This is a genomic window from Actinoallomurus iriomotensis (genome assembly GCF_030269445.1).
GTDB lineage: Bacteria > Actinomycetota > Actinomycetes > Streptosporangiales > Streptosporangiaceae > Actinoallomurus > Actinoallomurus iriomotensis.
This window is the reverse complement of record NZ_BSTJ01000013.1, coordinates 94,656-209,998: the sequence shown is the minus strand read 5'-3', so window position 1 is coordinate 209,998 and position 115,343 is coordinate 94,656. Positions and strand designations below refer to the sequence as shown.

Annotated in this window: 85 protein-coding genes, 4 pseudogenes and 1 riboswitch (2 of these 90 cut by a window edge); of the genes and pseudogenes, 35 read left to right on the top strand and 54 right to left on the bottom strand. The window is 69.2% G+C overall.

Annotated features, from left to right (window positions below):
• A protein-coding gene (locus QSK37_RS41710; protein ID WP_285632590.1) for an ABC transporter ATP-binding protein crosses the window boundary here: on the bottom strand, nucleotides 1–639 show its 5' portion. The gene continues 129 nt to the left of window position 1, outside the view; the window shows 639 of its 768 coding nt (coding positions 1–639); the start codon lies at nucleotides 637–639; its stop codon lies off the left edge, out of view.
• Between the two features lie 142 nt (nucleotides 640–781).
• Complete coding sequence (locus QSK37_RS41705) at nucleotides 782–1,519, bottom strand: DUF6221 family protein (RefSeq protein WP_285632588.1); 738 nt, start codon at nucleotides 1,517–1,519, stop codon at nucleotides 782–784.
• 151 nt (nucleotides 1,520–1,670) lie between these two features.
• Between QSK37_RS41705 and rox the strand changes: the two genes are divergently transcribed.
• From rox to QSK37_RS41670, 7 genes are all read left to right on the top strand, one after another.
• Nucleotides 1,671–3,098, top strand: coding sequence for a rifampin monooxygenase (gene rox, locus QSK37_RS41700; protein ID WP_285632585.1), 1,428 nt, complete (start codon nucleotides 1,671–1,673; stop codon nucleotides 3,096–3,098).
• Between the two features lie 439 nt (nucleotides 3,099–3,537).
• On the top strand, nucleotides 3,538–3,933 hold the full coding sequence (locus tag QSK37_RS41695) for an ArsR/SmtB family transcription factor (RefSeq protein WP_285632582.1): 396 nt from the start codon (nucleotides 3,538–3,540) through the stop codon (nucleotides 3,931–3,933).
• On the top strand, nucleotides 3,866–4,348 hold the full coding sequence (locus QSK37_RS41690; protein ID WP_285632579.1) for an SRPBCC family protein: 483 nt from the start codon (nucleotides 3,866–3,868) through the stop codon (nucleotides 4,346–4,348). The genes QSK37_RS41695 and QSK37_RS41690 overlap by 68 nt, the downstream gene beginning before the upstream one ends.
• Nucleotides 4,335–4,907 (top strand): TIGR03086 family metal-binding protein, encoded by a 573-nt coding sequence (locus tag QSK37_RS41685; protein WP_285576594.1) that lies wholly within the window; start codon nucleotides 4,335–4,337, stop codon nucleotides 4,905–4,907. The genes QSK37_RS41690 and QSK37_RS41685 overlap by 14 nt, the downstream gene beginning before the upstream one ends.
• 212 nt (nucleotides 4,908–5,119) lie before the next feature.
• Nucleotides 5,120–6,070 (top strand): hypothetical protein, encoded by a 951-nt coding sequence (locus QSK37_RS41680; RefSeq protein WP_285632576.1) that lies wholly within the window; start codon nucleotides 5,120–5,122, stop codon nucleotides 6,068–6,070.
• 73 nt (nucleotides 6,071–6,143) lie between these two features.
• Nucleotides 6,144–6,266: a hypothetical protein gene (locus tag QSK37_RS41675; protein ID WP_285632574.1), complete on the top strand. Its 123-nt coding sequence runs from the start codon at nucleotides 6,144–6,146 to the stop codon at nucleotides 6,264–6,266.
• A gap of 203 nt (nucleotides 6,267–6,469) precedes the next feature.
• The gene (locus QSK37_RS41670) at nucleotides 6,470–6,682 is read left to right on the top strand and encodes a DinB family protein (protein ID WP_285632571.1); all 213 of its coding nucleotides are present in this window, start codon (nucleotides 6,470–6,472) and stop codon (nucleotides 6,680–6,682) included.
• 6 nt (nucleotides 6,683–6,688) lie between these two features.
• Here the strand turns inward: QSK37_RS41670 and QSK37_RS41665 are convergent, their stop codons facing one another.
• The 3 genes from QSK37_RS41665 to QSK37_RS41655 all read right to left on the bottom strand — a co-directional run bounded on the left by QSK37_RS41665 (nucleotide 6,689) and on the right by QSK37_RS41655 (nucleotide 9,182).
• Nucleotides 6,689–6,838: a DUF397 domain-containing protein gene (locus QSK37_RS41665; protein ID WP_285632569.1), complete on the bottom strand. Its 150-nt coding sequence runs from the start codon at nucleotides 6,836–6,838 to the stop codon at nucleotides 6,689–6,691.
• A complete protein-coding gene (locus tag QSK37_RS41660) occupies nucleotides 6,835–7,653 on the bottom strand; it encodes a helix-turn-helix domain-containing protein (RefSeq protein WP_285632567.1) in 819 nt (272 codons plus the stop codon). The genes QSK37_RS41665 and QSK37_RS41660 overlap by 4 nt, the downstream gene beginning before the upstream one ends.
• Before the next feature lie 137 nt (nucleotides 7,654–7,790).
• Nucleotides 7,791–9,182, bottom strand: a complete 1,392-nt coding sequence (locus tag QSK37_RS41655; protein ID WP_285632565.1) for a serine/threonine-protein kinase — start codon at nucleotides 9,180–9,182, stop codon at nucleotides 7,791–7,793.
• 226 nt (nucleotides 9,183–9,408) lie between these two features.
• Here QSK37_RS41655 and QSK37_RS41650 point away from each other — a divergent pair, with 226 nt between their 5' ends.
• Together QSK37_RS41650 and QSK37_RS41645 are read left to right on the top strand one after the other, a co-directional pair.
• A complete protein-coding gene (locus tag QSK37_RS41650) occupies nucleotides 9,409–9,840 on the top strand; it encodes a hypothetical protein (protein WP_285632563.1) in 432 nt (143 codons plus the stop codon).
• Nucleotides 9,841–9,867: 27 nt separating this feature from the next.
• Nucleotides 9,868–11,097, top strand: coding sequence for a hypothetical protein (locus tag QSK37_RS41645; protein ID WP_285632561.1), 1,230 nt, complete (start codon nucleotides 9,868–9,870; stop codon nucleotides 11,095–11,097).
• Between the two features lie 37 nt (nucleotides 11,098–11,134).
• Here the strand turns inward: QSK37_RS41645 and QSK37_RS41640 are convergent, their stop codons facing one another.
• From QSK37_RS41640 to QSK37_RS41630, 3 genes are read right to left on the bottom strand one after another with little or no spacing between them, the layout of a single operon-like run.
• Nucleotides 11,135–11,797 (bottom strand): pentapeptide repeat-containing protein, encoded by a 663-nt coding sequence (locus QSK37_RS41640; protein WP_285632559.1) that lies wholly within the window; start codon nucleotides 11,795–11,797, stop codon nucleotides 11,135–11,137.
• Between the two features lie 9 nt (nucleotides 11,798–11,806).
• Nucleotides 11,807–12,889, bottom strand: a complete 1,083-nt coding sequence (locus tag QSK37_RS41635) for a DUF1648 domain-containing protein (protein WP_285632557.1) — start codon at nucleotides 12,887–12,889, stop codon at nucleotides 11,807–11,809.
• Nucleotides 12,886–13,293 (bottom strand): GntR family transcriptional regulator, encoded by a 408-nt coding sequence (locus tag QSK37_RS41630; RefSeq protein ID WP_285632555.1) that lies wholly within the window; start codon nucleotides 13,291–13,293, stop codon nucleotides 12,886–12,888. Before QSK37_RS41630 ends, QSK37_RS41635 begins: the two co-directional genes overlap by 4 nt.
• A gap of 98 nt (nucleotides 13,294–13,391) precedes the next feature.
• On the opposite strand from QSK37_RS41630, the gene QSK37_RS41625 reads away from it, so the two are divergent.
• The gene (locus QSK37_RS41625) at nucleotides 13,392–14,351 is read left to right on the top strand and encodes a Gfo/Idh/MocA family protein (protein ID WP_285632553.1); all 960 of its coding nucleotides are present in this window, start codon (nucleotides 13,392–13,394) and stop codon (nucleotides 14,349–14,351) included.
• Between the two features lie 55 nt (nucleotides 14,352–14,406).
• Here QSK37_RS41625 and QSK37_RS41620 read toward each other — a convergent pair whose 3' ends face one another.
• Nucleotides 14,407–16,068 carry an APC family permease gene (locus QSK37_RS41620; protein WP_285632551.1) on the bottom strand — a complete coding sequence of 554 codons (1,662 nt, stop codon included), beginning with the start codon at nucleotides 16,066–16,068 and terminating at the stop codon, nucleotides 14,407–14,409.
• A gap of 178 nt (nucleotides 16,069–16,246) precedes the next feature.
• Here QSK37_RS41620 and QSK37_RS41615 point away from each other — a divergent pair, with 178 nt between their 5' ends.
• Together QSK37_RS41615 and QSK37_RS41610 are read left to right on the top strand one after the other, a co-directional pair.
• Nucleotides 16,247–16,825, top strand: a complete 579-nt coding sequence (locus QSK37_RS41615) for a GNAT family N-acetyltransferase (RefSeq protein WP_285632549.1) — start codon at nucleotides 16,247–16,249, stop codon at nucleotides 16,823–16,825.
• A 227-nt stretch (nucleotides 16,826–17,052) separates the two neighbouring features.
• Entirely contained in the window at nucleotides 17,053–17,865 is an 813-nt protein-coding gene (locus QSK37_RS41610; protein WP_285632547.1) for a spherulation-specific family 4 protein, read from the top strand.
• A 13-nt stretch (nucleotides 17,866–17,878) separates the two neighbouring features.
• Here the strand turns inward: QSK37_RS41610 and metH are convergent, their stop codons facing one another.
• Nucleotides 17,879–21,517, bottom strand: coding sequence for a methionine synthase (gene metH / locus QSK37_RS41605; RefSeq protein ID WP_285632545.1), 3,639 nt, complete (start codon nucleotides 21,515–21,517; stop codon nucleotides 17,879–17,881).
• Between the two features lie 17 nt (nucleotides 21,518–21,534).
• Nucleotides 21,535–21,612, bottom strand: a riboswitch (S-adenosyl-L-homocysteine riboswitch).
• A 134-nt stretch (nucleotides 21,613–21,746) separates the two neighbouring features.
• On the opposite strand from metH, the gene QSK37_RS41600 reads away from it, so the two are divergent.
• On the top strand, nucleotides 21,747–23,444 hold the full coding sequence (locus QSK37_RS41600) for an NAD-binding protein (protein ID WP_285632544.1): 1,698 nt from the start codon (nucleotides 21,747–21,749) through the stop codon (nucleotides 23,442–23,444).
• 8 nt (nucleotides 23,445–23,452) lie between these two features.
• On the opposite strand, the gene QSK37_RS41595 is transcribed toward QSK37_RS41600, so the two are convergent.
• The 4 genes from QSK37_RS41595 to QSK37_RS41580 form a co-directional block, all read right to left on the bottom strand.
• Nucleotides 23,453–25,102, bottom strand: coding sequence for a hypothetical protein (locus tag QSK37_RS41595; protein WP_285632543.1), 1,650 nt, complete (start codon nucleotides 25,100–25,102; stop codon nucleotides 23,453–23,455).
• 337 nt (nucleotides 25,103–25,439) lie between these two features.
• Nucleotides 25,440–26,774, bottom strand: a complete 1,335-nt coding sequence (locus QSK37_RS41590; protein ID WP_285632542.1) for a hypothetical protein — start codon at nucleotides 26,772–26,774, stop codon at nucleotides 25,440–25,442.
• A gap of 913 nt (nucleotides 26,775–27,687) precedes the next feature.
• Nucleotides 27,688–27,945 (bottom strand): MafI family immunity protein, encoded by a 258-nt coding sequence (locus tag QSK37_RS41585; protein ID WP_285632541.1) that lies wholly within the window; start codon nucleotides 27,943–27,945, stop codon nucleotides 27,688–27,690.
• 163 nt (nucleotides 27,946–28,108) lie between these two features.
• Nucleotides 28,109–28,564 (bottom strand): hypothetical protein, encoded by a 456-nt coding sequence (locus QSK37_RS41580; RefSeq protein WP_285632540.1) that lies wholly within the window; start codon nucleotides 28,562–28,564, stop codon nucleotides 28,109–28,111.
• 644 nt (nucleotides 28,565–29,208) lie between these two features.
• Here QSK37_RS41580 and QSK37_RS41575 point away from each other — a divergent pair.
• Together QSK37_RS41575 and QSK37_RS41570 are read left to right on the top strand one after the other, a co-directional pair.
• Entirely contained in the window at nucleotides 29,209–30,441 is a 1,233-nt protein-coding gene (locus QSK37_RS41575) for an MFS transporter (protein ID WP_285632539.1), read from the top strand.
• Between the two features lie 94 nt (nucleotides 30,442–30,535).
• Nucleotides 30,536–31,882 (top strand): B12-binding domain-containing radical SAM protein, encoded by a 1,347-nt coding sequence (locus tag QSK37_RS41570; RefSeq protein WP_285632538.1) that lies wholly within the window; start codon nucleotides 30,536–30,538, stop codon nucleotides 31,880–31,882.
• Nucleotides 31,883–31,906: 24 nt separating this feature from the next.
• Here QSK37_RS41570 and QSK37_RS41565 read toward each other — a convergent pair whose 3' ends face one another.
• Together QSK37_RS41565 and QSK37_RS41560 are read right to left on the bottom strand one after the other, a co-directional pair.
• Nucleotides 31,907–32,269 carry a hypothetical protein gene (locus QSK37_RS41565; protein WP_285632537.1) on the bottom strand — a complete coding sequence of 121 codons (363 nt, stop codon included), beginning with the start codon at nucleotides 32,267–32,269 and terminating at the stop codon, nucleotides 31,907–31,909.
• 36 nt (nucleotides 32,270–32,305) lie between these two features.
• A complete protein-coding gene (locus tag QSK37_RS41560) occupies nucleotides 32,306–33,073 on the bottom strand; it encodes an HD domain-containing protein (protein ID WP_285632536.1) in 768 nt (255 codons plus the stop codon).
• 143 nt (nucleotides 33,074–33,216) lie between these two features.
• On the opposite strand from QSK37_RS41560, the gene QSK37_RS41555 reads away from it, so the two are divergent.
• The 5 genes and pseudogenes from QSK37_RS41555 to QSK37_RS51925 all read left to right on the top strand — a co-directional run.
• Nucleotides 33,217–33,534: a hypothetical protein gene (locus QSK37_RS41555; protein WP_285632535.1), complete on the top strand. Its 318-nt coding sequence runs from the start codon at nucleotides 33,217–33,219 to the stop codon at nucleotides 33,532–33,534.
• A 12-nt stretch (nucleotides 33,535–33,546) separates the two neighbouring features.
• A complete protein-coding gene (locus QSK37_RS41550; protein WP_285632534.1) occupies nucleotides 33,547–33,936 on the top strand; it encodes a YbaB/EbfC family nucleoid-associated protein in 390 nt (129 codons plus the stop codon).
• Between the two features lie 55 nt (nucleotides 33,937–33,991).
• Complete coding sequence (locus QSK37_RS41545) at nucleotides 33,992–37,375, top strand: phosphotransferase (protein WP_285632533.1); 3,384 nt, start codon at nucleotides 33,992–33,994, stop codon at nucleotides 37,373–37,375.
• Complete coding sequence (locus QSK37_RS41540; protein WP_285632532.1) at nucleotides 37,368–38,447, top strand: outer membrane protein assembly factor BamB family protein; 1,080 nt, start codon at nucleotides 37,368–37,370, stop codon at nucleotides 38,445–38,447. Before QSK37_RS41545 ends, QSK37_RS41540 begins: the two co-directional genes overlap by 8 nt.
• Nucleotides 38,448–38,452: 5 nt before the next feature.
• Nucleotides 38,453–38,864: pseudogene (locus tag QSK37_RS51925) on the top strand (IS982 family transposase); the annotation flags it as partial.
• A gap of 242 nt (nucleotides 38,865–39,106) precedes the next feature.
• Here QSK37_RS51925 and qcrB read toward each other — a convergent pair.
• Nucleotides 39,107–40,468, bottom strand: coding sequence for a cytochrome bc1 complex cytochrome b subunit (qcrB, locus tag QSK37_RS41525; protein WP_432705649.1), 1,362 nt, complete (start codon nucleotides 40,466–40,468; stop codon nucleotides 39,107–39,109).
• A gap of 252 nt (nucleotides 40,469–40,720) precedes the next feature.
• Here qcrB and QSK37_RS41520 point away from each other — a divergent pair, with 252 nt between their 5' ends.
• From QSK37_RS41520 to QSK37_RS41510, 3 genes are all read left to right on the top strand, one after another.
• Nucleotides 40,721–41,062 (top strand): AraC-like ligand-binding domain-containing protein, encoded by a 342-nt coding sequence (locus QSK37_RS41520; protein ID WP_285632524.1) that lies wholly within the window; start codon nucleotides 40,721–40,723, stop codon nucleotides 41,060–41,062.
• 66 nt (nucleotides 41,063–41,128) lie between these two features.
• Nucleotides 41,129–41,767: a peptidase inhibitor family I36 protein gene (locus QSK37_RS41515; RefSeq protein WP_285632520.1), complete on the top strand. Its 639-nt coding sequence runs from the start codon at nucleotides 41,129–41,131 to the stop codon at nucleotides 41,765–41,767.
• Between the two features lie 1,086 nt (nucleotides 41,768–42,853).
• A complete protein-coding gene (locus QSK37_RS41510; RefSeq protein WP_285632517.1) occupies nucleotides 42,854–43,216 on the top strand; it encodes a YciI family protein in 363 nt (120 codons plus the stop codon).
• Nucleotides 43,217–43,512: 296 nt separating this feature from the next.
• Here QSK37_RS41510 and QSK37_RS41505 read toward each other — a convergent pair.
• Nucleotides 43,513–44,338: pseudogene (locus QSK37_RS41505) on the bottom strand (IS5 family transposase).
• Between QSK37_RS41505 and QSK37_RS41500 the strand changes: the two are divergent.
• Entirely contained in the window at nucleotides 44,240–44,734 is a 495-nt protein-coding gene (locus QSK37_RS41500) for a hypothetical protein (protein ID WP_285632936.1), read from the top strand. The pseudogene QSK37_RS41505 and the gene QSK37_RS41500 sit on opposite strands and share 99 nt — an antisense overlap.
• 555 nt (nucleotides 44,735–45,289) lie before the next feature.
• Here QSK37_RS41500 and QSK37_RS41495 read toward each other — a convergent pair.
• The 7 genes and pseudogenes from QSK37_RS41495 to QSK37_RS41465 all read right to left on the bottom strand — a co-directional run bounded on the left by QSK37_RS41495 (nucleotide 45,290) and on the right by QSK37_RS41465 (nucleotide 49,015).
• Nucleotides 45,290–45,427: a hypothetical protein gene (locus QSK37_RS41495; protein WP_285632514.1), complete on the bottom strand. Its 138-nt coding sequence runs from the start codon at nucleotides 45,425–45,427 to the stop codon at nucleotides 45,290–45,292.
• Nucleotides 45,420–45,938 carry an RNA polymerase sigma factor gene (locus QSK37_RS41490; protein ID WP_285632511.1) on the bottom strand — a complete coding sequence of 173 codons (519 nt, stop codon included), beginning with the start codon at nucleotides 45,936–45,938 and terminating at the stop codon, nucleotides 45,420–45,422. Before QSK37_RS41490 ends, QSK37_RS41495 begins: the two co-directional genes overlap by 8 nt.
• A gap of 192 nt (nucleotides 45,939–46,130) precedes the next feature.
• Nucleotides 46,131–46,346 carry a hypothetical protein gene (locus tag QSK37_RS41485; RefSeq protein ID WP_285632508.1) on the bottom strand — a complete coding sequence of 72 codons (216 nt, stop codon included), beginning with the start codon at nucleotides 46,344–46,346 and terminating at the stop codon, nucleotides 46,131–46,133.
• 375 nt (nucleotides 46,347–46,721) lie between these two features.
• Nucleotides 46,722–47,142 (bottom strand): annotated as a pseudogene (locus QSK37_RS41480) (transposase); the annotation flags it as partial.
• 195 nt (nucleotides 47,143–47,337) lie between these two features.
• Nucleotides 47,338–47,842, bottom strand: a pseudogene (locus tag QSK37_RS41475) (transposase family protein); the annotation flags it as partial.
• 134 nt (nucleotides 47,843–47,976) lie between these two features.
• The gene (locus tag QSK37_RS41470) at nucleotides 47,977–48,597 is read right to left on the bottom strand and encodes a hypothetical protein (protein ID WP_285632505.1); all 621 of its coding nucleotides are present in this window, start codon (nucleotides 48,595–48,597) and stop codon (nucleotides 47,977–47,979) included.
• 7 nt (nucleotides 48,598–48,604) lie between these two features.
• A complete protein-coding gene (locus QSK37_RS41465; protein ID WP_285632502.1) occupies nucleotides 48,605–49,015 on the bottom strand; it encodes a hypothetical protein in 411 nt (136 codons plus the stop codon).
• Nucleotides 49,016–49,018: 3 nt separating this feature from the next.
• Between QSK37_RS41465 and QSK37_RS41460 the strand changes: the two genes are divergently transcribed.
• Nucleotides 49,019–49,228 carry a phospholipase D-like domain-containing protein gene (locus tag QSK37_RS41460; RefSeq protein ID WP_285632499.1) on the top strand — a complete coding sequence of 70 codons (210 nt, stop codon included), beginning with the start codon at nucleotides 49,019–49,021 and terminating at the stop codon, nucleotides 49,226–49,228.
• A 555-nt stretch (nucleotides 49,229–49,783) separates the two neighbouring features.
• Here QSK37_RS41460 and rocD read toward each other — a convergent pair.
• Nucleotides 49,784–51,043, bottom strand: coding sequence for an ornithine--oxo-acid transaminase (gene rocD, locus QSK37_RS41455; protein ID WP_285632496.1), 1,260 nt, complete (start codon nucleotides 51,041–51,043; stop codon nucleotides 49,784–49,786).
• 140 nt (nucleotides 51,044–51,183) lie between these two features.
• On the opposite strand from rocD, the gene pruA reads away from it, so the two are divergent.
• Nucleotides 51,184–52,812, top strand: a complete 1,629-nt coding sequence (gene pruA, locus QSK37_RS41450) for an L-glutamate gamma-semialdehyde dehydrogenase (RefSeq protein WP_285632493.1) — start codon at nucleotides 51,184–51,186, stop codon at nucleotides 52,810–52,812.
• 71 nt (nucleotides 52,813–52,883) lie between these two features.
• Nucleotides 52,884–53,741 (top strand): MurR/RpiR family transcriptional regulator, encoded by an 858-nt coding sequence (locus QSK37_RS41445; protein WP_285632490.1) that lies wholly within the window; start codon nucleotides 52,884–52,886, stop codon nucleotides 53,739–53,741.
• 13 nt (nucleotides 53,742–53,754) lie between these two features.
• On the opposite strand, the gene QSK37_RS41440 is transcribed toward QSK37_RS41445, so the two are convergent.
• From QSK37_RS41440 to mftD, 8 genes are read right to left on the bottom strand one after another with little or no spacing between them, the layout of a single operon-like run.
• On the bottom strand, nucleotides 53,755–54,840 hold the full coding sequence (locus QSK37_RS41440) for a branched-chain amino acid ABC transporter permease (protein ID WP_285632487.1): 1,086 nt from the start codon (nucleotides 54,838–54,840) through the stop codon (nucleotides 53,755–53,757).
• The gene (locus QSK37_RS41435; protein ID WP_285632485.1) at nucleotides 54,837–55,712 is read right to left on the bottom strand and encodes a branched-chain amino acid ABC transporter permease; all 876 of its coding nucleotides are present in this window, start codon (nucleotides 55,710–55,712) and stop codon (nucleotides 54,837–54,839) included. The genes QSK37_RS41440 and QSK37_RS41435 overlap by 4 nt, the downstream gene beginning before the upstream one ends.
• Nucleotides 55,702–56,445 carry an ABC transporter ATP-binding protein gene (locus QSK37_RS41430; RefSeq protein WP_285632482.1) on the bottom strand — a complete coding sequence of 248 codons (744 nt, stop codon included), beginning with the start codon at nucleotides 56,443–56,445 and terminating at the stop codon, nucleotides 55,702–55,704. The genes QSK37_RS41435 and QSK37_RS41430 overlap by 11 nt, the downstream gene beginning before the upstream one ends.
• Before the next feature lies 1 nt (nucleotide 56,446).
• Nucleotides 56,447–57,190 (bottom strand): ABC transporter ATP-binding protein, encoded by a 744-nt coding sequence (locus QSK37_RS41425; RefSeq protein ID WP_285632480.1) that lies wholly within the window; start codon nucleotides 57,188–57,190, stop codon nucleotides 56,447–56,449.
• Nucleotide 57,191: 1 nt separating this feature from the next.
• Nucleotides 57,192–58,442, bottom strand: coding sequence for an ABC transporter substrate-binding protein (locus QSK37_RS41420; RefSeq protein WP_285632477.1), 1,251 nt, complete (start codon nucleotides 58,440–58,442; stop codon nucleotides 57,192–57,194).
• A gap of 49 nt (nucleotides 58,443–58,491) precedes the next feature.
• Nucleotides 58,492–59,799 (bottom strand): aspartate aminotransferase family protein, encoded by a 1,308-nt coding sequence (locus QSK37_RS41415; protein ID WP_285632474.1) that lies wholly within the window; start codon nucleotides 59,797–59,799, stop codon nucleotides 58,492–58,494.
• Entirely contained in the window at nucleotides 59,780–61,273 is a 1,494-nt protein-coding gene (locus QSK37_RS41410) for a GMC family oxidoreductase (protein ID WP_285632472.1), read from the bottom strand. Before QSK37_RS41410 ends, QSK37_RS41415 begins: the two co-directional genes overlap by 20 nt.
• Nucleotides 61,274–61,313: 40 nt before the next feature.
• A complete protein-coding gene (gene mftD / locus QSK37_RS41405) occupies nucleotides 61,314–62,495 on the bottom strand; it encodes a pre-mycofactocin synthase MftD (RefSeq protein WP_285632469.1) in 1,182 nt (393 codons plus the stop codon).
• Nucleotides 62,496–62,912: 417 nt separating this feature from the next.
• Here mftD and QSK37_RS41400 point away from each other — a divergent pair, with 417 nt between their 5' ends.
• The 3 genes from QSK37_RS41400 to QSK37_RS41390 are packed head-to-tail and all read left to right on the top strand — an operon-like array spanning nucleotide 62,913 to nucleotide 66,502.
• Nucleotides 62,913–64,208 carry a type I glutamate--ammonia ligase gene (locus tag QSK37_RS41400; protein ID WP_285632466.1) on the top strand — a complete coding sequence of 432 codons (1,296 nt, stop codon included), beginning with the start codon at nucleotides 62,913–62,915 and terminating at the stop codon, nucleotides 64,206–64,208.
• The gene (locus QSK37_RS41395) at nucleotides 64,198–65,337 is read left to right on the top strand and encodes an amidohydrolase family protein (protein WP_285632463.1); all 1,140 of its coding nucleotides are present in this window, start codon (nucleotides 64,198–64,200) and stop codon (nucleotides 65,335–65,337) included. Before QSK37_RS41400 ends, QSK37_RS41395 begins: the two co-directional genes overlap by 11 nt.
• Nucleotides 65,330–66,502 (top strand): M20 metallopeptidase family protein, encoded by a 1,173-nt coding sequence (locus QSK37_RS41390; protein ID WP_285632460.1) that lies wholly within the window; start codon nucleotides 65,330–65,332, stop codon nucleotides 66,500–66,502. Before QSK37_RS41395 ends, QSK37_RS41390 begins: the two co-directional genes overlap by 8 nt.
• Nucleotides 66,503–66,900: 398 nt before the next feature.
• On the opposite strand, the gene QSK37_RS41385 is transcribed toward QSK37_RS41390, so the two are convergent.
• Both QSK37_RS41385 and QSK37_RS41380 read right to left on the bottom strand, forming a co-directional pair.
• Nucleotides 66,901–68,046: an SMI1/KNR4 family protein gene (locus tag QSK37_RS41385; RefSeq protein ID WP_285632457.1), complete on the bottom strand. Its 1,146-nt coding sequence runs from the start codon at nucleotides 68,044–68,046 to the stop codon at nucleotides 66,901–66,903.
• 10 nt (nucleotides 68,047–68,056) lie between these two features.
• Nucleotides 68,057–69,163: a LamG domain-containing protein gene (locus tag QSK37_RS41380; RefSeq protein WP_285632454.1), complete on the bottom strand. Its 1,107-nt coding sequence runs from the start codon at nucleotides 69,161–69,163 to the stop codon at nucleotides 68,057–68,059.
• 152 nt (nucleotides 69,164–69,315) lie between these two features.
• Between QSK37_RS41380 and QSK37_RS41370 the strand changes: the two genes are divergently transcribed.
• Together QSK37_RS41370 and QSK37_RS41365 are read left to right on the top strand one after the other, a co-directional pair.
• Nucleotides 69,316–69,573, top strand: coding sequence for a hypothetical protein (locus tag QSK37_RS41370; RefSeq protein ID WP_285632452.1), 258 nt, complete (start codon nucleotides 69,316–69,318; stop codon nucleotides 69,571–69,573).
• A gap of 126 nt (nucleotides 69,574–69,699) precedes the next feature.
• On the top strand, nucleotides 69,700–70,053 hold the full coding sequence (locus QSK37_RS41365; RefSeq protein WP_285632449.1) for an alpha/beta fold hydrolase: 354 nt from the start codon (nucleotides 69,700–69,702) through the stop codon (nucleotides 70,051–70,053).
• Between the two features lie 90 nt (nucleotides 70,054–70,143).
• Here QSK37_RS41365 and QSK37_RS41360 read toward each other — a convergent pair whose 3' ends face one another.
• Together QSK37_RS41360 and budC are read right to left on the bottom strand one after the other, a co-directional pair.
• The gene (locus tag QSK37_RS41360) at nucleotides 70,144–71,115 is read right to left on the bottom strand and encodes an alpha/beta hydrolase fold domain-containing protein (RefSeq protein ID WP_285632445.1); all 972 of its coding nucleotides are present in this window, start codon (nucleotides 71,113–71,115) and stop codon (nucleotides 70,144–70,146) included.
• Nucleotides 71,116–71,126: 11 nt separating this feature from the next.
• Complete coding sequence (gene budC / locus QSK37_RS41355; RefSeq protein WP_285632442.1) at nucleotides 71,127–71,912, bottom strand: meso-2,3-butanediol dehydrogenase; 786 nt, start codon at nucleotides 71,910–71,912, stop codon at nucleotides 71,127–71,129.
• A 94-nt stretch (nucleotides 71,913–72,006) separates the two neighbouring features.
• Here budC and QSK37_RS41350 point away from each other — a divergent pair, with 94 nt between their 5' ends.
• The gene (locus tag QSK37_RS41350; protein ID WP_285632439.1) at nucleotides 72,007–72,573 is read left to right on the top strand and encodes a TetR/AcrR family transcriptional regulator; all 567 of its coding nucleotides are present in this window, start codon (nucleotides 72,007–72,009) and stop codon (nucleotides 72,571–72,573) included.
• A gap of 184 nt (nucleotides 72,574–72,757) precedes the next feature.
• Here QSK37_RS41350 and QSK37_RS41345 read toward each other — a convergent pair whose 3' ends face one another.
• The 15 genes from QSK37_RS41345 to QSK37_RS41275 form a co-directional block, all read right to left on the bottom strand.
• Nucleotides 72,758–73,546, bottom strand: a complete 789-nt coding sequence (locus QSK37_RS41345; RefSeq protein ID WP_285632436.1) for a hypothetical protein — start codon at nucleotides 73,544–73,546, stop codon at nucleotides 72,758–72,760.
• 20 nt (nucleotides 73,547–73,566) lie between these two features.
• The gene (locus tag QSK37_RS41340) at nucleotides 73,567–94,542 is read right to left on the bottom strand and encodes a hypothetical protein (RefSeq protein ID WP_285632434.1); all 20,976 of its coding nucleotides are present in this window, start codon (nucleotides 94,540–94,542) and stop codon (nucleotides 73,567–73,569) included.
• Entirely contained in the window at nucleotides 94,539–98,657 is a 4,119-nt protein-coding gene (gene eccCa / locus QSK37_RS41335; RefSeq protein WP_285632431.1) for a type VII secretion protein EccCa, read from the bottom strand. The genes QSK37_RS41340 and eccCa overlap by 4 nt, the downstream gene beginning before the upstream one ends.
• A gap of 66 nt (nucleotides 98,658–98,723) precedes the next feature.
• Entirely contained in the window at nucleotides 98,724–99,182 is a 459-nt protein-coding gene (locus QSK37_RS41330) for a hypothetical protein (RefSeq protein WP_285632428.1), read from the bottom strand.
• A 30-nt stretch (nucleotides 99,183–99,212) separates the two neighbouring features.
• Complete coding sequence (locus QSK37_RS41325) at nucleotides 99,213–99,557, bottom strand: WXG100 family type VII secretion target (protein ID WP_285632425.1); 345 nt, start codon at nucleotides 99,555–99,557, stop codon at nucleotides 99,213–99,215.
• Nucleotides 99,558–99,617: 60 nt separating this feature from the next.
• Complete coding sequence (locus QSK37_RS41320; protein ID WP_285632423.1) at nucleotides 99,618–100,244, bottom strand: hypothetical protein; 627 nt, start codon at nucleotides 100,242–100,244, stop codon at nucleotides 99,618–99,620.
• A 39-nt stretch (nucleotides 100,245–100,283) separates the two neighbouring features.
• Entirely contained in the window at nucleotides 100,284–103,013 is a 2,730-nt protein-coding gene (locus QSK37_RS41315) for a right-handed parallel beta-helix repeat-containing protein (RefSeq protein WP_285632420.1), read from the bottom strand.
• Between the two features lie 4 nt (nucleotides 103,014–103,017).
• Nucleotides 103,018–104,376 (bottom strand): EsaB/YukD family protein, encoded by a 1,359-nt coding sequence (locus QSK37_RS41310; RefSeq protein ID WP_285632417.1) that lies wholly within the window; start codon nucleotides 104,374–104,376, stop codon nucleotides 103,018–103,020.
• Nucleotides 104,377–104,421: 45 nt separating this feature from the next.
• Nucleotides 104,422–104,736, bottom strand: coding sequence for a WXG100 family type VII secretion target (locus QSK37_RS41305; RefSeq protein WP_285632414.1), 315 nt, complete (start codon nucleotides 104,734–104,736; stop codon nucleotides 104,422–104,424).
• Nucleotides 104,737–104,768: 32 nt separating this feature from the next.
• A complete protein-coding gene (locus QSK37_RS41300) occupies nucleotides 104,769–105,137 on the bottom strand; it encodes a WXG100 family type VII secretion target (RefSeq protein ID WP_285632411.1) in 369 nt (122 codons plus the stop codon).
• A 278-nt stretch (nucleotides 105,138–105,415) separates the two neighbouring features.
• Complete coding sequence (locus QSK37_RS41295; protein WP_285632408.1) at nucleotides 105,416–108,298, bottom strand: ATP-binding protein; 2,883 nt, start codon at nucleotides 108,296–108,298, stop codon at nucleotides 105,416–105,418.
• 941 nt (nucleotides 108,299–109,239) lie between these two features.
• Nucleotides 109,240–109,635, bottom strand: coding sequence for a carboxymuconolactone decarboxylase family protein (locus tag QSK37_RS41290; protein ID WP_285632405.1), 396 nt, complete (start codon nucleotides 109,633–109,635; stop codon nucleotides 109,240–109,242).
• A gap of 325 nt (nucleotides 109,636–109,960) precedes the next feature.
• Nucleotides 109,961–110,938: an RNA polymerase subunit sigma-70 gene (locus tag QSK37_RS41285; protein WP_285632402.1), complete on the bottom strand. Its 978-nt coding sequence runs from the start codon at nucleotides 110,936–110,938 to the stop codon at nucleotides 109,961–109,963.
• Nucleotides 110,935–111,849 carry an SDR family oxidoreductase gene (locus tag QSK37_RS41280; protein ID WP_285632399.1) on the bottom strand — a complete coding sequence of 305 codons (915 nt, stop codon included), beginning with the start codon at nucleotides 111,847–111,849 and terminating at the stop codon, nucleotides 110,935–110,937. The genes QSK37_RS41285 and QSK37_RS41280 overlap by 4 nt, the downstream gene beginning before the upstream one ends.
• A 79-nt stretch (nucleotides 111,850–111,928) precedes the next feature.
• Nucleotides 111,929–113,566, bottom strand: a complete 1,638-nt coding sequence (locus tag QSK37_RS41275) for an MFS transporter (protein WP_285632396.1) — start codon at nucleotides 113,564–113,566, stop codon at nucleotides 111,929–111,931.
• Between the two features lie 256 nt (nucleotides 113,567–113,822).
• On the opposite strand from QSK37_RS41275, the gene QSK37_RS41270 reads away from it, so the two are divergent.
• A complete protein-coding gene (locus QSK37_RS41270; protein ID WP_285632393.1) occupies nucleotides 113,823–114,290 on the top strand; it encodes a MarR family winged helix-turn-helix transcriptional regulator in 468 nt (155 codons plus the stop codon).
• 18 nt (nucleotides 114,291–114,308) lie between these two features.
• Here QSK37_RS41270 and QSK37_RS41265 read toward each other — a convergent pair whose 3' ends face one another.
• Nucleotides 114,309–114,764 (bottom strand): MarR family winged helix-turn-helix transcriptional regulator, encoded by a 456-nt coding sequence (locus QSK37_RS41265; protein ID WP_285576541.1) that lies wholly within the window; start codon nucleotides 114,762–114,764, stop codon nucleotides 114,309–114,311.
• 135 nt (nucleotides 114,765–114,899) lie between these two features.
• Here QSK37_RS41265 and QSK37_RS41260 point away from each other — a divergent pair, with 135 nt between their 5' ends.
• Nucleotides 114,900–115,343 carry the 5' end (the start) of an SDR family NAD(P)-dependent oxidoreductase gene (locus tag QSK37_RS41260; protein ID WP_285632390.1) on the top strand. Its footprint extends 468 nt past the window's final position, so the window shows 444 of its 912 coding nt (coding positions 1–444); it begins with the start codon at nucleotides 114,900–114,902; its stop codon lies beyond the right edge, outside the window.

Genomic DNA, 115,343 nt, shown 5'->3' with positions numbered 1-115,343 from the left:
CTCGGCGACCGACGTGTCCGCGAGCAGCCGCCCTCGGCCGATCACCACGAGATGCTCGGCGGTCAGCGCGATCTCGCTGATCAGATGGCTGGAGACGAAGACCGTACGGCCTTCGGCGGCCAGGCCCCTCATCAGATCGCGGATCCAGCGGATCCCCTCGGGGTCCAGCCCGTTGACCGGTTCGTCGAACAGCAGTACGCCCGGGTCGCCGAGCAGCGCCGCGGCGACGCCGAGCCGCTGGGCCATGCCGAGGGAGAACGCCCCCGCTCTTCTCCGCCCGACGTCGGCGAGCCCGACGGCGCCGAGAACCTCCTCCACCCGGCGGTCCGGGACACCGTTACCCCTCGCCAGCGCCCGCAGGTGGGATCGGGCGGACCGGCCGGGATGAAACGCCCTGGCTTCGAGCAGGGCCCCGACCTCGCGCAGCGGCCAGCCCAGCTCGCGGTACCGGCGCCCGCCGATCCGCACGTCTCCGGCGTCCGGCTCGTCCAGGCCCAAGATCATGCGCATCGTGGTGGACTTCCCCGAACCGTTCGGGCCGAGAAATCCGGTCACGACACCAGGCCGTACCTCGAATTCCAGCCGGTCAACGGCGACCGTGGATCCATAGCGTTTGGTCAAACCACGAGCCTCGATCACAAAACCTCCCCATGTCGGCCATGGGCGCCACGCTATGAATTCCAAGGCGCCGTGGGGAACGAGGCGATCGCCCGACTTCATCCGGGGGTTTTCCCCCACCACACATCGATCCGCCGGTCACGGAGTCCGAGTGGTCGGGTGGTCAGTAATAGTCGCGCGCCCGAGAGCCTTTGAGGAGCCGGAAATCGCGGAGGGACGTCTCACCGTCATCGGTCGTGCCGATCTTCGCGGTGAGCTGACACCCTTCCAGTTCGTTCTCCGCTCTGCCGACCTCTGCCGCGATGGACGCGGCGGGTACGCGTAGCTCGCGTACCTCTTCCCCGGGGATTACGGGGAGACGGACCATGGCATCGCCGTCGGCCACGGACCACACGTAGACCTTGACGCGCTCACGCATCCGCCCCCACTCGGCCCGGTAGTCGGGATGTTCCGCGTAGGGCAGCGCGAGCAGGCGAAGGACGTCCTCGGCCCAACCGGCGCGCCCCTGCTCCCGTCCTCCTCGTGAGGCGTCGAAGAGTTCCAGGATCCGGCGTTTGGCCTCGATCTCACTGGTCACGCGGGCGGGATCGTGACGGGCGATGTGGTCCGCGGTCCAGGTGGCGACGGCGGAGGACAACGCCAGGACGTGATGCGGCGAGAGCCCGGGTTCCGAGCGTATCGGGTACTTGTTAACGCTCCGAAGCTCGACTCCCCGGTGGTAGTCGTCCGGGTGACCCACACCGACGTGGATGGGTCTTCCGGTACGGCCGGCCACCCAATGCCACCTCTCTTCAGCTGACGCGTCGTAGTCGCTCGGCCGGCTCCGGTAGTCGGCCGCGAGTCGCGCGGCGCGATCGTCCTCATCGAACCGGGCGCGCAGAAAGGTCAGTAGGTCATGCATCGCCGCCTCCTGTCATTCGCCGGCCCCACGGCAAAAAAATGCAGGGAGTGCGCGCACTCCCTGCATTTTCAATCTATAGCGCACCCGGGGGCTTGCGGCAAGACCCGGGTCGTGCCGCAAAATCGTCGGCCGGAACGCAATTGGGGGATTCATGATCGACGTCATCGTGGTCGGTAGCGGGCCGACCGGCCTGATGCTGGCCGGGGAGCTGCGGCTGCACAGCGTGCACGTGCTCGTGCTGGAGAAGGACCTGGAACCGACCCGGCAGGTACGCGCGCTCGGCCTGCACGCCCGCAGCGTCGAGATCATGGACCAGCGCGGTCTGCTGGAACGGTTCCTCGCGCACGGGCGGCGGCACCCGCTCCGCGGATACTTCGCCGGCATCGACAAACCCGCGCCCGAACGCCTGGACACCACCCAGCCCTACACGTTCGGCATCCCGCAGCCCGCCACCGTACGCCTGCTGACCGAGCACGCCGTCGAGGCCGGCGCCGAGTTCCGGCGCGGCCGCGAACTGACCGGCCTGAGTCAGGACGAAGACGGGGTGACCGCCGAGCTGGCCGACGGCACGCGGCTGCGCTCGCGCTACCTCGTCGGCTGCGACGGCGGCCGCAGCACGGTGCGCAAGCTGCTCGGCGTCGGGTTCCCCGGCGAGCCCACCACGGTCGAGACGCTGCTGGGCGAGATGGAGGTGGGCGTGCCGCCGGAGACGGTGGCCGCCGTGGTGGCCGAGGTCCGCAAGACCCACCGGGGGTTCGGCCTCGGGACCTCCGGGAACGGCCTGTACCGCGTCGTCGTGCCCGCCGAGGGGGTGGCCGAGGACCGTACGGTCCCGCCGGCCCTCGACGAGTTCAAGCGGCGGCTGCGGGTGTTCGCCGGCACCGACTTCGGCGTGCACTCGCCGCGCTGGACGTCCCGGTTCGGCGACGCCACCCGGCAGGCCGAGCGCTACCGGGCCGGCCGCGTGCTGCTGGCCGGCGACGCGGCGCACGTCCATCCGCCGATCGGCGGGCAGGGCCTCAACCTCGGCCTCCAGGACGCGTTCAACCTCGGCTGGAAGCTGGCCGCCGAGGTCCGCGGCTGGGCGCCCGAAGGCCTGCTGGACAGCTACCACGCCGAACGGCACCCGGTGGCGGCCGACGTGCTGAACACCACCCGCGCGCAGACCCTGCTGCTGTCCCCCGAGCCGGGCCCCCAGGCCGTACGCCGGCTGCTGGCGGAACTCATGGAGTTCGAGGAGGCGCACCGGTACGTGCTCGAGAAGATCATCGCCGTCGGGGTCCGCTACGACTTCGGCGAAGGGCACGAACTGCTCGGCCGGCGGATGCGGGACGTACCGCTGAAACGAGGACGCCTGTACGAGCTGACGCGCGGCGGCCGTGGGCTCCTGCTCGACCAGACCGGCCGGCTCTCGGTCGCCGGCTGGGAGGACCGGGTCGACCACGTCGTCGACGTCAGCGAGGAACTCGACGTGCCCGCGGCCCTGCTGCGGCCGGACGGCCACGTCGCCTGGGTCGGCGAGGACCAGGCCGAGCTGCTGGACCGGCTGCCCCGGTGGTTCGGCGCGCCCGCCGCCTGAGCGGGCCAGGCCGTCCCGGCCAGCACCGTCCGGGCGAACACGGGGACCACCGTGTCGTTCAGGAACGGCCTGTTCCCGGTCGTCGTACGGCCGTGGACGGCGCGCGAGACGATCCGCACTCGCGGGAACACCGCGCGGATCAACCGTCACTCAGCAGGTCGCAGGCGCTCAGGGCGGTTGCGGTCAGGTTGACGTGCGGTGCCGGCGGCGGGTGGGGCGCACGGTCACCTCCGGCGCCGCGAACGTCGCGTGCTGCGCCACGACGATGCTGCTCGGAAGGGGAGGAAGTCGCCCGGCTCCCGGCGCGCCATTTCCCGCACCGGGAGTCGCCGATGCGCGCACGAGGCGACGGTTACCGACCGCCTTTCAACCACCTGGTTGACGAGCGGCGGCCTACGGTCTACGGTCCTTTCAACCATCGAGTTGAAACTGGGAGAGCATGACCACGGACACGCTGTCGCGGGTCTTCGCCGCCCTCGCGGATCCGACCCGGCGCGACATGGTGGCCCGGCTGTCGGAGGGCGACGCGACCGTGAGCCAGTTGGCCGAGCCGTACCGGATGACGCTGCAGGCCGTCTACAAACACCTGCGGGTGCTCGAGGACGCCGGGCTCGTCAGCCGACCGCCGGGGCGGCAGCCGCGGCCGGTGCGCCTGGAGGTCCAGGCCCTCGACTCGATGGACAGCTGGATCGAACGCCACCGGAGCCGCGTCGAGCAGCGCTACCGCCGCCTCGACGCCGTTCTGGTGGAGATGAGAGGAGACGAACATGGCCGGCATCAAGGAGGCCACCATCGAAGCGGACCCGAGGCTGCCGGTGATCCGGACGACTCGTGACTTCGCGGCAACGCCCGAGCAGCTGGTGCGCGCCCACACCGATCCGGTGTTGTTCGCCCGGTGGGTGGGCCCCGACGCCACGAGCACCCGGGTCGAGCACTGGGACGCGCGTACCGGCGGCAGCTGGCGGTACGTCTCGGCGCACGACGGCGTGGAGTACGGGTTCCACGGCTGCTTCCACGAGGTACGGCCGGACCGCATCGTGCAGACCTTCACGTTCGACGGCGATCCCGACGGAGTCGCGCTGGAGACGTTGTGGTTCGAGGACCTCGGCGACGGCCGTACCCGGCTGCGGGCGCAGTCGCTGGTCGACAGCTTCGAAAGTCGCGACGCATGGCTGCGCAGCGGTATGGAGCTCGGCGTCAACGAGGGTTACGCCAAGCTGGAGAGGATGATCGCCGATGGCGCTGTCTGACCGTCCGGCCGAGCGACACCTTCAGGTCGCCGGGCTGTTCACCGCCCGGGTCCGCGGCACCCGGTCCTGGGACGCGCCCTCTCCGGTCGCCGGCTGGACCGCCCGCGACGTCGTGCGTCACCTGACCGAATGGCTCCCCGGGTTTCTCGCCTCCGGCGCCGGCCTCGAACTGCCCCACGGACCGTCGGTGGACGAGGACCCGATCGCCGCGTGGCAGGTGCACTGCGACGGCGTGCAGGCGGTGCTGGACGATCCGGAGACGGCGCACCGGGAGCTCACCAACCCGCACATCGGCGCCCTGCCGCTGGCGACCGCGATCGACCGGTCCTACACCGCCGACGTGTTCATGCACACCTGGGACCTGTCCCGGGCCACCGGCCAGGACGACCGGTTGGACCAGGACTTCTGCGCGCAGCTTCTCGGCGGCATGGAACAGATGGAGGAGGCCCTCCGCGCCTCCGGCCAGTACGGCACCCGGGTCGAGGTGCCCGCCGACGCGGACCCTCAGACCAGGCTGCTGGGGTTCATCGGCCGGGACCCGTCCTGGCCGGGGCGGTGAGCCGTTCGATCTTCTCGCCCTCCCGCCCCGTTTGATCACGCTCGTCGAATGAGCGATCATCCGCGTTGTCGCCATTTCACGCACCACTGTCGCCATTTCGCGCACCACGCTTCAATCCGGCCCACCGGTGGATATCGTTGAACGGCCGGGAAGGGAAGGACGCGGGTTATGCCGGGGGCACGCTGGACAGATGTGCGAAATAATTTGTTGCGATGACCGGTAACTTCGAGCGTCGTTTCGCCGACGGCCTGGCACGTAAGCTGTCCGCTCTCGCGAATGCGTTGACTCGCAGGGGCCTTTTTCCGCGAAACACGGCCGCACGCGTGTTCTATGTCCTCGCGGCCGTCGGGGTGGTTGTGACCGCCCTCAGCGCGCTCCCGGGCAAGAAGCCGGACCCGAACTACGTCCCAACATGCAATGGCGTGGTGATGGCTCGCACGGATCAATGCAGCATTATGGATTTCAATGGCAACGGCAGTGGACTGTTCACGTACGACGAGATGGTCGCGAGACACAACGATTCGGTACGCACAGCGAATCGGCATGCTGCCATCACATCGATGGTGGCCGCACCGCTGACAGTGATCTTCGGCGCACTGTCCTTCGTCGTGGCGACCCGGGAACGTCGCCGGAGACGTAAAGGCTCGCCGGCCACCGCGGCCGACAACGCCACGCCCACTCCGCCACCGCTTGAACAGGATCCGTTCGCCCTACTCGCGCGAGAGCGGGGGTGGGTTCTCGGCCCACCATCGGCCCAGATGCCTACCGGGCAGGCCGAACTCGGTACTCCGGTCGGCACCGTGACCGGAAGGCTGGGCGAATGGCCGATCGCGGTCCAGCGTTACACGCGCTGGACCCAGATCACGGTGAGCCTTCCGGTGCGGGATCTACCCAAGGTGCGGATCGCCATCGACCATGCCTCCGGCCAGGCGCGATACGTTCATGAGGCCGCCTTCGGCGAGGAACTGATGACGCCGCGGGTGCGCGATACCGCGAGACAGGCGAACATCACCGAGTTCAGTGTGGTCGGCAGGGTGCTCACGCTGAGCCGGCGGGAGGTGCTGACCGCTCCCGGTGTCGACACCGCGGTACAAGCCCTTACCGCGCTTGCCACAGCCCTTCCCAGCGACGTACTCAGGCGGCGCGGCCAGCCGGTGATGTGACCGCGCCGCGGAGAACGCGGAGGCCGCCGCCCTGCGCAACGCCGCCGCCCGGGGCACGTCGTCGATCCCCTTCATGCCCGGCGCCGCCGGGCAGGGCTCGGAGAAGAAGAACCGTGAGCGCGTGGTCTGGGTGTACGAGGACAAGGATGCCTGGGGCGCGGAAGACGGCGACATCGCTCCCCCACTCATCGAGTGACGCGATCAGCGGATGGCCGCCGGGGGCGAATCTCCTCCGGAGCCCGCCGTGTTCACTCCTCGATCGTGATGCCCAGAGCCGCCGCGAACGTCTGCACGAGGCCCTGGCGTCGGCGGCCTGTACGGTCACGTCGCGCAGGCTCTCGACGCCGCTCAGCCTCCACAGGTCGCAGCCGGAGAACACCGCACCGCCCCGTCAGCTCCATGCACACTTGGAATCTGTCCCGGGCCACCGGCCAGGACGACTGGTTGGACCAGGACTTCTGCGCGCAGCTCCTCGGCGGCATGGAACAGATGGAGGAGGCCCTCCGCGCCTCCGGCCAGTACGGCACCCGGGTCGAGGTGCCCGCCGACGCGGACCCTCAGGCCAGGCTGCTGGGGTTCATCGGCCGGGACCCGTCCTGGCCGGGCCGGTGAGCCGACCTACTTGGAGTCGGTCGCCCGAACCGCGGCGACCTCCACGCACTGACCACCCGTGTTACCGCTGCGGCTACTCTTACGCCAGACCGTGACCTGAACGCACTGACCGCCTGTGGTGCCGCTTCTGCTGCTCTTACGCCACTGGTCACTCATAGGCTCTCCAACGTCGTGCGGAGCAATTTCAGGGTTTGGTCGGCGGACAGCGCCGCTCCCCTGATCAAGTCGTAGCGTAGCGCGTACTCGCGAACGATCGGTGCGTCGGTTATGAACTGACCGCCTATGTGCTCGACGTATACGAGGTCAGGGCCGTCTTCGAAACCCAGAATCGTGAACGCTCCCATTAGCCCGGCGTAGGAGCCCACGCTTTCCGGAACGACCTGGAGCGTGATGTTGTGTCGTTCTGCCAGATCGATGAGGTGCTCGATCTGCGCCTTCATCACGCTGCGGCCACCGAGCATCCGCCGAAGAGCCATCTCCTCGAAGATCGCGACGATGCGCGGCGGATGCTTCCGGTCAAGAATCTTCTGTCGTTCCACACGCTTGCCGACGAGTTGCTCGGCCTCCTCGCGATCGCGACCGGCCTTCATCACCTCGTAGGCATACTCCGGCGTCTGGAAGAGTCCCGTGATGATGCCGGGCTCGAAGACGTGCATGGTCGATGCTTCCGCTTCACGGGCGACGAACTCAGAGAAGCCTCGTGGCAGTACGGCGAGGTGGCGGGTCTCGTTGATGAGCTTCCAGAGGCGGAGGAACACGCCGTTGGTCTCGAAGAGCGTGTCGAGGTCCTCGGCGAGCTGCTTCGACGGAAGATTCTTGGCCGCTTCGACCTGTCCGATGAGCTGAGGGGTATATCCGAGACGCTCGGCGAGCTCGATCTTGGACATTCCGGCCTGCATGCGCCAGGCCGTTAATTCGCCGGCGAAAGCGAGGATGGCAGGGAACTCGTACGGCTCTTTCTGCGCGACCATGGCGGGCCTCCGGGGGGTTCGACCTGGGGCGATCGCCACCAAGAATAACCACATCGGCGCACCGGAAGCGAAATGACCAAGAAAAGCGCTGCACAGATCCGCGCAAATAGGAATTTCCCGTTACCGGGTCATTCTTTTCAACTGAAGCAGTACCAGCTGTAGGGATTGTCGACATCGGTGAATGACGACGACGCGTTCGGGTCACCGTACTGGTACCGGCACACGGCGTTCGTGTCGATGTCGGTGTCCTCACCCTTCGGCGTGTGGCAGTGCCAGCCGTAGACGCTGTTGGCGGTCAGCACGAGATCGCCTTGGCCGACGTGCCGGCACCAGGCCTGGAGGTCCAGGCTCCCGAGGCGGCTGGAGGATGGAGTCGGCGATGGCGGGCTCGAAGACGGTGAACTCGGGGTCATGGACGCGCCCGATGCGTTGGCCGCGTGTCTCCCGTCGCCGCTGTCATAGAACATCAGGATGAACGCCAGCAGCACGCCCACGAGCACGACCGCTCCGGCGCCGATCGCGGTCGGGGCGTTGGACCGCCGCCCGGCGGACCGACCAGGCGCCTGTTCCTCCGGGGCGTCGACCGGCGAGCGGCCGTCGTCGTGCGGGAGGAAGACGAGGGTGGACGGAGCTTTCGGATCCTTGATGAAGCGGGCGACCTCGGCACGCTGAGCCGCGATCAGCTGATGGATCGGCTCGGGCCACGGCTGAAGGGACGGGGCGATACGGCCGACCGACTCCAGTAGCCGGGCGGGCGTCGGCCGGTCGGCCGGGTCCTTGGCGAGACAGGGCCCGATGATCGCCCGCAACCGGCCGGAGATCGACGAGAGATCGGCCTGCGAGTGGACGATCCTGTAGAGCGTCTGCGCCGCCGTCGGCGCGGCGAACGGGCTGGCGCCGGTGCAGGCCATGACCAGTACACAGCCGAGAGAGAAGATGTCGCCGGCCGGCGTGAGCGGCCGGCTCTCGGCCTGCTCCGGGGACATGTAGGAGGGCGTGCCGACCAGCCACCCGGTATGCGTGAGCTGAGTGCCGCCGGGTTCGTCGGCCGCCCGCGCGATGCCGAAGTCGATCACCCTGACGCCGTCGCCGGTGAGCAGGACGTTGGGCGGCTTGAGATCCCGGTGCATGAGACCGGCTCGGTGAACGTCGGCCAGGGCGGCGGCCATGCCCGCGGCCAGACGCAGCGTCGACGCCTCGGGAAGCGGACCGACCGCCTCGATCGCCTCAAGCAGCGAGGGCCCCACCACGAACTCCGACGCCAGCCACGGGACCTGTGCGTCCGGGTCCGCGTCGATCACCGCCGCCGTGTACCCACCGGAGACCCTGCGCGAGGCCGCGACCTCGCGCCGGAACCTGGCGCGGAATCCGTCATCCTCGGCGAACTGGGCGCGCACCTGTTTCACGGCGACCAGCCGGCCGTCCGGCGAACTGCCGAGGAACACCCGGCCCATGCCACCCCGGCCCAGTTCGGCGAGGATCCGGTAGGACCCGATCGATGCCGGATCGGACGTCTCCAAGGGCCTCACGGTGACTCCTCAACGGCGGTGTCCGCGGTGACGTCATCGACCAGCGCGGATGCAGACATCAGTGTTCTTATGCTAGCGGCGCGTACACGGATCGGCGGTATCACCGCAGGCCGGAGATCGTGCACATTTTGGCGGGTATCGGTGCGTGCACTGGCGATACGGATCACGACCTGCGACCTAGGCTGTCAGCCGACTAATGCCCGATGAAATCGCGGGGAGGCCCTACATGGGGACGTCCGACGAACCTAAAGCACAGCACGGCCTGCCGAGCAACAACCTGTACGACCGCTGGCCCGGGGCGCAACCACCCTTGGATTTCGAACACAAGGTAAGTCTCAGCATCACCCACAACGAGGTACTCGATCTAACGCGAGATCTCGCCAAATACCTCGAAGAATTCGTTACCGGAAAAGACGAGGCGCACCAGCACCTCAAACAAACGACGAACATCAGTAGCAACGAGGTCGGCGGCTGGGAGGCCGGCCAGGACTTCTACAACACCATGACGCAGGCCAACACCTCGATAACCAACGCCCACACGACGTTCATCGATACCTACAAGGCCGTCCTCAACAGGCTGCTCCAGTCAACGACCACCTACGCGGACGCCGAAGAGAGCGCGAAGCAGAGCGTGCTCGACATCCTAAAGAAAATCTGAGACGACCCACCGCTCCGGAGATACAGGATGAGCGATTATCTAACCTTCGATCTGAAGGTGAAAAAAGAGCCCACGGACGACTCGGACCTCTGGGATTCGACCTCCATCTATAATTTCGCCAGCCAGACCCGGCCGGACAAGGTGGAAAGAGTCGGCCAGGCGTACACGAAGGCCGCCGGCAGCTACGACAGAATCGCCTCTTTCATTAAGAGGATCGCCGGCAAGATCCACGACGAGTGGAGTGACGGGTCGGGATCCGTCCTCGCGCAGCGTCAACTCGCACAGCTCTACCAGGCCGCGCAGGCGATAAGCCAGGCGTGCGACACGGTCGGCAAGCCCATCGAGCATCACGGCAAGGTGACCTTGGCCGACTTCAAGAAACAAATCGTGCATGGGCCGCACGGAGAGGCCAACGCATATAAAAGCGGTAAGACCAGTTCCGAGCATGAGGAGCCGCACGGCTGGGGCGACTCAGGGCCCCAGGTCATTCCGAAGTTCGATCCGAACCACGACAAGAAGCTGGGCGCCCAGCACCTCCTGAGCGAGCACGTGAAGAAGACGCAGGGCACGTACGCCTCCATCCCCGGCCAGCTCTTCGTCGACCTGCCGCCGGCCACCAAGACCACCCCGCCGCCCAAGACGAAGAACCCGCCGCCCGACGGTGACGGTGACGGCACCGGCACCACCCTCAGCGGATCCGGGCTCCCCGCCGGTTCCACCAGCGCCGGCCTGCCGACCGGCTACGACCCGGCCGGCTACGACCCGACCCGCTCGCCGGGCACCGGTGCGGCGGCCGGCCCCGGCTCCGGCCAGGGGACCGACCTGTCCGGGCTGGGCCAGACCGCGAGTCCCGGCGTCTCCCCCACGGGCGGCACCGACCTGGCGAGCGGCACCCCGTACACGCCCAGCCCGTATGCCGAGAACCCGTACACGGGCAGCCCGTACACACCCGGCCCGTACGTGGCCGGCCCGTCCGGTTCACTGCCGCACCAGGGTTCCGCCGGGAGTTCGCCCACCGGAGCGAACCCGTCCATCATGCGCAGCGGCCGGTCCGACGGCCTTCCCACCGCCGCGGAGAACGCGGAGGCCGCCGCCGTGCGCGACGCCGCCGCCCGGGGAACATCGCCGATCCCCTTCATGCCCGCCGCCGGGCCTGACTCGAAGAAGAAGGACCGTGACCGCGTGGTCTGGGCGTACGAGGACAAGGAGGCCTGGGGCGCGGAAGACGGCGATATCGCTCCCCCGCTCATCGAGTGACGCCGCGATCGGCGCGCGCGGCGGATGCCCGCCGGGTTCATTCCTCGATCGTGATGCCCAGGGCCGCCGCCAAAGTGTGCACGAGGCCCTGCGCGTCGGCGGCCTGTACGGTCGCGCCGCGCAGGCTCTCGACACCGCTCAGCCCCCACAGGTCGCAGCCGGAGAACACCGCGCCGCCCGTCATCACGGCCTGGCTGAACCGCACCCCCTCCATGCGGCAGTCCTCGAACCGGCAGCCGGTGAACTCCGCGTTCTGGAAATCGACCTCGGTGAGGTTGCAGTCGCGGAAGACGACGTGCCGGAACCGGCTCATCCGGAACCGCGCGAGGTCGGCCCGGCAGCCCTCGAAGACCACGTCGCGGAACGAGCAGCCGCCCCACGTCGCGCCGGTCAGGCGGCAGCGTTCGAACCGGGCCGCGGCCACCACGCCGTCGCTGACGCCGATGTTCGCCAGGTCGCAGCCGAGGAACTCGGCGTCGGACAGGCTCGCGCGCGGCAGGACGGCGCCGGCGAGCCGTACGGCGTCGAACCGGCAGCGTTCGACGTCGAGCCCGTCCGCGCGGTCGCCCGCCGCCACTCCCCCGGTGACCTCGGCGGACAGGAGGATCTCCTCGTCGGCGAGCGAGGACAACCGGACCGGGACGAGGTCGGCGGGGAGTTTCGGCGGCGCGGGCCGGCGTACGGCACGTGGGGTGGGCACCGGTCGAACCTACCGGCCCGCGAGCACCCCGATCAGCGCCATGACGAGGAGCAGCCCGCATATCACCCAGGTGGCGGGCCGGGCCATGTTGAGCGTCCAGCCGATCCCGAACCGCTTGGGCACGAGCACCGCCGGGTCGTCCGGGTTGTAGTAGAAGATCCCCAGCCGGTAGAGACGGTCGTCCTCCCGGTTGACCGTTCGGGCGCGCCCGGCGGCCGAGCCAGCGAGACGCAGGCGGCTGCCGCCCTGCCCGAAGCGGATCGCCACGACCAGCACGGCGGCGGCGCCGAGGACGCCCGGGACGACGTTCAGCGCGGTGACGACGGACGCCGGCGGGCTGGTCAGCTGCCAGTTCGCCAGCGAGCCGAAGAGGAACGTGACGCCCGTGCAGGCCGCCAGGACGAGCAGCGCCCGGGTGGTCGCCGCGACGAACCGGCGGTGCCGCGGGGCCGCCTGCGGGTCCTCCGCGTCGAGTTGCGCGCGGCTGTGCAGCGCGGCGCCCGCGACCGCCAGCAGCAGGATGGTCGACGCGACCTGCGTGACCACCGGCCCGAACGCCGAGACGAACGACTTGGCGGCGTAGCGGTCCGGCCGCCCGGCCGGGCCGAAGTGCATCGCGAGGCGCGCGGGCATGTCCGGGTACGCCACGATGCCGATGATCACCGTGGCGAGCGCCAGCACGACCGCGGGCACGGCCCAGGGCCAGGGATAGCGTTCCGGCTCGGTGCGCAGCGAGGTGTCGGCGACCGCGACCTGCCGCCGCCCGCCGAACCAGTGCTCCGCCGCCTTGACCTCGGCGATCCGGCGGCGGGCGTAGAGGTAGCAGAACACGCCGACGGCGAGCTCGACGCCGACGGCCGCCAGGCCGGCCCACGGGCGGCCCGCGAGCAGGGTGCCCGCCACCGCGAGGACCGCCACGACGCCGGTCACCGCGCGGTAGCGGCGCCGCTGCGCGACGACGACCGGCGCGTCGGCGCGGTCACGCGGCACGCGGACGCCGAACGGGATGGTCGGCGGCACAAGAGAGGGCATCAGCCACTTCATGACGCCGACGAGCACGACGGGTATCACGGTGACGACGGCAGGACTCATGACCGGCTCCCTGCATCCGATCCGGCGCGGAAACCATCGAGGATCGCCTGGCAGCGGCGTTCGATCTCGGCCTCGGACAGGCCCTGGGCGACGGCCTCGGCGAGCAGCGTGCGCGCCCGCGCCTCCCACTCGTCCGCGACGCCCTCACCGGGCGGCCCGGTGGCGGGGTCGCGGACGACGATCGCACCCGTACGCCGGGCGAGCCGGATGAACCCCTCGTGGCGGAGCCGGTCGTACGCCTTGTTGACCGTGTGCATGTTGATCCCGAGGTCGGCGGCGAGCTGCCGGGTCGTGGGCAGCGAGTCGCCGGCGCGCAGCTCGCCCCCGGCGATCGCCTCGACGACGCGGTCGCGGAGCTGCTGGTACAGCGGTACGTCACTGTCCGTCTCAACGAGCAGGATCATGCGGTCACCCTCGATGTATTGCTCTATAGCAACTAGAACATTGAATCACGACGACGCCGCACCCACAAACCCGCATTTCCCTCGTACGATGTCCGATCGTGACGATTCAATGGGGAATCCTGGGCACCGGCGGGATCGCGCGCACGTTCACCGAGGATCTGCTCCATCTCGGGCATGAGGTGGCGGCGGTCGGTTCACGCGCCGCGCACACGGCCGAGGCGTTCGCGGAGCGCTACGACGTCGCGCGGGCGTACGGATCGTACGCCGAGCTCGCCGCCGACGCGAAGGTCGACGTCGTCTACGTCGCGACGACGCACAACACGCACCACTCCGCCGCCCGTACGTGCCTGGAGGCGGGCCGCGCGGTGCTCGTGGAGAAGCCGTTCACCACGACGGCGGCCGACGCGCAGGACCTCGTCGCCCTGGCGCGCGAGCGGAACCTGTTCGCGATGGAGGCGATGTGGACGCGGTTCAACCCGCTCATCGCCCGGGTGCGCACGCTGGTCGCCGACGGCGCGATCGGCGAGGTGAAGGCGGTGTACGCCGACTTCTCGGAGAACTTCCCGTTCGACGCCGGGCACCGGCTGTGGGCGCCGGACCTGGCGGGTGGCGCCCTGCTCGACCTGGGCGTGTACCCGGTGTCGTTCGCGTGGATGCTGCTCGGCGAGCCGGCCACCGTACAGGCGGTGACCACGCCCGCGCCGACCGGCGTGGACTCCAACACCGGCATCCTGTTCGGCTACGACTCGGGCGCGGTGGCCCTGCTGCACTGCGGTTTCCTCGCGAGGACCCCGCAGACCGCGACGATCACCGGCACGACGGGCTGGATCGAGGTGGCCGGCCCGTTCTGGCACCCGGACGCGATGACCCTGCACCGCGACGGCGCGGAACCGGAGACGTTCCGCCTGGATGTCGACGGACACGGCTACACGTACCAGGCGGAAGAGGTCGCCCGCTGCGTCGAGGCCGGCCACACCGAGTCCCCGCTGATGCCGCTGGACGAGACCGTCGCCATCCTCCGCACCCTCGACACGATCACCGAACGCCTCAACGCGTAACCGGCACGAGCCCCGCTCTCACCGGAGAACGGGGCTCGTGCCGAGAGCGGGGAGCTCAGTCTGCGAGTGCGGGTTCGCTGTCCACCTCGTCGTGCGGCAGTTCGGCGATGATCGCGCGTACACGCTCGCCGGGCAGCCGTACCTTGACCGCGATGATGTAGATCACCACGCTCCAGACGGCGTTCACGGCGAAGCCCATCACGAGGCCCTTGAAGACGCCACGGCCACCGTCGTAGTCACCCAGATAGCTGATCAGCGCGATGCCGGCCAGCCACGGGAGGACCCACGACGCGCCGGCCTTCCATTCCATCTTGTGCTTGAGCTGGCCGGTCGCCGCGAAGATCGCCATCATGACGTACCCGAACAGGACGATGACGAAGAACTTCCAGTTGGTGTTCCAGCCGGTCCAGTAGATGATCAGGTTCGCGGAGAAGAAGGCCAGCAGCGGGATCGTGTCGCCGCCCCAGAGCCGGAACGGACGATGCTCGTCGGGCAGCTGACGGCGTAGCGCCGCGTGCGCCAGCGGTCCGGAGCCGAACGACATGACCGTCGCCGAGGTGACGAGGCCGACGAGCTGCTGCCAGCTCGGGAACGGCAGCAGCATGATCGCCGCGACGACGAACGTGATGATCAATGACACCCACGGCACGCCACGCCTGCTCAGCTTGCCGATGCCGGCGGGCGCGGCGCCGTTGCGCGCCATCGTGTAGCCCAGCCGCGAGGTGACGGCGGAGTAGATCAGGCCGGTGTCGCCCGGGGAGACCACGGCGTCGACGTACAGGACGGTGGCCAGCCAGCCCAGGCCGATCGCCGTGGAGACCGCGGCTAGCGGGCCGAAGTCGTTCGTGAACGACAGCTTCGACCAGCCGTGCGCCAGGTCGCCTCCGGAAAGCGCGCCGATGAAGGCGATCTGCAGGAGCACGTAGATGGCCATGCAGAGGACGACGGAGCCGATCACCGCGAATGGAACGTTCCGTCGGGGGTTGTCGCTTTCCCCGGCCAGTTCGATGGCCTGCCGGAAACCCAGATAGGAGAACGTGATGCCCGACGTGGAGATCGCGGTCAGCATGGCCTTGCCGCCGGCCGGGGCGAACCCGTGATCGGAGAAGTTCGCGGCGTGGAACGCGGTGACCAGGAACGCCACCACGACCACCATGATCACGATGAGCTTCCACCAGACCAGCACGTTGTTGATCTGGGCGAAGAACCGCACTCCGATCGCGTTGATGACGCAGAAGGCCGCGAGCAGCAGGAGAGCCGCCCCGATGCCGACCGGCGTCAGCGTGTGCACCGGCTCACCGTGGACCATGTGCTTGTCGGTGAAGTGGTACCACTTGGTGGCGTACTGCAGCACGCCGGTCGTCTCGATCGCCGGTACGACGGCCGCGGCGACCCAGGTGATCCAGCCCATCGAATAACTGGCGAAGCCGCCGAAGGCGTACATCGGGAAGCGGACGACACCCCCGGTGACCGGGAACATGGTGCCGAGCTCGGAGAACGACAGGCCGATGAACACGATCATCAGGCCGGCGATCGCCCAGGAGAAGATGGCGGCGGGGCCGGCGATGATGCTGGCGTTCATCGCACCGAACAGCCAGCCCGAACCGATGATCGAACCGACGCCGGTGAAGAGCAGGCCGACACGTCCGATGTCGCGGCGAAGATGCCTGCTCTCCTCGCCGCCGGGCGCTCGTGAAGTATCCGTGGCCGCGGTCATACAGCTCCTCTCTGCCGGGCCGCACCCCGAGAAAGGCCCCGTAGCGCACGGCCTCGCGCAAATCACGTACTGCCCAAAAAAATGGACAGTACTTATACGACGTTCCGGCACGTTACTCCTCGTGGTCACCGGAATGGCAAGTCTCGCGGGCTTCGAGCGATGGCGACATGATGGGCGCATGCCTGATCTCGTGGAACCCGCGGTGCCGGCCGGGCGGATGGGCGGCCGGTCGCAGCCGTCGCTGTCCGTGGACGAACTGACGATCCGCCCCTGGACCGCGGCGGACGTGCCGGTTCTCGTCGCGGCGTACGCCGAGGCGGACATCCAGAGGTGGCACGCCCGGTCCCTGACCGAGGACGAGGCCCGGGAATGGGTTGCGCGCTGGGCGGACCGGTGGGCGCGGGAGACCGGCGCCGACTGGGCGGTCGCCGACGGGGACACCATACTCGGGCGCGTCGGGGTCCGCCGGCTCTACCTCTCCGAGGGGTTCGGTGAGGCGGCGTACTGGGTGCTGCCCGCGGCGCGCGGTCGTGGCGTCGCCGGCCGGGCGCTGACGGCCGTGACCGACTGGATGTTCGCCCTCGGCCTGAACCGCCTGGAACTGGCGCACTCGACCCTCAACCGCGCGTCGTGCCGGGTCGCGGAGAAGGCCGGTTACGCGTACGAGGGCACGATGCGCGGGCGCACCCGGCACGCCGACGGGTACCACGACATGCACCTGCACGGCCGCCTCCGCGCGCCGAGCACGACCACCTGAGCCGAGCGACCGTCACGCGAGGTGCGCGGCCGGCCGTTCCGCGGCCTGCGGCAGCCACCTCCACCGCGCGTGCTCGAATCTGCTCGAAAGTGCCGGTTGACACGCGCGAAAACGCAACCGATTCTGAGGGCACCCGCCCCCGGAAGGTGATCAGCGTGTCGAGGAACCGGTCACGGAGCAGAGCGTTACCACCGGTAGGAGCCGTCCGCGCGTGCGTCGCCGCCGCGTTGCTGGTCCTCGGCCTGACGGCCGCGATGGCTCCGGCGCGGGCGTCGGCCGGTGTGCAGCACCTCGCCGTCCCGGCGTACTTCGATCCGGGCGGCGGCCCCGGCAGCACGTACTGGACCCGGCTCGCCCAGGGCGCTCCGGCGGTCGGGATCTCGGTCGCCAATCCCGGCAACGGCCCGGGCACCGCGTTCGACCAGAGCTACGCGAACGCCATCCGCGCCGCCGCGCAGGCCGGTGTCAGGGTCATCGGCTACGTCGACACCGGATACTTCGGCACCACCGGCCGTACGACGCGCGGCGGTCAGACGTCCACCTCGGCGTGGACGGCCCAGGTCGAAGGCGACGTGGACACCTGGTACCGATGGTACGGCGGCTACGGCCTCGCGGGCATCTTCTTCGACGACGCCCAGAACGTCTGCGGCACCGGCAACGCGTACGTCAACCTGTACATCGCGGTCGGCTCGTACACGAAGCAGCGCCACGCCGGGGCCCTCACCGTGGACAACCCCGGCGCCGCCGCCGACCAGTGCTACTCATCGGCGGCGGACGTCCTGGTGATGTTCGAGGGCACGTACGCCGCCTACACCTCCTGGTCGGCCCCGTCGTGGGAGCTGAGCTCCGCCGACCCGAACAGGTTCTGGCACCTGGTGTACGCCACGTCGACGCAGGCCGCCATGGAGAACGCGGTCGCCCTCAGCAAGCAGCGCAACGCCGGGTACCTCTACGTCACCGACGACGACCTGCCGAACCCCTGGGACACCCTGCCGGCCGGCGCCTACTGGAGCGACGAGCTCTCCCGTACGGGCGCGTGAGCCGGGGAACCGGTCAGGACTCGTCGGGGTCGTAGGCGAGGTTGGGGCGCAGCCAGCGTTCGACCTCGGCGAGGTCCATGCCGCGGCGGCGGGCGTAGTCCTCGATCTGGTCGCGGTCCAGCCGGCCGACGGTGAAGTACCGCGCCGACGGGTGGGCGAAGATCAGGCCGCTGACGGCCGCCGCCGGGGTCATCGCGTACGACTCCGTGAGGTTCAGGCCGGCGTCGGTGGCGTGCAGGAGCTCGAACAGTTCGCGCTTCTCGCTGTGATCCGGGCTCGCCGGGTAGCCGAGGGCCGGGCGGATGCCGCGGAAACGCTCGGCGTGCAGGTCCTCCAGCGCCGGCTCGGCGTCCGGCTCGAACCACTCGCGGCGCGCCTTCAGGTGAAGCCACTCCGCGAACGCCTCGGCGAGACGGTCGGCGAGCGCCTTGACCATGATCGACCGATAGTCGTCCTGCTCGGCCTCGTACCCGGCGGCGAGCTTGTCGGCGCCGTGCACGGCCACCGCGAAGCCGCCGAGGTGGTCCCCGGACGGGGCCACGTAGTCGGCGAGGGACCGGTTCGGCCGGCCCTCCGGCTTGGCGGTCTGCTGGCGCAGCATCGGCAGGCGCACCGTGCCGTCGGCGCCCGCGTCCACCACGATGTCGTCGCCGTCGGCGTGCGCGGGCCAGAACGCGTACACGCCCTCCGGCCGCAGCGAACCGGCCGCGATGATCTCGTCGAGCATGGCGTTCGCGTCGTCGTACAGCTCGCGCGCCACCGGCTGGTCCAGGATCGCCGGGAACTTGCCCTTCAGCTCCCAGGCCAGGAAGAAGAACTGCCAGTCGATCATCTCGCGCAGCTCGGCGAGCTCCGGCCGTACGGTGCGCAGGCCGGTGAAGGCGGGAGTCGGCAGGTCGTCGAAGGAGACCTGCTCGCGGTTCGCGCGGGCCTCGTCCACGGTGAGCAGCGGGCGCTGCTTCCGGCCGGCGTGCTGCTCGCGCAGCCGCTCCTGCTCCTCGCGGTTGGAGACGGCGAGCGCCTCGGAGCGCTCCGGGTCGAGCAGGTCCGACAGCACGCCGACGACGCGCGAGGCGTCCAGCACGTGGACGGTGGTGGCCTCGTACGCCGGGGCGATCCGCACCGCCGTGTGCTGCCGCGAGGTCGTCGCGCCGCCGATCATCAGCGGGAGCTTCAGGCCGCGGCGCTGCATCTCGTTCGCGACGCCGACCATCTCGTCCAGCGACGGGGTGATCAGCCCGGACAGGCCGACCGCGTCGGCGCCCTCGGCCACCGCCGTGTCGAGGATCTTGGCGGCCGGGACCATGACGCCCAGGTCGATGACCTCGTAGTTGTTGCAGCCGAGGACGACGCCGACGATGTTCTTGCCGATGTCGTGCACGTCGCCCTTGACCGTGGCCATGACGACCTTGCCGTTGCCGCGGCTGGTGTCGAGACGGCCCTCCCGGCGGGCCTGTTCCTTCTCCTCCTCCATGAACGGCTCGAGGTAGGCGACCGACCGCTTCATCACGCGGGCGCTCTTGACCACCTGCGGCAGGAACATCTTCCCGGAGCCGAACAGGTCACCGACGACCTTCATGCCGTCCATGAGCGGACCCTCGATCACGTCGAGGGGACGCGCGGCCTTCTGCCGGGCCTCTTCGGTGTCGTCCTCGATGTAGTCGACGATGCCGTGCACGAGCGCGTGCGACAGCCGCTCCTCGACCGTGCCCTCGCGCCAGGACAGGTCGACGGCGCGCTGCGTGCCCTTGCCGCTGACCGTACCGGCGAAGGTGACCAGCCGGTCCGTCGCGTCATCACGCCGGTCGAAGATCACGTCCTCGACGAGTTCGAGCAGGTCGGCCGGGATGTCCTGGTACACCGCGAGCTGCCCGGCGTTGACGATGCCCATGTCCAGCCCGGCGCGTACGGCGTGGAACAGGAACGCCGAGTGCATCGCCTCGCGGACGACGTCGTTGCCCCGGAAGGAGAACGACAGGTTGGAGATGCCGCCGCTGGTACGGGCGCCGGGGCAGCGCTCCTTGATCAGCGGCAGCGCGTCGATGAACGCCTTGGCGTACCCGTTGTGCTCGGCGATGCCGGTGGCGACGGCCAGGACGTTCGGGTCGAAGATGATGTCCTCGGGCGCGAAGCCCGCCTTCTGCGTGAGCAGGTCGTACGCGCGGCCGCAGATCGCCACCTTGCGCTCGGTGGTGTCGGCCTGTCCCTGCTCGTCGAAGGCCATGACGACGACGCCGGCGCCGTAGTCGCGGATCCGGCGGGCCTGCTCCAGGAAGAGCTCCTCGCCCTCCTTGAGGCTGATGGAGTTGACCACGCCCTTGCCCTGCACGCACCGCAGCCCGGCCTCCAGCACGCTCCACCGCGAGCTGTCGACCATGATCGGGATGCGCGCGACCTCGGGCTCGGTCGCGATGAGGTTGAGGAACGTCGTCATGGCCTGCTCGCTGTCGAGCAGGTCGGCGTCCATGTTCACGTCGAGGAGGTTCGCGCCGCCGCGCACCTGCTCCAGCGCCACGTCGACGGCGGCCTGGTAGTCGTCGGCCTCGATCAGCCGCCGGAAGCGGGCCGAGCCGGTGACGTTGGTGCGCTCGCCGATCATGACGAAGCCGGTGTCCGGGCAGATCGCGAACGGCTCCAGGCCGCTGAACCGCGTGCCCGGCGTGAGCTCGGGAACCTCGCGGGGCGCCACGCCCTTCACCGCGTCCGCGATCAGCCCGATGTGCGCCGGGCTCGTGCCGCAGCAGCCGCCGACGATGTTGACCTGCCCGGCGGCGGCGAACTCGCCGACCAGCCGCGCGGTCTCCTCCGGGGTCTGGTCGTACTCGCCGAACGCGTTGGGCAGGCCGGCGTTCGGGTGGCAGGCGGTGTAGGTGCCGGCCAGGCCGGACAGCTCCGCGACGTACGGGCGCATCTCCGCGGCGCCCAGCGAGCAGTTCACGCCGACGACGAGCGGCTCGGCGTGCTCGATCGAGCTCCAGAACGCCTCGACGGTCTGGCCGGACAGGGTGCGCCCGCTCTGGTCGACGATCGTCACCGAGATCCACAGCGGCAGGTCCGGGGCGACCTCGCGGGCCGCGGCGATCGCGGCCTTCGCGTTGAGCGTGTCGAAGATCGTCTCGACGAGGAGCAGGTCGACGCCGCCCTCGGCGAGCGCCGCCATCTGCTCGGCGTACGCGGCGCGGACGTCGTCGAAGGAGACCGCGCGGTACGCCGGGTCGTCGACGCGGGGCGACAGCGACAGCGTGACGTTCAGCGGGCCGACCGAGCCGGCGACGAAGCGTCCGCCGGCCTCGTCGGCGGCCTGGCGGGCGAGGCGTGCGCCCGCGAGGTTCATCTCGCGCACGTACTCCTGGAGGCCGTAGTCGGCCTGGCCGATGCTCGTCGCGGTGAACGTGTTGGTCGTCGTGATGTCCGCGCCCGCCGCGAGGTACTGGCGGTGCACGTCGAGGATGACGTCCGGACGGGTGAGGTTGAGCAGGTCCGGGTCGCCGGTGACATCGCGCGGGTGGTCGGTGAAACGGTCGCCGCGGTAGTCCTCGGGGCTGAGCTTGGCGCCCTGGAGCATCGTGCCCCAGGCCCCGTCGAGCACCACGACGCGTTCGGCGAGCAGCTGTTTGAGAGCACTCGTGGTCTGGCGTTCGTCTTTGTCCACTGGTCCACCCCCCGTTGTGTCGGGAGGCGCCCTTCGCGATCGTGGTGCAGGCCGAGCGTGGCGGGCCTCGGCCCGTTGCAGCGCCTCTCGGTCTGGTCTCCAACGGTACCCAAGAGTGGCTTGGAGTCCAACGCGGACCAACGGCGAAGATCATCGTACGTAGAACGGCCGCCCCCCAGTACCTCCAACGGCACATGGGACCTCGCCGGACGGAGCATAGGATCACGGCGTGCCGACAGTCCCCCGACGACGCAGCGCCATGCGCGGACACCTCGTCGTCTGCGGCGACACGCCGCTGGCCTTCCGGCTGGCCGACGAGCTGACCACGCGTTACCTGCAGGACGTCACCGTCATCCTGCCGTCGAAGAAACGCAACCACGGCCCGCAGATCGCCCGCCTTCCCCGCGTGAAGGTGCACGAGGCGCTCGAACTGAACGACGAGGCGTTCCGCGACGTCAACGCGGACCTGGCGCGGGCGGTCGCGCTCGTCGGCAACAGCGAGGTCGGCAACATCCACGCGGCGTTGCGCGTGCAGGAGCTCAACCCCGGCGCCCGGCTCGTCATCCGGATGTCGAACACCTCGCTGGGCGCGCGGATCCGCACGCTGTTCAACGACTGCGCGGTGCTGTCGGACGGCGCGATGGCGGCGCCGTCGTTCGTGGCCGCCGCGCTCGGCGACCCGGCACCCAGCCACGTACGCGTCGCCGGCCGCACGCTGTACGTCGCCCGCCGCAGCGACCGGCCGAAGACCATCATCTGCGGGCTGGCCGACACGCGACGGTCCGAGGGCAACCCGCGGCTGCTGCCGGACCCGCACGAGACCGCCAACCTCGTCCTCGCGGTCGCCGACAAGACCCCGCGTGACCCGCTCAGCGCGCACCGGCCGCATCACCGGCCGTACGCCTTCCTCGCGCGTAACCTGCGGCTCGTCCTCAACCGCCGGCTGATGCAGGTGGTGCTCGTCCTCCTGGCCGTCATCGTGCTCGGCACGCTGGCGCTGGCCCTGTCCGGCGGGTCCTCGTTCAGCGAGTCGCTCTATCTCGTCCTGCTCGACCTGGCCGGGGCCGCCAACCCCGACACGTCGCTCGGCGGGGCGGCCAAGGCGACCCAGGTGATCGTCACACTGGCGAGCCTGGCCCTGGTGCCCGCGATCACCGCCGCGGTCGTCGACGCGCTCGTGCGCGCCCGGCTCGCCGGGCCGCTCGCGCTGAGCGAGCCGATCAGCGGGCACGTCGTGGTCGTCGGCTTGGGCGGCGTCGGCGTACGCGTGGTCGCGCAGCTGAACGACCTCGGCGTGCCCGTCGTCTGCGTGGAGATGAACGAGGACGCCGTCGGGGTGCCGCTGGCACGCCGCGAGAAGCTGCCGATCGTGTTCGGCGACGCGACGCGCAAGGAGACACTGCGCAGCGCGTGGGTCAGCACGTGCCGCGCGGTCGTGACCGTCACCAGCGACGACATCACCAACCTGGAGGCGGGCCTGAGCTCGCGCGACCTGAAGGACAACGTACGGGTCGTGCTGCGGCTGTTCGACGACGACCTGGCCGGGCGGGTCCACCGCAACTTCCACATCCCGGTGTCGCGCAGCGTGTCGTTCCTGGCCGCGCCCGCGTTCGCGGCGGCCATGATGGAACGCCAGATCATCGGCACCATCCCGGTCGGGCGCAAGGTGATGCTCATCGCCGACGTGCCCATCGCCCAGGGCTCGGCGCTGGAGGGCCGCCCGCTGAGCGAGGCCAACCAGCGGGGAGAGTCACGGGTGCTCGCGGTCGGGCGCCGCGGCGGGCAGCATTTCGACTGGGAGCCGCAGGACGGGTATCTGCTGGTCCGCGGCGACCGCCTGATCGTGCTGGCGACACGAGGGGGCATCGGGAGCGTACGGGCGCGGAGCATCGCCCCCGTACCGGAGGCGCCCTGGCAGCCGGGATGACGTCCCGGTCACTCGCCGGCCGCTTTCAGTAGCTCGGGGAGGCTGCCGTCGAAGGCGGGCAGCGACCGCCACAACGCGGGCCAGAACCCCGCCGGAGCCGCCCGCGCCGCCGCCTCGACCAGGCGGGAGCAGTGCTCGATGACGGCGCCGGGTGTCTCCGGGCGGCACGCGTAGGCCAGGAGCGCCCTGGCCGGGCGGGTCGTCCTCACCAGCTCGCCGTCGTCCAGGAAACCCTCGGCCCGTACCCGGCGGAGGAGAGGCCGGGAGTCGGGCGTGCGGTGCAGCATCGTCACGATCACGCGCGCCGCCGCCCGGCTGTGGGCGGCCAGCAGGAAGAGGTCGCGGGCGGGCAGGTCCTCGACCAGGGCCGCGGGCAGCCCTTCGCGGGCGGCCAGGACGCACAGCACCGGCTCGCGGAACGGCGTGTCGTGGTGGGCGAGGACCAGCCCGTGCCACGGCGGCGACCCGTCCGGCCCGTACATCGCCGTGAGCAACGCCTCGGCCTCGACCGCGCCCGCGCAGGCGTGGAGCGCCCCGGCCAGGTCCGTCACCGCGCCCGGGCGCGGCAGGCGGGCCGCGAGCAGGCGGCGCAACGTCACGTCGTACCCGGCCCTGCTCTCGTTGACCTGGTCGAGCATCCAGTTCAGCCCGTGCGCCCAGGCCCGCGTCGCCGACGTGGCCATCGCGCCGTACGTCCAGCGGGCGAAGACGGGCCGCGGCGGCACTCCGGCGGCGACCAACCGGTCCACGACCATGCCGGTCAGGTACTCCCGGGTCCGCAAGCGCGCCAGGTCGCGGTCGTACATGTCCTCCAGGACCGGATCCGCGAGCCCCGCGATGACGTCCGCGAGCACCGCGTCGGGCGCCTGAGCGAGAACACGCAGGTCGGCGCGGCCGGGCTCGTCCGGGCGATCGCCGAGCCGGTGAGACGGGTCGGCGTCGGCCGGCGGGGGCTCGGGCCGACGCGACGGGGCGGTCCGGGCGGTCGCGTCCGGGAGCCGGCTAGGACGACCGGGCTCGTCCGGACGGTCACCGAGCCGGTGAGACGGGGCAGCATCGGCCGACGGGACCTCGGGCCGACGCGACGAGGCGGTCCGGGCGGTCACGTCCGGGAGCCGGCGGGGCAGGTCGTCGTGGGCCGACGGGGTCTGGATCCGGCGGAGCAGGCCGGTGAACGTCCCCGGATGGGACGGCAGCGCCGCGGCGGCGGCCGGCCAGCCGTCCCGGTCGTCGTGGAGCCGGCTCCGCAGCAGCCGCCCCGCGCACTCCCAGAACGCCCGCGCCTCCCGGTGACCGTTGTGGTCGTACCCGGCGACGGCCCGGACCAGAAGGTCCAGGCGCGGGGTGGTGAGGATGAGCTCCTCGACCGTCTCCTCGGTGAGCACGCGGCGGAAGAACCACGGCCGCATCTCCCCGATGCGTGTCAGGGCCGCCCGCCAGGCCCACGGCGGAACGGCCCGCCGCCGCGACGCGAGCCGCCCCGCCACGAGAGAGTCCCACGGCGTGAGCAGGGCCCGCGTCAGGGCGTCGGGACAGTCGGGGTGCGCGATCAGAGCCCGTCGCTGCGACCGTTCGAACGGCTCCCGCCGATGCTCGCCGGCGAGCGCGTCCCAGTCCGGTCGCCGTGCGGCGGACAGGACGGCATCACATTCGAGCACCGTCCCGGCGGCCCGCAACGACCGCCCGAGCCCGGCCCCGAGAGATGACGCGGCGGAAGACGGCGGGGCGAAAGGCGGCGCAGCGTAAGACCGTGCGGCGGGAGGCCCGGCCGTACCGCGGGGCTCGGCCGGTTCTCCCGGATCGAGGCCCTCGGCCCGGAGTTCCGACGACGCGCGGTCCCGCAGGTCCGGCGGAAGGAGTGACACCAGCCGGCGAATGGTCTCCGCCGTACCACCGAGGCCGTCCTCCGCCCGGTCGGCCACCGCTCGTCTCCCCTCGCCGCGTGCCGGGCGCGGCTCGGCCCGGCATCGCGATCCTAGGGATGTCTCCTCGGCGTCACTGGACGACGAGGCCCTCGCGGCCGTTCAGTTTCTGGGCCTTCACGTGGAACGTGCCGGTCAGCGGGCCCGTGTCCAGCTGCAGGCGGTTGTCCGACAGCTTCGACGTCTTGTGCTCCGGGTCCAGCGGCACGATCACGTACTGGTGGCCGTCCACCGTGCCCGTCAGCACGGACGCGTCCTTCGCCGTCAGCTGCCCGGACGTGAACCGGAACGTGCCGTTCAGGCGGGCGAGCATCGCGTACGGCACGTTCTTGGTCGTGTAGTAGCCGCCCGTCTCCAGGTCGCCGGTGGCGGTCTCCAGCGGTACGAGCAGCAGCGCGTCGCCGCTGTTGTTGTACGCCCGCACCAGCGGGTTGAAGCGTGGGATCAGGTCGCTGTTCTGCTTGGCGAGCTCGTCCTGGATCGCCTGGCGCAGGCCGTCCGACGGCTGCTCGGCGACCGGCGCGACCCCTTGCAGCAGCAGCGCGAGCGGCGTCTGGCCGCCCTGGGCGACCTGTTTCTGCCAGGACAGCGCGTGCTTGTCCTTCTCCTTCTTGTTGTGCTCCTGCGCCTGGTCCAGGAGCAGGCCGGCGAGGGCGCCGAGCGGCGCGGCCTCGCCGTCGACGGTCAGGCGCCTCGGATCCAGGCCCTGGTCGAGCGGCTCGAACCCGACGTGTTCCCGTATCTCGTCCGGTTTCGTACGGTCCGCGCCGCCGACCATGGCCGAGGCGACGGCGTCGAAGTAGCCCGCCGCGCCCTCGGACGCGTCGGTGGTGGCGGCGTGCTTCGCCTCGTCGGCGTACTCCTTCTGCCACTTCTGGTACCAGTACGCGGCGTTCGCGAGCCGCTGCTGCTTCTGCTTCGGATCGTGGTAGGCGGCGACCACATCGTTGTAGATCATCGCGCGGTAGAGCCGCGGCGTGACCGCGAGCGGGTACTCGGTGCCGCGCATCGGATGCCGGTCCAGCGCTCTGCCGCGCTGCTGCCACGAGTGGAACAGCTCGTCGGTCGCCGCCCCGAACAGGATCGCCGACAGGCTGGCGTGCTCGTCCTTGGCCTCGTCGGTGTACGAGGAGTCGGCACTGTTGATGACGACGGTCGGATGCCCGTCCCAGTTGGTGTAGAGCGAACCGGACGACGGGATCTGGACCTTGTGCTTGGTGAGGTCGGCGGGAGTGAGATTCTCGACGCCGTCGACACTGATGAGCCGCGCCGTACGCCCGTCCCCGATGACGATCCGCTGGTCCTTCAGCACGACGCCGGGCCAGATCTTCCCGGCCTCCGGCCAGACCTTGGCGACATAGGCCTGCATCTCGGTGGCGACCGGCGCGACGGCCGTCGCCTTGGACACCGGGGCGGCCTTGTGAGAGCCCCCCGCACATCCGGCGACGGCGAGCACCGCGGCCAACCCACCGACGATCGCCGCCGCACTGCGGCGTCCGGTCCCGATCAACACTGCCTAACCCCCCGCTGCCGACGACCTGGGCCTCGGGGGGTGCTGCCCAACCTTGCCTCGCGATCATTCCCCGTGCTCGCGCCCCATAACGCCATGACCCGGCGAACCCTTCGTCCACCGAAGGTCCGACGCGGGCCTCAGCGCCCAGTCCCCCAGCGCCAGCGCACGATCTCGGCGACGTGGAGGCATTCGAGGATCACCAGGGCGCAGCCGTGACATCGGCAGAGCACTCTGCAGACCGACCGCGCCGACGCAACCGAGTAGGGGTGATTGTCGCGACACCACCACACGGGGAACTCGTCTACCGCTGGCCGCTATCCCCGCCTCGGGGACGCAACGACACGCAGGAGCAATCATCAAGCGTGCCCAGCTAAGCGGTAGCGCACCGCAAGGGAGTCGAACTCCGAACCCGCGGATTAAGAGTCCGCTGCTCTCATGTCAGATCGGTATTCTCGCTGTCGGGTTATGCCGGTTCGTACGTGACTCCGTTGGTTCGGCGGCCGGATCGTGTGACTTCGTGACGGCACGTACCGCGACGTACGAGCACCCACGGAGCACCCATCATCCCCGACATGGTGGTCAGCAAAGCCGGATCGTCGCGACAGCTCAGCGCGAGGCAGCGGGAGGCATCTCGTGGGCCGCGTCCCCGGCCGGCTTGACTCCAGGCGACAACGCTGAGTCGCGGACTTCAGCCACATGGCCACGTGGGCCGGGATCATCTATGTCGCGATCGTCAGTTGGCCGGCCGCGACGAGCAAGCGCGAGCGTCACCGGTTCCGGCTGTCGTCACCTCATACTCCTCCTAGCATCAATCGGTCACAAGCTCATCAAGTCTTTCCACCGCTTCGGGCTCGCCCAAATCGACCGACAGCCGGAGGAGGCGTTGATAAAACTCGCGCGATATGGCAAGTGAGTCTTCGTACATCCAGGAGCAGAGAGTATCAAACGCGAGCCCTATCTCACCCACATAAACCAACTGCTTGACGTCAGCACGTACGTCACCTCTAACAATTGGCGCTTCACTCAATAGGGCCATTATATCCGCCTGCGCCTGCCCGAAATCCACAACGTCACCCGATCAGAAATTTCATAATTACCCTATCCGACCTGGTTCATATACTGGAGTGAGCGCCACATCGGCGGACAGGGCTTTGGTCGCTTCATTGTTCCGCGATGTGATCGCCCCTGCTGGTGGGCCCATGTGTGACGAGACCCTGGTGGTCCTCGCCCTACCCGCAGGCAGGTCTGTGGAGCGGGTCGGCGGCGAGGAAGGCCAGGTGGGCGGGGACGATCACCGCGAGGGTGACCTGCCGGTACCATGCGGTGTGCACGAACTCGGCAGTGGCAGCCTCGTTCTTAGCCGTCTGGAACAGCTCTCGGTAAAGTTCAACGACTTCGACACCCCACCGGGAGCCGGCCACCCGCACCAGCTCGGGCAGGCCGACCCGGCGGGTGGCCAAACACCGATAGAAGGCAAGGTCGGAGGGGTCGGGGTTTGAACGGCGGGCCAGCGCCCATTCGGTGTCGTCCAGCGTGATCGAGGCCCAGTAGTAGAACCGGTGATCGTTGGCGCCGCCGCCGTAGGAGTACCACTGCCATGACGTGGCGTCCAAAGCGAGGGCGGCGCGGTCAGCGCGGGTCTCGGCGCCCGCCAGCATCAGCGGGTGGCCACACGAGACCGCCATGACGTGGTTCAGACCACGGCTGCGGCTCCGGCGGGGCTCCTTTCTTCGACGAACCCTTCGTTCACCAGAAGTACAACCTGGCGATTCTCACACACTCGGCCGCTTTCCAAAGTAAGGCCTTACCACCCTGGCCAACTTGAGCTGGATTGCACGCAGTATTCGAATGCTCGACGAGTCACTGAATCCTGTGGTCGCCGACCATTCCCACCCCGAACCCACAAGATCGCTAACAAAAGCAATCTCTGCGGCCAGCAATACGCGCGCCCAAACCGATAGCGAGCTCATCGCTGCATCGAGCCGGACCACCCCATTCCAGGAGTGCGCGCCGCAGCCAGGCGACCTCGTCCTCGCGGGCGGATGTGCTGCCGGGCGAGAGGTAACCGGTCGGCCAGGCGCTGCGCACGGCGACCGACCAGTCGACGCGGATCGCCGGCTTCGGGCTCGGCGGAGCGGCGGTCGCGCTGCTCGACCCGGAAGACTGGCCATCAACGCGGCTACGTTCTCCGCGTCCGCAGTGATCACAGGGTTCGGTCTGCACCGACGTCTAACACTGTCGGACGTTGTTGACACTCGGGGTCACCGATGATTTGGTCCTGGGCCGCCCGATTTGCTACTGGTCGCTCTGACTGTTGATCATGGCGGACATGTTCCTTGAACCGTATCGGCGAGTGCTGGCGATCCCAGGGACCAAGGCGTTGCTGCTGGTCGGCGTGATCGGTCGAATTCCGATAATCGCTGTTTCACTGACTCTGACCCTGTACGTGGTCGGCGACCTGCGATTGGGCTTCTTATCGGCGGGCCTGGTCGGCGCGGCGGCAACCGCCGGGCAGGCGGCAGGTGCTCCGTTCGCCGGACGGTTCGTGGACCGGTACGGCATCCGTCCGGTCGTTGCGGTCACCACGTGCGTTCAGCTGGTCTTCTGGCTTTCGGCCGGATCTCTCCCGTACGAGGCGCTGCTCGCCGGCGCCTTCGTCGACGGAATGCTGATGCTGCCGGTGTTCAGCATCATCCGCCAATGCTTGGCGGTGGTGGTACCGGCGGAACGGCGCCGCACCGCCTTCACGCTCGACTCGATGCTCGTCGAGGTGAGCGCCATGGTCGGGCCGGCCGTCGCCGTAGCCGCCAACACCGCGATCGGTGGCAGCGCGACGATGGCGCTGGTCGGCATGGGTATGACCGGATCCGGAGTGGCCCTGTTCGTGGTGGACCCACCGACACGAGCCGGACACGGTTCGAAAACGGACTGGACCGCGCCTCCCCGTCGGCAGTGGATGACTCCAGCGCTGTTCGCCCTGCTCGCGGTCGCGTTCGCAGTCGCCTTCATGCTGACCGCGATTCAGCTCGACATCGTCGCGGCGATCAAGGCCGACGCGGCCACTCGATGGACCGGTCTGGTCATCGCACTGTTCGGCCTGTCATCCCTGGCGGGCGGATTCGCCTACGGGGCGCTGCCCCGTGCGCTCTCGCCCCTGCTCCTGACCGGATGCATGGCCGCGCTCACCGCGCCGGTCGGGCTGGTCGGTTCCTGGCAACTGCTCACCCTGGCTCTCATCCCGGCCGGATTCCTCGGCGCCCCTGCCATGACCGCCACCATTGACGCCCTCAGCCAACGCGTGCCCGCCGCCGCTCGCGGCGAGGCCGTCGGCCTGCACAGCACCGCGCTCACACTCGGCCTGGCCGCCGCAGGGCCGATCACGGGTTACCTGATCGACGGCTGGGGCACTCACTGGTCGCTTGCCGTCACCGGTCTTTCGTGTCTTCTTCTCATGATGTTGAGCCTTCCGCTCTGGCGACGCTCGAAGGCTGTTGAGACCGGGGTGGAGCGCGACCGATTCGGCAGTGCCGACGAGTCGTCTGAAGCCATTGGTATCAGCTGACCCATCCGCACCAAGGACATCAAACTGGACGGTTACTTCACATCTGCCAGAAAAGTCTTGTAGTTCCTCGGTTGCTTGTTTAGCATCGCCGTCAATGCTCCGGATCGCCACACGGAAGGGAGTCTACGTGAACGTCGTATTACTCTATCCCGAGGTATACGATATGGCGCGGTTCAAGGAGAATCGCAAGGAGTTCCCACCCTTCGGCGTTCTTTATCTCGCAGCGGCGATTCGAGACGCCGGCCATCATGTCGAAATCCGGAAGGTGAACAAGAACGGCCCCGTGCACGACCTACGGGGCTTCGACGCCGTCGGCTTCAGCCTGTCATCGTCGGCCACGTACGGAATCATGCTGGCGGCCCGCGACACCGCGCTGATCGACGACGGTGCCCTGATCATGACCGGAGGGGTTCACGCGAATTTCTATCCGGAGGAAAGTCTGCGGGACTTCCGTGCCGACATCGTTTCGTACGGTGACGCCGACGAGGCCATCGTGGAGATCCTCGCGCACTGCCACGATCGGCGGTTCGAGTCGGTTCCCGGTGTGCTTTGGCTCGATGATGGAACGTTGCGACGGAATCCGCCGAAGCCGCCGTCGAAGGACATCAGTCATCTGCCGCTGCCCGCACGTGACCTCCTTGACGTGGAAGACTTCGTGGTCAACGACCGGCTGGGAGACTACGACATCCCCATGGCGCATGCGATGTTCAGCCGCGGATGTCCGTTCCCCTGCGCCTTCTGCGCGGCCGGAAGGACTCGGATCCAGTACCGCAACGGCGACAGCGCGCGCTACGAGCTCGAGCACCTCGTCTCCGAGTACGGCATCGGCGGGTTCGCCATCGTCGATGACAACTTCATCGTCAACAAACAGCGCGTCCGGGAGATCTGCCGCAGGATCGCCGATCTCGGTCTGCGCTGGACCGCGCTGTCCCGCGTCGACACCATCGACCCCGACCTCCTGCAAGAGATGGCCGCCTCGGGCTGTATCGAGGTGAAGTACGGGGTCGAGTCCGGCAGCGAGCGGCTCCTGAAGGCAATGAAGAAGCACACCACGCAAGAGCACATCACCAACGCCATCCAGTGGACGGTCGACGCCGGAATCGAACCGAAAACTTTCATCATCCATGGCTACCCGGGAGAGAATCTCGAGACGACCCGCGAGACCATCGATCTGCTGGACAAGTTGAGCGACAAGATAGCCCGCGTCTCCCTGTTCAGATTCGTCCCGCTACCCGGCACCTACGTGTACGACAATCCCCTGGAGTTCGGCGTCCGCGGCACTCATCGCGCTCCAGGCTGGGACGGTAACTGGGAGAAGTTCCAGATCCTTCACAACAACCGCCACTGGTGGGGCACTGACAGCGAGTTCGCCGAACTGGAGGCGGCCTACCTGGAGATCGAGACCTTCATCGAAGCAAGGTGGGGAAAGCAGACGGCCTGACTCCTCGCCGGACCGCCCTGCCCGCTACTCTCGGACGTCCTCTGCCTGGTCTCGCCCGTCCACCGTGTGCATCTTCGCGCGGAGTGCCGCACGAAAATCCACACCGGCGGCCTGCGCGAGTATCGCTGTACAGATCATGACGTCCGCGACCTCGCCCTCAAGGGCGGTCCGGCTGAACTCCTGCCCCTTGTCGCGCCTCTGCAGCTTGCTCCGGCCGAGTAGCTGCGCGTGCAGCTCCCCGACCTCTTCGACGAGCTTGGCGGCCTGCATGTAGATGAACAGGTCGCTGTGGATGTCGGCAGTCGACCTATCCGCGATCAGGCGCGTCTGGCGATGCGTCCACGCACTGAAATCGTCGAAAGACAGATCGTCCGGTCCGTCGGGCACCGGCCGATGTTAACAGAAGCCACGGACCCGTGGCCGCTACAATTCCGGCAGGTCCTCGAGCCGCCACTCGGCCACGAAGTCGTGCACGAACGCCTCGATCACCCGATGCCGTCTTTCGGCGAATGATCGACCGCTCTCGGTGTTCATCCGGTCCTTCAGGAGAAGCAGCTTCTCGTAGAAGTGGTTGATCGTGGAGCCGTCCCGGGCCAGGTACTCCGCCTCACTCGCATGCAGGTGAGGTGCCTGGTCGGGATCGAACATCGCCTCGCCTTTCACCGCCCCGTACGCGAACGCCCGGGCTATTCCGATCGCCCCCATGGCGTCCAGCCGATCAGCGTCCTGGACCACCATCCCCTCGATCGTGCGCATCCTGGAAACGCTGCCGGCGCCCGTGAACGACACATTGCGCACGACCTCGGCCACCGACCGGGCGCACGCCTCGCTCTCTCCCAGATCACGCAACAGGTCGTATGAGACCCGCGATCCCTCGTCCAGGTCGCCGCCGTTGAACTTGTAGTCGGACACGTCGTGCAGCAACGCCGCGAGCTCCGTGATGTACTCATCAGCGCCTTCTCGCCGCCCGAGCAGGAGTGCGAGCCCTCGGACTCGTTCAACGTGCCACCAGTCGTGGCCTGACGAATCAGAATGCAGGCGACTTCGAACGAACGCGGCGGTTCGCTCGATCACCTCTCCCCTGTCCAATACAACTCCCGCAGCCTGCTGGAATCGGACACTGACAATGCCCATTTTCGGACAGTCCGATGACCCTTGGAATTTTTTAGAAGCGTACAACGCGACTGACACGACACTGGTCCTCTAGGAATGGAGGGCCGGCCACCCCTACTATCAAACCTCTGACCGCTCTGCACATCGATACCATTGACGGGCCGAAAGTTTCCGCGCGGTGGTCACGACCCACACGTTCTCATGGGTTCGAGGGGCAGAACATGTTGAGGCTGATAGTGCTACGGGCCGGCGACGGCGCACAGGTCGGTGCCGCCAAGTCGCCCGACGCGGGGGCGCTGAGAGCGAGCTCACCGTACGTTCGGCAGATCGTCGAGCATGCGATCGGAGGACGGCTCGACGAGGAGGGCTTCGCCCGGCTCGCCGGCTGGGCCGACGGTGATATCCGCATCGTCGCGGACCAGGCGGACGACGTGCCGCCACCGATCGTGTTCGACACGCCGACTGGCCGGATCGAGGTGGCGTCGGACCCTACATCGGCAGAGGTCGAACTCCTCATGCGGACTCGCCGGCACCGGTGAGAAAGGCGGAGCGTGGACGAGGAACTGCGAGCGTCGCTGGAGGAAGCGGCTGAGACCCATCGGCGGCGCATGGCCGGACTCGGCCGCTTACGGGCCGAGTTGAAGGACCTGAGCGTCACGGCGCGTTCGCGTGACGGTCTGGTGCAGGTCCGCTTGGGTCCGGGCGGCCGGGTGCGCGACATCCGGTTCGAGCCGCAGGCGTACGAGCGGCTCAATCCCCAAAGACTCGCCGCCACGGTCATGGAGCTGATCGACAAGGCCGCTCGTGAAATCACCGAGCGAGAGAGGAAGGTCGTCGCCGAGCACATGCCGGATTCCCTGGCCGAGCGGCTCAGGCAGGCCGAGGACGATCTTTCCAAGTACTTCCCGACGGGACCGGCTGCCTCAGAAGAGAGGAAGTGAGGAAGTGGCCGGTTACACGGCTCGACCTCACACGTGGGTGATCGCCGGGCGGGGGATGTCCGATGCCTCGGACAAGCTGGCGAAAGCCGTAGACGCCCTGTGCGACGAGCAGGGCCAGGTGGGAGCGTGCTGGGGTACCGACCAGTTCGGACGGGCGTTCTTCGACGGGCAGGACGGGGCCACGGGATATCACGAGGTACGTGACCGCGTGCTGACCGAGCTGGAGACGATGGTCAACCTCGTACGCGCCACAGGGGAAAAACTCATCATCGCGGGCCGCACGTACCGGGTGGCCGAAGAGGCGAGCACCGTGGGTTCGGCGCTGCCGGCGCACGCGGCCGACAAGGGCGTCGCCGCGCAAGACCCTTACCATCTGCCGTCGCTCGCCAACACCCTGCCTGTCTCCGACCCTCCGCCCTCCGGTCTCACGTGGGCGATCGCCCTCCTCGAGCGAGTGTTCGAGATGGCGATCGGGGGATGCGAGTATCCCGACGGCAACGTTGGAGATCTGGCCCGGTTGCGCACCGCCTGGCAGGACGCAGCCAACTCGATCATCGAGGTGGCCAACGACGTCAACGGGCACAGCCGCACGGTCACCATGCACAACGCCGGCGACACGGCGAAGAATTACGCCTCGTTCGCGGCGGCGCTGGCCGGCGCCGGCGACGAGGGCGGCCTGATCTGGCTGGCCGTGGTGTGCGGGAGCATCGCGAACGCGGTGGATTTCCTGATCAGGCAGAAGAACGCGGGCAGAGACCAGTTCATCCGCTCTGCGGAGTTCGTCGCAGCGACGGTCATCGCCGGGTTGTTCCTGTCCTCGATTCTGGGTCCCGAGGCCGAGGGAGCGGCCATGGCGGCCGTCGAGGCCGAGGCACAGTCGCTCCGGGCCGTCCTGTTGTACCTGGCCAAGTCCGTCGGTACGGGGATGTGGTTCGGCGGCGGCCTGGATCTCATCGCGCAGGGCACTCGCATGGAGTACGGCCTCCAGGACGGCTTCAACGTCGGCGAATTCGTCAATGGCACGGTGGCGGGTGGTGTCGCCGGCGGCACCCTGGGGTGGATCGCCAGGGGCGACAACCCCTTCACCGCCAAACTGGCCGGCTGGATGTCGGCCGACGGCCCGAAGGGCTTCGGTGCCCGGCTGAGCATCAACTGGACGGCCGGCACCGGCGTCATGGCCGGTTCCGAGGCCATCGCGAACGACGGACACGTCGATCTCGGCCGTGACCTGGAAGCCGGGTTGGGCATGGCCCTGCTGGGCTCCTTCTCGCACGGAGGCGACTCCGGTCCCAGGCTCCCGAAGGTGGAACTGTCCGACGGCGGCGTCCCGGAGCCCACCCACGGCCGTACCCCTCCCGCCGACTCGGGAGGCGGACTCCCGATCTCCGACACCGGCGTCGGTAAGGATATTGACGTTCAGCCGGTGAACCACGGGTCACAACCCGGGGCCGCGACCGGGCCCGAGACGAGTACCGATCCAGGGACCGCGACCGGCGCGACCGAGCCACAGACCACGCCGTCCGCCAGTCCCACCCCGGAGCCACAGACCACGCTGTCCGCCGGTCCCACCCCGGAGCCACAGACCACGCTGTCCGCCGGCCCGGCCCCGGACCATGGTCCGGCCGCCCCCCACAGCGACCCGACGGTCTCCACCGCGGATCAGCCGCGGCACGTCACAGGCGAACCGCAGGTGCAGCCCCCCGCGGCGGGACCCCCGGCCGGTGAGGGAGTCGGCCCCGCGCCGCGCGGACCGGACGCCGGCGCTGGCCCGTCGAACCGCATCGCGAACATCCTCAACCCCTCAGCAGCCGGAGAGACCAGGGCACCGCGGCCGAACGTCTCCTCCGCCGAGCCGCAAGCCCGCGTAGCGGACGTTCCGGGCACGGGCGGGCAGTCTTCCGTCGTCGGGTCCGGCCGGCCCACCGACCCGAGGCAACCGGTGCCGCAGGAACGGCCGGTCGCGCCGGACGACCGGGCGTCCGGTGCGGCACCCACGACGGGCGGTGGCCAGGCTCCCCCGGCGGCCGTGGGCGACGCGATCCTCGATCAGCCTCGGCCCGGCGGAGAGGCGACCCGCCACGAGCCGGCCCACCAGAGACGGGATGGAGTGTCCGACCCGTCGCATCCCGGCACGGACGGTGCCTCCCCGCTCCACGCACCGCTCAGCGACGCCGGAGCGCCGGCCGACGGGTCCGGCGCCGCCGCGGAGCAGGGAGCCGCCGCCCTGCGCAGCGAGTCTGGGCAGATCGACCCGCAGGCGCTACGAGACTGGGTGGACACGCTCCCCCGCCTGCCGGACATCACTCCGGACCTCCACATGACGCCCGACGGCGCCCTCAGCACGGCCGCGGGTCCGGGCGGCGTGTACGACGCGGTCCACGACACGGTGCGCGATTTCGGCGCCCGGTCGGTGGGCCTGCCCGCGGACCAGATCCAGCCACACCGGCTCGGCGGCGACGGACCCCAGGGAGCGTCGGGCGCTCCGGTGATCTTCATCGACCATGTGCCGGAGCCCGGCGTACGGGAACGGGTCGCGGTCACCAAGATCTTCCCTGACCTCGACGAGTTCGCCAAGGAGCTGTCCGGACTGCACGGCCTGCGTGATGGACGGTTCACGAAGTTCGACGTGCCGGAGACGCTCTCCGTCGGGATCGCCCGGCTCTCCGATGGATCGGAGGTCGGAATCGGGACGTTCTCACTGGCGCGCGGAGACTCGCTGACCAACCTGATCCAGGCGGTACGGGACGCGCCACCGGGCGACCGCGCCGCGGCGTTCGCGACGGCGCACGAGGGAGTCGGCGAGATCGCCGGAGCCCTCGCCGAGCTCTATCGGCTGACCTTGCGGCCGGAGCGGTCGCCGTCACCTGCGTACCTGCAGTGGTACCTCGACACGCTGCGCGGGCAGGCCGACCTCATGCTCCAGCATCCAGAGGTCTTCGAGGCGCGACGGATCGACGTCGAGGGGCTCCACGCGTCCGTGCGACAGTCGATCGCCCAGTTGGAAAACGATCCCGGCGCGGCGTCCGCGCTGCACAACGACACCAATCCCGGCAACCTGTTCTATGACCCCGCGACCAAACGGGTCACGCTCATCGATGTCTCCCGGGCACACGAGTCGGTGGACGCCGCCGGAGACGGCATCGGCGCTCCGGCCCACGACCTCGGCGAGCTCAAGGCGTCGCTGGAGGTCTTCTCCCGCATCCTCGACCTTCCCAGGGCGGAGAGCCATGCTTTATGGCAGCACTTCGAGCAGTCGTTCGCGCTGGCCGGCGGCCCGGGCATCCCGCCGGGTGCCGTACGCGCCTTCGAGACGTGCAGTGCCCTGCTCTTCGCGGGCCTGAACAGGCCTCTTCCGGCGGGCCTGCCGCGCGAGGTGGCGGAGGCCCAGCAGGCCGCCGCGGTGGACATTCTCCGGGAGTTGGGAGCGCAGGGTGGGTGACGTTTCGGTTCAATGGTCCGTGCCGCTACCGGACGGCCCCGACGGCACGCTGCTCGCGCTGCCCGAGGGCGGCTGCCTGGTCGCCGCTGGCGGATTCGTGGGGCTCGCGAGGCCGCCGGGCGAGTTCCGCGTCCTGGCCGAGGCGGAGACGATGGTGCGCAGCGCCCCGGTACTCCTGCCGGAGCGCCGGTTCGCCCGTGCCGAGGATGGGTTCGTGGTCGTCCGCGACCGTGAGACGGGCACCACCTGTGCGCGGTGGCGCGAGACGATCGTCACCGAACTCGCCACCGCACCGGACGGCGACCTCCTCTATGCGCGGTGGAGCAAGCAGGACGGCGACGAGCTGACCAAAGCGGCGGCGGACGGCACCGTACGCTGGCGGCGCTCCCTGACCGGGCGGGCCGGTGCCGCGCCCCTGGCCGTCAACGAGCTGATCGTCGCCGCCGACGGCGCCACTCTGCGGGCGTACGACGCGGAGGGCCGGGAAGGCTGGGTGGCGAGCCACGTGGGCTTCGGAACGCAGCCGCCGCCGACGCCGTACGACGAGGTGACCAGACCGCTCGCCGAGTTCGGCGACGACGTCGTCGTGGCGGAGCTCCGGTGGTCCGACGATGGGGGGATCCACCTGTTCGACCTGCGGGAGGAGACGGTACGACGGCTGGAGCCGCCGATCGCCGTCCACCATCCATCGACGGCTCTGCCCGGCCGCGGAGTCGTGGCGATGGGGCCGACGACGATCGCCGGCGACGGCACGACGACGCGGCGGGTCGTACTCCTCGACCCGTCCGGTCAGGTGTCGTGGACGCACGAGCTGACGGTCGAGCCACGGGCGCTCCTGGCCACGCCGTCCGGTGACGTCATCCTCGGCGCGAGTCCCGACCTCGACTACTGGGAGAAGTACCACCGCTGGTACACACTGTCGGCGGAATGCCTCCTGCGGTGCCTGGCCGGAGACTCGGGCGCGGAGCGCTGGACGTGGCGGCCCGGCGAGCCGCTCACGTACCAGCCGTCCGTCGACGCCGCGGGCACGGTGTTCGCCGCGGGTCGTGGCCGGTTGTGGGCTCTCGCATGAGCCGGTGGAATCCCCCGGCGCTGCTCCGTACGGAGACACGGGTGCGGTGTGGCGCCTCGCGTGTCACCGTCGACCGCTCGCTGCTGGGCGAGATCGCCGCCTACGGCCGCGACATCTCCCACCACGCCTTCTACTGGGGCGCCAAACTCATGCTCATCACCACCGCCGAAGGAGTCGTGACGGCCTTCAGCCTGGCCAACCCCAAAGAACTCGACGAACGCAAACAGGCCCTGCACCTGCTGCACGTGACCCCGATCGCCGCAGGTGCCTGCCCGGTGGTGCCTTGAACGCCACAACGCCCGCACCATCGACGGGCTATGGGCCCGCACCAGCCAGCGCGCCCTCAACGCCGCGATCTGGCACAACCGGCTGATCAACGCACCCGTCAAGCGCTCCCTGATCGCCTACGACCATTGACCAACACACATATCCCATCAACGATCTAGGCGATCACCATCACCGACGCCCTGGATGCCGCACTGGCCGGCCGCCGAAGTGACTGCCCACCGGCAGAGAAATGACCGTGTTCAAGACAGAACCACCCGCAAGTTCACGTGGTCGTTGTCGGCGGGACTGGCGGGTCTGTGTAGCCACAGCGTCGAGAATGCCCAGCTCAGCACGAGTGCGCCGCCAAGGACTTGAACCCCGGATGCCTGAGGTCAGGCTCGGATGGCCGACCCGGCGCTCTCGTCGCGCCCCGGTGAGCGCGTGATCTCCTCGAAGCCGCCGTTCGGAAGCTGCCGGAGCAGTCCGGTCTCGATGCCGTGTTCCCTCCTGTGGCGCTCTTGTTGTTGCAGGCCGAGACAGAGTCTCTGGGTGACGGCGAAGGCCAGGAACGGTCCCGCGATCACGGCGACGCGGAAGAAGAGGGTGAGGGCGTTCAGCGACAGGTCGAAGTGGGTGGCGATCTGGTCGTTGGCGGCGGCGGCCCACAGCAGACCGTAGAAGGTGATCCCGGCCGCGCCGATCGCGGTGCGGTTGGCGTGGTCGCGCGGGCGGTCCAGCAAGCCGTGCGGTTGTCCGTCACCGGTGAAGCGTCGTTCGATCGCCGGGTAGGCGGCCAGGAGGGTGAAGAAGCAGCCGGGGACGACGAGCGCGGGGACGAGCACGGCGAGGCTGAGCGGGTGTCCGAACACGGTCGGTTCCCAGTTCGGCATGATCCGCAGTGCGCCGTCGAGGAAGCCCATGTACCAGCCGGGTACGGCACCTGAGGTGATCGCGCCGGGCTCGAAAGGGCCGTACAGCCAGATCGGATTGACCTGGACCGCCTGCCCGAGCAGGGCCAGGATCGTGCAGCTCGCGCAAAACAACGCCCCGGATGAGGCCAGCCGGACCCGCCGGTCGATGCCGACGGGGTGCCGGTCGGAGAAGCGCGTGTGGCCATGTCGCCGTACGAGCCGGTACCGCAGGACCAGCAGCCCGAGCATGAGGACGGTGATGAGGAGATGGGCGCCGTACAGGTTGGGGATGATCCTGTCGCCGGGGAAGTCGCCGCCGAACAGCCAGAGTGACAGGTAGCTGCCGACCACCGGGATCGACAGGACGATCCCCTGGATGAGACCGAGGCTGCCGCCGGAGAGCTGGTCGTCGGGCAGTACGGTGCCGGTGACGCCGGCAGCCATGCCCAGCACGAGCAGCGTGACCCAGATCAGCCAGTTGGCCCCGCGCGGCCGGCGGAACGCGCCGGTGAAGAACAGGCGCAACAGCTGCAGCAGCACCGCGGCGACGAAGATGAGGGCGGCCCAGTGGTGGATCTGCCGTACCAGCAGGCCACCGCGGACATCGAAGCTGAGATGCAGTGTCGACGCGTAGGCCTGGCTCATGCCGACGTCACGGAGCGGAGCGTACGTGCCGTGGTAGACGGTCCTGCCCATCGACGGTTCGTAGAAGCACGTGAGGAAAGTGCCGGTCAGCACCAGCACGACGAACGCGTAGGCGGCCATCTCCCCGAACATGAACGACCAGTGGCCTGCGGCGAAAGTACGGCCACCTTCCCGCTTCGACCGTGACCTGAGAGTCATCAGCCTCCCCCAATCTGCCGGTATCTCGCTGATATGACTGATCGGAGGAGGCGTTTGTGACGTCGCAAGCCCAGGGAGTGTCGCAGATCACGTCACTGCGGCAAGATCACACGACGTGACGGACTCGGTGGCCTTCCACACGAATACGTGCAGGCCGCATAGGCGTAGCCGAAAATCTGGGCGGAAAAGGCGATCGCCACGCTGATCCTCACCAACCGGTCCAGTGAAACCTGCTACCTCGTTCAGGCATCCTTGCTGACCGCGCCGTCGCTGACGATCCGGCGCACGCCCCGGCTGATCCGCCGGGCCGACCCGGAAACCCTTTTCGTGACCTGCACCGTTCGCGGTCACGCCGTCGGAGAGCAAGCCGGTCGGCAGGCGGATCTGCGTATCGGGGATCTGATGCTGCGCGACAGCTCGCGTCCCTACCTGACCAGGTTCGGGTCGGGCGATCCCGCAGGGGGCCGGTTGCTGTCGTTGCAGTTCCCGCGCTCGATGCTGCCGTTGCCCGAGCGGAGCGTACGGAGGCTCAGCGCGGTCCGCATCCGGGGCGACCGGGGCATCGGTGCGTTGGCCTCGCAGTTTCTTCTGTAACTGGCCCGGTCCCTGGAGGAGTTCAGCCCGGCCGAGGCGGCGCGGGTCTCCACCCTGACCCTTGATGTGCTGACCGCCGCGTTGGCCGGCGCGCTGGACGCCCACGAGTCAGTGCCGACCCACACCAGGCGGCGTGCTCTGATGGCACAGATCCACGCCTTCATCCAGACCCACCTGGGCGATGTCAACCTGCCCCCGGCCGCGATCGCCTCAGCACACCACATCTCCCTGCGCTACCTGCACAAGCTGTTCCAGCAGGACGGGCGCACCGTCGCGGGCTGGATCCGAGAACGCCGCCTCGAACAGTGCCGACGCGATTTGACCGATCCCCACCTGGCCGCATCATTAATGCCACGACGCAGCGTGCCGATCGCTCTCACCATCGCTTTCGGCGCGGCGCTCCTGTCAGGCGCTCAGGCGGACGCCGCGCCATCGACCAGCGCAGCGGTGACACCGACTTGCACCTACAACCGCGTTTGCTTGTGGTCACAACCCTTTTTCCAGGGGTTCAAGAACTCGCAGGCTCCGGCCGATCCAGGAAACTGCCAAAACCTGCCGATCACCGCGCATTCCGTCTGGAACAACACGCCGTACACCCAGCGGTTGCATGCCACTTGGCTCTGCATGCGAGGCAGTGTCCTTATCGCGCCTTTCCAGCAGGTGACGGACCTGGGCACCGGGCGTAGGGGACTCGGCGCGTACTGATCTGGCATCCGGACGGGCACGCTCGGTAGACGGGGAAACGCGCGGGCCCGCCCATCGGAGGGTCGGGCATGCACCGCCGGCTCGCGAAGCGGCGCGGGCCGGCGGTGCCGCACGCAGAATGCTCGGCCAGGGCCACCAGCCGGATCTGCGAGTAGCCGGTACGACCGTGGTTGCCGCGTTGTTCGGTGAGGTGGGTCAGCATCCTGGAGTTGTCGGCACGGTCAGGGTGGTGCCGTCGATCGCGCAGACCAGCAGGCCACGCCACCGCGTTCCTCGCTGCCCCATCGGAGGCGGCACGGGAGAGGTCTTGCGGGTGGCGTTCGCTGGCGCCGTGGTCACGTTGGTCGAGCGCGATGACCCGATACCGGGGACTCAACCTCTGGCACATCAGGTCCCATCCACCTGCATGGCCGGCCGGCTCGTGCAACAGTACGATCGGCTGTCCCGATCCGCCCCAGTCTCGACAAACCAGCCGGACGCCGTCTCGCACCACCACGGGCTCGGACCACGCCAACCTCGGCCCCATCCAGGATCGGCTGACTTCGATCACGCCGTACAAACCTTGGTCGCTTGCTGAGCCGACAAACCGTCGAAGCAAGGCCCCCGGCGCGGACCAGTCCGTGGCGACCGAGGCGAGGACGGCTGCGGCGACGCCGTGCTTCCAGACTGTCTGTCGTTCGGCAGCTGGGTCGACGCGCTGGGGGTTACGCGGGTGGGGATCTGCGTCGTGGACATGTCGGGCTCCGTTTCCTCGGCAGCCCGCCCGGTGCGACCGCTCATGCCCCTCCACGAACGGGCGGGTCCGGATCCGACAGGTCGCGAGAAGATATGTTCTACGGGTGAATGCGTGGTTGACGCAGCACCAGCGCGAGTCCCGGCCGTGACGCCGGCGCAGCCAGTCTCGTCGGCGCTGAGCCTGCACACGAGCGTCCGGTGCTTCTGCGGCAGGACGTCGAACGAGCAGTTCGCTTATGAGGATCCCGATCGCAAGGTTTTCCGTGGCAGGTTGTCGCATCGACGGAATGCCGTTCGTAATGGGGGTAGACGGCGGTCATCCGGACCGCCCAGAACTTAAGGAGAAGCGGGATGACGCACTACCTGTTGACCGTGCACGGCCCCGCCGAGATAAATGAGTTCGGCAACTACGGCTCCAAGGAGGAGATGGAGGAGGCGTTCGCGGCGACCGGCGCCTTCAATGACAAGCTTCGTGCCGATGGCTACTGGGTCTTCGCCGGTGGGCTCGCGCCGGCATCGACGGCGACCGTCGTCGACGGCCAGGGTAAGACGCCGGTGATGACCGACGGCCCCTACCTCGAGACCAGGGAGGTCATCGGGGGTTTCTGGGTCATCGACGCACCCGATCTCGACGTGGCGCTCAAGCTCGCGGCCGAGGGGTCTAAAGCGTGCCGGGGCAAGGTCGAGGTCCGTCCATTCGACGGCCTCGCCTGAGCCGGCCCGCCCGACGACTGTTCGATGCAGGGCGGAAAGGCGGCCGTCGAGCGGGTCTTCCCCGCGAGGAATACGGCCGCCTGATCGCCTCGCTCGTCCACCGCTTCGGTGACATCGACATCGCGGAGGAGGAGGCGGAGCGACGACGCCGGCATCTGATCGGCTTCGCGTACGAGCGGATCAGCCCAGCGAACCGCCACAGGTCTGCAGGGCTGATCGCCACTGCCGCCGGTACCGGGCAGCGAATCGCCGTTCCACCGTCTGAGAAGGACGATTCGGTGCCGCCCTTAGAGGTCCTAACACATTGTCTTGTTGAGGCGTCGCCAGCAGATGATGGTGCTGGCGAGGGTCATGAAGGCTTCGTGGATGTCGTCGCGGATCTCCCAGCGGACGCGTAGTCGTCTGAACCAGTGGAGCAGGGCAATGGTCTGCTCGATGACGTAGCGGTGGGTGCCCAGGCCTGAGCCGTGGGGTGTGCCGCGGCGGGCGATCAGGGGCTTGATGCCTTTGGCCCGGACGAGGCGTCGGTATTTGTCGTGGTCATAGCCTCGGTCGGTGAGGAGTGTGTCCGAGCGTCGGCGTGGCCGGCCGACCTTGCCTCGTACCGGCCCGATCGCATCGATCAGCGGCATCAGCTGAGTGATGTCGTTACGGTTCCCGCCGGTCAGCGTGACGGCGAGGGGGATGCCGTTCCCGTCGCTGATGACGTGGTGTTTGGAGCCCGGTTTGGCGCGGTCGACCGGGTTCGGACCGGTTCTGGGCCGCCTTTGAGCGCCCGCACATGTGAGCCGTCGACCACCGCCTTGGACCAATCCAGCTGATCAGCGGCCTGCAGTTCGGCCGGCAGCAGTTCGTGCAGCTTGTCCCACACCCTGGCCTCATGCCAGTCCGCAACCGCCGCCAGCAGGTCATGCCTGAGCCGAACCCCAGTTCCTGAGGCAAGAACTCCCACGGGATCCCGGTGTAGAGCACGAACAAGATCCCGCACAGCACCTTGCGGTCATCGATCCGCTTGCGCCCCGGATGGTGCTTGCGCCGTTTGATGACCGGCAACAGCGGTTCGATCCGCTCCCACAAGCCATCGGAGACGAGCCAGGGCTGACCAGGGTTCCGCTGCCCGATATCGCCACTCCCGAGGGAGCCGAGACCAGCCTGCACAGCGTCACAGCGCTCGCTTCGAACGACGTCTGGGCGGTCGGCGACTACGACTGGCTCCCCACCGACGGGCAGCCACGGCAGTACCGCTCGGTCGCCCTGCACTGGGACGGAACATCCTGGACCCGCGTCCTGACGCCGGACGGCCGGCACGCGGTCTCCGGCGTGACCCCGGACGGCGCCGGCGACGTCTGGATGGTGCAGGACACCCCGGAGGTCGCACCGATGTTCGCCAAGAAGGAGCTCCTGCACACTCACCTACCCGTACAGCTACGACTGGCGCGGCGCCGCCCTACACCCACGACTGATCCCGGATGCGGGAGCGCGCCTACCTCGCAGCGCCGAGGCTCACCTGCCACCTAGAAAACGACATGCTGCGAACGAAGGCATGTGCGTTTGGTTCGTGTCCCCCGCCGTACTGAACCCCCATCTCGCAAGACTGGCGCGCGCCCCTCAGCGTGAGCCGCCCTGACGAGAACTGCCGAGTAGGGCAACACTGTCCCCAATGATCAGAAGACCGAAAGGCTGCATTCCCTTGTTCTGTGCGCCCTGCAGGGGGCGCCTCAGTGGATCAAGAGAAAACCTCGGTTGACCAGCGGAAACGTTGATCGCCGGGGTTTCGTGCGTGTGCAGCCGTATGCCGTCCGAGGCGACTCGTTGTCGGCGTCCACGTACTATGCGCGTATTCGAGGGTGGGGCGTCTTCGCAGGTCAGCGTTCAAAGCGTCAAGGCGCCGACGCTGCGCGCCGCCGCGGCCCACCGCAGTAACGAACTCGCCGCAGCACCTCCACAGGCCCCGACCAACAGGGCTTTTCGATTCGCTCCTCACACCCTGACCTCTTGGGGCGTATCTCTTCCCGACACCCGCCCAATGCGAATGATCCCGGGATCATAGATCCCGGGACCATGGACATCGGTTCAGGGGGCCTCTTCAGCCTCGCGGTAGAGGTCACGGAGGCGCTGTTCAATGTCGATTCCCGCGGTCAGAGTGGCCAGTGCGGACTCGGCGGTCTGATCGAGGAGTCGGTCGAGTACGAAGTCGGTCTCCTTATCCATCGCCGTCCTCCTTCCTGGTCGGCTCGTGGTTGCGCTGAGCGATGGTCTGCGCGAGCTTGCGCCGCGCGTGCCGCAGCTGAGACCGGACCGTGGCGGCCGTCCGGCCGGTGAGTTCGGCGATCTCGCTGGGCCCGTAGCCGTCGATCGCCCACGCCATGATCTCGCGCTGGTCGGTCGGCAGCCCGGCCAGCATGTTCATGACGTACTGGACGTCCCCGTCGAAGGCCAGCTCCTTCGTCTCCTGGATCCAGCTACGCTGGACCGCCTCATGCTCCCGCTTGGCGTTCTTGCGGCCGCGCAGGTAGATCCGCGTGGCGGCGGTGCGCGTGTAGGCGGCCGGCGCGGTGACGTCGTCCCAGTGGCGGAAGACATCGAGCATGGCCTGCTGCGCCACGTCCTCGGCCTCCGGCAAGGACGCGCCAAGGCGCACCGTGAAGCGGATCAGGCGAGGAAGGTCGAAGCGGAAGTAGTCATCGAAATTTTCGGGGGTGAGGTCGCTCTGGGCGTACAAGGGGCCTGCTCCTTTGTGTGGTGTCGGCGTAGTGCCTGACCGCGGGATGGCAACATGGCGTGGCCCTTCTCCTGTGGTGGGTGGTTCAGAGGCGCCGCCATGCTGCGGTGGCCCCCCTTTTGCTCTATCAGTGTCGTATGGAGCTCCGAACGTGCAGTCCCTTCTCCAGATATTTTCGGGAAGGGTTCGAAGTCAGCGGATCCAGCGCCACATGAGGACGACCCCAAACGCGATCGCTCCCGTGATCACGGTGATCAAGACCGAACGGGAGGCAGCGTAGGCAGCGGGGACGCCCACGAGCATCGCGTTCACGACGGCCATCAGTCCCGGCGTGCTCACGTGCTCATTCGACGACGGCACTGTTCCATCTCGCTGCTGCACTGAGGGCTGAGGGGTTTCCTGCTGCATCGCTCCTCCATCTGCACGCCTGTCCGGCATCGACAGGGAAGTGCGCAGACCGGGCGCGATGTGCAAACCCGATATCGATCACACGACGACGATCGTCATTCCAGCCTGCATATGACACGCCGGGCCCCACGGGGCGACTCGGAGCGAACCCTGCTCTCCCAGATAGCCCCACCCGCAGCAGGACGTCCGACGACGGCTCCGGCGCTGGCAGCCCTTCGTCCGGAATTGGATCCTCCGCGCGGAACGGACACGCTCGCGTCGCACGCGGACAGCTCAGCGGAGCCGTGTGCGACTCACAAGTTCCTGCCTCCCGCGGGGCCTCTGACCCGGGGATAGGGAAGGCCGGACATTTGAGTTGCGGTGATTACGGGGCTGGGGTGGAAGCTGCCATTCGGTCATCCCATCGATGACCTTGTCGGTGATGGTGGAGATGGTCTGCTTGGACACGCTCGCGCCATAGACCTCGGCCAGGTACGCGGAGATCTCCCCGTGCGTCAGGCCCTTGACAGACAGCGACAGCGACCATCTCATCCACCCCGGTCAGCCGACGCTGTCGCTTGCGGACGATCTGCGGCTCGAAGCTGCCGTCTCGATCGCGGGGCACGTCGATCTGGACCGGCCCGATGTCGGTGGTCACGGTCTTGGACCGGTGCCCGTTGCGGGAGTTGGCGCTGTCCTTACCGGCCGGATCGTGCTTGTCATAGCCGAGGTGGTCGGTGATCTCACCTTCCAGCGCCGACTCCAGCACCCGCTTGGTCAGTTGCTGCGGCAGACCGCCCTCACCGGACAGTTCCAAGCCCTCCGCGCGGGCCCTGGGCTACTAGCTGATCGACCAGATCAGTACCGGACTTCTCGGCGCCCTTGCTCTTGGCCGGCTTGCCGGACTCAGTCACTGCGGCGTCCGCCTTCACTTCAGTTGTCGTCATCGGGTGATCACGACGGTGGCCTCGGCCCCTTGGTATCCCTTGTCTGCCATGAGGACGCTGGCCTACTCCAGTTCGCGCAAGATGCCCCAGATCCGGGCGGCGGTCAGATCGTGGGTCTTGCCGGGCAGTGCTCCGGAGGTCCACAGGATGGTCCCGTCCGGGCTGGCGATGACCTGTACGTTTATGCCGTGCACGCGATGCTTGCCGGAGAAGTAGGGCCGGTCGGCCTTGACCCGGTCGGTGTGGATGAGTGTCCCGTCGAGGATCACGTGGGTCAGCCCGTCCCGCTTGGCCTTGCGTATCGCCTGGGTGAGTTTGGGCGAACGCGCCGACAGCAGCATCACGGTCTCTTCCACGTACCGCCAGGCCGTCGTGGCCGAGACCACAAATCCCGCGCTGATCTCGGAAACGTCTCGTCTTTACGCAGGTAGACCAGGACGAGCAGGCTTGTCGGCCGGGGTCGAGCAGCCGCCGTGGCGATCCGATTTTCTTGTGGTGCCGGCGGATCAGTCCCACGACGTAGTTCAGCGTTGAACGCGACAAATCGACGGCGGCACGGCAGAACAACACCGAAGCTCCTGGTTGTAATCGGTGTTGGTTGTGGTGATCAGCCCATCTACCGGCAGCTTCTCTGCGTCACGGCCCGAACCGGGCATCGCGATCACGCTGTGACCAGCAGCCCTCCGCCAGAGGATGAAACGGATTCAAGGAGGCAAAGGGATCTCAAAGCCAAGGACCTTGGAATACTGCTTAGCCCAGTATGCCGCCGATTTTCGAATCTCAAGTCGATTCCCATTCGGCAGAATGAGCACATCGCTCGACATTTTATTGACTATACAATCAATTAGGTCGTTAGCATTTATATCGCTCGCCAGGACAAGCGATTGAACCAACCTTGCGGGGTAGCTGGCGGCCGGCTGCCATGCATATGCTGCGCCGCGAACCACATCAGACTCCTCCGCAAGAAGCGACGCAAGATCGGCCCGATCGCGGACAAATTCGATCCCGTGACGCATTTCATCAAGGCAAAGCAGCAATGACTCACGTTCTCCCTTGAGTGGCCAGGAAAGTACGCCTTCACTTATGGCCCGAACCCTGACAGACATTCCTCCATAAGGCTTCAAAGCATCGAAGAATTTAGCGTCACCAACATTGACGCTCCAGGTCAAGAAACCTTCAGGCCCCTTGGAGATCCATGTTACATAAGATAGCTCACCCTGCGTCCATTTAACATCACCACGCCTTGATATCTCGGCGACTTCGGGAATGATGCCCGATTCCATCGCGCCTCCGAGAATCTCGGAGGCACTCATCGGCTTGGTCAACTCCGAATCACCACTTAAACCACCTGTAGGGACTCTTTGGCATAGCCGCCAGACGAAATGAGACTCCATCTGGAGTCTGAGTGTACGTCCAGAGCTCGCCGTAGTCGACGCCCATCTCGTTCATGTACCGTCGGAGCTGCCTTGTGCCAGCCTTGATACCGCTCCTCGTATCAGGCTTAAGCTCCACAGGAAAGCCGCCATCTGTAAATCCATCGGGAATACTATCCGGTGAGATCGCTCTCCCCGGAGCATATCCAAGAGAGTCGAGGTGCTCGCCCCACTCTGGCCCATTGTGTACAACCTGGCCCGCTTGGACGACGGTGTAAAAACGCAGCTCACCCAACCAGGCGGCGCAGGCGGAGCACCCGAACTCCGCAACTCCAATGCCCACTAAAACGACCCTGACGGCAACCGCCAATCCATGTACCTCCACTCCAAATACCTACTCATCGAAGGCAACTACTTCAACATCCCCGATGACAAGGTCGTCTTCACCGGAAGCCCCAACTACACCATCGACGGCCTTCGCTACAACGATGAAGCTCTCCTCAAGATCGAAAACCCTCAAGTCCACGACCAATACCGCCAAAACTTCACCGACGCCTGGAACGCAAGCGCGACACCCAATTAATCCAGTCAATATTTCGTCGGCACCAACTAAAACCGATCAGCTCCGATCGGCAATGGCCAACTTGACGCGCGGCGACATCGGACCGAACCGCATATCCACTACCACAAATGAGGTTCAGTGCGGCGTCCTACGGTTGCCATCGGCGCGATCTCGCTACTGCTCGGCGGTGCCTCCGGGCCCGACAGCCGCTCCGTCGCCGACGTCACCGCCCTGTCACCGGATGACGCCTGGGCCGTGGGCGGTCAGCTCCGCGCGAGCAGAGGCGTACCGTTCGCCGAGCACTGGGACGGCGCGTCCTGGACCGAGGTGCCGCTTCGGTGCGTAGGTGTTCTTCGGCTGGGCCTCGCTCGCCCTGGACGAGAAGGGCTGTGGCGAGGTCGATGCGGACGCCGGCCTCGGCGCGGGCGTAGGTGCCGACGACGGCCGCGAGGCCGGTATTCAGTTGTTCGAGCGCGTCTTCGGGAAGTGCCCGTTCCGACCCGCACGCGCGCCTGCGCTTCGTACTGGACCACCTGGGCCACCCGGAGCACACCGTCGGCTGATCGCTCTCGCCCGTCAGCGCCGTGACCTGTGGAGGCGAGTGACGACGACGTCTTCTAGGGCGCTGACGAGCAGGTCGACGTCAGCCTCGGTCGCCACGAGCGGGGGTGCGAAGCGCACGGTGGAGCCGTGGGTGTCCTTGGCCAGGATCCCGCGTTCCATCAGCTCCTCGCAGACCTCGCGGCCGGTCATGAGCGCGGGGTCGATGTCGACGCCGGCCCACAGGCCACGGACGCGAACCGCGAGCACCCCCTGTCCGACCAGCGCGCCGAGCCGGCTCGCGAGGCGTTCGCCGAGGACGCGGGCGCGTTCCTGAAACTCCCCGGTCTTCAGCATCTGGACGACCTCGTGGCCGATCGCGGCGGCCAGCGGGTTGCCACCGAAGGTCGATCCGTGCGTCCCGGGGCGCACCGTGCCGAGCACGTCGTCGTCCGCGGCGATGGCCGAGACCGGATAGAGCCCGCCGCCCAGCGCCTTGCCGAGGACGTAGATGTCGGGGACCACGTTCTCGTGGTCACAGGCGAAGGTGCGCCCGGTGCGTGCCAGGCCGGACTGGATCTCGTCGGCGACCATCAGGACGTTCCGCTCCGTACAGAGGACGCGCAGGTCGCGTAGGAAGCCTGGCGGGGGCAGTACAACACCGCCCTCGCCCTGTACGGGTTCGAACAGCACCGCCACGACGGTGTCGTCGAGGACGTCGGCGACGGCCCGTACGTCGCCGTACGGGACGGAGACGAATCCGGGGGTGAACGGCCCGTAGTCGTCGGTGGCGACCTCGTCGTCGGAGAAGCCGATGATCGTGGTGGTACGGCCGTGGAAGTTGCCGCGCATCGTCACGATGCGAGCCTTGCCGGGCTCGACACCCTTGACTAGGTAGCCCCACTTGCGGCTGACCTTGATCGCGGTCTCCACCGCCTCCGCACCGCTGTTCATCGGCAGCACCTGATCTTTGCCGGTGAGTTCGGCCAGGGCTTGCGCGAAGGGACCGAGCTGGTCGTTGTAGAAGGCCCGGCTGGTGAGGGTCAGGCGGTCGAGCTGCTCGCGGGCGCGCTCGATCAGCCGCGGCAGGCGGTGTCCGAAGTTCAGCGCCGAGTAGCCGGCGAGGCAGTCGAGGTAGCGGCGGCCCTCGACGTCGGTCACCCAGGCGCCGTCGCCCGACGCGAGCACGATCGGCAGCGGATGGTAGTTGTGCGCGGCGTGGCGTTCGGTCTGCTCGATGTGCGCGGCCGAGGCGGTGCCGGCCTGGGTCGTGCCGACAAGATCTGCCGTGCTCATGCCGTCCACTCCCGACGAGTCCGGTTCATGCCTAGCCCTCCGAATATGTACGAAACTAGAGATTCACTTTCTGATGGCCATGGCTATCATGTAATCTCCGTTTCACACAAGGATCGTTTCGCAACCCGAGAGGCCAGCCCATGGACGCCATCACCAACGTTCCCGCGCCGGCCAACGAACCGGTCCTCGGCTACGCGCCGGGCAGCCCGGAGCGCGGCCGACTAGAGGCGGCCCTGGCCGAGCTCGCCGCGGCACCGCGCGAGCTGACCCACGTCATCGACGGCGAGCGGGTGGCCGGCGCGGGCGCTCCGGTCGAGGTGCGACAGCCGCACGCACACGGCGAGGTCCTGGGCGTGCTGCGCAACGCCACGGCCGATGACGCACGTGCGGCAGCCCGCGCAGCGAAACGGGCGGCGCCGGCGTGGCGGGCCCTCCCGTTCGACGAGCGGGCGGCGATCCTCCTCAAGGCCGCGGAGCTGCTGTCCGGGCCGTGGCGGGCTCGTCTCGTGGCGGCCACGATGCTGGGCCAGTCGAAGACCAGCCACCAGGCCGAGATCGACGCCGCGTGCGAGCTGATCGACTTCTGGCGCTTCAACGTGCACTTCGCGCGGCGCGTCCTGACCGAGCAGCCGGTGGCGAACGACGCCGGCGTGTGGAACCGCACCGACTACCGGCCGCTGGAGGGGTTCGTCTACGCGATCACCCCGTTCAACTTCACCGCCATCGCCGGGAACCTGCCCACCGCGCCGGCCCTCATGGGCAACACCGTCGTGTGGAAGCCGTCCCCGACACAGCAGCTCGCCGCGAGCCTGACCATGGACCTGCTGACCGAGGCCGGCCTTCCGCCGGGCGTGATCAACATGGTCACCGGCGATGGTCTCGCGGTGTCCGAGGTCGCATTGGGCGACCCCGACCTGGCGGGCATCCACTTCACCGGCTCGACCGCGACGTTCCAGCACCTCTGGCGCGAGGTCGGCGCCAACATCGGCGGCTATCGCGGCTATCCGAGGCTGGTCGGCGAGACGGGCGGAAAGGACTTCGTCCTCGCCGCGCCCTCGGCCGAGCCCGCCTCCCTGATCACCGCGCTGGTCCGGGGCGCCTTCGAGTACCAGGGGCAGAAGTGCTCCGCGGCCTCGCGGGCCTACGTCGCGCGAAGCGTCTGGGACAAGATCAAGGACGAGCTGGTACGCCAGACCGGTGAGCTCTCCCAGGGCGACGTGCGGGACTTCGGCAACTTCATCGGCGCCGTAATCGACCGGCGTGCGTTCGACCGCCTCAAGGAGGTCATCGATGCGGTGCGCACGGACGCGCGGGTGACGGTCCTCGCTGGCGGGACCTACGACGACGGCGAGGGATACTTCGTCCGCCCCACCGTCCTCGAGATCGCCGACCCCGGCCACGAGGCGTTCGGCACCGAGTACTTCGGCCCCATCCTCGCGGTGCACGTCTACGAGGACGACGACTACGACGGCGTCTTCGAGCTGATCGACTCCGCCTCGCCGTACGCGCTGACGGGCTCGGTCATGGCCACCGACCGCAACGTGATCGCCGAGGCGTCCGAGCGCCTGCGGTTCGCCGCCGGCAATTTCTACGTCAACGACAAGCCGACCGGGGCGGTGGTGGGCCAGCAGCCCTTCGGCGGCGCGCGCGGGTCGGGCACGAACGACAAGGCCGGCTCCGCCGCCAACCTCCTGCGCTGGACCAGTCCCCGGTCGATCAAGGAGACGTTCGTGCCGGCGACGTCTTACGCGTATCCGCACATGTCCTGACGTCGTGCGCGGGTGCCGCGAATCATGTAACAAATATTTCAGGCAATGACAGATCTTGCTAACCTTGAAACATGGACATGGTCGCTGGCGAGTACGCGTCGGTTCGCAAGCTGCTGCTCACCACGATGGACGAGCTCAGCAACGGCGAGCGCAAGGTCGCGAGGGCGTTGCTGGCACAGTACCCCGCCGCCGGGCTCACCACGGTCTCCGATCTCGCCGCGAGCGCCGGCGTCAGCCCGCCGACGGTGGTCCGGTTCGTCACCCGCCTCGGCTTCGGCGGATTCCCGGCGTTCCAGCGGGCGCTGGTCCACGAGCTGAACGGCGAACTCGGTTCGCCCCTCAAGCAGTACGCGCAGAAGGCTCGCGGCTCCGGCAAGGGCATCCTGCCCGAGACCCACCAGGCCTTCGCCGCCATGCTCGAGACGAGCTACCAGGAGATCCCCGAGTCGGAGTTCACCACTCTGGTCAAGATGCTCTGCGACCCGGGCCGCGACATCCGGGTCGCGGGCGGCCGGTTCAGCGGGCTGGTCGCGGAGTACCTGGTGATCCACCTCTGGCTCCTGCGCGACGGCGTACAGCTCGTCGGCTCCGGCGAGATCGACCGGCGACGCACGATCGTCGAGGCGGGCGCCGACACAGTGTTCCTGATGTACGACTACCGCCGCTACAGCGAGGGCAGCCTGCGGCTGGCCCAGGAGATGGCCGACCGCGGGGCCACCGTGTGCCTCATGACCGACAACTGGCTGTCGCCGATCGCCAAGTCCGCCAAAGTGGTCCTGCCCGTACGCGTGGAGTCCGCGTCTCCGTTCGACTCGCTCGTCGCGGCCATGGCACTGACCGAGAGCATCGTGGCAGGCGTCGCCGAATCGCTCGGACCTGCCGGAAAGGAACGCCTCGAACTCGTCGAGGCGTCCATCGAACACGAGTGAGCGGCCCGCAGGCTCAGACCGGCGCTCGCACCTCGCCCTCCGCGCCGGCCGCGCCCTTCGCGGCCTCGGCGCGCTGACTCCTCCGGCGGCCCGGAAGCCGAAGCTCGCGGACGCCCATCAGGCCGAGCGGCGCCTTGATCAGCACGATCAGCAGGACGGCCGCCAGGAGCAGGTCGGCCAGGCCTGCCGGCAGCGCGCTCCCGCCGGTGAACTCGCCGTCCTGGAGGCGCCGCAGGAACTCCTGCAGGACGCTCACCGCCACCGCGCCCACCACCGCTCCGCTGAGCGAGAGGTAACCGCCGATCACGATCATCACGGTGAAGGCGAACGTGGCGCTGAGGAAGAACGCGTTGACGTTGAACGACATCAGGAACCCGGCGTACAGCGAACCGGAGACGCCGCACAGGAAGGCGCTGAGGATCCAGGCGACCGCCCGGTGCCGCCCCACGGCGACCCCGGACGCCACCGCCGCCCAGTAGTCCTCCCGCGACGCCTGCAACTGCAGCCCGCTGCGCGACTTCTTGTACGCCCAGGACACGATGACGGCCGCGACGACGAACGCGAACGCGAGCCACGTCGTCGTGTTCCGCGGGATGCCGATCATGCTGGATGAGCCGCGCGTCACGGCGGTCCAGCTGTTGAGCACGTTGTAGACGACCACCAGGAGGGCCAGCGTCGCGATCCCGGACTGCAGCCCGCTCAACCGCGCCACGACCGGTGCGGTGACCAGGCCGAGCACCAGGGCCGCGAGGCCGCTGAGGAGCACGGCCGGGATGAAGGGCGCGTGCACGTGCGCCAGGAAGCGCAGGCTGTGCGGCAGCTCGGCGAACAGCACTCCCTTGAGCGGCACGGGGATGGTCAGGTACGCGGTCGTGTAGGCGCCGATGGCCATGAACGCGACGTGCCCGAACGACATCACCCCGGAGTTCCCGGTGAACGTCGACTGCCCGATGACGAAGACCAGCGAGATTAGCGTGACCATCGCCACCCGGCCAACGGTGAGGCCCGCGGTGGCGCCGACGAGGGCGGTCAGCAGGCCGAGACAGACCAGCAGGATCGGGGTCTGCGCCGACCGCGACGACGAGGCGAACATCTTCATGACACACGCACCTTCGCTCCCGAGAGCAGGCCTTGCGGACGGACGATCAGCACGAGGATGACCGTGGTGAAGAGAAAGGAGTCGCGGAAGGCGATGAGGTTCGCCGGCAGGACCGTCTCCAGCAGTGTGGTCGCGGCCCCGAGGAGGAACCCGCCGAGGGCGGCGCCGCGCAGGTTGCTCATCCCGCCGACGACGGCCCCGACGACGCCGATGAGCATGGGCTGGAGCCCCATGTCGGCCGAGACCGAGCCCTGCCGCCACACCAGCACGATGGAGCTGATCGCGGCCAGCACGCCGACCACGACGAAGGCGCAGGGGATGACCAAGTTGGCGCGGACCCCCAGGCACTTGGCCATCTGGAAGTTCTCAGCCGCCGCCCGCAGCTGGATGCCGAGGCCGGTGCGGCCGAGCAGCAGCGCGACCGCGGCGAGCGCGCCGCCACACAGCGCGAGCGTCAGCAGCTCCCGTACGCTCACCGAGGCCCCGAGCAGGTCGAGATGACGGGTCAGGAAGCTTTTCGGCGAGACGCCCTGCGCGCGAGGGAGCACGGTCATGCGCGCCACACTCTGCACGGCCAGGCTGACGGCGAAGGAGGCGATCATCAGGGTCACCGGATCGGCGTCTCGCAGGCGGAAGAACGCCAGCCGCTCGCTGAGCAGGGCCACCACCACCGCGAAGACCAGCGCCATGGCGACCGCGACAGGCCACGGGCTGTGCTGGAAGAGGTACATCGCGAACGCCGCGGCCATGATGATCTCGCCGTACGCGAAGTTCATCAGGCCGAGGATGCCGAAGAGCAGCGCGACGCCGATGGTGAGCAGGGCGTACAGGGCGCCCAGCCCGACCATGGCCACCAGGAAGTCAACGGACATGGCTGTTTCCCCTGACGTCGGACGGAGAGAAACCGAGATAGTCCACGACGGCGGGCAGCTTCCCCAGCTCGGCGGCGGAGCCGCAGCCGAGCACGCGACCGGGTGCTTGCACGACGTACGTGCGGTCGGACACTTCCAGGGCGCGTACGGCGTTCTGTTCGACGAGGAGGATCGTCATGCCCTCCTCGCGCAGCCGCACGACCACGTCGAAGATCAGGTCCACGATGATGGGCGCCAGTCCCAGTGTGGGCTCGTCCAGGAGGAGCAGCCGGGGGCGGAGCAGGAGGGCGCGGGCGATGGCGAGTTGCTGCTGCTCGCCGCCCGACAGCAGACCGGCCGTCTTGCCCCAGTACTTCCTCAGGACGGGGAACCGCTCCAGCTCGCGCTCGATGTCGGCGGCGAGGGCCTTCTTGTCCCGGCGGGTCACCCCGCCGAGCCTCAGGTTCTCGCCCACGGTCAGCTTGGTGAAGATGCCCCGGTCTTCCGGCACGTACGAGATCCGCTGCCGGACTGTGGAGAACGACCGGGCGTCGGTGGGTGAGCCGTCGAACGTGATCGCTCCGGAGTGGAGGGGCACGACTCCCATCACGGCCTTGAGCAGGGTGCTCTTCCCCGCACCGTTCTGTCCGATCAGCGAGACGAGCTCGCCCTCTGCGACCTGTAGCGAGGCGCCCTGTACGGCCATGACGGACGGCCCGTACTGGATGTAGGCGTTGTCGATGTCCAGGAGCATGTCAATGCCGCTTCCCGAAGTAGATCTCGATCACGCGCGGGTCGCGACGAACGTCGGCCGGCGCTCCCTCGGCGACGGTCCGCCCGCTGTCCAGGACGTGCAGGTGGTCGCAGGTCTGCATCACGACCGCCATGTCGTGTTCGACGAGGAGGACGCCGCAGTCCCGGTCCTGGGCGAAACCCCGGATGGAGCGGATCAGCGAGACCGCCTCGGACTCGTTCTGTCCCGCCGCCGGTTCGTCGAGGAGCAGGAAGCGCGGCCGGCAGGCGAGCGCGCGTGCGATGGCCGTGATGCGGATGCGCCCGGCGGTGAGGCTCTCAGCGCGGCGGTCCGCGTCCGGCCGGAGTCCCAGCTCGTCGATGATCCCCGCGGCGAGCGCCCGGGCCCTCCTCCGGCCGAGCCCCGACCCCAGCGCCGCGGCCTCGACGTTCTCCAGGACGGTCAGGCGGGCGAACACCCGGCCGCTCTGGAAGGTCCGCACCACACCCAGGCGGACCCGCTTGCGCATCGACATCGAGGTCAGGTCGACGTCGTCCAGGCGGATGGTTCCGGCGGACGCCCTGAGCATCCCGCTGAGGAGGTTCAGCGTGGTCGTCTTGCCTGAGCCGTTGGGTCCGATGAGGCCGACGACCTGCCCGCTGCGGACCTCGATGGAGACGTCGTCGACGGCTTTTAGGCCGTCGAAGTGAACGCCCCCACCGGCCATCCGCAGCACGGACGGCCGGCGGGCGGTTGCGGTACCCATGTCAGCCCGCGCAGGAGTTGTTGTCGCCGAGCTTCGGCAGGGACTTGGCCCGCTGCTGCCCGACGTAGGTCATCTTGCCGCTGTCGACACCGACCACGGTGAGCGGCATGTCGATGATCTTGTGGCAGGTCTTGGAGAAGTACTTGACCTGTCCGACCGGCGTGGTCAGGGGCTGGGAGTCGACGAGAGCCGCGCGCACGTCGGGGCCGCTCAGCGACGATGCGTGGGCGAGCGCCTCGCTGATGGCGCTGACCATGTTGTAGCCGAGCAACGCGTAGCTCGACGACGGCTGGGCGCCGTACTTGCTCGTGTAGTCCTTCGCGAACTTGTCGAGCGTGGGGGACTTCTGGCCGGAGCAGTACGCGTAGCAGGCGAAGGCCGTGTAGTAGATGTCCTTGGCGGTGCTGCCGACGCTGTTCAGCAGCGACTTGCCGTCCAGGGCGGCCGGTCCGACGATCGGCGTCTGGATGCCCGCCTGGTGCAACTGCCGGATCGCGGTCGCGCCGCCCGGGTTCCAGCTCGCCACGTAGACGAAGTCCGGCTGTGGGCTGGCCCGCTTCAGGCGGAGGATCTGGCTACTGACGTCGACGTTGTCTCCGCCAGGGAAGGAGTCGGACCCGACGATGCTGCCGCCCAGGCTCTTGAACTGCGCCTCGAAGTACTTTCCGGCGGACTTGGTGTACTCAATGCTCTGGTCCTGCAGCAGGTAGGCCTTCTTCCACCCGCGCTGGGCCGCCCATGCGGCGCCGGTCGCGCCCTCGACGTCACTACCGGCGTTCGCGGAGAACACGTAGTCGCCCAGGGTGGTGGTGTTCGCCATCTTCGGGTCGCCAGCGCAGATGGAGATCGCGGGGATCTTCGCGCTCTGCGCCGCCGTGGCCCCCGGAGCGCTCAGATCGAAGTCACAGGGCAGCACCAGGAGGTTGACGCCCTTGGCGATCAGGTCGGTCACCGCAGTTCCGACCGTGTTCGGGTCCGAGCGCACGTCCTCGGAGATGGTCTTGATCTTCTTTCCGTTGACGCCGCCGGCGGCGTTGATCTCGTCGACGCGGAGCATCGCGGCCTTGCCCGGCTCGACGTCGAAGGGCGCCATGTTGCCGCTCTGGGAGAGCGCGAACCCGATGACGACCTCCTTCTTCGACTCCGAGCCGGAGGCCCCCGAGGAACACCCCGCGACCAGGGCCGCGGAGAGGACGGCCGCCGCCGCGACAGCGACTCTGCGTCCTGTTTTCGAGCGCGCTGAACTGAACATGTGTCCTACCTAAAGTGAAATGAGTCGTTGACCAGCTGGTTTGTCTGGATCAGTCGGCTGCGGCGCGCAGCGCCCTGCGGACGCACTCGAGGGTCTTCTCGACGTCCGCCTCGCTCGTGGCGGCGTTGAGCCGACGGTCGCCCGTGGGGAAGGCGGGCTCCAGGACGCCCTGGGCCAGCAGGGACGCGTGGTAACGCGCATACCGCTCGCCGTCGGACTGCATGGCCTCGCGGAAGTTCGCGGGCGCTTCGTCGCGGAAGTACACGCACCACTCCGAGCCGAGGCCCGTCACCGTGGCCACCGCGCCGGCCTCATCGATCGCCTGCTGGATGCCTTCGCGCATTCGCGCGCCCCGGGCGTGGAGCGTGGTGAACACGTCGTCGCTTTCCATGATCTCGAGGGTCTTGTTCGCCGCTGCAAGGGCGTACGGCGAGGCGTTGTACGTCCCGTCGATGGTGGCCTCGTCCTTGGTGTAGGCGCCGAGGTGGCCCATGAGGTCGTCGGAGCCGGCGAGCCCGGCCAGGGAGTAGCCGTTGGCGATCGCCTTGCCGAAGGCCGTCAGGTCGGGGGTGATGCCACAGATCGACTGGTAGCCGCCGATCGCCGCGCGGAAGCCGGTCTTCACCTCGTCGAACACCAGCACGACGCCGTTGGCGGTGCAGAGCTCACGCAGGAGTTCGAGGAAGCCGGGCTTGGCCGCGACGCAGCCGAAACTGTGCACGTAGCCCTCGGCGAAAGCGGCGGCGAGCGCGTCCCCGTGCTCGGCGAAGGCGGCGCGCAGGCCGTCGAAGTCGTTCCACTCCACGACCACGACGTCCCCGACGACCGCGGGGTGCAGCCCGCCCCCGTTGGGGGTGTTCAGCGCCGACGTCGTGGTGAGGTCGGCGCGGGAGGAGCCCACCGCGACATGATCGTTCCAGCCGTGGTAGGACCCGTGGAACTTCAGCACCTTGAGCCGCCCGGTCGCCGCACGGGCGACGTGGACGGCGTGCATGGTGGCGTCGGTGCCGGAGGTGCAGAAAGCGACCTTCTGCGCCGAGGGCATGACCTCGCAGATCTTTTCCGCCAGTTCGTACTCGCCGCGCTGCGGTCCGACCCCGGTAAGGTCGCAGGTGTTCACGGCCTGGAAGACCGCCTCGTTGACACGACGGTCGCAGTGGCCCAGCACGATCGGGCCCCAGGCGTTGAGGTAGTCGGTGTACCGGTTCCCGTCTTCGTCCCAGACGTAGGCGCCGGACGCCTTCACCAGGACCTGTCGCCACCCGACGCGGTGCCCGGAGGAGACCCCGCGGGGCACCACTTCGCGGGCCCGGTCCCACGTGGTCGACTGGGCCGTCTCATCGAAGGTTGCCGGCATCTTCGGCTCCTTGTCGCGTGTCGGTGCTGGGAGAGGTTGCCAGGTCCGCGCGCAGGGCGGCGCTCAGCCGCTCCGCGATCATCACGACCGGCAGATGGGTGTTCGCGCTGGGTACTTCGGGCATGATCGACGCGTCCATGACTCGGACGTGACGCAGTCCGTGCACCCGGCCCCGCTGGTCGACGACCGCGCCGGGATCGTCGGGGGACCCCATTCGGGCGGTGCCCACCGCGTGGAAGTAGTCGCCGACCGAGTTCCGCAACCACCGCCGGTAGAAGTCGTCATCGTGCAACGCCGCGAGGGGGGTGCCCGAGGCGTCGACGAACGCGTCGGCGATCAGGTCGGCGAACGGCTTCGCGGCCAGGGCCTTCTCCAGGCAGGCGATGGCCTCGCGCATAGCGGTACGGTCGTGCTCAGTGGCCAGCATCCGCTCCTCGATCACGGGCGGTCCCTGGGGGTCGTCGGGGTTCAGTCGTACCTCGCCCGTCGAAGTGACGCTCATGACCGCGGCCATGACCAGTGCGTGGTGCGCCGGATTCGTCTCGCCCAGCGCGCCGTGCATGGGGAGCAGGTGGATGTCGCCGGTGCCGACGCTCGAGGAGAGCCGCAGGACCGCGCCGATGCAGGGCGCGCCGGGAGCGGCGGCGCGGAACTCAGGCTTCAGCGACAGGAACACCGACGCGGCGGGGTGGTCCTGCAGGCCCTGGCCGAGCCCTGGCCGTTCGTAGGCCTCGGTGCGCATGAGGATTGCGGGCGTCTCGAAGGTGCCGGCGCAGAGGACGACCTCGTCGGCGTCCAGCCGGGTGCCGTCGGTCAGCAGCACTCCGGTGACCGATCGGCCGTGCAGAACGAGGCGGTCCACCTTGCTGTCCGCCCGGATGAGGAGGTTTGGCCGGCCGCGGGCGGGGTCGAGGTAGGTCTCGAGGCTGGAGCGCCGCGCGCCGTCGGTCGCGTTGCGCCACAGCGCGCCGCCGCCGTCGTCGGGCGTGTAGGTGTCGACGTCGCTCGGCAGCCCGAATGCCTCGGCCGCGTCGACGAGGGCGCCGTCGATCGAGGTGAAGGCGGCCCGATCCGACGCGACCAGGTCCGCCTTCAACCGGTCGAACCAGGGCCGTACCTCCGCCCAGGTCCACTCGTCGAGCCCGTAACGTCGCGCCCACCCGTCGTAGTCGTGCGGCAGGCCGGGCAGCGCGAGCATGGCGTTGACGGAGGCCGACCCGCCGACGCCGCGGCCACGGTGGTACTGGCGGAGTTCGTCGCCGGCCAGCCGGGTGGCCAGGAGGTCCGTGTGGAACGCCTCGGGCACGCCCATGGCGTCGATCCAGTTGACCGATGCGAGAGTCCGGGCGGTGTCGGTTCCCGCCCTGTCGGGGCCCGACTCGAGCAAGGTGACGTGGTCGTCGGCGTTCTCGGTGAGTCTCGCCGCGACGACGCATCCGGCGCTGCCGGCTCCCACGACGATGATGCGAGGCATGGGGGTAGACCGTTCTCTTCGGCGGGAGTTGTGGATGGCCTCAGGCGGCCGGTGGGACGAAGAAGTCGCTGTTGAGGACCATGAGGTCGGCGCGATCGAGATCATGGATGTTCGCCCGGCCTATTCCGTACATGGTCTCTCGGATCCCGTCCCTCAGGATCGTGAGGGCCTTGTAGGCGCCCTCTTCGCCCCCGACCGCGAGGCCGTAGAGGAGGGCGCGGCCGGCGAAGACGGCCTTCGCGCCGAGCGCCAGCGCCTTGACCACGTCGGAGCCGCGGCGGATTCCGCCGTCGACCATGACGTCGATCTGACCGTTCAACGCGTCCAGGATGGAGGGGAGATAACGCAGCGGCGAGGGGCTGCCGTCGATGTTGTTGCCGCCGTGGTTGGACAGCGAGATGGCGTCCGCGCCGAGGTCGACGCAGAGCTTGGCGTCCTTGATGGTGTTGACGCCCTTGACCATGAACGGGCCACCCCACAGCTCGCGCAGCCACTTCACGTCGTCCCACGTCGGCGGCGGCGTGGCCTCGAAGTCGGCCCATGCCGCACCGAAGTACGGGACCTGTCCGCCGGCGCCGAACAGGTTCGGCACCTTCAGCTCGGGGATACGGCCGCGACGCAGGTAGTTGCCGAACCACACCGGGCGCGAGAGGGCCTCCGGCGCCAGCTTCACCATCGTCGCGAGGTCGAGCCGGCTCGGCGGCGAGGGCGGGACGCCCCAGTCGCGGCGCGGCGTGTGCGACCAGTCCAGGGTCACGATGAGGGCCTTGGCGCCCGCCGCGCGTGCGGCCTCGACGCGCTTCTCGATCTGGTCCCGGGTGCCCACCCAGTAGAGCTGGAAGATGGTGTTCGGGTTGGCCTGGACCACGTCCTGGACCGAGTCGGCGGCCCAGGAGCTGAGGCCCGTCGCGGTGCCGGCGCGTGCCGCCGCCCTGGCCACGCCGACCTCGCCGTCGGGATGGATCGCCTGTGCGCCCACCGGCGAGACGACGACGGGGAAGTCGATGTCGATGCCCAGGATCGTCGTCTTCGTGTCGAACGAGGTGGGGCGGTCAAAGATCGTCGGTGAGAAGCCCAGTTCGTTGAAGGCCTGAATGTTCTCCCTGAGGGTCCAGCCCTGTTCGTTGCCTGCCTTCACCGCGAGCCATACCGCCCGGGGAAGCTTGCGCTTGGCGAGGCGCTCGGCCTCAGCGAGGTTGTTGAACCGCACTTTGGATGCCACTGCACTTCCCTTCCACTTACCTGTCCGGCGCCTTCAGCTGTGGATCGAGGGGGACCCGTTTGCGCTGGCTCTGCCCCTTCTTACCGCCCGAGGTCGCCTCCGACCTGCCGAAATGCTCCTGGGGCTGCCGAGTGCCAGCAACCGTAGACTGAAATTTCCCTTACGGCAATAGCTAAGATATAAACCTGTGAAACAGAGATGCCGTCCCCGCAGGCGGTGGAACCGCGGTGCCAGGCCGCCCGCCGGGCGGCCGACGCCGGACAGGGCTGCTGAAATCAAGATTTCAAGTCGTGCAGCATTGACTGTCTATGAAATTCTTGTGACACTCTTACGGCTCCGGTAGGTTCGCCGCCCCGCCCGCGCGATCTCCCATCCCCTGAGCGTGTGGGACGCGAGGCCAGACCGACGAGGTAGATCATGAGTGCTTCCACCACGGTGTTCGTGGCAACCAACGACTTGTCGGGCCACACGCGCGGCCGCGCCGTACCCGGCGACGCGCTGGAGCGCGTCCTGCGGAACGGCGTCGGCTGGGTTCCGGCCGATCTGGCACTGACCGCCTTCGGCGACATCGCGCCTAACGTGTTCGGCTCGACCGGGGATCTGAAGCTGATGCCCGATGAGACCACCGGCGTAGAGATCCCCCCGTACGGCGGATCGCCCGGCACGCATCTCTATCTCGCCGACCAGACCCTGCCGGACGGATCCGCGTGGCACAGCTGCCCGCGGTCGTTCGCCCGGACCGCGTTGGACGAGCTCACGCAGGTCACCGGTCTGGAGCTCGTGGCCTCGTTCGAGCACGAGTTCATGCTCCCGGACCTCCCGGACAGCGCGCCGTTCTCCTTCGGCCGCTTCCGCGGCGCCGAGCCGTTCGGCACTGAGCTCGTCGACCTCCTGACCCGGGTGGGCCTAGAGCCCGAGAACTGGCTGCCCGAGTTCGGCGCCGACCAGTTCGAGATCACGCTGCGCCCGGCCTCGGGTCTCGTCGCCGCCGATCGTGCGGTTCTGCTCAAGGAGCTCATCCGGGACCTCGCCGCCCGGCACGGCCGGCGCGTCACGTTCGCCCCCCTGGTCGATCCGGACGGCAGTGGAAACGGCGTACACGTGCATCTCTCGCTGCGCGACGCCGAGACCGGCCGGCCCGTCCTGTACGAGCCGGGTCGTACCGCGAACCTGTCCTCCCTGGGCGCCAGGTTCGCCGCGGGCATCCTCGCCCATGCCCGCGCGCTAGTCGCGATCACCGCCTGCAGCCCCTCCTCGTACCTGCGCCTGGCGCCGCACCGCTGGAGCACTGCCGGCATCTTCCTCGCCGAACGGAACCGCGAGGCGCTGCTGCGCATCTGCCCGACGAGCACGGTCGGGGGCGGTGTCCCGGCGAACCAGTTCAACCTGGAGTACCGCGCGGCGGACGCGACCGCGAATCCGTGGCTGACGCTCGGCGTCCTCGTACGCGCCGGGCTGCGCGGCATTGCCGCCGACTACGACGAACCACACATCTGGCCCGAGGAGATGGAGGAGTCCAGCCTCGGGTCCGTGCCCTCGCTTCCCGGCGGCCTCGCGGAGGCCCTCGCCGAGCTGGAGAAGGACGACGTCGTCTCCGGCTGGTTCTCCCCGGAGCTGCTGCACACGCACTGCTCGGTCAAGCGGGCGGAACTGGCCGCGGTGGAGGGCCTGGACGACAGGCGTATGTGCGCGCGGGTGGCCGATGTCCACTGACCTCGTCCACCGGATCGACGCCCTGCGGCTGGTCGATCATCACGTCCACTCCTCGTTGTGCGTGCCCGTCACGAGGCAGGAGTTCGAGACGCTGATCACCGAGTCCGACCGCCCGATCCCCGCGGGTACGACGACATTCGACTCCCAGGTCGGCTTCGCCATCCGGCGGCACTGCGCACCCCTGCTCGGCGCGGCGCAGCACGCGTCTCCCGACGAGTACTGGCGGGTCCGCGCGTCGCGTACGCCGGCCGAGCTCACCCAGGTGTTCCTGACGGGCAGCGGCACCGGCCACTGGCTCGTCGACACCGGCTTCATGGGCGACCGGCTCACCCCGCTCGCGGAACTGGCCGACCTGACCCGTACCAGGGTCTCCGAGGTCGTACGGCTCGAAACCGTGCTGGAGGACATCGCGCCCGGGAGCACGGCGGCGGGGCTGGAGCGGGACTTCCGCACCGCACTGGCCGACGCCGCGGCCTCCGCCGTCGGCCTGAAATCCGTCGTGGCGTACCGCCACGGCTTCGACATCGACCCTGCCCGCCCGTCCGGCCCAGAGGTGGCCCAGGCGGCGGCCCGCTGGCTGGGCACCCTGAACGACGATTCGCCGCCCCGCGTGACCGATCCCGTGCTGCTGCGAATGATCCTGTGGGCCGGCGTTGACGCTGGCCTTCCCCTGCAGGTCCATGCCGGTTTCGGCGACCCTGACCTGGATTTGCGCCGGAGCGACCCCTTGCTCCTGGCCCCATGGATAAAGGCCGTCGAGTCGAGCGGCACGGACATCGTGCTCCTGCACTGCTATCCGTTCCACCGGGGCGCCGGCTTCCTCGCGCACGCCTTCCCGCACGTGTACTTCGACGTCGGGCTCGCTCTCAACTACTCCGGCGCCGCGGCGGCCGCCGTCGTCGCGGAGAGCCTCGAACTCGCGCCGTTCGCCAAGATCCTCTACTCCTCAGACGCCTGGGGACCACCCGAGCTGCACTACCTGGGCGCCGTGCTGTGGCGCGCGGGCATGACCCGTACCCTGACGCGCTGGGTCGCCGAGAGGGAGTGGTCCGAGTCCGACGCCGTTCGCGTCGCGACCATGATCGGCCGGACCAACGCCCAGCGTCTGTACGGGCTGTCCGATGACTGAGCACGCGGAGATCTGGGCCGCGCTCGACCGTCATCTGCCGGACGCCCTCGAACTGCGGCGCGCCATCCATCGCGAACCCGACCTGTCCGGCGACGAGTCCATGACCAGGGAGGTCGTACTGGCGGCACTGCCCTCCGCGACGTCGGTCGTCAAAGTGGCCGAGACCGGAGCCGTGGTCCGCATCGGCCCCTCCGGCCCCGCCATCGGCATCCGGGGCGAGCTGGACGCCCTGCCCGTCGCGGAGGCGACCGGCGTGCCATGGGCGTCGGTCCGGCCGGAGGCCATGCACGCGTGCGGCCACGACGTGCACTTGGCCGCCGTGATCGCGGTGGCCAGGGCGCTGACGGAAAGCGAGCCGCCGGCACCGCTCCTGGTCGTCCTCCAACCGAGGGAGGAGACGTACCCGTCGGGCGCGCGGGACATCGTCGATCATGGGGTGCTTGGAACCGAGCAGTGCGCCGCCATGATCGGAGCCCACGTACAGCCCCTGCTGAGCGCGGGCCAGGTCGCCTGCACGCCGGGCGGGGTGAACGCCTCCTCCGACGAGTTCGAGATCATCGTCCACGGCGCGTCGGGGCACGCCGCGTATCCCCATCTGACCAGCGACGCCCTGCTCGCCATGTCGGAGATCGTGGTGGCGTGCCAGAGCATCGTCAGCCGGTCGGTCGACCCCATGTCCTCCGCCGTCGTGGGGGTCTCGTCGATCTCGGCGGGCAGCGCGGCCAACGTCATCGCTGGCCGGGCCCGCGCGACCGGCACGATCCGGGCTCTCACCCCACGGACCCGTACGCTCCTCCACGAGCGGATCACCGAGATCGCGGAGTTCATCGCCCGCGCCCACTCGTGCACGGCCACGGTCACGATCACCCACGGAGAACCCGTCCTGGAGAACGACCCGCAGCTGGTCCGGGAGATCGCGGGGCAGCTCCGGCACCGCGGGCTACGGGTGACGGACGACCTGCGGTCGCTGGGAGCCGACGACTTCTCCTACTTCTCCGAACGCCTGCCGTCCACGATGCTCTTCGTCGGCACGGAAGGCTCGGAACGCCTGCACTCACCCGGCTTCCTGCCGACCGATGACGACGTCCGCCGCACCGCGCAGGCGTTGCTGTGCGGCTACCTCGGCGCCCTGTCACACGCGGCCCCCGCCGAGGTGCCGACCTGACGCGGCTCGTCCAGCAGCGGCTACCGGCGTCACTTGCGCGGAGGCTCACTTCCGGGGATTCCCTGGTAGGACGACTTGGTCTTCGACGATCAGAAGCCGGGAAGACCGTGTTCCTATATTCTGTGCGCCCTGCAGGAGATTTGAACCTGTGCGCCACCATCGCGGAACGCAGGATGACTGCGGCACCGGCGGCTGGCGCCGCATGCGTATCGGTCCCCCGCTCTGGGCGTCGACCTCCTCGGAAAAGCGCTACATGTGCCCAACATCGCGGTAGAGGCGAGATGAGGCAACTGTTGCGATACGAGCACCCACCGAGCACCCAAGATCACCGGTAGCCGCACCCGACACACGATGGTGACGCGCACGCCCACCGCGTAGATCCGAAACCCGGCCGGGCGTCATTCCGGGGCGGGAGTAAAAGGTGGTAGAGCGGCCGGGGTACGCGGATCGACCACCGTCTTCGTAAGAGGGTTCACCACGTTCGGTGCGATACTGAGCGGATCCGCCACGTAGCGTGCCACCACACCTGTCATCGACAGACGTCGGTCTTGGGTCAACAAGAGTCGATATGCCAGGAAGCCCGGCTGCGCGAGATAAACATTCCAGCCATCCGGATCACCAGCGCCGGCGTCCCATACGAAGGTGAGGCCGTCATCGGTCCAGCCCCAAGGGATCAGCTTTTCAGCATGGGCGGCCTCCCGCGTGTTCCGAATCAAGGAAAATAGATCATAATCAGGATTCGGCCAATTTGGGGCTGGCACGTGAAGGTCTCGGAAGCTTCCGGCTCCTAGCGCATCCATCAGTTCTTTGTAGTCAGACGGCAGGCGCACGGAAAGCCTGCTCTCCACACCATTCCACGCGAATTTACGACGTCGAGCGCGGCCAACAGCCGAGATCAGCGAAGACGCTTCATTAGATGGCGGCCACAGCGACAGGATGGGCTCCGGAAGGGAAAACTCAGGCCCACCTTCCTCGACTTCTTCATCATCGACGTCGTCGTCGAAGTTGAAAGGCTCGAAGGATGGACGCTCGATGCCACTCACAGCAAATAGCGTGGAGTTCAAACTCCCCGTAACATAACCAGTGATGAACTGCGTTGCCGACATGGGAAATATTTCCCACCGCATTTCGGAGAATTCACAACCGACGACCTGCCATTTATCCGGGTCCGGGCCGCCCGCAAGCCAGAAGAACGTCTCTCCATGCGAACCGCACGCCCACGGAACCACGCCACCCTTCTCGGGATACAGTGGGAATGGAAAGCGCTCAGGTTCGTCTTGGCGCCATTGTCGCATATCTTCGAGCACAAACTTAAGGCCGCCGGTCAACTCGGTCCCATTGCCGTGGTCATCAGGTACCGACAACCTGATCGCCCCCTGGAACCGGCCCGGGGGAAATCTATTGATCAGCTCCTTGAAATCCTGTGGAACAGGAAGCCCGAGGGATTTTTCAACAACCTCCCAGTCGATCCCACCATGGCCACCTCCGGTCCAGCCGACGATTTCAGCGAGTTGATCGACCTGTTCTCGTGCACTCATGTTCATCATGCAGATCTTACGGCCACGCATTCTTGTAGGGCAGAGCATGCAACCCGATAACGGGAAGCCTTTCGGCGAGGCCGAAGAGCGGGAACAGTTCGGGGAGACGGGTCCCCCACGCCCCGCTGGTCTTCACCCGTCCGATCTCCAGCGGGCCGGTCGCGTCCCACGGCGTGGTGAACGACGGAGACGATGCCTGGCGGGCGCCGTTGACGTAGAAGCTCAGCCGCTGGGCCGGTGCGTCGTAGACGGCGGTCAGATGCGTCCAGACGTTCAGCGTCGCCGTCGTGTCCGCCTGGACCAGCGTGTTCGCCGCGTCCGAAGCATCGGACACCCGCCGGTTGAACGTCCACTTCTTCGTGTTCGGGGAGTAGTAGATCTGGAAGCCGCTGAAGTTCGTCCCGGACTGACTCACCGCAGTGGAGTAGTGGCTGTCGTCGGTGAGCCGCGCCCATACCGACACCGTGTAGCTCTTGTCGGTGTGCACCACGGCCGCACGAGAGGTGGCGTGGTCACCGTTGCCGGTCAGACGCAGCGCCTGGTCGACGCGCCCGGCCACACCCGGGGTGCCGCCGGTGAGCGTCGCGGTGTCGTCGCCGGCGGAGTCGGCCAGGTCCGGGCCGCTGGTCTCGTCCAGCGTCCACTGCCCCACCGGTCCGGCCGCGGACGCGAGTTTGAACTCGAAGACACCCGGGCTCACGCTCCGGTTGTTCGCCGCGTCGAAGCTGAACACGTACAGCCGGTAGGTGATGTCCTGCGTGTACGGGACCGTGAGCGTCAGCGTGGCCTTCCCGTCGGCGTCGGCGGCCACCGACGGTGCCGTCGCTCCGGTGGCCGCGGCGTCCGAGTCCCACCCGTACTCGTAGTGAGTGATGCCGGTCGCCCCGTTCGGCGCGACGGCGAACGTCACCGCGCGGCCGATCACGTCGTTGGGCTCTCCAGTCGAGCTGTCCTGCAGATCAGAGGAGGTCACCGCGGGCGCGGTCTCCGGTGCGCTCTTGTCGACCCGGTAATAGCACCAGCCGCTCGGCGTCCCCGAGTACGCCGTGTCGACCAGGGTGACCCGCCAGCGGAACGTCTGCCCGTCCACCAGCGAGAAACCAGGCTGCGGGGTGAGTGACACGCGGCCTGCCATGTGCGCGGCCAACGGCACGACTGCGGGGAGTGTGTTTGAGAATCGCGGCGACGATTTTCATGTCGTGTCCGGCGGCTAGGAGCAGGGTGGCAGCGCCGCTGCGGAGGTCGTGGAGGCGGATGGGCGGCAGGGCGGCTTCCATGCACGGCCAGTGGAACGCGATGAGGTGGTACGGCGCATACAACCGGTGGTGTTCAGCGCGGTCGAGGAACCGCTGGGTCTGCCTCGGAGTCCACACCATCACCGGCCATGGCGGCGCCGGCCTGGCTGCTGCCCGCTGCGGGGTCGTCCTGTCCATCCCCGGTACCTCCAAGGTCGCGCGCCTGGAGGAGAACCTGGCGGCGGCGACCCTGCGGCTCAGCGACGCGGAGACCGACGAACTGACCGCCGCGGCATGAGGCGCCCCAGGTAGGCGGCCCTGCCGCTCTTTCGCAGGGCCCCACGACCAGCCGGCCTCCCCACGTCTGCAAGCCGCCTGGGACGCCGAAAGGACGGCGCTCGCCGCCGGCGCTCCGGACGCAGCCGTGACAGCCGGCGTCGAGGCCTGGACCTCCGCCGGCGCGACCGGCGAAGTACGCGCGAACGCGGCTCGTGTGCTCCGCGGCCGGTTGACCGAACAACTCGCCCACGGCGAGCCGTCACTGGCGGCGGACCCGCTCGGCGAGGGAGCGGCGGCGCTGCGCACGCTGACGACTCCCGTCCTCGTCGGCGTCGGTGAACACGACATGCCTGATTTCTTCGAGGGTGGCGAGGGACTGGCCCACGACCTCGACGCAGGCGAGACCGTGGTCATCCCCGCCGCAGGACACCTCGCGCCGCGGGAACAGCCCGCCGCGTTCTGCCCCCTGCTCCTGGAATTCGTTCGGCGCCTCCCATAGCAGGAGCGAACAGCCGTCTCAAAGGACGCGGACCTGCGGTAACGTGCGCGCGACGTGGATCGGGACGCGACGCCCGAGCCCCGTAGCAGCTCAACCGTGCAGGTGGCGGCGGAGGAAGGCGTGCCAGGTCTGCTCGAACGAGCGGGTCAGGGTCGACGTGGCCGCGAAGCGGTCCCAGGCGTGGAACGCGCGGGCGTAGAGGTGCAGGTCGACCGGCACGCAGGCGGTGATCAGCCGGCGGGCGAAGTCGATGCCCTCGTCCCGCAGCAGATCGAACTGGGCGACGGCGACGAAGGTGTCGGGCAGGTCGGTGAGGTCGGTGGCCCGGCCGGGCGCGGAGTACGGGTGTACGTCGGCCGCGCCGAGCCGGTCGCCCAGGACCGCGGCCCAGGCAAGCCGGATGTCCGGGCGGGCGAAGACGACCTCGGCGATGGCCTCGGAGCTCGACGGCGTCTCGAGGCGGTCGTCGAGCATCGGGTAGAGCAGGGACAGTGAGCATGGCCGCGGAGCATGCCGGTCGCGCACCATGAGTGCGGTGGCCGCGGCGGGCGCTCCGCCGCCGCTGGCGCCGGCGAGTCCGATCCGGTGCGGGTCGATCCGGTGCTCGGCGGCGTGTGCGGCGAGGTGGTTGTAGGCGAGGTAGCCGTCCTCGGCGGCGCCGGGAGCCGGGGTCTCCGGGGCGAGCCGGTAGACGACGGCGGCCAGGACGCAGTCGAGGTTCAGGGCCAGGGCGGTGTGGTACGCGTCGTCGTCGCGGGCGTCGTCGCCGAGCACTTGGGCGCCGGCGTGGAACCAGACCAGGACCGGGAGGGTCTGCGTGGCGCCGACCGGGCGGTACAGGACCACCTCGAGTTCGGTCCGGTCGTCTCGGGGGATGCGCAGGGTCTCGATCGTGACCCGGGGGTCGGGCGGGGTCGCGGGCAGGTGGGCGCGTGCCGCGCGGAGTCGGGCGCGCAGGCCCGGGATGTCGGAGAGTTCGAGCAGGGTGCCGTTCGCGGCCTTGGGCATCGCGGCGAACGCGGCGGCGAGTTCAGAGTCGAGCGCGTCGTTGGTTCCAGGCATGGGAGGGTCCTTCAGAAGAGGGAGGGCTGGCCGCTGCCGGCGGTGATGCCGCCGTCGACGGGCAGGATGGTGCCGGTGATGAAACGGGCGTCGTCCGAGGCCAGGAAGCTGACCGCGGCGGCGACGTCGGCCGGGGTGCTGAAGCCGGCGAGCGCCCGACGCTGGTTGAAGCGTTCGATCATGTCGGCGTGCGTCGTCGCCAGCTCTTCCGGTCCGGTCAGTGACGGAGCGACGGTGTTCACCCGGATGCCGAACTGGCCGAGGTCGAAGGCGAGCCCGCGGGTGAAGTTCACGACCGCGCCCTTGGCCGCGTTGTAGGCGGTGAGCCGGCGGTCGCCGCCGAGGCCGGAGGCGGAGGCGATCTGGACGATGCCACCGCGGCTCTCCTTCAGGTACGGCAGCGCCGCCTGCGCGCCGAAGAAGCAGCTGTCGACGTCGCTGCTCATGACCAGCCGCCAGTCCGCCGGCGTGGTCTCCGCGAACTCCTTGGCGAGGCCGACGCCGGCGTTGGAGACCAGGACGTCGATGCCGCCGAACCGGGCCGCGCCGGCGTCGATCATCGCCTGTACGTCGTCCTGGCTGGTGACGTCGGTGGGGACCGGGAGTGCGCGGTGGATGCCGATCTCGGCCGCGAGGGCCTCCAGCCGGTCCTTGCGCCGCGCGGCGAGGACGAGGTTGGCCCCTTCGGCGGCGAACCTCCGGGCGATGCCGTCGCCGATGCCAGAGCTGGCGCCGGTGACGACGACCGTCTTGCCGGTGAAACGCTGTTCCATGGTGGTCTTCTTTTCGTCAGTCACTGACACGAATCTGTGTCGGTCACTGACGGTACTTTGCGTCAGTGACTGACGCAAGTAGCGTCAGTCACTGACGGCTCGTGGTAGAGTCAGAGCCATGCCACGGAACAGGGATGCGGTGCGGCTGCGGCTGCAGGAGGCCGCGCTCGACCTGTATCTGGAACGCGGCTACGACAAGACCACGACCGGGGACATCGCCGCCCACGCCGGCGTCACCGAGCGGACCTTCTTCCGTCACTTCGCCGACAAACGCGAGGTCTTCTTCGACGGCGAGACGGAGCTACGGGACCTGCTGACCGACGCGGTCACGGCGGTGCCGGTCGGCACCAGACCGCTACCCACTCTGCGGGCCGCGTTCCATCAGGTGGTGCCGCTGATCGAGCGCAACCTTCCGGTCACCGAGCGGCGGGCGCCGGTCATCGCCGCCACGCCGGCCCTGCAGGAACGGGCGCTGGCCAAGAGCGCGGCCCTGGTCGCGACGCTCACCGACGCCTTGCGGGCCCGCGGCGTCGCCGAGCCGCTCGCGGCCCTGTGCGCCCAGGTGGGCATGGACACCTACTCGACCGCCATCCGCCGCTGGCGGGCCGATCGCACCGACGACCTGCACACCCATCTCGACCGGGCCTTCACCGATCTACGGCTCGCCGCGAACGCCCTGAAGTGAGCGGCCAAGCCGGAGAGCAGCCGCCGCCTGCCTTCTGCCGAGTGCGCTGGTGCACTTCTCCAGGCCGGACGCGACGCGTGATCTCATCGCCGAGTACGGGCCCGCGCCCGCCCGCCGCGCACGGGCTTTCCCTGACCACGACTGGCACGGCCAGAACCGCGCGCGGCGCTGCTCGCGCCCCCGGTCATCTCCAAGTGTCGGTCGCCCATATCGGCTTGCCGCTCTTGTCCTGGATCACCAGGTTGGCGTCGGCCTGCAGGACCATCCTCGGATTGTCGTGTCCCCAGCATCCCGCGCCCCAGACCGCCCGGTTGCCCGAACTGTAGATGACCAGATTGCCGTCGGTCTGGAGAATGGCATGGGCCCCGGGCCGATTCGTCCCCGTTGACCAGATGACGTTGTTGCTCTTGTCGCGCAGCACGAGGTCGCCGCCGGTCTCCATGGTCAGCGCGATGCGGTTCGTCCGCACGCTCTTGCCCGGCTGGAGGGTGTACGGGGCGTGCAGCACGAGAGTCGTCCACGGCGGCCCACCTCCCAACGGCGCTTCGTTCGACGCGGCCCGGACCTCGGCGTGACGGAGGGCTGGAGCCGAAGACGCCGAGTGCTTCGCGGGTGCCGAGTGCTTCGCGCTCTTCGAAGCCTTCGGCCCGCCACTCTTGGTCGGGGAGGCCGTCGGCGTCGGTATCGGCGTCTGCGTCGGCGGGGCGGGGATGGGCACGCCCGACGGGGACTGCCGCCCGGCGCCGGGAGGTACGGTGTCGGCCGCCGCCGAGGTCCGGTGCTTGTGGCTTTGGGAGGTCAGCGCGCCGACGGCCACCGCCCCTCCTGCCACGACGACCAGCGCGGCCCCGCCGGCGAGAAGCCGCGGAACCACGTTGGGTCGTTCACTCGGCTGCCAGGCCCGGCGGCTGAACGCGTTGACGAGGTCTGCGCGTCGCCGGCGTTGCCCTTCGGTCATGTTCTGGTCGTCCACGTGGTCTTCCCTTGATCTGTTCATTCGGGTCGGGCGTCGTCCCCGGCCGTCGTCGGGGGCGGGCCGTCCATGGCTTCGCGGGGCATGGCGGCGTACTCGGTCCCGTCGGCCGTAAGCGAGGGTTCGGGCGTTGGCACGCCCCATTCGGCGATCAGCCGGTCGAAGAAGGCGGCGCGTTCCGGCGCCTTCGCCCGCAGAGTTTCGGGCTCCAGGAAATAGTATTTCGCCGTCTCGGCAATATCCTCCCTGGCGTTAGTCGCGCCATAGCGGGTGATGGGTCGTTCACCGGAGAACTTGGGCCAGCCGTCCTCGGTCCAGCTGCCCGCCATCCTGGCGAACTCGGGCAATTGTGCGTTCAACTCCGCGGCGATGCGCGTGGCGGCCGTCCACCGGTATTCATCGGGCTTGAGTTCGAACAGCTCCGGATACCGCTGCTTCAACGTCGCGACGGCCGCGGCGTGTTTCGGCGATCGGGCGGCGAGCCTTTCCGGTGTCAAGAACGATGATCTGATCGACGCCTCGAGGTCCGCGGCCGCGGTCTCGGCCGTAATGGGGGGTTCAACGCCCTCGGGCAGTTTCGGCCGTCCGTCCGCCCCCCAGCTTCCGAACGCCTCGGTGAACTCGGGCAGGGCGTATTTGAGGAGCCCGTGCGCCAGTTCGTGGGTGACGGTGCCCTCGATCTCCCGTCTGCCGCCGCCGAGATCCTTCGCGAGGAGAATCGGAGCGTACATGGTCACCGTCTTGTGAGAGTCGATGTACTCTCCGGCCATGCCGTAATCGATCCCGCGTCGGGTGATGCCGAAGGAAACGGCACCGATCCAGGAGACTTCCTGGTCGATTCCGGCACGGTTCGACCGTTCTCGTCGCATGCCGAGAATCGGCGCGTAGTGCTCGAGGGCGGCACGTACCGCACTCAACTCCTCCGGCGACCACCGACGCTCCCGTACCTTCGCGAGGGCTCCCGCATCGGCTCGCGGGTTCTTCTCCCTGACCGCGGTCACCGCGGCGCCGGAGTCCACCTGGACACCGAACTCTCCGGCGATCGACGACGCCTCGCCACCTGATCGGTCGACCCTCCCGGCCGCCGCCCCGCTCGTGCCCTCTCCGGCATGGCCGGCGTGGCCGGCGTCGTAAGTCGGCTCGCGTCTCTTCATGCCGTCCGTGCCGTCACCCGCGTTCCCCTGGAAGGGATCGGCGCCGAGGTTCGCGACCGGCGTCCGGGCCGTGGCCTCCGCGGATGGGGCGTTCCGCGCCGACGGCGGTACGGCGCGCCCGCCGTCGCCGGTGGGCGGTGCGGGATGTCCGGACGTGCCCGCCGGCGATCCGCCGTCCGCGATCGGCTCGGTGCCGGCCCAGCGACCGGTGTACGGGCCGGGCTCGGGCAGCCGCACGAGCACGACCGACCGGCCGGCCGGCGGTCCGAACTCGACGGTGCCACCATCGGGCCGCAGGGCGGTGACCCGCAGCCCCAAGACGGCGGCGGCCGCGCCCAGGAACAGCTCGTCCGCCTCGGCCGTACCGTCCGGCGAGATAAGCGCGGCGACGATGGCGCGCCCTCGGCCATCCGTGGCATCGCCGGGCAGGCGCAGGGTGGGCCAGAACCGGCGCCGGCCCGGATCGCGGTCCAGGTCGGCGGCGAGCGCGTCCGCCAGGTACGCCCGCAGTTCGGCCGGGGACGCCGGCCGCCCGCGGGCGGCCACGGACGTCTCGGCCGGGGCCACCGCCTGCATGGCGTGCACCACGTCGTCGCCGGCCGCGAGAACCGGCACCAGGCGCAGCGCCATCCGCTCGAGCGCCGTTGCCTGCGGCACCGTCGGCCGGCCGCCGCCCACCTCGACGACGTCCTCCCAGCCGCTCCCCGCCCCGGCCGGTGGCCGGGCCATGGTCGCCGCCGGCCGCGGCATCTGTCCGGAATCCGCGTCCGGCGCCGGCACACCCGGGGTGTCGCGGACCTCGCTTCCGGCCGCCTGGCGCGCGGCCGCCTTGAGCGCCTCGGCCGTGATATGACTTCCGCTCTTCTTCGCCTTGTCGGCCAGTCCCACGAGGTCTGCCAGGTGTCCGTGGCCGACCGTCACGTTCGGGCCGAGCGCGAAGACATCGCGTGCCAACGGGTCCAAGTGCTCCAGACGGAAGGGGCCGGTGTGCCCGTACTCCCGGCCGAGTACGTCGGCGAGGCGTCGGAGGCCGGTGAGCCGTCTCGTCGAGGGCATTCCCGCGTGGCCGTCGAGGGACTTGCCCGCCCGGACGATGTCCCGCATCGTGCTCAGCCGGGTCTCGGTGACCGCGGTGAGGGTACCGCGGGCCTTGCCCCACGGGCCGCCGGCCTTGTGCACTCCCGTCGCACGTGCCAGCGTCGCCAGTTGCTCATCGCCGAGGTCGACCTTCTCCGCCGGGTCGCCCTCCATGAATGCCTCCACGACGACTTGAGAGGTGACCTCCATGGAGGCGTCTCCGAAGATCTCCCGGATCTCCCGCGGGTCCCGGTCGGCCCTGCGCACGGTCATCTTGACGTCGACCGCGGTCAGCCCGCCGCCCTTCTCCTGCTTCAGCCGTGCGCCGAGACGAGTCCGGATGGCGTCCGCCATCGCCTCGGCCCTGATGTCCGCGAGTCCTGTCTCGGACGGTACGGACCGCACGGTGACGTCGATGTGCGGCAAGGCGATGTTCTCTTGGTTCTGTGCCGCCCGCCAGGCGGTGGCCTTGGCGACCTTGGCCACGAAGGCGTCGAGACGCGCCTTCTGAACGGTGTCGAGTGTGGTGCGACCCGGCGAGTACTCGAACTCCTGGCGCTGGTCCTCTTGGCCCCCGACGAGCACCATCGTGATCGGGTTGGCTCGACGGCTGGAGACGTCGCGCAAGTCGCGGAGGTTGCGCTCATGGAACGACTCCCCCGGGGCACGCCCGTACATTCTGACGAACCACATGCTCCCGGCGGAGCCGAAGTCCTCCGCGAAGATCGCGGTGAGGCTCCTGACGGCATCACGACGTGCCGCGGCGGGCTCCCCGGCCAGCAGATACCGGCGCCGCTCCAACTCGTCGGTGACCACGGGCGAGTTCTCGATGTCGCGGTCCAGATCGGCGAGCTGTTGCTCGGCCTCACGAATCCGCCTGAGCGAGTTCAGGAGCTCGAATCGGTGGTCGCCCCGGCTGAGGCTTCCCTCTCGAAGCGCCTGGTCCAGAACCGACTGAATCCGATCGAGGTCAACCCCGTAATACTCCAGATTCTTCTCCAGCACGGCATGGAGACGAGATCGGGTCTCCCGGCGGAAATTGGCGTTCTCAATGGTGATTTGGTGCTGTCCGTCCAGGCTTTCCAAGACGACGGAGCCGAAGTGATAGGGGGGCATACCGCGGGATGGGACATCGAAGCCTCCGCTCTCCGGTGAGGTGAAGTCGGGACCGAAGTCGCGCAGACCCTTCTCGTCCAGACGTGACGCCACGGCCTGGATCACATACGCCTCGCCGAGCCTGGCGAAGGCGCTCGAGTTGACCCCGACCGCGGCCTCCTCCGCCGTGAGACTCCGGTGGCGGTGGGCGTTCTCCGGATCCGCCGAATTCAGTGCGCTGCCGTACCTCTGCCCCGGCGTGGGCCAGGCGGACACCGGCGCGATGAAGGCCCGACCAACCTGGTCCGCGGCGGTGGACGGATTCACCTTGCCCAAGAGCGCCGGGTCGTCGGCCGCGGACGCGAGGAAGTCCGCGAGGTGGTGGGTGCCCGACACCTCGACCTCGCTACCCGTGTCGATCGGGGCCGTCGCCACACTGCCGGTGCCGCCCGCGGAGGCGGGCCGGGCGTCATACAGCACAGCATGGGTGTGGGAGTCACCGATGTTCTGCGCGGAGAAGTCACGGCAGACATCCGCGGGCTCGGACAAGAAGCTTGGTTTCACCCTGAAGAGTCGCCGGGTCGAACCCTCATGGTCGATCTCTATGTACGTCTTCGTATCGACGCTCAGACGGACGTTGCCCCGGGCCTTCTCCATAACGGCATTTGCCCTCATCACCGCTTCACGGACCGCGTAGAACTCCTTGACGAAGGCGGCACCGGTGTTGACCGCGACGGTGGAGTCTCCGGACACCTCCAGCACGGGGTGGTCCTCCGGGACAACGGGCCTGGCCACCCTGAATCGCGGAAAGGACGCCGCGCTGCCGTCGTCCGGGACATCCTTCTCCACTACCGCGCCCGGGTCACGGCTGGTGAACGGCGCCGCATCCAGCACCTGATCAGGCGACATACGTCCGTACGACGTGTTGCGCGAAGGTGTCACCAGACGAAATGTGGTAACCAGGCGAGACGGCTTGATGCCGTCCGACGGCGGTGCGGGCCGTCCAGCGGCGGGTACGTGCGGAGGAGCCGGAAAGCCTGGTCCGGACGGCGGGGCCGGGGCTTCCACTGCGGACGCCTGGGCTATGGCTTGTTCCGGCACCGTGGCGGCTTCGGCGCCGGGACGATGCTCCGTCTGCGCCCCCGTGAACGGGTCGACGACCATGACGGGAACGCCGAGGCGCGTCGCGAGATCATCGGCGAAGGAGGGCTCGCCCGCCGGGCCGGGCATTCCCGGCCCGGCGGTCACCGGGCCCGGGTCCTTCCGCGCCGGCATCACCATGACCGGTCCATCGGTCAGGGTGTAGTGGCGGGTGATCCAGCGTGCCGTCTGCTCCGCGTCGTAGGCATGCGCGGCCGAGTCGCGTTCATGGGGCCGCCTGGCTATGGAGATCGTTCGCGTTGCGGGGTCGAACGCGCCGACGACGACCGGGGCCTCGTCGGGCGGGGAAGCCGGCGTCGGTTCGCCGCCGGCCAGCGGGGCGGTCGCGGAGGGCCGCCGGTCGCCTCCGTTCCGGGCGGTGCGGGCAGCCGGCTCGAGGGAACCCAGATTCGTCATGAACGTCCGGTAACCCTGGTGGCTCGACTGCTCCGCCCTGGCCCGGCGGACGGGATTGGCGTCCTGGACCAGTCCCGGCGGGCCGTAGGTCCGCTCCAGGAGATCGAGCATCGGCTTCTCGTGGTCCAAGATCCACTGGAACGTGTTGTTACGCGGGAGACCGGTGGTGGGGTCCAGTCCGGCGTTCGTGCCCATGTATACGTTGGTCAGCTGGGCCCAGTACTCCCGCTCGTCCAGCGACGAGTAGTTCCTGCTGCCGGGCCGCTTCGGATTGGTACGGGGTCCGTCCGGCCACTGCGCGGCCGTTCCTGCCTGAAACTTCTTCTCGAAGCGCCTCCGGATGAACTTCTTGGCTTCGGCATCGAGGAACTCGTACAAGAAGTGCGCGATCTCATGCGTCGCAGACGAGTAACCGTTGCTGTAGGTGGTGCCCCCCGGGCCCGGCTCGCCGAGAAGGTTCTCCTCGCCGATCGCGACGACGACACCCTCGTGCTGACCGCGGACCTGCTGCCACGGCCTGCCGTCCGCGGTGTTCTGTCCCTCGTACCGGCGGAAGCGGGGCAAAGAGGTGAGGGCCGCACCGCGTGGGATGATCACCGCCGTCGCGCCCGCGTTGAGCACCTTTCCCGCGAGATCCGGGTTGTAGGTGAGCATCCGCGTGATGACCTCGTGGAGGACGTGCCGGGTCGACGCGGGGCGCTCCACAGCGGGCGGTACCTCGATCATCCGTTGCGCCACAACGGCCGCCAAGCGCGGATCGGGCGACGCGGGCCGACCGGTCGTCCCGGCACCAGCCGCGACGGGACGATCGGATGCGCGCACCCGGTCGGCCGGCGGCCGCGCATCGTCCGTGTCGTCGGCGCGCCCGGTCGATCCGGCGGCGGACGGAGCGGCCGCGCCCCCACCGCGCGCATCCCCCACGACTGGAGGTGCGGCGCTCACGCTCGGAAGACTCACCGACAGTCCGGCCGGTGCGGAGGACGACGTCTCGGGCTCCGGCTGCTCGGCATCGGCCACCCGCGCGGGTGGCGCGTCACTCGGGCTCGGTGTGCGGATGGACGGGGGCGGCTCGTCGAGCCGCTCGGGCAGTCCGAGACCGTCGAACCGGTCGAGGCCGACCGCCGCCGACCGTACGGCCTGTGCGGTCCAGGCCGGAGCGCCGGGTCCGCCGCGCGCCGTGGCCCGCAGGTCGGCCAGCAGCCGGCCCGCGGCCTCGGCGTTCTCCTCCGCCTCGTGGAGCCGGATCCACTCGGACAGGGACGCGTCATCGGCGGAGATGTTCAGCAGGGGCACCCGCTGCCGGTTCAGCCGGTTCTCCTCGTTCCGCCAGTGAGTACGGACGGCGGCGGCACGGCGCAGCAGCTCCGGCAGGGCGGGATGCTGTTCGGCCAGCCGTCGCGCGCGGTCGCCGAGCTCGGCGCGTACGGCCTGTTCGAGCGTCTGCTGCCGGGCCTGCGCACTCAGGTAGAGCCGTCCCATCTCCTGGTAGTCGAGACCGTAGCGGTCCAGGTCCCCGCGCAGCTCCGGCGACACCAGCCCCTGCTGTTCGGCCATGGCCGACGTGAAGACCCGGCTCCGGGAGCCGGTCCGGTCGAAGACCCACAGCGCGCCGCCGCGGGTTCCCGGATCCCAGCGCGCCGTGGCCGGGTCGTAGAAATACGTCCTGCCGCTCGGTGAGCTCCAGGTCCGGCGCACGGTGCCGTCAGAGACGGTGACGTCCACCCGTACGTGCGCTCCCAGCGCGTGTGCGACGTCACGGCCCAGGTCGGCGGGGTCGAGTTGCGAGATCGCCGCGAGTGGTGGCAGTGCGGCGGGCCCGCCGGTCCGGTCGTCCGGCCGGAGAGCGTGCACCCCGTTGACGGCCTCGATGATCTCGCTCGTGGCCGCGCGGATGTTCTCGGCCGAGCCGCCGGGAGCCGGCGGAAGCAGCTCGTACCGCACCAGCGCGGCCGGCGTCCTGACGGTCGGGTCGATCTCTCGCGCCGCCGTCAGGTCGGCTCGCATGATCCGCAGCCCCCAGTCGAGCACGGACTGGTAGGCCCGCGCGGCGAGGGCCTTCTCGTCGACGGTCAGGACCACCGGCCGGTCGGCGCCGAGCTGCCGGCGGATGTGCCGGGCGACGCCCTGATACGCTCGCCGCGCCTCCCGCTGCTCCTGCGCCGCTCGGGCCAGGAGCGGCACCAGGTCGAAGCTCGGCGCCTTGTCCATCGCGGGCCAGGACTCCTGCTTCGGCCGGGTCGCGACGTTCGTCTCGGCGATCTCGGCTCGGATGCCGTCGATCTGGCTCTGGTACAGCTTCGCGTACACGTGACCGTTGATCGGGTCGCTGTAGAACCGGCCCTTCGGCTTGGCAGTGCCGAACAGGGGCCGGCGGAACAGGTCGGCGATCAGGTGGCCGTGGAAGCGCATCCGGACCAGGTAGAGCGGGCCCCTTTCCTTGCCGTGTCCCTCTTCGCGAGAGTTCTCGGTGCCGGCGGAGCCGTCGTTGAACGACGTGGTACGACCGTTGCCGGTCTCGGGCTGCCACGAGTGGCCGGGCTGGTGCTCGCCGATCGGGCCGTGCACGTTCACCGCGGCGTCCACCGTGCCGCGCGTGTGATCGGTGCTCGCGCTGACCGTGGTGCCGCTCTGGTGCTTGCCGTACCGGCCGATGCCGGTGCCCTTCTTCAGCGGGGCGAGCACCTCCAGCCCGCTGAGGCCGCCCTTGAGCCACATCGTCGCCCGCTTGCCGTCGTCGCCGGGGTCGAAGATGTCGTCGCTCATCTTGTAGGTGTTACCGCCGGTCGCTTCCCGCAGATGGCCGGCCAGGTGCATCCGGGACAACAGCACCGGCAGTGACAGGCTGGACCGGGTGTCCGGATCCCCGGCCCGGGCGCCGAACAGCCTGCCGATCACGCTTGGGGGGAACACCCGCGCCAGGAGGTCACGGCCGATCCGCACCGTATCGTCGAAGACCACCCCGGTGACGAAGGCGTTGCCCGGCAGCTCGGGCAGCGGGGTGAGATCCGGCCGCGGGTGCACGGTGTCCGCCGCGCCCGACTCGGCGAGCGTGCGCGGCAGCTGGAGCTCCAGCGTGCCGTCCACCGTGACCGTGCTGGTGGCGCTGTGGCGGGTCCAGCCGTCGAACGACTTGTCCAGCAGGTTGTTCAGCGGGCGGTGGGGCATGCCGAGCCGCCGCACCTGCGCCGTCAGCTCGGTGTCGAAGCCGAGGATGTAGTGATCGGAACCGTACGCCGTCTGCTCGGCGACGCTCGTCTCGGCGCGCGTGACCCCTCGGTGGTTGCTCGCAGAGGTCTTCAGCGCACCTGATCCGCCCCCGGTGGTGGTCTGCCGGCCACCGGCTGAGAGCTGGACGAGGGTCGCGCCCTGCGCCACGTCACGCGAGGTCGACGTGGCCATGCTCTGGTAGCCGTGCAGGTAGACCTCGTTGCCGTTGCCCGGCGCGAAGTCGCGTACCTCCGGCTCCCCCAGAGCGACGCGCAGATTCACCTCGACGACGTCCGTCAGGAACCACCCGTGCGGGTGGACCAGGTAGAGGGACAGGCCGTCCTCGCCGAAGAGTTCGTCGAGCATGGCCTGGTCACGGCGTTTGGCCAGCAATCCCTGGAGAGCGTCCACGCCGCCCTGCAGGCGGCCGATGACCCGGCCCTCGCGGTCCCAGACCTCCGCACCGGCCGAAAGCAGTCCCGGCGCGGCCTTGTCGACCTGTTCCCTGACGATTCGATAGGTCGACTTGCCGTTTCGGTGCCGCCACGTGTGCAGGCCACTGTGGCCGGTGAGCGGGCTCTTGCCCATCAGGTACTCCGGCAGCCGGAGCTCCTCGAACGGGAGCGGCGGCTCGGGCAGATGCTTGCCGAAGGCCGCCTCGAAGGCGGCCCGGACCGCCTCGTCCCGTACGGGAGAGACGTCCTGGGTGTGCCGGCCGGCCAGGGTCGTGGCCATGGCCGCGCGGTCGACCGGAGGCAGGTCGTCCGGCGGCTTGGGCACCTCGGTCACCCACCGGTGCAGGACGCCGGCCGCGACGTCGCCGGTCAGGTCGAGGGCACCGGCCTGCCACGCGGTCATCGCCTCCGTCAACCGCTCGTGCGGCAACGTCCCCCCGCCCGCCGCGTACTCGACGAGGTCCGGTGGCATGTCGACCTGACGGCCGGTGCCGGGCGGATCGGCCAGCGGCCGGCCGAAGGCCGTGCTGAAACCTTCCCTGGTGGCGGGGTCCATCACCCGCAGGCCGCCCTTGCCGTGCATCCGCGCCAGGTCGAAGCCCAGCCGGATCACGAGGTCCAGGTCCGCCGTACGGGGCTTCGGCCGTGCGGTCAGGTCGGTGTGCCATCGGGTGAGGACCCCGGCCACGACGTCGCCGGTCAGGCGCAGGTCACCGTCGTGCCATCGGGTCAGCGACTTGGTGAGCTCGGCGTCCGACACCGGCAGCGTCCCGTTCGCGTACCACTTCAGCGCTTCAGGCTCGGTCAGCACGTACAGCAGCGTGCGGTCGTTCACCTGCCGCGGCCGGTGCTCCGTGTGGGAGGAGGGCAGCAGTTTCGCGTGCTTCTCCAGCCGGCCGCTGACCGTGAAGTTCGCGGGGGCCCGGTACAGGAACACCCGCTTGACGTCGACCTGGATGTACTCCTTGCCGCCGACCCGCGCGCCGGCCCGCGACCTGTTCCACTGCCAGCGCCGGTTGACGTCGGTCCCGCCGACTAGTGCGACGGTGTCGGTGAGGTTGCCGCCGAAGGCGGTGTTCAGCTGGTCCCAGGCGAGCCCCTTCGAGCCGCTGGCGCTGAGCCTGCTCTCCAGCAGCAGCAGCTTGATGATGCCGAGCACGAAGTTGTCGGACGTGGCGCCGACGAACCGGGACGGGCCCAGGTCGCCGGCGATGTCCAGCGCCGCCAGCGTGTTGCGGAAGAAGCCGGTGTCGAACAGCTCGTCGGTCGTGTATTCGTGGTTGAGGATCTCCTTCAGGTGCGCTCGTACATTGGTCAGCCCGGCGAACGCGTTCACGTTCTGGTTCGCCGTCCCCGCCGGTCCGACCAGATCCGCCAGCATGGAGCCCGCGGCTGCGGTGAGGCCCGTGGCATCCGCGTGGAAGACGACCCCCTGGTCCAGGACGTCGGCCGGCGTCCACTTCTCGGCCTTCAGCCGCTCGGGCACCGACATCTGGTCCGGCGACGGCTGTTCGGCCAGGTCGATCGGCAGCAGGTGCGCGATCGCCCGCTGCCCCTCCAACGTGGGCAGGACCTGGTCACGACCGCCCTTGTTGATCTTGCCGGTCTGCCCGGAGTGCTGGAAGCGCAACGTGACCTGGTAGTCGTTGATCAGCTCGACCTCGAGCGCCTCGCCCGGGTGCTCGAGCAGGTCGGGCTGGTTGTTGATGAAGGTCACCGAGTCGGTGGCGCCGATGCTGCGCTGTGCCTCGATGCCGGACAACGCGTTCTGGAGGAACAGGTACAGCGCTTTGAACGCGACGCCGCCGGCGAGCTTGCGGGAGTGGCTGGTGGACGTCCCGACGATGTCCATGCCCATCGGCAGATTGACGAGGTGGTACTCGTCCGTGGTCCCCAGGTACTTCGGTGGCCTGTCCTTCCGCTGCGTCGCCTTGATCTCCACCTCGACGGAGTCGACGTCCAGGTCGATGTCCGCGGTGCCCCGGCGCTTCTTGAGCGTGAACCTCATGCCGTCCTGGAGCATCCCGTCGTGATGGGAGGCGAAGCCCCAGACGGAGACCATCTTGTCCAGCAGTTCCTCGTTGTCCAGCCGACTGATGATCTTGTTGCCGTGGGTGTACCAGTGCTCGCCGGCGAACGGGTCCACCTCGTCCTCCGGCAGGAAGCCCATCGGCCGCACCGCCGACGCGATCATCTCTTTGATCTCGTCGATGGTCGACTCATCGGGCTTGACGGTGCCGAACCCGATTCCTTTGCCCTCGAACAGGTACTCCGGCAGCTTGACGGGCGACGCCGCCTCCCGGGCCTCCGCGTCCTTCCCGGTCTCCGCGTCCTTCCCGGTCTCCGTGCCTTTCTTGGTCTCCGTGTCCTTGACGCGGGGACCGAGGGTGAGCGCGTCGGGATCGTACGGAACAGTGCCGCCGGTGGGCCGCTGTCGCGGCTTCAGGGCGTCACGGTCGATCGGGAACCCGTGTTTGAACGCGTCGGGCTCGGTCAACCGCACCAGCCCACGGCTCCACACCGGGTTCGTCGCCGGCCGGGGGTCCTTCGTCTTGGCGGGCCGGCGGACCATCACCTTCGCCTGGAGCACGAACTCCACGCTGTACGCGGCGGTGTGGCCCGTATAGCGCGGCACCATCACCCACAGGCCCGTCTTGCCCGCCGAGATCGAGTCTTCGTTGCTGGAGGTGTATCCGAGGGAGAGGCTCGCCGTGAGCGACAGGCCCGGGACGTTGGGCGGAGCGAAGCCGACGTCGACGAGCAGCGGCGTGACCGTGCTGGAGTGCGCGACGGTGTGGCCGCCGCTGGTCCCGTCGATGGCGGTTCGGGGTACCTCCACGTGCGCCTTGTCGCTGGGGGCTCCCACCGGTCGGGCACCCGCCGGCAGCCGTCCGGCGTGGATCTGCACCGCGGCGCGCGGATCGCCGTACTCGTCGTGCAGCGTGAACCGGTAGCCCCGCTTGGCGTTGACCGCCTTGTCCAGGTGGGTGTTCAGGTTCCACAGCTTCTGCAGCAGTTCGTCGCGTGTGACGTCGCCGATCTTCAGGTTCAGGCCCTGCGACGCCAGCGTGTCGATGATCTCGTCGAACAACTTCGGCAGGTTCGTGAGGCCCGAGGCGTAGAAATGCGGGGGGAGCGCTTCGATGTCGACGCCCTCCCCGGTCGCGGTGACGGGGTTGGCCGACGGCTCCTTCAGGTACGGCTCGGGTGTCCATAGCATGAGCTTCTCCGTGCCCGGATCCGCGATCCGGACCGGCTTGATCCGCTCCCAGCCCGGCGCCTTCCGGTCCTCGCGGTCGGTGCGCAGCTTGAACGAGATGTTGGGGCGGAACGCCAGTAGTGTCGACGCGCCCCGGTAGTCCTCAACATGACCGCCCTCGGCGTCCTCGATGTGGCTCAGGCTGCGTTTCGACTGGTTCGCCGTCCCGCTGATCGAGACACCGGCCCGCACGATGTTCAGGGGCCCCACCCCCACGCCGATCCCGAACCCCAGCTTGATCGAGGCGCGTGTCTGCTCCGTCTGGCCGCTGGTCGTCTGGACGTGCGCACCGGTGGCGTACGTGGCGTTGATCGTCTCGTTTCCGACGTACTCCCCGTCCGGAGCCGGCAGGGTGGCGGGCCGCCCGTCCGTCGCACCCGCTGGGTTGTCGAGGGTGTGCGGATCCGTCGGATCGAAGGTGACCAGCACCTCGGCCTCACCCAGCGGAACGAGCAGGCCGCTGGTGTTCGCGTCGTTCCCGCTGTCGCCCAGTGCGTACGGGTAGTTGCTGACCAGCCGCTTCACCAGGATGCGCATCGGATCCTCGGGAAGCGTGACGCCCTGCGCGGCGGCCTCCTGCCGGATCGCCGCGATCAGCTGCCCCATGTACGGCAGCCCGAGCCGCGGCAGCAGGGCCGACAGAGCCGCCCGGTCGACCGTCATCGGCGTCGTCCCGGCCGGGCTCGGCGATGCCGGCGGCTGCGGTTCCCAGGTGCCCGCGTCCGTGGCCGGCACATCGGTGCCGGCGTTCGACGCGGCCGGCTTCGTGTCCGTTCTGCCGGAGCTCGTCGTTCCGGTCGCCGGCGGCGCGTCGGCGGGGACGGACAGCGTCGCACGATTCATCGGCCGCATGACGTACGCCGATGACGGGTCCGATCCCTCTGCCCCCTCCGCGGGAACGTAGACCTCGAAGCCCGCTTGAGCAGGCCGTCCGGCCGGGGCCTTGCCGCTGACAGCGGCGGTCACCGTGCCCTTGCCGACGTCGATGAGCACGCCGTGCGGGGCGACCGGCACCGGACCGCCGGTCTCGATCGCCAGGGACCCTGCGATTCTCCCCGATCCCGGCATCAGGAGGAAGGGTTGGTGCCCGGGTGCCCGGGCGGCGATCAGGGTGGCCAGTACGGCCGGGTCGACCGGCGCGTCACCGACCGTCAACGCGCCCTCGCGTACCCGCCCGGTGACGAACACCGTCTGGGGCGGCGCGACCTTCGCGAGCAGTTCGACGGTCTGATCGTCGAGGCGCGGGCCGTCCTCGGCGGCCCCCGGCAGCGAGAGCACCACCGGACGGCCCTCCGCCGTGGCGTACATCGTCGCCGCCCCGATCACGTCCTCGACCTTCGCCGACGGGACGGCCTCATCGAACACGCCGCCCGGCACCGGACCGGTCTCCTCCTGACCGCCGGCCTGAGATGCGGGGGCTTCCCGGGTTCCGTCATCCTCCAGATCCGCCCAGCGGACGCGCTTGCCTCCGGACGCTTTCCGGGACGAGGTCGGAGCGTCACCCTCATCGGCGGGCCGGGACGCCGCGGGGCGCGGGACTCCACCGCCGTCCGCGGGGGGCGGCTGCTGTGCCGAGCCCGAGGATCCGGCGTCCGCGTCCTCGGCCGGAGCGCGCCCGTGGCCCCGCGCGTCACCGCCCTCCGCGGCACCCGAGTCGAGACGCGGAGATCCCGCCACCAGGCGTCTCCAGCCCCGCACAGCCGCCGGCCGCGGATTGTGCGCCCAGCCGAGCCCCCGGAATCTGACCGTCCCACGCGTCCACCCGCGTAGCGCCGAGTGGTCGCGATCGGAGCCTCCGCCGCGCAAGGACATGCTCGACTCGCCGGCCGGGTCCGGGCTCGATGCCACGTCCCCGGCCGCCCCCGCCACTCCCGCAGCGGCATGGCCGAGCCCCGGCCCCTTGGCGTGAGGCCCGTCGGAGGTCGGTGCCGACGGCCGCGCATACCAGTCGGCCCGCCAGTCCCTCGGCGGAGGTGCCGCAAGGGAGGGCATGAAATTCGACCGCCGGCGCGGCTGGTTCTCCGGCTCCAGAGCGGCCAGCCCGAACGGGTCGTCAGTTTCGTCGGGAGGCGAGAAGTTCCGCTGCGCACCGGTCGACGGGTCGACCACTACGACCGGACGGCCAAGCTGTGTCGCGAGATCATAGGCGAAGGGAGGGGCAGTGTCGCCGGCCTTCTCGGCGCCGGGCGCCACCAGCATCACTGGCCGGGGCGTCTTACTGACGCTCCAGCGATCCGTCTCCTCCGGCTGGTAGTTACGGGTGATCCAGCGGGCCGTCTCCTCCGCGTTCCGCGCGTATCCGGCGAAGAAGATACGTCCGGTCGATTGACGGCGACCGCCACGGCCGGCCTCCGGTCCACGCCGGAACTCACCGATGACGACCGGGACATCCGTCAGGTGAGGAAACGGCGGTGGCTCCTCGGCGGGCTCTCCCATGAACTCCCGCAACGCCCGATAACTCTCGTCCTCCGCGTAGAGGGGCCGGACGGGATAGGGCTTCTCATCGCCCCCGGCCGACCCGTAGATGTCCTCCAGGACCGGACTCGGTCTCTGGAATCCTCCCGCCGGCCCGTACACGTCCTCCAGGAAGGAGACCATCGCCGGCTCGTGCTTCTTGACCCAGTCGCCACCGTTGTTGGCCGGCAGGCCGGTTTCCGAATCGAGCCCGTAATTGACCCCCAGCCATGTGTTCGTCAACTCAGCGAAGTATTCGTGATAGTCCCGCGATGAATAGTTCTGCCGTCCGGAACGGTACGGGTTGGTCAGCGGTCCGTTCGGCCACTGTCCGCCGCGCGCCTTCTTGGCCTCGAAGGACTCCTCGATGCCTATCCGCGCTCGAGCCGTGATCCCCTCCGGGTCGACGTACAAGGACGTTTCCGACAAGATGGCGTGCGCCACCTCGTGGGACAGAACCGCATAGCCCGTGTCGTAGTTCCCACTTACCAGGCCGAGCTCACCGGTGAGGCTCTCCTCGCTCACCCCGAGAACGCCCCTGTCAGGGCGATGTAGGCCCCGCACGGAATCAAGTGGTCTGCCATACGCCGATCTTTCGGGGAGGTCGGAGAATTGGGGCAGGGACCTGAGCGTCCGATCGCGCGGAATGATCACTACCTGTCTACCGGCGGCCAGCTTCTGTGCGACGACCGGGTTGTAGCGGAGCATCCTGGTCAGGATCGAGTGCGCGGCCCGATGGGCGGTCACCGGCCGGTGAACGGCCGGCGGTACCTCGATCATCAACTGCGCCGCGACGGCCGCGAACTCCTCCGGCGGTATCGCGCGGCTGAGCGTCAGCGAGAACTCCGGATCGCGCGCGAGTGCCCGTCTCTCTCTCAGGGACAGAGACGCCAGCTCCGCGAATCGGCCGGCCGGTGTCATCTTCTCCAGCGCGGCCGCCCGGTTCTTCGGCGACTCCGGTTTCCGCGTGGCCGCCTCACCGGCCGCCGACGGCGTCCCGGTGGTCGTCCCGCCACCCGTCGTGGTGATCGCCTCGTCCTCCGGCGGGGAACCGGCGGGCCGGTACTTCGTCTGCGCTCCGGTGTACGGGTTGACCACGACGACCGGACGGCGAAGGTGCGCAGCGAGAGTCCTGAAGTAGGCGGGGCCGCCGTCCGGGCGGCGTGTCTCGACGCCGGGCGTCATCACCATCACCGGCCGGGGCGAGGCAGAGGCCCCGTCACGGGCGATCCAGCGATCTGTCTCTTCCAACCGGTAGTTGCGGTTGATCCATCGCGCCGTCTGTTCCGGATCGCGCGGATACCCTGCGAAGAAGATCGTTCCGGTGGCGGAATCCCGGCCACCGGGCCTGCGTCGCGGTCCGCTCTGGAACTGGCCGACGACGACCGGCACATCCACCTGCGGGGAGAAGGAGGGGCGCTCCTCCGCAGGCTCTCCCATGAACTCGCGGAATGCCCGGTAGAGCTCGTCTTCCGAGTAATTGGAGCGAAGCGGGTTCTCCTTCGTGAAGCGTGCCGCCGCCCCGTAGATGTCCTCCAGGACAGGACTGTCCTCCTCGAGCTCTCCCTCCATTCCATAGATGTGCGCCAGGATTTGCAGAACATCGTACGGCTCGCGCTTCTCTACCCACTTAGTGGTGTTGTTGCGCGGCAAACCCGTACTGACATCGCGACCGTGATTCAGCCCCAGCCAAACGTTCGTAAGTTCGGCGAAGTACTCCTCGGCACCTGCCGCCGAGGCATTCACGCTGCCAGGCAATTCGGGGTTGGTCGGCGGCCCGCCCGGCCACTGTTCGGCGACTCGAGTCTTTTTGGTCTCGAATCGCCGCCTAATGGTTTCCTTATTGGCCGGGGTCGGCATCTTTTCACCGTTGAAGGCGTACTCCCAGATCCCACGCGCCAGTTCATGAGTCAGGGTGGAGTAGCCCGTATCGCGATCCCCGGAGATCAGGCCGGCTTCACCCGTCAGGTGTTCCTCGCCCACGGCGAGGATGCCCGTGTCCTTACGAAGGACGCTCCGCACCCGCTCGTACGGTGTCGCGCCTTCGAACATCGTGCCGGCGCGATCGGCGAACTCCGGCAAAGACGTGATCTCCTGGCCTCGCGGAATGACGACCACCCGTACGCGGCGGGCCAGCGCCTCCGCGACCTCCGCATTGGAGCGGAGCACCCTGGTCAAGGTCACGTGCGCGATCAGATGGGCGGTCGCAGGCCGCTCGGTGGTCGACGGCACCTCGACCATCAACTGGGCCACCACTGCCGCGAAGTCCTCCCGGGCAAGCAGGCCGCGCAGCTCCCGCAGGAATTCCGGACTCCGTGCCCTCGTTCGTTTCTCTTCCAGCGGCAGAGATGCCAGCTTCGCGAACCGTGCGGCCGGTGACATGTTCCTCAGCTCGGCCGCCTGTCCCTTCGACGACCGCTCCGGGGCCTGCGTTGACGTCGATGGCGGTGCCGCGTACTGGACCGGTTCCCGCACCGAGGCCGGTTCCCCCGCCGGCGCCGGCTTCCGCAACTTGTCCTTCAGCTTCTTCCAACGCCGCGAGACGAAGGATCTCGATGTGCCCGCACCTGCCGTAGGGGCCGACGAGGTCGACGCATGACCACCGGGCGCGGGCCGGACGATGCCCGAGGAGGAACCGGTCGTCTCCGCACCGGCCGAAGGAGCCGGAGGAGCGGCGTGAACGCCCGGCCGGTCACTCGCCCGCGATGCCGTAGGGGCCGCGTCGTCCTCGGCCGCGACGTCGACCGTGTCGTGCGGGGAGTCCGCCGCACGCGGGGCCGCGTGCACGGTGACCGAACTGATCGACGGCGCGGAGGACGGCGGTTCGCCGGACCGGGCGTCGCTCACACTCGTCGGGCCGGCCGGCGATCGCCAGGTGGCGACCGGTCGCCCGATCTTCACCATGCCCGCCACGACGCTGTTCAGCAGAGATGCGGAATCCGGCAGGACCGGCCCGAGCTCGGTGTCCTGGCCGTCCGGCCCGTAGGTGTGCCAGCCGTCGTAGTCTTCGCTGATCAGCTGGACCGCGCCGTCCGGCGTACGGTCCACTCTCCCGGCGATCAGGTCACCGGCCGGCGAGGGGACGAAGTCGGCCCACGGCGCGGTCACCGGCGCCCCGAGAAGGGCGGCGACCTCTGGCGCGAACCTACGCGCGTCTCCGGCCAGCAGGACGACGGGCATATCCGGCTCATAGCCCTGCTGGTTCCGCACCCAGTCGACGAAGTCGGCCGGGTTCATGTGCCGGGACTCACCGTCGACGACGATCACGGTGTCGGTGGGCAGAACCCGCCCAGCGACCACGAGCGCTTCTTGACCGGGCGGCAGCAGCGTCGGCTCGTCGCCGGCGGAAGACGGCCGGTCCGCTCCCGATCGTGGCTCGGATCCCCGCTCGCTCTCCGCTGCCGGCTGCGGATACCCGCTGGACTCCCCCTGGGACTCAGGACGCGAGTCCGCGCCCGGCTGCGACGGCTCGGGCTCTCGGCCCGATCCGTTCCCGGACCGGGCACCGGCCGCGCTCTTCGCGGCCGATGCCCGCTGCGGTGTAGCCGTCCCCTCGCTCTTGGCGGATGCCGAAGTCACCGGCGGCCGCGGCTGCTCCGGCTGCCCGGTCGTCGGCGCCTGAACCTCGGACTCCCCGACCCGGCCGCCGGCCGTCTCCGCGTGCTCGCCCGCCGGTGAAGGTGCGGTGTTCGATCGTCCGGCCCGGCTTCCGGATGATGCTTCGGTGTTCCCCCGGCCGAACATCCGGTCGAACGCCTCGGCGCGCCCCTGGCTGTCCGGGTGCTCCGAGGAAGGACCCAGCCTGCGTCCTTCGCCCGCGAACGAGTCCTTCTCGGCCGCGGACCCGGACTCACTCCGGCCTTCGGACGACCTGGACGTCGCGGCACCGCGGCTCGTCGTACCGACATCGGTGAAGGTCTCGGCACCGGTCTGGGTCCGGGTCCGGGAGCCACCGGGCTGCGACCGGGTGGCGGTGCCTCTCCCACCACCGCCCGGCCCGCCGGAACCATCGCCGGGACGGCCGTTGGAGCCGGCCGGGTCCTCCTGGACACGGGTGATCCGGCCGGTGTCGGCGTCGAAGCGCAGTTCACCGGTGGAGATCTTGCCCGACCCGGAGGTGAGCGTCCCGTCCTTGGCCAGGTACGGCGTGGCCGCACCGTTGCCGCCGGAGACCGAGGAGGTCGTACGCGTGACCGCTCCGTCCTTGCGGGACACGCTGACGACGTCTACGCCGTCGCTGAACTTCACCGGCTGTGGTCGGCCGTCGGAACCGATGCGGTAGTAGACCCGCCCCACCGGGTCCCCGGGCCTGCCGCCGGAGGCGATCGAGGTGATCTGCTCGTACAAACCGGTTCTCTGGTCGCGGACCAGCACGGCCGGCGGGCCCGAACCTTCCATCGGCTTCCCGCTGACCCAGTCCCTGGGCGCCGTGATGATCCGCTCGACCTTCGCGGCCCCGGCCCCGAACGGGTGCGCCTCATGCCACCCATCCCGGCCGCCGTCCAGTTCGTGGTACTGACTTCCGTCGCCTTCCGTCCCTCCGCGCGGCGGGACGTCGCCGGGGCGACGCGGGAAGGTCAACAGGTCGATGTTGCCGGTGCCGTCCCGGCGAAGAACCTGGTAGGACCCGGCTCCCTGGCGCGGTGGTGCGACCGTGGGTTTCGCACCGCCGACGACGCGCCCCGCCCCGCCGGCCGGCTCGGCGGGGATGTTGGCGACGTCCCACTTCCCGTCGCCCTGGTCGAACACGGCCAGACGTTCCTTCGCGTCTCCGGCGGGGACCATGCGGCCGTCCTTGAGGACGTAGAGGCCGCTGTCCTCGGTGACCTTTCCGCTGGCGGGCCTGATGTTCACCACGTGGTCGTTCGGACCCAGGCTCGTCTCCCTGGCCGCACCGCTCTTCGGGTCGACCTCGTAGTAGCGGTAACGATCGGCCGTGCCCGCGCCCGTGCTCACGTCATCGGAGGTCCGCGCCGAGCGCGGCGGATCGCCGGCAGGAGGTTCGCCCAGCCGCCGACCGGTGCCGACGTCGACCAGCTGCGATTCACCGGTCACCGTGTCCCGGCGAAGAAGCTGTCGTGTCGTGGGCACGGGCGACTTACCGGTGCCCGGTCTCGACGAGGCACCGTACGCCGCCTTCCGCGTAGGCGAGGGCGCTTCTCCACGAGCCGCCGGGTTCGACGCCGTACCGTCGCGCCGGCCTCCGCCGGCCGCGCTCTTCCCCTGCGCATCCCCGGAAGAGGAGGTCTCCTGACCGCGCGCCTCCTTCGACGCCGCATCCCGCTTGACGGCCGCCTCCCCCGCACGCCGCGCAGCCGAATCCGACCTCACACCATCCTGACGCCCCGCCTCACCACCGGCCGGCCGCCCATCATCCGACACCGAACCATCGCGCCGACCTCCGCCGACCACGCTCTTCCCCAGCGCATCCCCGGAAGACGAGGCGTCCTGATCCGAGGGCCGCACCGCCTTGGAGTCCGCATCCCGCTTGATGGCCGCCTCCCCGGCGCGCCGCGCAGGGGACACCGAATCCGAAGACGTCCGATGCTCCCCACCCGGCGCCGGGCTGTTCTGGCCCTTCGATACGCCTTCCGAAGCCGGGGTGTTCGCGGACCCGGCATTCGACTCGTGCGATGCAGACCGGGCTGGTGGCGTGCCCTGAGCGGTTCCGTCCGCGCCACCGGGCCCCGCCGGTCTCTCGTTGACCGGCGGAGTGCGAACCGGCGCGGGAGTCGGACTCGATGTGGCCGGCGGCGGCTCGTTCGACGAACGCACGCCGTTCCCGGACGGCGTCTTCGTCGACGTGGAGCTGACCACGCCATCGCCGGCCCGCGTGTTGAGGCCGTTCGCGCCCGGCGCGCTGTCAGCGCTCTTGCCCGACCCGCTGAACGAGGTCTGCGCGGGCTTGACGGCCGGCGGCACTTCACCGCCGGAGCCGGCGGTGGCCTTCGCCGCCCCCGGTGCGGGGTTCCCCTTGCCGACCGCCGGAGTATCGGGGACGGTCGGGGTCCGCGCGCCCTCGCCCGCGCCTACGCCACCGAATCTGCCACCGCGTGCGGCGGCGCCCAGGCCGGCGCCGAGGCCGCCGCCGATGGCGGCGCCCAGACCGATGTTGAAGCCCTCCTGTCCCCAGTCGACGGTGACCGGGGTGTGCGTGGCAGCCGAAGCGAGTCCGTTGGCGGCCATATCGATGCCGAAGGAGGCGACGGCTCCGGTGACGGCGCCGGCGGTGAAGTCGCTGACCACCGCGCCCAGGGCGCCCAGCCTGGCGCCCACCTGGGCGATGACGTTGACCAGGTTCCCGATGATCCTCCCCAGCAGCGACAGCAGGGCGCCGATCCCGAGAGTCAGCGGAGCCGTCACCACACCGAGGACGAAGCTGAAGATGTTGATCAGGTAGGCCTTGTTGTTCTCTTCGGCCATCTGCTGCGCCTGGTCATAAATGCTCTTGCCATAGGCGTTGATGGCCTCGCCGATCTTCCAGGCCGTGTCGGCACTGTTGTTCAGCACCGTCGACATGCGGCTGTGCCAGGCCTCCTGGGCGACGCTGTAGGCGCCGCCACGCCAGCCGAGGGATGCGACGAGATCGGCGAAGCTGAACTGCCCGGCGTACAGGGCATCGCCCATCCTGATCCACTCGTTGCCCATCTCGAAGATGGCGTTCAGATCCAGGTCGCCGACGTAATCCGTCCACTCGGTCCAGCCGTCCATGTTGGTCTTCCAACCGTCATCGCTCATGACCGGACCTCCCTTCCGGCTCCGGCCGGCCGGGCCTCGGCCACCGGCTCGGTCTCGTCGTCGACGACGGCATGGATCAACGTCGGCTCCTGTCTCCTGCGGATCAGCAGGCCGCGTCCGGGAATGCGCTGCGCGGCGCGCTGGTCCCCCAGCAGGACGCCTTCGCGGTGGTCGCCCGACAGGATGAGCCCGTCGGCGCCGAACTCGCGCAGCCGCCCTACCATCGGATCCGACATCAGCGACCGTGCGGCTCCGCTGACGCGGCGGGCGAGCACGACGTGGAAGCCGAGATCCTCGCCCCGGGTGACGAAGGAGGCCAGCGGCGCGAGCGGGCCCCGGTCCGGGCCGTTCGCCACCAAGTCGTAGTCGTCGATGACCAGGTAGAGTTCCGGCCCCTCCCACCAGTCGCGATCACGCAGCCGGTCGGCGGTCAGGCCGGGCGGCGGCATCCGCTCTTTCAACTTGTCCGCGACCTGGGCGACGAACACGGCCGCCAGCTCGGGATCGCCCGCATGCGCGCCGATGTACGGCTCGGGCAGGACGTCCAGGAGGCCGCGCCGGTAGTCGATGACGATGAAGCGCACGTCCCACGGTGAGTACCGGCGGCCCATGCCCCGCATCCAGGTCCGCAGGAACGAGGTCCGGCCCGAACCTGAGTCTCCGAAGATGAGGAAGTGCGGTTGCCCCTGGGCGAGGTCCAGGCCCACCGGACGCAGGTCGGTCTGGGCCAGTCCGATGGGGATCTCGGTCGCGGACAGTCCCCGTCCGGCGCCCTCCCACCGATTCCCGACGGCCGACGTGTCGGCGAGGAGCTCGTCCAGTTCCTTCACGCTGATCCGCTCCGGGAGCACCTTCAACCGCGGCGCCCGCGGTCCCTGCCACGAACCGGCGATCGCGTCGAGGAGCTCGCGTTGCGCCTCGGCGAGGCCGTCGAGGCCGTCGGCGGCGTCCATGCGGGGCAGGGCGACCTGGAACGAGATCCCGGGCGGCATCAGGCCCCGGCCGACCGGCACCCGGCCCAGCCGCCGCGTCTCCTGCCGGTTGATCTCCGACTCGGCCGGGTCGTTCAACCGGAGTTCGAGACGTCCGCCGATACTGTCGCGCAGCGCCATCCGGATCTCGGCCCAGCGGTTCGCGGTCAGCATCAGGTGCACCCCGACGCCCAGGCCGCGGGTGGCGATGTCGGTGGCCATCACGGTGGCGTCCTCCATCTCCGCGTGCAGCGCGCCCCAGTTGTCGACGACGAGGACGACGTCGGCGGCGCGCACGCCGTGCGGCAGGCCGCCGGTCCGGCGCAGCTCGCGGAATTCGGCGGCGGAGTGGATGCCCAGGTCGCGGAACATCAGTTCGCGCACCGCGATCAGACGGGTGACCTCGGCCAGTACGCGCTGGACCCGTTCGGCGTCCCGCCGCCCGGCCACCCCCGACACGTGCGGGGCGCCCTCCAGGGCGTGCAGCGCGCCACCGCCGTGGTCGATGCAGTAGAACTGCAGTTCGTCGGGCGTGTGGGTGAGCATCGCGCTGATCAGCGCCGTGCGCAGGAACGTGCTCTTGCCGCTCTGCGGCGCGCCGACGAGGGCCAGGTGCCCGTGGGTCCCCACCAGGTCGAGGACGACGGGGCGCTGTTCCTGCCGCGCGGGCAGGTCCGCGACGGCGACGGGGAACCTCAACTCCCCGTCCATCGCCCACGCCTGACTCCGCAGGCCCCGCCCCGGCACGACCTCCACCGGGGCGAGCAGCGGGTCGAGGGGGAAGTGCGGCGGCAGCGGCGACAGCCACACCTGGTGCGTCGGGGCGCTGCTCGCCGCGAGTTGGGTGACGACGACCTCCAACTCGGTCGTCCCGTTCCCCGGCGCGGGGGTGACCGCGGTCTCGGGTGCCGTGTCCTCCGGCTGGGGCGGGGTGCGCAGCCCGAACGGGACCGGCACGATCGGTTTCCGCCGGCCTTCTCGCGCGGCGGGGTCCTCGTACAGCCGGGAGACGTGCGCCACCCGGAACCGCTCGTAGATGGACTCGTCGACCTTCAGGTAGGCCGAGCCGGGGATGGGTGGAAGCTTGTAGGCGTCCGGTGTGCCGATCACCGTACGGCTCTCGGCGGCGCTGAAGGTGCGCAGGCAGATCCGGTACGACAGGTGCGACTCCAGACCGCGCAGGCGGCCCTCCTCCAGTCGCTGGGTGGCCAGCAGCAGGTGCATGCCCAGGGAGCGGCCGACCCGCCCGATCTGCACGAACAGGTCGATGAAGTCCGACCGCTGCGACAGCAACTCGCCGAACTCGTCGACGACGATCATCAGGTACGGCAGGGGCGGCAGCGGCGCGCCGTCCACGTCCGTACCACCGTCCGCCTGTTTGAGCTGGTAGTCGCGGATCGAATCGATGTTGCCCGCCTGCCGCAACAGCCGCTGCCGCCGCTGCTGCTCCCCCATCAAGGCGGCCCGTACGCGTTCGACCAGCGACAGGTCGTCGGCCAGGTTCGTGATCAGACCCGCGACATGCGGCAGCCCGGTCAGACCCGCGAACGTCGCACCACCCTTGAAGTCCACCAGAACGAAGCCCAGATGCTCCGGCGAATGCGTCATCGACAACCCGGTGACCAGGGTGCGCAGCAGTTCGCTCTTACCCGACCCGGTCGCACCCACCACCAGCCCATGCGGCCCGATCCCGCCCTGCGCCGACTCCTTCAAATCCAGGACGAGCGCCTCGCCACTGGCGGTCACGCCGACCGGAACGCGCAGCAGTTCCTCATCGTCGGGTGCCCGCCAGGCGGCGGCCGGGTCCAGTGACGTGACGTCGCCGATTCCGAGCATGCCCGGCAGCGACACCGACTGGGACAGGACCTGCTCCTGTTCGCCCGACAGCCGCAGCGGCGCGAGCGAACGGGCGATCCGGGACCGCAGGGCGGGCGCCGGCCGATCCACGGTCGCGTCCTGCACGGTGCTGTGCAGCCCGGCGTTCGCGCCCTCCAGGGTGAGGCGACCGGACGGGTCGAGACGCACCCGTACGTCAACGCGCTCCGGCTCGTGTGCCTCTTCGGTCACCAGGCAGACCACGGTGATGCCCAGGTGCGGCCCCGCCTCCGTGATCAGGCGGTGCACGAGCGGAGACCGGGTCCAGGAGGCGCGTGGGTCGTAGTCGTTCAGCACCACGACGAGCCGCCGCCGGGGCCTGTCCTGGGCGGCCATGGACACCAGCCGCGTTCCTCGCTCCGTACGGGCCGCGACGGCCCGGTCCAGCGCGCCCTCCAGGTAGTCCGCCAGGCCGCCCAGGTTCTCGGCGACCAGCGGGACGACCTCGGCCCCGCGCTCCCGGGTGTCCGGTTCATGGGTGTGGGGGAGCCACTTGACCCACTCCCACCGCGCGTCCCCGGAGGTGACGACGGCGACCTGCACGTCGTCCGGCGCGTGGAGCGTGGCAAGCTGGCACAGCAGTGCGGCGGCCGCCGCCTCGGTCTCCGCGTCCGGCCCCAGCAGGCTCACCACGCCGGCCCGGCCGGCATCGATCCACGCCGGTTGCCTCTCGACCGTGCTGTGGGTCTCGACGAGTTCCTCGGCGGCGTACAGGGAACGGGCGTCGTACTCCACCGTCGGATCGGATCGCTTGGTGGTGGTGTGGGTGATGGCGAGTGGCCCGTCCCCCGCGCCGATGCGCAGTCTGAGGAAGTCGGGATCGTCGGGCCGGCGCTCCCAGACGCGGCGCCGGCGGACCGCGATCGCCCATATCCGCTCGGGACTCGGATGCACCCAGGCCGCGGCGAACCGCTGCACCTGAGCCACCTGCCGTGCCTGACGCCGGATCCCCGCCAGGTAGTCCAGGTAGCGCTCGCGCTGGCGCTCTCTGGCCTGGCGGGTCTTCCCGCGCATCTGCATACGGATGCCGACGCTCAACCCCACCGACGTGACCATGAACAGGATGCCGAGCAGGATCATCCACTGCCGGCCGGTCGAGATCAGGTACGCCGCCATGCTGACGCTTGTCAGCAATGGCAGCAGCAGCGTCAGCATGGTCGACATGCCGCTCGGCGGCGGCAACTGCGGCGGCGCCGCGATGGCGACCTTGTCCTCCGGCACGGGCGGCGGAGCCATCCGGGCGGGGCGGTGGAAGGCGATCCTGCTCATCGGTTCGGGCTGCCTCTGAATGAGATGGTCGTGACGGCGGGCACGGATACGGTCCGCCGGCCGCGATCAGGACTTGTGCGAGGGGTAGTCGGCCGTGATGGCGGTCTTGTTCGTGTCCAACTCGTCCGGTGGCGCGTTCTTCGACGGCGGATCGTCGCTCTTGCCGTCGCCGAACTTGCCGGAGAATCGATTCCAGACGTCGACGAGGCCGAACTCGGCCTTGTCGTAGTTGTTCACGGCGATGCCTATTCCGCTGGCCAAGGCGTTCAGCACGCCGTCATTCGGCTTGTCGTGGCTGCCGAAGACCTCTCCCATGACCGCGGCCCATCGGGTGTTGAAATCATCCGCTTCCTGCTGGGTCTTGCCCATCCAGTCGTTGAGTACCAGCGACTGCAGGGTGGTGCCGATCCGGCCGACGGAATCCGCGACGTTCTGCGACAGATCGTGCAGTGTCTTCGCCGTGTCGTTGATCCCCCACGGACCGATCGCGATACCTTTGACATGGTCATAGTCGGCGGTGGACATTGTTGAGGTCTCCTGGTTCAGATGCGCGGGTCAGACCGGTGTAACATTCGCCGTGTTCTGCGACTCGGCGTTATGGTAATTGTCGTAGGACTTCTGCATCCGAGTGATGATCTCCTCGAGAATCCCCATCAGATCGGTCGTCGCGTTGGTGTACCACGTGGTTATCGGGTCGATCGAGTCGTAGGCGGGGCCCGACCAGTAGGCGCTCAGATTCCGCGTCTTCAATTCGATCTGATCGAGCGTTCCGGAGATGTTGTCCCGCTCCCGCCGGACGGTGGCAATGGCGTTCGACAACGCCTGTAGAGCGACCCCGAATTCGGTGCCGCTCGCGGTCTGTCCCCCTTCGCCGGCATCCGCCACGATGTCCTCCTTCATCCGATGGTCTGAACGAGCCGGACCCGAGTCCGGGCGATTCGATGCGGTGTCGCCGACGCGTCAGCCGGTGACCCCTTTGGACGGCGGCGCAGGGAACAGCGATTGCCGGTCGGCGGCGGAGTAGACCTGGCCCGAGTGGTTCACGAGCGCGATGTATTCGCCGACGAGCTCGAGCGCGGCGCCAATCCCCTGCAGCCCCTTCTCCTGAGCGGGATTCATCTTCGCGGCGAACTCCTTCGCCGGCTCCGCGAAGACCGTGGGTGACGGGGTGTCGTCACCGGCGGTCCACGTTTTCGAGTACGAGTCGTAGACGCCTTTCGTGCCCGGCAGCATGGAGTTCTGCCCGAAAACGGACCCCTCCGAGGCCAGGACATGCGTGCGCAGGCTTTCGTACTGGGTCACCAGGCTCTTGGCCTGGTTCAGCATCGACGTGACCTGAGTGCCGAGTGTTCCGAAGTTGACCGAGAAATCCTGCGCGTCGCCGCCGGCGTCCTTGGTCTCCGCATTGCCGCTATTCCCCTCCTTGATGTCCTTCGGCGCCGCGTTGAAGGACGGGCGCTTGTCCCAGGCGACCTTGAGTTCAGGGGAATCGGTGTTCCCCAGGTTCGGCGGGGGGTCGTTGTCGTGGCTGTGGTCGTTCGGATCGAAGGGGTGTTGGTCGTATTGCGAGGTAATCGGATCGCTCACGCTTCCTCCTGTTCGATGGCCGATCTCCGGGGTCGGTCCTCAGACCGCCTGGACCGATGGCAGATCTTCCGGGAGCAGATTCGTCAGATCGCCGGGATCTTCGGCGGTGAGGTCGTCGGAGATCCGCAGGGCGTGGCGTTCGGTCATCAGCTGGAAGACCTGCCGGGCGGTGCGGCCGTTGCCGAACTGCTCACCCCTGGGAAGTTCTTCGAAGAACCGGTGCAGCGCCTCGACGGTCTCCTTGGGGCACTCGTACTCGTGCCGGTCGGCGTGGTACCGCACGATCCGCACGAGCTCCGCGGAGTCGTAGTCCTCGAACGTCAGGGTGCGGGTGAACCGGGAGCCCAGCCCCGCGTTGGATGCCAGGAGGCGCCGCATCTCCCCCGGATAGCCGGCGACGATCACCACGACCTCGTCGCGGTGGTCCTCCATCAGTTTCACCAGCGTGGAGATCACCTCCTGGCCGAAGTCGTTGCTCTGCCCATGCGGGACCAGCGAGTAGGCCTCGTCGATGAACAGCACCCCGCCCAGCGCCCGGCGGAACACCGCCTGCGTCTTGGGCGCCGTGTGCCCGACGTACTCCCCCACCAGGTCACTCCGGCCGGCCTCCACCAGATGACCGCGCTCCAGCAGACCGAGCGCGTGCAGGAACCCGCCGTACAACCGTGCGACCGTCGTCTTGCCCGTGCCCGGGTTCCCGGCGAAGACCAGATGCCGCGACAACGGCGGCGGCGGGAGCCCCGCCTCCTGGCGCACCTTCACCATCCGCATCAGCTTGGTCAGGCCGATGACGTCATGTTTGACGCCGTCCAGGCCGACCAGCCGGTCCAGCTCCGCGCGCAACTCCTCGAGCCGCTCCTCGGGCACCTTGGCCGGGTCATTCTCGATCGCGGTTCCGGAGCCGCCGCCCTTCGCCGATCGGCGGACGGCCGTGGCCGTACGCGCGGACGTCGCGGCGCCACCGCCCTGCGGCAGGACGGCGTCACGGACGCCGTCCGACCCGCAGTCCTCGATGACGGGCTCCGCCCCGTCGCACACCACCAGGTCGTGGTCACCGCCGGACACGAAACAGCGGCGCAGCAGCGGGACCGCCTCGGCCTCCACGTAGATCGCCGGATACCCGGCGCCGGATATCCGGCAGTCCTCGAACAGACCCGCCGCCTTCTTCGCCACGAACACGCCGTTGCGAGCGGGCCGCTCGACGGTCAGGTCGCGCACACGCGGCCGGGACCCGGCCCCGGCGTACAGGCCGGTGCCGTTCACGTCCGTCATCGTGCAGCCGTCGATCCGCACGACGTTGCCGGTGTCCAGGAAAACGCCCGTCGACCCGGTGCGCTCGATGCGTGTGCCCTCGATGACGGCTCCCCCGCCGGGGCCGACCTGAATCCCGATCTCGGCGATGTCGCCGATCTCGCAGTCGGCCACGAACGGCCGGTGGGTCGTCCGCAGGTCGAGGGCGGTCTGCGCGCGTGAGACCCGGCAGCCGCGCAGCACCGCGTCACCGCCCTCCACCAACACGCCGGTCATCCCGACGTCCTGGATCCGCGTCTCCTCCAGAGTCGCCTCGGCTCGCTCGCAAACCCGGACGGCGTACTCGGGAGTGTCACGGATCCGGCATTCGGTCAGCGCGGCACGCGCCCCGCCGGCGAGGTGGACGGCCGTGTACGTGGTGTCGTGGAACTCATGGTCGGACAGCGCGATGTCCGCCTCGCCTGCCGCGTACAGGCCGTTGGCCGCGGTACGGGCGATCACCCCGCGCCGTACGCGGACGGTGGCGCCGCCGGTCACCGCGAGTCCGCTGTCGGCGACATCGACGACGCGAACGGCGTCCAGCTCCAGGTCGCCGGTCCCGCTGACGAGGATCCCCGCCTGCCTTGTGTCGTGGACGTGGCAGGCGTCGAGGACCGCCGCCGCCTCGTCCTCGGCGAGCACGCCCGCACCCGCCGTGCGGAAGATCTCGCACCGGCCGAGCAGGATCGCGTGCGACCGGGACGTGTCGGGTTCCTCGGCCGACGCGGCGTCGCGCGGGCGCTCACGACCGTCGTCGGCGGGCGCGCGCCGCCCGGCCGTACCGCTCAGGCGCAGGCCCTGGGCGCCCGTGTCGTACAGGCGGCAGTCGCGCAGCACCAGCGCGGACCCGCCCTCGGCGTGGACGGCGGCGGCGCCGGTGCCGCGCACCTCGCAGCGGGTGAAACGCCCGCGGGCGGCCCCGGCCAGGTGCGCGCCGCGGTGGCCGGCGTCCTCGATGAGGGTCCCGGTGCATTCGACGCGGGCCTCGTCGTCGGCCGTGACGCCGTCGCCGCCGGTGGACCGCACGGTGCAGTTCTCCAGCACCGTGCGGCTCGTCCCGGTCAGGCTGATCGCCGCCCCGCCGGCGCCATGCACGTCGCAGTCCCCGAGCGTGGCCACGGCGTCACCGGTGACCTCGACCCGGCCGGTGATCTCGCATCCGTGCAGCGCCGGCGTTCCGCCGCGGATGAGGATCGCCGCGTCGGACGGGACGGCGGACGCGATGGTCAGGTCACGGAGGACGACCTGGCCGCCGTGCACGGTGACGGCGGAACCGTGGGACGCGGTGATCCGTACCGTGCCCGGCCCCTTCTCCGCGACGACGGTGACGTTCCGGTCCAGGACGAGGCTCTCTTTGTAGTCGCCCGGGTGCACCGAGACGACGGTGCCCTCGGCGGCGGCGCGCACGGCGGCGCCGATCGTGCTGTGCGCTCCCCAGCCGGGCGCCACCCGCTCCCGCGAAAGCCTTTTCGTCAGCACCGCGTCACATCCGTCCGCCGGCCTTCATGAGCACGTCGAAGACGCCGAACACGCCGGCGGCCAGCGGCACGCTCAGCGCGCCCAGGAAGCCGCCGACCGGTCCCGGCCAGTTCCACCGCTCGGCGAAGTCGGCACTCTGGAGGGAGCTGCGGAAGCACAGCAACAGCCCCCACCACATCACCAGGAATCCGGCCGCGAGCGTCGCCAGCGGAGCCGACCAACCGGGGACGTGCGCAGCGGTCAGGTGACCGTGCGGCCCAAGGACGTGACCGGACGCCCGCAGCGTGAGTGCCGTCAGACCGGTCGTGGCGCCGGCCAGGACGGTGGCGACGACCGCGCGTAGCCGTGACGAGTTCGCGCGGCACAGCAGTGCCAGGCTCAGGCACAGCACGAGCCCGAGCGCGAACCAGTCATCGGAACCGCTCAGCACCACCAGGCAGCCGGCCACCGCCAGGCAGCACACCGCGTTCAGGAAGATCAGCAGCCGTTGGATCCGCCGTACCGTGACCTCGACGTCATCCATCTGCGCGGGTCCGGGCGGCACCGCCGCCGCCTGCGCCGCGATCCTCGGCAGCGCGCCGAGAAGGAAGAACGCCGCCACCGCGACCACCGCTGCGGACTCGGTCCGATCGGCGCCCAAGGCCGCGAGCGCGACCGCCGGCACCATCACCAGCCCGCAGATCAGCTGCAGCACCAGTGTGGTGATCGCCGGCGCGGCCAGATAGGCCGCGAACGCTCCGACGGACGCGCCGCCCGTGGCCGCGGCCAGGGACTCCGCGCCCGGCAACGGCCACGCCAGGGCCGCGAACGCCAGGAACGGGCAGGCGGCCATGGCCAAGGCCAGCCGCAGCCCTCTGGGCACCGGCCACGCCTTCGCCTCTGCCACCCGGGCGAGCGCCGCGAAGGCCAGGCCGGTCGCGAACAACTCCCCCCCGAACGCGGGCACGTCGTACGCTCCGGCAGCGAGCGTGCCGCCCCCGGCCATCGCGATCAGAAGCCCGAGAACGAGCGTGGTGTACGCCCGCGTCCGGGCGTTCCACTCGATGCCGTCATCGTCGAGTTCGGCGACCTGCTCGGCGATCTCGGCGGCGACCGGGCCGTCCCACTCGCCCTGGAGCACGTCCTGCAGGTACAGCGTCTCGCCGTCCAGTACGCCGACGTCGCCGAGCGACTGGCCTGGTTCGAACGGAGCACCCCCGGCCGGCGCGAGCGACCAGGCCGCAGGCATCGCGTCCGAGTCCGCCTGCCCGCAGATGTCGGCCAGCATCGGGGCGTACTCCACGATCGGTGTGTGGGCCGGCACCGCCAGGTCGACGCTCCTGCGCTCGCCTACGACGGTGATCCGGCACCGTTCATCGGCCACCGGAGGAACCTCGCCTTCTCGATTTCATCGGATCCGCGGCCGTGGTCAGTGCTTCCAGGTCTGGATGTTCGCCCACTCCGCGTCGGTGTAGTTGCCCCAGTTGACGTTCATGGCCTGGGCTATCTCTCCCAGGACCCCCTCCGGGCCGAAGAGTCCCTCGGCGGCGATGTTCCATTCCTGCTGCAGGCCCTGGTAGTAGTCCGCCGCCTGGCTCTTGTTCCACGCGTCCTGCAGGGGCGCGAGCTTGCTCTTCAATGCCTCCAGCTCACCGGCGATCTGACCGGCGCGCGCGTTGATCACGCCGCCGGCGGCCCCCAGCCCCTCGCCGACGTAGATGTCACTGCCGTCGATATCGGCCATGTTCCGCTCTCCTCGGTTCCGTGGGGACGTCGTCAGCCCAGGTTGGCCACGACGGTGTGGCCGCCCGGCATGCCCGCCTCGATGTTCTGCAGGTTGGTGATGTTCTGCTGTTCGGAGTCGCGGTAGTTGACGTAGTTGCCGTGCAGTCCGCCGGCGATGCCCGCCAGCGCGTCGTGCAGCATGTTCGCGAGGATGTCGTACTCGGCCATCAGCGCCGTGAAGCGGTTGTGCGCGATGCCCCTCCAGACCTCTTCGAGGCTGTTGACGTAGGTCTTGAGCTCGGCCAGCTGCGTGCGGATCTGTTCCGCCGTGTTGCTCGTGTCCGACGCCGCGTTGGCCAGGTACTCGGGGGTGACGTGATACGTCACTCCGCCCACGGTCACCGATGGTGGATTCGCCATGGCAGGCCGCCTTTCACACAGAAGAGGTCGTCAGAGGCCGTACGGGGGCGGGCGGTCGGCTCCCGGCCGGTCGCGTGCCCGCACGGTTCTCGTCCCGCCCGTCGGTCTTCGGCAGCGGGACGGAACCGCCGGTGCGCGGCACGCTCGCCGAGCCGTAGGGCAGGCATGGATCGAGTGTGGCTTCGCCAGGTCGGCGGGGGATATCGGCAACGTTGCCTATTTCACGCGGTCGGCATTGCCTAGCCGGCGCCGCCGGACCTTCGCGTGCGAGCAGTCGCTCAGAGGCGACCGGGATCGCGCCGGTTCTCGGGCTCGGCTTCGCCGACGACGCCGTCGTCCGGATGCTCCGGCTCACGAAGATCGTCGGATCCCTCCGGGCCGTCCCCGGGATGCGGGTCCTGAGCCTGGCGAGAGCCCTCAGGCGAGTCCAGCCGCAGGTCGCGCAGTTGCAGGCGGGAGGTGATCCCGAGTTTCTTGAAGATGTTGCGCAGGTGGGCGTGGACCGTGCGGGGGCTCAGGAACAGCTGTGCGGCGGCCTCCTTGGAGGTCGCGCCGCCGGCGACGAGGCGGGCGATCTGGAGCTCCTGCGGGGTGAGCAGGTCACGTGGTGAAGCGGCGGGCCGGTGCGGGCGCTCACCGCAGGCGGACAGTTCACGGGCGGCACGTCCGGCGAAGCCGGCGGCGCCCATCCCGGACAGCTTCTCGTAGGCGATGCGCAGCTGGGCCCGGGCGTCACCGCGTCTGGCCGTACGGCGCAGCCACTCCCCGTAGATCAGATGGGCGCGGGCGAGGTAGACCGTGGCGCTCGTACGGGACAGCCGGTCGATCGCCTCCCGGTAGAGATCCTCGGCGGACGTGTCGTCGGCGAGTAGGGCACGCGCGTACAGCTGCAGGCCGATCGCCAGGTCGGTGCCGCTCGTGTCGGTTCGCTCGGCGAACCTCTCCAGCACCGGCTTGGCGAGCCGATGCCGCCCACTGCGCGCGGCGGCCTCCACGAGTTCGTGCGGGATGAAGGAGAGGAATCCGACCTCGTCGTACTGGCAGACCTCGGCGGCCGCCTCATAGGCGGCGTCGTACCGGCCGATGCCGTTGAAGAGCACGGCGTTCGCGCCGTCGACCACCGACAGGCCGTGACCCTCGCCGCTCTTTCGCGCCGAGTCGGTCACCCGTTCGGCCAAGGCGGCGGTCCCCTCCTCGTCACCGCGCCAGGCCCGGAGCAGCAGATCTCCGAACGGCGGGCCGCTGGGGTTCCCGCTGGGATCGAACGTGAAGGCCTGCGCGACCAGTGCCTCGGCGTCCTGGAACTCACCGGCGAGGATGTGCGCGTAGGCGAGATAGTGCAACGCGCTCGGCAGTGCGAGGAGTGTGCCCGTGCGGTGGATGAGCAGCACCTGACGTTCGCACAGCGTGCGCCAGTCGTCGTGCTGCCACAGGTCCATCGCCGTCGCGGCGGCCAGCGTGGCCCAGTGGAGGTAATGATCCCCCTGCTCGCTCGCGGACAGATAGGCGCCGACCGCCTCCCGCAATGACGGAACGGCCTTCGCGTATCCCTCGGTCTCTCGGCTGATCAGTGCCCTCAGCAAGAGGTTCCGCAGTTTCGGGTACTCGCCGGACGACTCCTCCAGTGTCTTCGCCAGCTGACGTGCGGTGTCGGCCAACAGCCCCGGACGTCCGAGGCGGCCGGCGCGCATCGCCGTGACGAACCCGGCGGTGAAGACCCCGTGGGCCCTCTGCCGGTCGTACGCCTTCAGCCTCTGCGCCCCTTCGAGCGCCGCGGTCGGATCCTTGGTCCCGGGTCCGGCGCCGATCGACATTCTCGCGGCCAGCAGTTCGATCAGCACCTGCTGCCGTTCGTCGTTCGGGCCCGCCTTGGCGGTGGCCAGGAGGCCGGCCGCGGCTTCGTGGTCCCCGGCCCAGTGCTTACGGTCAGCCGCTTCGAAGGCGCGTTCGGCCCGGCGGGCCGGATCGGGGGTCAGGACCGTGGCGCGTTCGAGGAACCCGGCCGCGGCGGCGATGCCACCGCGGGCGGACGCCCGTTCGGCCGCGCGTTCCAGTTCGGCCGCGATGCCCTCATCGGGCAGAAGCACCGACTGGCCACGGTGCCACGCCCGGCGGTCCGGGTCCACGAGCGGGTCGGTGATGCCGGCCAGCACGCGGTGCGCGGTGCGGCGATCCTCCGGTGCTGCCGCCCGGTAGATCGCCGACCGGACCAGCGGATGCCGGAACCGCACGCGGACGCCGATGTCCAGCAGGCCGGCGGCCGCGGCCGGGTCGGCGGCCTCCGATGGGATGTCCATCTCCTCGGCCGCCCGCCACAGCAACACCGGATCGCCGAGGGGCTCGGCCGCCGCCAGCAGGAGCAGCCGCCGGGTGTCCTCGGGCAGAGTGGCCAGACGCTCGCGGTACCCGGCTTCGATACGCGCGGGCACCGGGAGCGCGTTGGGCAGACCGAAGCCGCCGGCCAGCTCCGCGGTGCCCACGCTCCGCGGCAGTTCGAGCAGGGCCAGGGGGTTGCCGCGCGCCTCGGCGATGATCTGGTCACGAACCCGCTCGTCCAGCGGCGTACGCAGCCGGGAGGTCAGCAGCGCGAGCGCGTCCTCCTTGCCGAGCCCGGTGAGGCTGAGCTCGGGCAGCCCGTCGAGCAGGGCGGGCACTCCGGGCTCCCGGACCGCGAACAGGAACGCGACCGGATCGTGCTCGACGCGCCGCGCGACGAACGCCAGGACCTGTGCCGAGGCGGGATCGAGCCACTGCGCGTCATCGACCGCGCAGACGATCGGCTGCTCCTCGGCGGCGGCCGACAGCAGGCCGAGCACGGCGACAGAGAGCCGGAAGCGGTCCGGCGTCGTGCCGTCCCGCAGTGCGAAGGCCACTTCCACGGCGGCCCGCTGCGGGCCGGGCAGCGTCTCCAGGTAGGGAAGCAGCGGCTGGCAGAGCTCGTGCAGCGCGGTGAACGGGAGCTCGGTGTCGAACTCCCTTCCGACGGTGCGGAGTCGCCGCAGCCCCTCCGCCCTGTCCAGTACCCGTCCGATCAACTCCGTCTTGCCGATGCCCGCCTCACCACGAATGAGGAGCGCACCGCCCTGCCCGGACGCCGCGGCGCGCAGCGTCCGCTCGACCGCCGCCAGCTCCGCTGTTCTGGGGGATTTCACGAGTCGCATGTCACCCTTTGCGAGATCCGGCGGCCAAAGCGCCGCGCCCAGGTCGAGAACTCTACGGATTCGACGATGGAGAAAGCGTCATCGCGCGGTAGTACCTCGATATACCCACAGGGAGTACGAACGCAAAACAATCGACGTCGCACGGCCGGCCGGACGCCGGTCTTCCAGCGGGAACGGCATTATCTCAGGGTGACGGGCGATGATCAGGCAACGTTGAGGTCGCGCCTACCCTGACGCGTCACGCCGAGGCGCGATTCGACAATGAGGTCTCGAATGGCGTCGGCCGCACATCCGGAGGCCGGGCCGACACGACCGCGCTGGACTGCGGTAAGGCCACGGTCCGGTAGACATGTTCCCTCGCAGTAATGCCGAGTACGCCGATCTGGTCAAGGACAACCGGGCACTGTACGCCGGCTCCGCGCGAACAGCGGCGCCTTGGTCCGCCACCTCGATGTGGACGCCCAAGGGCGTGATCGGGACGCGGTGCGGGCGGTGCTGGGACAAGAGCGGATCAGCGTGCTGACGTTCGTCGGCGCCGGTGCTGTCGGGCAGCACCATGCGGCACTTTCCCCCCCGCCGGATCCGGGCAATGGCCCTGGACGGCCCGCTCAACCGGTCCACCACCGGCGAGCGCGCCTACGCGCTCGGCGCGGCCACCGCGCGGCGGGAACTGGAGCGGTTCTCGGCACGGCGAGGAGATCGCGGGTCTGCTCTCCTACTTCCTGGTCAACGGCAACGTCCCACCGCCCGGCGGTAACGCCTCGGCCGAGTTCGTCGCGGGTGAGGCGAGCTCGCGCGACCTGCTGGACGAGGCCTAGATCAAGGCGTTACTGGCGTAGCTCGAACGGCTGCGTGACCGGGCCGTCGTACGGCTCGCCGATGCCTGGCCAAGGGCCGAACCGGCGAGACACGAGCCGCGGAACGGCGGTGCCGCCGCGAGCTCACATCTCGACGGGGAGCAGGCCACGTTCGGCGAACACCTTCTTGGCGACGAACGTCGCGTTCAGGGCCCGGGGGAAGCCGCAGTAGCCGGCCGAGTGGAGCAGCGCCTCGACGATCTCCTGCGCCGTCAGGCCGACGTTGAGCGCGGCGTTGATATGCACTTCGAGCTGCGGCTCCGCTCCGCCGAGCGCGGTGAGGATGCCGAGCGTCACCAGTTGCCGGTCGCGCGGGGCCAGGCCGGGGCGGGCGTAGATCTCGCCGAATCCCCAGGCGACGACCTGGTGGGCGAGCTCGGGCGAGATGTCGGCGAGCGAGTCGACGACCTTCTGCCCGGCCTCGCCGTCGATCTGCCGCAGAACGTTGAGGCCGTGCTCGTACTTCTCTTCGCGGGTCATCCTGACTCCTTGATCCTTCGCCGTGGTGGCCGGCTCCGCGCCGGCACATCCATGACGTTAGAAGTTCGACCGCGCTCAAACACAAACCGGAGCGGTCGACTCCAGCCATCTCATCTTCGTGATCACCAGTTAACCGCGAAGAGTCGCGGCTTGGTGCAGCGTGAGCCCTGCACTCCCTCGGTCACGCACCCGGTCGCGGCCAGGAGAGCCGTCTTTGTCGATGGCCGTGCGTACGTGTCGAACCCGACGATGTTCATGCGTGTCCGCAACAGTCGCCGCCCGCTGCTCCGGTCGATCAGCTGCTCGCCCGCCTCTTTCGCCGCGCCTATCCGTGTGCTTTCTGGTCGGGAATCCTTTCGGTGAGGCCGAAGAGCGGGAACAGTTCGGGGAGCAGGAACACGTGCAGGCCGGTGACGCGTCCGGCCGAGGTCTCGACGACCTGAAGGGCGAACGCGCGCAGGCCGGAGTCGTCGCGCCGGTACTGCGCCACGCCCACGCCGCCGTTGACCTGGACGGGAACCAGCGCACCCCCACGGCAGACCGCCTCCCGCGACCTGAGCCAGGACACCACCGCAGGGGCGCCGCGCAACCAGAGCGCGTACGGCGGCATCGACAGGGTCGCGTCGTCGTGGAGCAGCCGTACCAGCGCCGTGATGTCGAACCGCTCGAACGCGCTGATGTAACGGCCGAGCAGGGCGCGCCGCTCACCGTCCAGGTCCGTCTCGGACGGGGCCGGGCGGGGCGACGGCATGGCCGCGCGGCCACGCCGCAGCAGCGCGTTCACCGCGTTCTCGGTCACGCCGAGAAGGTCGGCGACTTCGCGTGCGCGCCAGCCGATGACCTCGCGCAGCAGCAGCACGGCGCGCTGCATCGGGGTCAGCCGCTGCAGTGCCGCGACGAACGCGAGCCGGATCGACTCGCGCTCCACGGTGATCTCGGCCGGGTCGAGATCGGCGGGCAGCGCCCAGAGGTCCGGCAGCGGCTCGACCCAGGTGCCGGCCGGGCGGACCGTCCCGAGCGGGCCGGGGCCGGGCGCCGGTTCGGTCAGGTCCATCGGCAACGCCCGGCGCCGGGCCTGGCGCAACTGATCCAGGCACACACGCGTCGCGATCGCGTAGAGCCAGGACCGCAGTGACTCGCGGCGCCGGACATCGCCGATCCCCCGCCAGGCGCGCAACATCGTCTCCTGGACGGCGTCGTCGGCGTCGAACGGCGACCCCAGCATGCGGTAGCAGTGCCGGGTGATCTCGGGCCTCAGCAGCGTGAACTGCTCCTCCAACGCGCCCCGGTCGACCTCGTTCACCGGTCGGACGGCAGCCAGCCCGCCGCCCACAGGTTGGCCGGCCGCGCTTCGCCCCGGAAGACCGCCGCGTGCTTGCGGACGAACTCCGCGAACGTCGTCGGACGCACGCCGAACGCCTCATGGGTGGACTGCTCCACGCGCGCCTCATCACCGCCCTTGCGGCGCTCGGCGAACAGTTCGTCCAGGGCGTCGGCGAAGAACGGGGCCAGCCCGGCCGCCAGCAGCGCCTCCCGTTGCGCGACGGGGTCGGCGTCGACGTAGCGCACCGGCCTGCCGATGACCGAGGAGACGGTGCCGGCGATCTCGTCCAGGGTGAGCGACTCCGGCCCCGTCATCTCGTAACGGCGGTCGGCCTCACCTTTCCCCTGGAGCAGGGCGGCGGCGACCTTCGCGATGTCCGCGACGTCGACGGGCGCGATCGAGGCGTCGCCCATCGGCAGGGACAGGACGCCGTCGCCGGTCATCGACGGCACCTCCCGGAAGTACACCTGCATGAACGCGCTGGGGCGCAGCATCGTCCAGTGCATCCCGGACACCCGCAGATACCGCTCGATCTCAGCGTGCATCCGGGCGAACCGGAAACCCGACTCGGGGTCGCAGGCGCGTCCCGAGAACTTGACGACGTGCTCGACGCCGGCCGCCTTGGCGGCGTCGATGAAGCCGGTCTGCGCCTCCACTAGCCGTTCGTTCGCCGCGGAGATCAGCAGGACGCGCTCCACCCCGTCCAGCGCGGGCCCGAGCGTCCGCGGGCGCAGCATGTCACCTTCGACCACTTCGACCGTGGACGGCACCTCGGCTCCACGCGCCTTGGCGAGGTCCCGCACCATCGCCCGTACGGCGACCCCCTCACGCGCCAGCTCACGCACCACCGCGGAACCGTTCAACCCCGTCACCCCAGTGACCAGCAGCATGGTCGTCTCCTCCGTCGTACCTTCATCGACTCTTCGTCAGGTAAGACGGCCGGCGAGAAGAAAACTGGTCGCGGGAGGGTCAGTCGTTGAGCGACTCCTCGGTGACCAGGGGCCGGCGCGCCGCGCCGCCGAGCATTCCCGCCGCGGCCAGTACCGCGGCGACGAGCGCGGAGACGCCGCAGACCACGTAGCCGATCGCGTACGCGTGGTCGAGGGCGTGGAAGGCGACGTTCTGGATCGGGTTGCCCGCGACGGCGTTGGCGCCGAGCGGGCCGGAGTTCACCGCGCCGACGGCCTCGGGCGGGGCGCCCGCGCTGAACTTCTCCATCGCCGCCTGAAGCGCGGAACTGTCACGCAGTTTGTGCTGGATCTCGGAGGCAGCCGCGCTCAAGGCGATCGCACCGATGACCGCGGGCCCGAGCGTGAAGCCGAAGTCGCGCAGCTGGCTGGTCGTGCCCGAGGCCATGCCCGCGAGGTGGTTGGGCACGGTGTTGACCGCGACGGCGGTCACGCCGGAGAGCGCGAACGCGAATCCGACGCCGACCAGGACCAGCGGCGCGACGATCGGCCACAGGGACCGGTCGGTGGCCGACTGCGTGGCGATCCAGAAGTCCCCGGCGGCGATCAGCAGGAAGCCGGCGCCCAGCGCCCAGCGCGGGTTGTAGGAGTGAATCGTCTTCGCGGTGACCGGCATGAGCACCAGTGCGAAGCCCTGCAACAGGACGAACGCGATGGCCGTCTCCAGAGGCGAGAACTCCTGGATCGCCGCCAGCCGGATGCTGGTGGAGTACGCGGTGCCCAGGAAGGCGAACATGCCCAGTACGGTCACGAGGGAGCTCACCGCGAAGGCCCGGTTCTCGAACAGGCTCAGCCGCAGCAACGGAGCGGGCGATCGCCGCTCGGCGGCGATGAACGCGGCGAAGAAGACGACGGCGACGACGAACCCGCCGATCACCCACGGGCTCGACCACCCGCTCGTGGCGCCCTGGATGACGGCGAACAGGAGCGCGAACAACGAGACGGCGACGGTGATCTGGCCCGGCCAGTCGAGTGAGCGGCCCTCGGGTGCGGAGGAGTTCTTGGCGGTCACGGCGACGGCCGCGCTCACCAGGGCGAGGAGGAAGACGGCGACGAACGCCCAGCGCCAGGTCGCCGTCGGGTCGTCGCCCCAGGACATCTTGGTGACCAGCCCGCCCAGGAGCGGGGACACGAACCCTCCGGACGACAGCGCGGCGGACCAGACCGCGATGCCGCGCGCCCGGTCCTTCGCCGTGTGCGTTCCCGCGGCCACCATCGCCAGCGAGGTGGGGAAGAGGACCGCGGCGCCGATGCCGGTCAGCGCCTGCCCCGTCCAGAGTGTGGCGATGGCCGCGGTGTTCGAGGTGCCGGCCGACGGGGTGAGCACGCTGATCAGCTCACCGACGGCCATGAGCAGGCTGCCGCCGATCAGCAGGCGCTTGCGGCCGAAGAGGTCGCCGAGGGCGCCGAAACTCAGCTCCAGCAGGGTCACCGGTACGAGGAAGGCGTCGGAGATCCAGGTGAGCTGCGCGGAGGTGGTGTGCAGGTCCTGCTGGAACAGGCCGTTGAGGACGGCGGGGATGGCGAGCCCGACCTGCGCCACCAGCACAGCGAGGGCGGTGGCGGCGCGGGTGCCGGGGGTGAGGGAGGGGGTGGTGATCGCGTGCCGGCCGGCCGGTGCGGCGGTGAGATCGCTCATGAGCCCTCCTTCGTCGGGGGAGCGACCAGGTGCGCGTGCTCTTTTATTCGCTCACTGCGTTCGCTCATGAGCCCTCCTTCGTCGGAGGAGAGACCAGGTGCGCGTGCTCTTTCATTCGCTCACTGCGTTCGCTCATTGCGTCTCCAGGAAGGGGGAAACCCGGATGCTGCCAACGTGAGACTGTGTCACGTATCACTATTGATGTACAGGTTTCCTGGCTTTTCCCGATGCCGCCGCGATCGGGGAAGATGGGCAGGTGACCGACCCCGCCGCCTCCGGCGACGTCCGCGCCAGGGCGCGGCCGTCCCTGCTCTATCTGGTCAAGCAGCTGGAGCTGGCCGTACGCTCCCGGCTGGATGAGGTGCTGCGTCCGGTGTCCATCACGCCGTTGCAGTACACGGCGTTGACGGTTCTGGAGCGCCGGTCGGACCTCAGCACGGCCGAGCTCGCCCGCAACGCGTTCGTGACCGACCAGAGCGCCGCCGACATGGTCGGTGTTCTCGAGGGCCGCGGTCTCGTCCTGCGACACCCCGACCCGCGTGACCGGCGGCGGCGGGTGCTGCGGCTCACCGCCGAGGGCCGGGAGCTACTCGATCACGTACGCGCGGACGTGGACGCCGTGGAGGAGCGGATGCTGTCACCGCTCACCGCGGACGAGGCCGACGACCTGCGTCGCTACGTGGCCGCCTGCCGCGGCGCCCTGTCGAGCTCCCCTCCACACTGAGGCGAGGACCGGCCCGCGTCAGGACAGCCGGCGCCACGCATGATCGAGGGCGAGGCGCAGCCGGGCGGCGTCGTCGTCGGTGAGGCCGTCGGTCATGCGTCGCTCGATGCCGCGTACCGACTCCTCATAGTCGGCGAGGAGCCGATGCCCGAGGTCGGTCAGCGCGATGAGAAGCTCCCGCCGGTTGGCCGGGTTGGGGCGCCGGACGACGTGGCCCCGGCTCTCCAGAGTGCGGACCATGTCGGCCATGGACTGTGCGGTGACGAAGGAGTCGCGGGCGAGTTGAGCGGCGGTGAGCCCGTCATGCCGCTCCAGCACGGTCAGCGCGGTGTACTGCAGGGCGGTCAGCCCCGATGGCTTGAGCACTTCGTCGAGGCGCGCCCGTACGGCGAGTTCGGTGCGCTTGACCAGGTACAGCAGCGAAGGGGCCGCCTTCGCGCCTCTCCCGGCCGGCCGCGCGGCCGCTTCCGCCACGGCACCCTCCCCTTCGCTCGTGCACCGCACACCCTGGCGTGACATCGGATTCACCCTACCCCATTGACAGGATTCCTGTCGGTCAGCAGACTGGCCCCCCATAGCCAGGAATCCTGTCGATGAAGGGTGGCTCCAGTGGACCTGACCGGAAAGGTGGCCGTCGTCACGGGCAGCGGCCGCGGCCTCGGGCTCGCCTACTCCCGCGCACTCGCCGCGGCCGGGGCGTCCGTCGTGGTCAACGACGTGGACCGCCAGGCGGTCGACGCCGCGGTGGAGAGCGTACGGTCGGCGGGCGGCCGGGCGTTCGGAGTGACCGCCGCGGTCGGCGACACCCCCACGGCCGAGAACCTGGTCTCCACGGCAGTGGAGCACTTCGGCCGGCTCGACGTCCTGGTGACCAACGCCGGCATCCTGCGCGACAGGGTCCTGTGGAAGATGACCGACGAGGACTTCGACGACGTCGTCCGCGTCCACCTGCGCGGCACCTTCACCTGCGCCCGGGCCGCCGCGACGCGGATGCGGGAGCAGGGCGAGGGCGGGCGCATCATCGTGATCGGATCGCCGGCCGGCCAGCGCGGG

Bases quoted from the DNA above. Each gene is read 5' to 3' on its own strand.
- QSK37_RS41705 (WP_285632588.1), bottom strand. From the start codon at position 1,519: ATGCATGACCTACTGACCTTTCTGCGCGCCCGGTTCGATGAGGACGAT.
- rox (WP_285632585.1), top strand. From the start codon at position 1,671: ATGATCGACGTCATCGTGGTCGGTAGCGGGCCGACCGGCCTGATGCTG.
- QSK37_RS41695 (WP_285632582.1), top strand. From the start codon at position 3,538: ATGACCACGGACACGCTGTCGCGGGTCTTCGCCGCCCTCGCGGATCCG.
- QSK37_RS41690 (WP_285632579.1), top strand. From the start codon at position 3,866: ATGGCCGGCATCAAGGAGGCCACCATCGAAGCGGACCCGAGGCTGCCG.
- QSK37_RS41685 (WP_285576594.1), top strand. From the start codon at position 4,335: ATGGCGCTGTCTGACCGTCCGGCCGAGCGACACCTTCAGGTCGCCGGG.
- QSK37_RS41680 (WP_285632576.1), top strand. From the start codon at position 5,120: ATGACCGGTAACTTCGAGCGTCGTTTCGCCGACGGCCTGGCACGTAAG.
- QSK37_RS41675 (WP_285632574.1), top strand. From the start codon at position 6,144: ATGCCCGGCGCCGCCGGGCAGGGCTCGGAGAAGAAGAACCGTGAGCGC.
- QSK37_RS41670 (WP_285632571.1), top strand. From the start codon at position 6,470: ATGCACACTTGGAATCTGTCCCGGGCCACCGGCCAGGACGACTGGTTG.
- QSK37_RS41665 (WP_285632569.1), bottom strand. From the start codon at position 6,838: ATGAGTGACCAGTGGCGTAAGAGCAGCAGAAGCGGCACCACAGGCGGT.
- QSK37_RS41660 (WP_285632567.1), bottom strand. From the start codon at position 7,653: ATGGTCGCGCAGAAAGAGCCGTACGAGTTCCCTGCCATCCTCGCTTTC.
- QSK37_RS41650 (WP_285632563.1), top strand. From the start codon at position 9,409: ATGGGGACGTCCGACGAACCTAAAGCACAGCACGGCCTGCCGAGCAAC.
- QSK37_RS41645 (WP_285632561.1), top strand. From the start codon at position 9,868: ATGAGCGATTATCTAACCTTCGATCTGAAGGTGAAAAAAGAGCCCACG.
- QSK37_RS41635 (WP_285632557.1), bottom strand. From the start codon at position 12,889: ATGAGTCCTGCCGTCGTCACCGTGATACCCGTCGTGCTCGTCGGCGTC.
- QSK37_RS41630 (WP_285632555.1), bottom strand. From the start codon at position 13,293: ATGATCCTGCTCGTTGAGACGGACAGTGACGTACCGCTGTACCAGCAG.
- QSK37_RS41620 (WP_285632551.1), bottom strand. From the start codon at position 16,068: ATGACCGCGGCCACGGATACTTCACGAGCGCCCGGCGGCGAGGAGAGC.
- QSK37_RS41615 (WP_285632549.1), top strand. From the start codon at position 16,247: ATGCCTGATCTCGTGGAACCCGCGGTGCCGGCCGGGCGGATGGGCGGC.
- QSK37_RS41580 (WP_285632540.1), bottom strand. From the start codon at position 28,564: ATGGCGGTCTCGTGTGGCCACCCGCTGATGCTGGCGGGCGCCGAGACC.
- QSK37_RS41575 (WP_285632539.1), top strand. From the start codon at position 29,209: ATGTTCCTTGAACCGTATCGGCGAGTGCTGGCGATCCCAGGGACCAAG.
- QSK37_RS41570 (WP_285632538.1), top strand. From the start codon at position 30,536: ATGCTCCGGATCGCCACACGGAAGGGAGTCTACGTGAACGTCGTATTA.
- QSK37_RS41555 (WP_285632535.1), top strand. From the start codon at position 33,217: ATGTTGAGGCTGATAGTGCTACGGGCCGGCGACGGCGCACAGGTCGGT.
- QSK37_RS41545 (WP_285632533.1), top strand. From the start codon at position 33,992: ATGTCCGATGCCTCGGACAAGCTGGCGAAAGCCGTAGACGCCCTGTGC.
- qcrB (WP_432705649.1), bottom strand. From the start codon at position 40,468: ATGACTCTCAGGTCACGGTCGAAGCGGGAAGGTGGCCGTACTTTCGCC.
- QSK37_RS41510 (WP_285632517.1), top strand. From the start codon at position 42,854: ATGACGCACTACCTGTTGACCGTGCACGGCCCCGCCGAGATAAATGAG.
- QSK37_RS41500 (WP_285632936.1), top strand. From the start codon at position 44,240: ATGGTGCTTGCGCCGTTTGATGACCGGCAACAGCGGTTCGATCCGCTC.
- QSK37_RS41495 (WP_285632514.1), bottom strand. From the start codon at position 45,427: ATGGATAAGGAGACCGACTTCGTACTCGACCGACTCCTCGATCAGACC.
- QSK37_RS41485 (WP_285632508.1), bottom strand. From the start codon at position 46,346: ATGCAGCAGGAAACCCCTCAGCCCTCAGTGCAGCAGCGAGATGGAACA.
- QSK37_RS41460 (WP_285632499.1), top strand. From the start codon at position 49,019: ATGTACCTCCACTCCAAATACCTACTCATCGAAGGCAACTACTTCAAC.
- rocD (WP_285632496.1), bottom strand. From the start codon at position 51,043: ATGAGCACGGCAGATCTTGTCGGCACGACCCAGGCCGGCACCGCCTCG.
- pruA (WP_285632493.1), top strand. From the start codon at position 51,184: ATGGACGCCATCACCAACGTTCCCGCGCCGGCCAACGAACCGGTCCTC.
- QSK37_RS41445 (WP_285632490.1), top strand. From the start codon at position 52,884: ATGGACATGGTCGCTGGCGAGTACGCGTCGGTTCGCAAGCTGCTGCTC.
- QSK37_RS41440 (WP_285632487.1), bottom strand. From the start codon at position 54,840: ATGAAGATGTTCGCCTCGTCGTCGCGGTCGGCGCAGACCCCGATCCTG.
- QSK37_RS41435 (WP_285632485.1), bottom strand. From the start codon at position 55,712: ATGTCCGTTGACTTCCTGGTGGCCATGGTCGGGCTGGGCGCCCTGTAC.
- QSK37_RS41430 (WP_285632482.1), bottom strand. From the start codon at position 56,445: ATGCTCCTGGACATCGACAACGCCTACATCCAGTACGGGCCGTCCGTC.
- QSK37_RS41425 (WP_285632480.1), bottom strand. From the start codon at position 57,190: ATGGGTACCGCAACCGCCCGCCGGCCGTCCGTGCTGCGGATGGCCGGT.
- QSK37_RS41420 (WP_285632477.1), bottom strand. From the start codon at position 58,442: ATGTTCAGTTCAGCGCGCTCGAAAACAGGACGCAGAGTCGCTGTCGCG.
- QSK37_RS41415 (WP_285632474.1), bottom strand. From the start codon at position 59,799: ATGCCGGCAACCTTCGATGAGACGGCCCAGTCGACCACGTGGGACCGG.
- QSK37_RS41410 (WP_285632472.1), bottom strand. From the start codon at position 61,273: ATGCCTCGCATCATCGTCGTGGGAGCCGGCAGCGCCGGATGCGTCGTC.
- QSK37_RS41400 (WP_285632466.1), top strand. From the start codon at position 62,913: ATGAGTGCTTCCACCACGGTGTTCGTGGCAACCAACGACTTGTCGGGC.
- QSK37_RS41395 (WP_285632463.1), top strand. From the start codon at position 64,198: ATGTCCACTGACCTCGTCCACCGGATCGACGCCCTGCGGCTGGTCGAT.
- QSK37_RS41390 (WP_285632460.1), top strand. From the start codon at position 65,330: ATGACTGAGCACGCGGAGATCTGGGCCGCGCTCGACCGTCATCTGCCG.
- QSK37_RS41385 (WP_285632457.1), bottom strand. From the start codon at position 68,046: ATGAACATGAGTGCACGAGAACAGGTCGATCAACTCGCTGAAATCGTC.
- QSK37_RS41370 (WP_285632452.1), top strand. From the start codon at position 69,316: ATGCACGGCCAGTGGAACGCGATGAGGTGGTACGGCGCATACAACCGG.
- QSK37_RS41360 (WP_285632445.1), bottom strand. From the start codon at position 71,115: ATGCCTGGAACCAACGACGCGCTCGACTCTGAACTCGCCGCCGCGTTC.
- QSK37_RS41350 (WP_285632439.1), top strand. From the start codon at position 72,007: ATGCCACGGAACAGGGATGCGGTGCGGCTGCGGCTGCAGGAGGCCGCG.
- QSK37_RS41340 (WP_285632434.1), bottom strand. From the start codon at position 94,542: ATGAGCGATGACGGTTGGAAGACCAACATGGACGGCTGGACCGAGTGG.
- eccCa (WP_285632431.1), bottom strand. From the start codon at position 98,657: ATGAGCAGGATCGCCTTCCACCGCCCCGCCCGGATGGCTCCGCCGCCC.
- QSK37_RS41330 (WP_285632428.1), bottom strand. From the start codon at position 99,182: ATGTCCACCGCCGACTATGACCATGTCAAAGGTATCGCGATCGGTCCG.
- QSK37_RS41325 (WP_285632425.1), bottom strand. From the start codon at position 99,557: ATGAAGGAGGACATCGTGGCGGATGCCGGCGAAGGGGGACAGACCGCG.
- QSK37_RS41305 (WP_285632414.1), bottom strand. From the start codon at position 104,736: ATGGCCGATATCGACGGCAGTGACATCTACGTCGGCGAGGGGCTGGGG.
- QSK37_RS41300 (WP_285632411.1), bottom strand. From the start codon at position 105,137: ATGGCGAATCCACCATCGGTGACCGTGGGCGGAGTGACGTATCACGTC.
- QSK37_RS41295 (WP_285632408.1), bottom strand. From the start codon at position 108,298: ATGCGACTCGTGAAATCCCCCAGAACAGCGGAGCTGGCGGCGGTCGAG.
- QSK37_RS41290 (WP_285632405.1), bottom strand. From the start codon at position 109,635: ATGACCCGCGAAGAGAAGTACGAGCACGGCCTCAACGTTCTGCGGCAG.
- QSK37_RS41280 (WP_285632399.1), bottom strand. From the start codon at position 111,849: ATGCTGCTGGTCACTGGGGTGACGGGGTTGAACGGTTCCGCGGTGGTG.
- QSK37_RS41275 (WP_285632396.1), bottom strand. From the start codon at position 113,566: ATGAGCGATCTCACCGCCGCACCGGCCGGCCGGCACGCGATCACCACC.